Annotated in this window: 120 protein-coding genes, 2 tRNA genes and 1 pseudogene (1 of these 123 running past the window's edge); 60 read left to right on the forward strand and 63 right to left on the reverse strand. The window is 62.5% G+C overall.

Annotated features, from left to right (window positions below; translation table 11 throughout):
- A pseudogene (gene glyA, locus ACXAHG_RS03660) lies at nt 1–378 on the forward strand (serine hydroxymethyltransferase); the annotation flags it as partial.
- Between the two features lie 302 nt (nt 379–680).
- On the forward strand, nt 681–1,556 hold the full coding sequence (locus ACXAHG_RS03665) for a DUF817 domain-containing protein (RefSeq protein ID WP_475055935.1): 876 nt from the start codon (nt 681–683) through the stop codon (nt 1,554–1,556).
- 34 nt (nt 1,557–1,590) lie between these two features.
- Here ACXAHG_RS03665 and ACXAHG_RS03670 read toward each other — a convergent pair whose 3' ends face one another.
- From ACXAHG_RS03670 to ACXAHG_RS03685, 4 genes are all read right to left on the reverse strand, one after another.
- Entirely contained in the window at nt 1,591–1,878 is a 288-nt protein-coding gene (locus ACXAHG_RS03670) for a YiaA/YiaB family inner membrane protein (protein ID WP_475042620.1), read from the reverse strand.
- A gap of 59 nt (nt 1,879–1,937) precedes the next feature.
- Entirely contained in the window at nt 1,938–2,615 is a 678-nt protein-coding gene (locus ACXAHG_RS03675) for a PspA/IM30 family protein (RefSeq protein ID WP_475055936.1), read from the reverse strand.
- 94 nt (nt 2,616–2,709) lie between these two features.
- A complete protein-coding gene (locus tag ACXAHG_RS03680) occupies nt 2,710–3,306 on the reverse strand; it encodes a TetR/AcrR family transcriptional regulator (protein WP_475055938.1) in 597 nt (198 codons plus the stop codon).
- Nucleotides 3,307–3,372: 66 nt separating this feature from the next.
- The gene (locus ACXAHG_RS03685) at nt 3,373–3,738 is read right to left on the reverse strand and encodes a hypothetical protein (RefSeq protein WP_475055939.1); all 366 of its coding nucleotides are present in this window, start codon (nt 3,736–3,738) and stop codon (nt 3,373–3,375) included.
- Nucleotides 3,739–3,836: 98 nt separating this feature from the next.
- On the opposite strand from ACXAHG_RS03685, the gene ACXAHG_RS03690 reads away from it, so the two are divergent.
- On the forward strand, nt 3,837–4,595 hold the full coding sequence (locus tag ACXAHG_RS03690; protein WP_475055940.1) for an alpha/beta fold hydrolase: 759 nt from the start codon (nt 3,837–3,839) through the stop codon (nt 4,593–4,595).
- A gap of 10 nt (nt 4,596–4,605) precedes the next feature.
- Here ACXAHG_RS03690 and ACXAHG_RS03695 read toward each other — a convergent pair whose 3' ends face one another.
- The 4 genes from ACXAHG_RS03695 to ACXAHG_RS03710 form a co-directional block, all read right to left on the reverse strand.
- A complete protein-coding gene (locus ACXAHG_RS03695) occupies nt 4,606–4,794 on the reverse strand; it encodes a hypothetical protein (RefSeq protein WP_475055942.1) in 189 nt (62 codons plus the stop codon).
- 148 nt (nt 4,795–4,942) lie between these two features.
- On the reverse strand, nt 4,943–5,254 hold the full coding sequence (locus ACXAHG_RS03700) for a non-heme iron oxygenase ferredoxin subunit (protein ID WP_475055943.1): 312 nt from the start codon (nt 5,252–5,254) through the stop codon (nt 4,943–4,945).
- A gap of 25 nt (nt 5,255–5,279) precedes the next feature.
- The gene (locus tag ACXAHG_RS03705) at nt 5,280–6,308 is read right to left on the reverse strand and encodes a fatty acid desaturase (RefSeq protein ID WP_475055944.1); all 1,029 of its coding nucleotides are present in this window, start codon (nt 6,306–6,308) and stop codon (nt 5,280–5,282) included.
- A 106-nt stretch (nt 6,309–6,414) separates the two neighbouring features.
- Complete coding sequence (locus tag ACXAHG_RS03710; RefSeq protein WP_475042605.1) at nt 6,415–7,173, reverse strand: class II aldolase and adducin N-terminal domain-containing protein; 759 nt, start codon at nt 7,171–7,173, stop codon at nt 6,415–6,417.
- Nucleotides 7,174–7,285: 112 nt separating this feature from the next.
- Between ACXAHG_RS03710 and ACXAHG_RS03715 the strand changes: the two genes are divergently transcribed.
- From ACXAHG_RS03715 to ACXAHG_RS03740, 6 genes are all read left to right on the forward strand, one after another.
- Entirely contained in the window at nt 7,286–8,176 is an 891-nt protein-coding gene (locus tag ACXAHG_RS03715) for a LysR family transcriptional regulator (protein ID WP_475055946.1), read from the forward strand.
- A 229-nt stretch (nt 8,177–8,405) separates the two neighbouring features.
- Nucleotides 8,406–9,107 carry a 7-cyano-7-deazaguanine synthase QueC gene (gene queC / locus ACXAHG_RS03720; protein WP_475042602.1) on the forward strand — a complete coding sequence of 234 codons (702 nt, stop codon included), beginning with the start codon at nt 8,406–8,408 and terminating at the stop codon, nt 9,105–9,107.
- Nucleotides 9,107–9,460 carry a 6-carboxytetrahydropterin synthase QueD gene (queD, locus tag ACXAHG_RS03725; protein ID WP_475042601.1) on the forward strand — a complete coding sequence of 118 codons (354 nt, stop codon included), beginning with the start codon at nt 9,107–9,109 and terminating at the stop codon, nt 9,458–9,460. Before queC ends, queD begins: the two co-directional genes overlap by 1 nt.
- On the forward strand, nt 9,457–10,164 hold the full coding sequence (gene queE / locus ACXAHG_RS03730) for a 7-carboxy-7-deazaguanine synthase QueE (protein ID WP_475055947.1): 708 nt from the start codon (nt 9,457–9,459) through the stop codon (nt 10,162–10,164). Before queD ends, queE begins: the two co-directional genes overlap by 4 nt.
- Nucleotides 10,165–10,180: 16 nt before the next feature.
- Nucleotides 10,181–10,645, forward strand: a complete 465-nt coding sequence (gene queF, locus ACXAHG_RS03735; protein ID WP_475042599.1) for a preQ(1) synthase — start codon at nt 10,181–10,183, stop codon at nt 10,643–10,645.
- A 238-nt stretch (nt 10,646–10,883) separates the two neighbouring features.
- Complete coding sequence (locus ACXAHG_RS03740; RefSeq protein WP_475042598.1) at nt 10,884–11,570, forward strand: hypothetical protein; 687 nt, start codon at nt 10,884–10,886, stop codon at nt 11,568–11,570.
- Here ACXAHG_RS03740 and ACXAHG_RS03745 read toward each other — a convergent pair.
- The 4 genes from ACXAHG_RS03745 to ACXAHG_RS03760 form a co-directional block, all read right to left on the reverse strand.
- Entirely contained in the window at nt 11,547–12,296 is a 750-nt protein-coding gene (locus ACXAHG_RS03745; protein WP_475055949.1) for a helix-turn-helix domain-containing protein, read from the reverse strand. The genes ACXAHG_RS03740 and ACXAHG_RS03745 overlap by 24 nt on opposite strands.
- A 157-nt stretch (nt 12,297–12,453) precedes the next feature.
- Nucleotides 12,454–12,539: transfer RNA gene (locus ACXAHG_RS03750), tRNA-Leu, on the reverse strand.
- Nucleotides 12,540–12,645: 106 nt separating this feature from the next.
- Nucleotides 12,646–13,239 carry a tetratricopeptide repeat protein gene (locus ACXAHG_RS03755; RefSeq protein WP_475055950.1) on the reverse strand — a complete coding sequence of 198 codons (594 nt, stop codon included), beginning with the start codon at nt 13,237–13,239 and terminating at the stop codon, nt 12,646–12,648.
- A 66-nt stretch (nt 13,240–13,305) separates the two neighbouring features.
- On the reverse strand, nt 13,306–13,776 hold the full coding sequence (locus ACXAHG_RS03760) for an Lrp/AsnC family transcriptional regulator (protein ID WP_475042542.1): 471 nt from the start codon (nt 13,774–13,776) through the stop codon (nt 13,306–13,308).
- A 126-nt stretch (nt 13,777–13,902) separates the two neighbouring features.
- On the opposite strand from ACXAHG_RS03760, the gene putA reads away from it, so the two are divergent.
- The 3 genes from putA to ACXAHG_RS03775 all read left to right on the forward strand — a co-directional run bounded on the left by putA (nt 13,903) and on the right by ACXAHG_RS03775 (nt 18,731).
- Nucleotides 13,903–17,316 (forward strand): bifunctional proline dehydrogenase/L-glutamate gamma-semialdehyde dehydrogenase PutA, encoded by a 3,414-nt coding sequence (gene putA, locus ACXAHG_RS03765; protein ID WP_475055952.1) that lies wholly within the window; start codon nt 13,903–13,905, stop codon nt 17,314–17,316.
- A gap of 53 nt (nt 17,317–17,369) precedes the next feature.
- Complete coding sequence (locus tag ACXAHG_RS03770; protein ID WP_475042540.1) at nt 17,370–18,140, forward strand: rhomboid family intramembrane serine protease; 771 nt, start codon at nt 17,370–17,372, stop codon at nt 18,138–18,140.
- A 213-nt stretch (nt 18,141–18,353) separates the two neighbouring features.
- Complete coding sequence (locus tag ACXAHG_RS03775) at nt 18,354–18,731, forward strand: GFA family protein (protein WP_475055953.1); 378 nt, start codon at nt 18,354–18,356, stop codon at nt 18,729–18,731.
- 157 nt (nt 18,732–18,888) lie between these two features.
- On the opposite strand, the gene ACXAHG_RS03780 is transcribed toward ACXAHG_RS03775, so the two are convergent.
- Nucleotides 18,889–19,674 carry an inositol monophosphatase family protein gene (locus tag ACXAHG_RS03780; RefSeq protein ID WP_475042537.1) on the reverse strand — a complete coding sequence of 262 codons (786 nt, stop codon included), beginning with the start codon at nt 19,672–19,674 and terminating at the stop codon, nt 18,889–18,891.
- 191 nt (nt 19,675–19,865) lie between these two features.
- On the opposite strand from ACXAHG_RS03780, the gene ACXAHG_RS03785 reads away from it, so the two are divergent.
- A complete protein-coding gene (locus tag ACXAHG_RS03785; RefSeq protein ID WP_475055954.1) occupies nt 19,866–20,885 on the forward strand; it encodes an NADP-dependent oxidoreductase in 1,020 nt (339 codons plus the stop codon).
- A 95-nt stretch (nt 20,886–20,980) separates the two neighbouring features.
- Here ACXAHG_RS03785 and ACXAHG_RS03790 read toward each other — a convergent pair whose 3' ends face one another.
- Nucleotides 20,981–21,886 carry a LysR family transcriptional regulator gene (locus ACXAHG_RS03790; RefSeq protein WP_475042534.1) on the reverse strand — a complete coding sequence of 302 codons (906 nt, stop codon included), beginning with the start codon at nt 21,884–21,886 and terminating at the stop codon, nt 20,981–20,983.
- 99 nt (nt 21,887–21,985) lie between these two features.
- On the opposite strand from ACXAHG_RS03790, the gene metF reads away from it, so the two are divergent.
- The 3 genes from metF to ACXAHG_RS03805 all read left to right on the forward strand — a co-directional run bounded on the left by metF (nt 21,986) and on the right by ACXAHG_RS03805 (nt 24,022).
- Nucleotides 21,986–22,855 (forward strand): methylenetetrahydrofolate reductase [NAD(P)H], encoded by an 870-nt coding sequence (metF, locus tag ACXAHG_RS03795; RefSeq protein WP_475055956.1) that lies wholly within the window; start codon nt 21,986–21,988, stop codon nt 22,853–22,855.
- Between the two features lie 63 nt (nt 22,856–22,918).
- A complete protein-coding gene (locus ACXAHG_RS03800) occupies nt 22,919–23,404 on the forward strand; it encodes a PaaI family thioesterase (protein ID WP_475042530.1) in 486 nt (161 codons plus the stop codon).
- 87 nt (nt 23,405–23,491) lie between these two features.
- Complete coding sequence (locus ACXAHG_RS03805; RefSeq protein ID WP_475042528.1) at nt 23,492–24,022, forward strand: DUF2867 domain-containing protein; 531 nt, start codon at nt 23,492–23,494, stop codon at nt 24,020–24,022.
- A 50-nt stretch (nt 24,023–24,072) separates the two neighbouring features.
- Here ACXAHG_RS03805 and ACXAHG_RS03810 read toward each other — a convergent pair whose 3' ends face one another.
- The 3 genes from ACXAHG_RS03810 to ACXAHG_RS03820 are packed head-to-tail and all read right to left on the reverse strand — an operon-like array spanning nt 24,073 to nt 28,624.
- Nucleotides 24,073–25,149, reverse strand: coding sequence for a DUF2235 domain-containing protein (locus ACXAHG_RS03810; protein ID WP_475042527.1), 1,077 nt, complete (start codon nt 25,147–25,149; stop codon nt 24,073–24,075).
- Complete coding sequence (locus ACXAHG_RS03815) at nt 25,124–27,424, reverse strand: xanthine dehydrogenase family protein molybdopterin-binding subunit (protein WP_475055957.1); 2,301 nt, start codon at nt 27,422–27,424, stop codon at nt 25,124–25,126. The genes ACXAHG_RS03810 and ACXAHG_RS03815 overlap by 26 nt, the downstream gene beginning before the upstream one ends.
- 48 nt (nt 27,425–27,472) lie before the next feature.
- Complete coding sequence (locus tag ACXAHG_RS03820; protein WP_475055958.1) at nt 27,473–28,624, reverse strand: type III PLP-dependent enzyme; 1,152 nt, start codon at nt 28,622–28,624, stop codon at nt 27,473–27,475.
- 105 nt (nt 28,625–28,729) lie between these two features.
- Here ACXAHG_RS03820 and ACXAHG_RS03825 point away from each other — a divergent pair, with 105 nt between their 5' ends.
- Nucleotides 28,730–29,167: an Lrp/AsnC family transcriptional regulator gene (locus tag ACXAHG_RS03825; RefSeq protein ID WP_475042522.1), complete on the forward strand. Its 438-nt coding sequence runs from the start codon at nt 28,730–28,732 to the stop codon at nt 29,165–29,167.
- 3 nt (nt 29,168–29,170) lie between these two features.
- Here the strand turns inward: ACXAHG_RS03825 and ACXAHG_RS03830 are convergent, their stop codons facing one another.
- On the reverse strand, nt 29,171–30,052 hold the full coding sequence (locus ACXAHG_RS03830; RefSeq protein WP_475055959.1) for a LysR family transcriptional regulator: 882 nt from the start codon (nt 30,050–30,052) through the stop codon (nt 29,171–29,173).
- Between the two features lie 139 nt (nt 30,053–30,191).
- Here ACXAHG_RS03830 and ACXAHG_RS03835 point away from each other — a divergent pair, with 139 nt between their 5' ends.
- The 18 genes from ACXAHG_RS03835 (at nt 30,192) to ACXAHG_RS03920 (ending at nt 48,563) form a co-directional block, all read left to right on the forward strand.
- Nucleotides 30,192–31,193, forward strand: a complete 1,002-nt coding sequence (locus ACXAHG_RS03835; protein ID WP_475042519.1) for a sterol desaturase family protein — start codon at nt 30,192–30,194, stop codon at nt 31,191–31,193.
- A 71-nt stretch (nt 31,194–31,264) separates the two neighbouring features.
- Nucleotides 31,265–32,089: a 3-methyl-2-oxobutanoate hydroxymethyltransferase gene (locus ACXAHG_RS03840; RefSeq protein WP_475042517.1), complete on the forward strand. Its 825-nt coding sequence runs from the start codon at nt 31,265–31,267 to the stop codon at nt 32,087–32,089.
- A 370-nt stretch (nt 32,090–32,459) separates the two neighbouring features.
- Nucleotides 32,460–35,630, forward strand: a complete 3,171-nt coding sequence (locus tag ACXAHG_RS03845; protein WP_475042515.1) for a valine--tRNA ligase — start codon at nt 32,460–32,462, stop codon at nt 35,628–35,630.
- A gap of 188 nt (nt 35,631–35,818) precedes the next feature.
- The gene (locus ACXAHG_RS03850; protein ID WP_475042513.1) at nt 35,819–36,112 is read left to right on the forward strand and encodes a DUF1330 domain-containing protein; all 294 of its coding nucleotides are present in this window, start codon (nt 35,819–35,821) and stop codon (nt 36,110–36,112) included.
- A gap of 42 nt (nt 36,113–36,154) precedes the next feature.
- Nucleotides 36,155–36,616, forward strand: a complete 462-nt coding sequence (locus tag ACXAHG_RS03855; RefSeq protein WP_475045269.1) for a tellurite resistance TerB family protein — start codon at nt 36,155–36,157, stop codon at nt 36,614–36,616.
- A complete protein-coding gene (locus ACXAHG_RS03860; RefSeq protein WP_475042511.1) occupies nt 36,616–37,056 on the forward strand; it encodes a tellurite resistance TerB family protein in 441 nt (146 codons plus the stop codon). Before ACXAHG_RS03855 ends, ACXAHG_RS03860 begins: the two co-directional genes overlap by 1 nt.
- Nucleotides 37,053–37,826: a phosphate/phosphite/phosphonate ABC transporter substrate-binding protein gene (locus ACXAHG_RS03865; RefSeq protein WP_475055961.1), complete on the forward strand. Its 774-nt coding sequence runs from the start codon at nt 37,053–37,055 to the stop codon at nt 37,824–37,826. Before ACXAHG_RS03860 ends, ACXAHG_RS03865 begins: the two co-directional genes overlap by 4 nt.
- A 134-nt stretch (nt 37,827–37,960) precedes the next feature.
- Nucleotides 37,961–38,740 carry an ABC transporter ATP-binding protein gene (locus ACXAHG_RS03870; protein ID WP_475042508.1) on the forward strand — a complete coding sequence of 260 codons (780 nt, stop codon included), beginning with the start codon at nt 37,961–37,963 and terminating at the stop codon, nt 38,738–38,740.
- Nucleotides 38,741–38,788: 48 nt separating this feature from the next.
- Entirely contained in the window at nt 38,789–39,496 is a 708-nt protein-coding gene (locus ACXAHG_RS03875) for a transporter substrate-binding domain-containing protein (RefSeq protein ID WP_475042506.1), read from the forward strand.
- A gap of 109 nt (nt 39,497–39,605) precedes the next feature.
- Nucleotides 39,606–40,490, forward strand: coding sequence for an ABC transporter permease (locus tag ACXAHG_RS03880; RefSeq protein ID WP_475042505.1), 885 nt, complete (start codon nt 39,606–39,608; stop codon nt 40,488–40,490).
- Nucleotides 40,487–41,293 (forward strand): ABC transporter permease, encoded by an 807-nt coding sequence (locus ACXAHG_RS03885; RefSeq protein ID WP_475055962.1) that lies wholly within the window; start codon nt 40,487–40,489, stop codon nt 41,291–41,293. The genes ACXAHG_RS03880 and ACXAHG_RS03885 overlap by 4 nt, the downstream gene beginning before the upstream one ends.
- Nucleotides 41,294–41,485: 192 nt before the next feature.
- Nucleotides 41,486–42,820: a glutamine synthetase family protein gene (locus tag ACXAHG_RS03890; protein ID WP_475055964.1), complete on the forward strand. Its 1,335-nt coding sequence runs from the start codon at nt 41,486–41,488 to the stop codon at nt 42,818–42,820.
- A gap of 71 nt (nt 42,821–42,891) precedes the next feature.
- Entirely contained in the window at nt 42,892–43,572 is a 681-nt protein-coding gene (locus ACXAHG_RS03895; RefSeq protein ID WP_475055966.1) for a type 1 glutamine amidotransferase, read from the forward strand.
- Nucleotides 43,572–44,930: a glutamine synthetase family protein gene (locus ACXAHG_RS03900; protein ID WP_475055968.1), complete on the forward strand. Its 1,359-nt coding sequence runs from the start codon at nt 43,572–43,574 to the stop codon at nt 44,928–44,930. The genes ACXAHG_RS03895 and ACXAHG_RS03900 overlap by 1 nt, the downstream gene beginning before the upstream one ends.
- Before the next feature lie 103 nt (nt 44,931–45,033).
- Nucleotides 45,034–46,344 carry an NAD(P)/FAD-dependent oxidoreductase gene (locus ACXAHG_RS03905; protein WP_475055969.1) on the forward strand — a complete coding sequence of 437 codons (1,311 nt, stop codon included), beginning with the start codon at nt 45,034–45,036 and terminating at the stop codon, nt 46,342–46,344.
- A 150-nt stretch (nt 46,345–46,494) separates the two neighbouring features.
- Nucleotides 46,495–47,700, forward strand: a complete 1,206-nt coding sequence (locus ACXAHG_RS03910; RefSeq protein ID WP_475042496.1) for a DegT/DnrJ/EryC1/StrS family aminotransferase — start codon at nt 46,495–46,497, stop codon at nt 47,698–47,700.
- 93 nt (nt 47,701–47,793) lie between these two features.
- On the forward strand, nt 47,794–48,315 hold the full coding sequence (locus ACXAHG_RS03915; protein ID WP_475055970.1) for a hypothetical protein: 522 nt from the start codon (nt 47,794–47,796) through the stop codon (nt 48,313–48,315).
- A gap of 65 nt (nt 48,316–48,380) precedes the next feature.
- Entirely contained in the window at nt 48,381–48,563 is a 183-nt protein-coding gene (locus tag ACXAHG_RS03920) for a hypothetical protein (RefSeq protein ID WP_475055971.1), read from the forward strand.
- 84 nt (nt 48,564–48,647) lie between these two features.
- On the opposite strand, the gene phaR is transcribed toward ACXAHG_RS03920, so the two are convergent.
- A complete protein-coding gene (gene phaR, locus ACXAHG_RS03925; protein WP_475042491.1) occupies nt 48,648–49,205 on the reverse strand; it encodes a polyhydroxyalkanoate synthesis repressor PhaR in 558 nt (185 codons plus the stop codon).
- Nucleotides 49,206–49,402: 197 nt separating this feature from the next.
- Here phaR and ACXAHG_RS03930 point away from each other — a divergent pair, with 197 nt between their 5' ends.
- Together ACXAHG_RS03930 and ACXAHG_RS03935 are read left to right on the forward strand one after the other, a co-directional pair.
- A complete protein-coding gene (locus ACXAHG_RS03930; RefSeq protein ID WP_475055973.1) occupies nt 49,403–50,272 on the forward strand; it encodes an NAD-dependent epimerase/dehydratase family protein in 870 nt (289 codons plus the stop codon).
- Between the two features lie 115 nt (nt 50,273–50,387).
- A complete protein-coding gene (locus tag ACXAHG_RS03935; protein WP_475055974.1) occupies nt 50,388–52,136 on the forward strand; it encodes an adenylate/guanylate cyclase domain-containing protein in 1,749 nt (582 codons plus the stop codon).
- Nucleotides 52,137–52,229: 93 nt separating this feature from the next.
- On the opposite strand, the gene ACXAHG_RS03940 is transcribed toward ACXAHG_RS03935, so the two are convergent.
- A complete protein-coding gene (locus tag ACXAHG_RS03940) occupies nt 52,230–52,679 on the reverse strand; it encodes a phasin family protein (RefSeq protein WP_475042487.1) in 450 nt (149 codons plus the stop codon).
- 132 nt (nt 52,680–52,811) lie between these two features.
- Complete coding sequence (locus tag ACXAHG_RS03945; protein ID WP_475042486.1) at nt 52,812–54,614, reverse strand: PHA/PHB synthase family protein; 1,803 nt, start codon at nt 54,612–54,614, stop codon at nt 52,812–52,814.
- 133 nt (nt 54,615–54,747) lie between these two features.
- Between ACXAHG_RS03945 and phaZ the strand changes: the two genes are divergently transcribed.
- Together phaZ and ACXAHG_RS03955 are read left to right on the forward strand one after the other, a co-directional pair.
- Nucleotides 54,748–56,025: a polyhydroxyalkanoate depolymerase gene (gene phaZ / locus ACXAHG_RS03950; RefSeq protein WP_475042485.1), complete on the forward strand. Its 1,278-nt coding sequence runs from the start codon at nt 54,748–54,750 to the stop codon at nt 56,023–56,025.
- Between the two features lie 4 nt (nt 56,026–56,029).
- On the forward strand, nt 56,030–56,602 hold the full coding sequence (locus ACXAHG_RS03955; protein ID WP_475042484.1) for a DUF6151 family protein: 573 nt from the start codon (nt 56,030–56,032) through the stop codon (nt 56,600–56,602).
- Here the strand turns inward: ACXAHG_RS03955 and ACXAHG_RS03960 are convergent.
- The 3 genes from ACXAHG_RS03960 to ACXAHG_RS03970 all read right to left on the reverse strand — a co-directional run bounded on the left by ACXAHG_RS03960 (nt 56,593) and on the right by ACXAHG_RS03970 (nt 58,796).
- Nucleotides 56,593–57,360 (reverse strand): alpha/beta fold hydrolase, encoded by a 768-nt coding sequence (locus tag ACXAHG_RS03960; protein ID WP_475042482.1) that lies wholly within the window; start codon nt 57,358–57,360, stop codon nt 56,593–56,595. The genes ACXAHG_RS03955 and ACXAHG_RS03960 overlap by 10 nt on opposite strands.
- Before the next feature lie 121 nt (nt 57,361–57,481).
- Complete coding sequence (locus tag ACXAHG_RS03965; RefSeq protein WP_475042481.1) at nt 57,482–57,907, reverse strand: VOC family protein; 426 nt, start codon at nt 57,905–57,907, stop codon at nt 57,482–57,484.
- 139 nt (nt 57,908–58,046) lie between these two features.
- The gene (locus ACXAHG_RS03970) at nt 58,047–58,796 is read right to left on the reverse strand and encodes an alpha/beta hydrolase (protein WP_475055975.1); all 750 of its coding nucleotides are present in this window, start codon (nt 58,794–58,796) and stop codon (nt 58,047–58,049) included.
- A 130-nt stretch (nt 58,797–58,926) separates the two neighbouring features.
- Here ACXAHG_RS03970 and ACXAHG_RS03975 point away from each other — a divergent pair, with 130 nt between their 5' ends.
- Complete coding sequence (locus ACXAHG_RS03975) at nt 58,927–59,931, forward strand: Lnb N-terminal periplasmic domain-containing protein (RefSeq protein WP_475055977.1); 1,005 nt, start codon at nt 58,927–58,929, stop codon at nt 59,929–59,931.
- Between the two features lie 76 nt (nt 59,932–60,007).
- Here ACXAHG_RS03975 and ACXAHG_RS03980 read toward each other — a convergent pair whose 3' ends face one another.
- Nucleotides 60,008–60,256: a hypothetical protein gene (locus tag ACXAHG_RS03980; RefSeq protein ID WP_475055979.1), complete on the reverse strand. Its 249-nt coding sequence runs from the start codon at nt 60,254–60,256 to the stop codon at nt 60,008–60,010.
- 279 nt (nt 60,257–60,535) lie between these two features.
- Between ACXAHG_RS03980 and thrS the strand changes: the two genes are divergently transcribed.
- The 5 genes from thrS to ACXAHG_RS04005 all read left to right on the forward strand — a co-directional run bounded on the left by thrS (nt 60,536) and on the right by ACXAHG_RS04005 (nt 65,263).
- On the forward strand, nt 60,536–62,482 hold the full coding sequence (gene thrS, locus ACXAHG_RS03985) for a threonine--tRNA ligase (RefSeq protein ID WP_475055980.1): 1,947 nt from the start codon (nt 60,536–60,538) through the stop codon (nt 62,480–62,482).
- Nucleotides 62,483–62,714: 232 nt separating this feature from the next.
- A complete protein-coding gene (locus ACXAHG_RS03990; RefSeq protein ID WP_475042473.1) occupies nt 62,715–63,020 on the forward strand; it encodes a BufA1 family periplasmic bufferin-type metallophore in 306 nt (101 codons plus the stop codon).
- A gap of 68 nt (nt 63,021–63,088) precedes the next feature.
- On the forward strand, nt 63,089–63,943 hold the full coding sequence (gene bufB / locus ACXAHG_RS03995; protein ID WP_475055982.1) for an MNIO family bufferin maturase: 855 nt from the start codon (nt 63,089–63,091) through the stop codon (nt 63,941–63,943).
- Nucleotides 63,940–64,695 carry an HvfC/BufC N-terminal domain-containing protein gene (locus tag ACXAHG_RS04000; protein ID WP_475055983.1) on the forward strand — a complete coding sequence of 252 codons (756 nt, stop codon included), beginning with the start codon at nt 63,940–63,942 and terminating at the stop codon, nt 64,693–64,695. The genes bufB and ACXAHG_RS04000 overlap by 4 nt, the downstream gene beginning before the upstream one ends.
- A 4-nt stretch (nt 64,696–64,699) precedes the next feature.
- Nucleotides 64,700–65,263: a DoxX family protein gene (locus ACXAHG_RS04005; RefSeq protein ID WP_475042467.1), complete on the forward strand. Its 564-nt coding sequence runs from the start codon at nt 64,700–64,702 to the stop codon at nt 65,261–65,263.
- 69 nt (nt 65,264–65,332) lie between these two features.
- On the opposite strand, the gene ACXAHG_RS04010 is transcribed toward ACXAHG_RS04005, so the two are convergent.
- A complete protein-coding gene (locus ACXAHG_RS04010) occupies nt 65,333–65,701 on the reverse strand; it encodes a hypothetical protein (protein ID WP_475042465.1) in 369 nt (122 codons plus the stop codon).
- Between the two features lie 42 nt (nt 65,702–65,743).
- A complete protein-coding gene (locus tag ACXAHG_RS04015; protein ID WP_475042463.1) occupies nt 65,744–66,061 on the reverse strand; it encodes an ArsC/Spx/MgsR family protein in 318 nt (105 codons plus the stop codon).
- A 188-nt stretch (nt 66,062–66,249) separates the two neighbouring features.
- Between ACXAHG_RS04015 and ACXAHG_RS04020 the strand changes: the two genes are divergently transcribed.
- A complete protein-coding gene (locus ACXAHG_RS04020) occupies nt 66,250–66,456 on the forward strand; it encodes a cold-shock protein (RefSeq protein WP_475042462.1) in 207 nt (68 codons plus the stop codon).
- 57 nt (nt 66,457–66,513) lie between these two features.
- Here the strand turns inward: ACXAHG_RS04020 and ACXAHG_RS04025 are convergent, their stop codons facing one another.
- On the reverse strand, nt 66,514–66,993 hold the full coding sequence (locus ACXAHG_RS04025; RefSeq protein WP_475042460.1) for a dihydrofolate reductase: 480 nt from the start codon (nt 66,991–66,993) through the stop codon (nt 66,514–66,516).
- 18 nt (nt 66,994–67,011) lie between these two features.
- Nucleotides 67,012–67,845, reverse strand: a complete 834-nt coding sequence (locus ACXAHG_RS04030; RefSeq protein ID WP_475042459.1) for a thymidylate synthase — start codon at nt 67,843–67,845, stop codon at nt 67,012–67,014.
- A gap of 251 nt (nt 67,846–68,096) precedes the next feature.
- Between ACXAHG_RS04030 and ACXAHG_RS04035 the strand changes: the two genes are divergently transcribed.
- The 3 genes from ACXAHG_RS04035 (at nt 68,097) to ACXAHG_RS04045 (ending at nt 71,058) form a co-directional block, all read left to right on the forward strand.
- Nucleotides 68,097–69,149 (forward strand): hypothetical protein, encoded by a 1,053-nt coding sequence (locus ACXAHG_RS04035; protein ID WP_475042457.1) that lies wholly within the window; start codon nt 68,097–68,099, stop codon nt 69,147–69,149.
- Nucleotides 69,150–69,155: 6 nt separating this feature from the next.
- Nucleotides 69,156–70,559: a surface lipoprotein assembly modifier gene (locus ACXAHG_RS04040; RefSeq protein WP_475055985.1), complete on the forward strand. Its 1,404-nt coding sequence runs from the start codon at nt 69,156–69,158 to the stop codon at nt 70,557–70,559.
- Between the two features lie 70 nt (nt 70,560–70,629).
- Nucleotides 70,630–71,058 carry a VOC family protein gene (locus ACXAHG_RS04045; RefSeq protein WP_475042454.1) on the forward strand — a complete coding sequence of 143 codons (429 nt, stop codon included), beginning with the start codon at nt 70,630–70,632 and terminating at the stop codon, nt 71,056–71,058.
- Nucleotides 71,059–71,609: 551 nt separating this feature from the next.
- Here ACXAHG_RS04045 and ACXAHG_RS04050 read toward each other — a convergent pair.
- The 3 genes from ACXAHG_RS04050 to ACXAHG_RS04060 all read right to left on the reverse strand — a co-directional run bounded on the left by ACXAHG_RS04050 (nt 71,610) and on the right by ACXAHG_RS04060 (nt 72,867).
- A complete protein-coding gene (locus ACXAHG_RS04050; RefSeq protein ID WP_475042452.1) occupies nt 71,610–72,107 on the reverse strand; it encodes a MarR family winged helix-turn-helix transcriptional regulator in 498 nt (165 codons plus the stop codon).
- Nucleotides 72,108–72,183: 76 nt separating this feature from the next.
- Nucleotides 72,184–72,441, reverse strand: coding sequence for a succinate dehydrogenase assembly factor 2 (locus ACXAHG_RS04055; protein WP_475042450.1), 258 nt, complete (start codon nt 72,439–72,441; stop codon nt 72,184–72,186).
- A 9-nt stretch (nt 72,442–72,450) separates the two neighbouring features.
- Nucleotides 72,451–72,867, reverse strand: coding sequence for a helix-turn-helix domain-containing protein (locus ACXAHG_RS04060; protein ID WP_475042448.1), 417 nt, complete (start codon nt 72,865–72,867; stop codon nt 72,451–72,453).
- 96 nt (nt 72,868–72,963) lie between these two features.
- Here ACXAHG_RS04060 and ACXAHG_RS04065 point away from each other — a divergent pair, with 96 nt between their 5' ends.
- Together ACXAHG_RS04065 and ACXAHG_RS04070 are read left to right on the forward strand one after the other, a co-directional pair.
- Nucleotides 72,964–74,166, forward strand: a complete 1,203-nt coding sequence (locus ACXAHG_RS04065) for a pyridoxal phosphate-dependent aminotransferase (protein ID WP_475042447.1) — start codon at nt 72,964–72,966, stop codon at nt 74,164–74,166.
- Nucleotides 74,167–74,180: 14 nt separating this feature from the next.
- Complete coding sequence (locus tag ACXAHG_RS04070) at nt 74,181–74,594, forward strand: hypothetical protein (RefSeq protein WP_475055987.1); 414 nt, start codon at nt 74,181–74,183, stop codon at nt 74,592–74,594.
- 21 nt (nt 74,595–74,615) lie between these two features.
- Here ACXAHG_RS04070 and ACXAHG_RS04075 read toward each other — a convergent pair whose 3' ends face one another.
- The gene (locus tag ACXAHG_RS04075; protein WP_475055989.1) at nt 74,616–75,344 is read right to left on the reverse strand and encodes a hypothetical protein; all 729 of its coding nucleotides are present in this window, start codon (nt 75,342–75,344) and stop codon (nt 74,616–74,618) included.
- 270 nt (nt 75,345–75,614) lie between these two features.
- Here ACXAHG_RS04075 and ACXAHG_RS04080 point away from each other — a divergent pair, with 270 nt between their 5' ends.
- Entirely contained in the window at nt 75,615–76,478 is an 864-nt protein-coding gene (locus tag ACXAHG_RS04080; RefSeq protein WP_475055991.1) for a delta-class carbonic anhydrase, read from the forward strand.
- Between the two features lie 117 nt (nt 76,479–76,595).
- Here the strand turns inward: ACXAHG_RS04080 and ACXAHG_RS04085 are convergent, their stop codons facing one another.
- From ACXAHG_RS04085 to ACXAHG_RS04095, 3 genes are all read right to left on the reverse strand, one after another.
- The gene (locus ACXAHG_RS04085; RefSeq protein ID WP_475055992.1) at nt 76,596–77,579 is read right to left on the reverse strand and encodes an NAD(P)H-binding protein; all 984 of its coding nucleotides are present in this window, start codon (nt 77,577–77,579) and stop codon (nt 76,596–76,598) included.
- A 140-nt stretch (nt 77,580–77,719) separates the two neighbouring features.
- Nucleotides 77,720–78,163 (reverse strand): nucleoside deaminase, encoded by a 444-nt coding sequence (locus ACXAHG_RS04090; RefSeq protein ID WP_475055994.1) that lies wholly within the window; start codon nt 78,161–78,163, stop codon nt 77,720–77,722.
- A gap of 84 nt (nt 78,164–78,247) precedes the next feature.
- A complete protein-coding gene (locus ACXAHG_RS04095) occupies nt 78,248–79,627 on the reverse strand; it encodes an MATE family efflux transporter (RefSeq protein WP_475055995.1) in 1,380 nt (459 codons plus the stop codon).
- 113 nt (nt 79,628–79,740) lie between these two features.
- Here ACXAHG_RS04095 and ACXAHG_RS04100 point away from each other — a divergent pair, with 113 nt between their 5' ends.
- On the forward strand, nt 79,741–80,391 hold the full coding sequence (locus tag ACXAHG_RS04100; RefSeq protein ID WP_475055997.1) for a TIGR02453 family protein: 651 nt from the start codon (nt 79,741–79,743) through the stop codon (nt 80,389–80,391).
- Nucleotides 80,392–80,423: 32 nt separating this feature from the next.
- Here the strand turns inward: ACXAHG_RS04100 and ACXAHG_RS04105 are convergent, their stop codons facing one another.
- The 7 genes from ACXAHG_RS04105 to ACXAHG_RS04135 form a co-directional block, all read right to left on the reverse strand.
- Nucleotides 80,424–80,828 carry a hypothetical protein gene (locus ACXAHG_RS04105; protein ID WP_475055999.1) on the reverse strand — a complete coding sequence of 135 codons (405 nt, stop codon included), beginning with the start codon at nt 80,826–80,828 and terminating at the stop codon, nt 80,424–80,426.
- A gap of 93 nt (nt 80,829–80,921) precedes the next feature.
- Entirely contained in the window at nt 80,922–81,323 is a 402-nt protein-coding gene (locus tag ACXAHG_RS04110; protein ID WP_475056001.1) for a hypothetical protein, read from the reverse strand.
- Nucleotides 81,324–81,540: 217 nt separating this feature from the next.
- Nucleotides 81,541–82,479 carry a nickel/cobalt transporter gene (locus ACXAHG_RS04115; protein ID WP_475056002.1) on the reverse strand — a complete coding sequence of 313 codons (939 nt, stop codon included), beginning with the start codon at nt 82,477–82,479 and terminating at the stop codon, nt 81,541–81,543.
- 1 nt (nt 82,480) lies between these two features.
- Nucleotides 82,481–83,116 carry a DUF1007 family protein gene (locus ACXAHG_RS04120; RefSeq protein ID WP_475056004.1) on the reverse strand — a complete coding sequence of 212 codons (636 nt, stop codon included), beginning with the start codon at nt 83,114–83,116 and terminating at the stop codon, nt 82,481–82,483.
- 61 nt (nt 83,117–83,177) lie between these two features.
- Nucleotides 83,178–84,062: a polyphosphate kinase 2 gene (gene ppk2, locus ACXAHG_RS04125; protein WP_475056154.1), complete on the reverse strand. Its 885-nt coding sequence runs from the start codon at nt 84,060–84,062 to the stop codon at nt 83,178–83,180.
- A 223-nt stretch (nt 84,063–84,285) separates the two neighbouring features.
- Entirely contained in the window at nt 84,286–84,894 is a 609-nt protein-coding gene (locus ACXAHG_RS04130; protein ID WP_475056006.1) for a carboxymuconolactone decarboxylase family protein, read from the reverse strand.
- 227 nt (nt 84,895–85,121) lie between these two features.
- A complete protein-coding gene (locus tag ACXAHG_RS04135; RefSeq protein ID WP_475056008.1) occupies nt 85,122–86,543 on the reverse strand; it encodes a pyridoxal phosphate-dependent decarboxylase family protein in 1,422 nt (473 codons plus the stop codon).
- Between the two features lie 246 nt (nt 86,544–86,789).
- Here ACXAHG_RS04135 and parE point away from each other — a divergent pair, with 246 nt between their 5' ends.
- Entirely contained in the window at nt 86,790–88,748 is a 1,959-nt protein-coding gene (gene parE, locus ACXAHG_RS04140; protein WP_475056010.1) for a DNA topoisomerase IV subunit B, read from the forward strand.
- A gap of 2 nt (nt 88,749–88,750) precedes the next feature.
- Here the strand turns inward: parE and ACXAHG_RS04145 are convergent, their stop codons facing one another.
- The 12 genes from ACXAHG_RS04145 to ACXAHG_RS04200 form a co-directional block, all read right to left on the reverse strand.
- Nucleotides 88,751–89,626 carry a BRCT domain-containing protein gene (locus tag ACXAHG_RS04145; protein WP_475056011.1) on the reverse strand — a complete coding sequence of 292 codons (876 nt, stop codon included), beginning with the start codon at nt 89,624–89,626 and terminating at the stop codon, nt 88,751–88,753.
- A gap of 653 nt (nt 89,627–90,279) precedes the next feature.
- Entirely contained in the window at nt 90,280–91,413 is a 1,134-nt protein-coding gene (locus ACXAHG_RS04150) for an alpha-hydroxy acid oxidase (protein ID WP_475056013.1), read from the reverse strand.
- Nucleotides 91,413–91,967, reverse strand: coding sequence for a sulfopyruvate decarboxylase subunit beta (comE, locus tag ACXAHG_RS04155; RefSeq protein WP_475042420.1), 555 nt, complete (start codon nt 91,965–91,967; stop codon nt 91,413–91,415). The genes ACXAHG_RS04150 and comE overlap by 1 nt, the downstream gene beginning before the upstream one ends.
- A complete protein-coding gene (gene comD, locus ACXAHG_RS04160) occupies nt 91,964–92,470 on the reverse strand; it encodes a sulfopyruvate decarboxylase subunit alpha (RefSeq protein ID WP_475056014.1) in 507 nt (168 codons plus the stop codon). Before comD ends, comE begins: the two co-directional genes overlap by 4 nt.
- A gap of 36 nt (nt 92,471–92,506) precedes the next feature.
- Nucleotides 92,507–92,917, reverse strand: coding sequence for a universal stress protein (locus ACXAHG_RS04165; protein ID WP_475056015.1), 411 nt, complete (start codon nt 92,915–92,917; stop codon nt 92,507–92,509).
- Between the two features lie 31 nt (nt 92,918–92,948).
- On the reverse strand, nt 92,949–93,929 hold the full coding sequence (locus ACXAHG_RS04170; RefSeq protein ID WP_475056017.1) for an alcohol dehydrogenase catalytic domain-containing protein: 981 nt from the start codon (nt 93,927–93,929) through the stop codon (nt 92,949–92,951).
- The gene (locus ACXAHG_RS04175) at nt 93,926–94,687 is read right to left on the reverse strand and encodes an SDR family NAD(P)-dependent oxidoreductase (RefSeq protein ID WP_475056019.1); all 762 of its coding nucleotides are present in this window, start codon (nt 94,685–94,687) and stop codon (nt 93,926–93,928) included. Before ACXAHG_RS04175 ends, ACXAHG_RS04170 begins: the two co-directional genes overlap by 4 nt.
- Nucleotides 94,680–95,987: a histidinol dehydrogenase gene (gene hisD / locus ACXAHG_RS04180; protein WP_475056021.1), complete on the reverse strand. Its 1,308-nt coding sequence runs from the start codon at nt 95,985–95,987 to the stop codon at nt 94,680–94,682. The genes ACXAHG_RS04175 and hisD overlap by 8 nt, the downstream gene beginning before the upstream one ends.
- Before the next feature lie 12 nt (nt 95,988–95,999).
- Nucleotides 96,000–97,328, reverse strand: coding sequence for a TRAP transporter large permease (locus ACXAHG_RS04185; protein ID WP_475056023.1), 1,329 nt, complete (start codon nt 97,326–97,328; stop codon nt 96,000–96,002).
- A 13-nt stretch (nt 97,329–97,341) separates the two neighbouring features.
- Entirely contained in the window at nt 97,342–97,854 is a 513-nt protein-coding gene (locus ACXAHG_RS04190; protein ID WP_475042410.1) for a TRAP transporter small permease, read from the reverse strand.
- Between the two features lie 113 nt (nt 97,855–97,967).
- Complete coding sequence (locus tag ACXAHG_RS04195) at nt 97,968–99,113, reverse strand: TRAP transporter substrate-binding protein (protein WP_475056024.1); 1,146 nt, start codon at nt 99,111–99,113, stop codon at nt 97,968–97,970.
- A gap of 22 nt (nt 99,114–99,135) precedes the next feature.
- A complete protein-coding gene (locus ACXAHG_RS04200; RefSeq protein ID WP_475042407.1) occupies nt 99,136–99,321 on the reverse strand; it encodes a hypothetical protein in 186 nt (61 codons plus the stop codon).
- A gap of 131 nt (nt 99,322–99,452) precedes the next feature.
- Between ACXAHG_RS04200 and ACXAHG_RS04205 the strand changes: the two genes are divergently transcribed.
- The 5 genes from ACXAHG_RS04205 to ACXAHG_RS04225 all read left to right on the forward strand — a co-directional run bounded on the left by ACXAHG_RS04205 (nt 99,453) and on the right by ACXAHG_RS04225 (nt 103,324).
- Nucleotides 99,453–100,478, forward strand: a complete 1,026-nt coding sequence (locus ACXAHG_RS04205; protein WP_475042406.1) for a LacI family DNA-binding transcriptional regulator — start codon at nt 99,453–99,455, stop codon at nt 100,476–100,478.
- 88 nt (nt 100,479–100,566) lie between these two features.
- Nucleotides 100,567–100,641, forward strand: a tRNA-Asn gene (locus ACXAHG_RS04210).
- A 547-nt stretch (nt 100,642–101,188) separates the two neighbouring features.
- A complete protein-coding gene (locus ACXAHG_RS04215; RefSeq protein WP_475056026.1) occupies nt 101,189–101,953 on the forward strand; it encodes a hypothetical protein in 765 nt (254 codons plus the stop codon).
- Between the two features lie 29 nt (nt 101,954–101,982).
- The gene (locus ACXAHG_RS04220; protein WP_475056028.1) at nt 101,983–102,639 is read left to right on the forward strand and encodes a DNA-3-methyladenine glycosylase I; all 657 of its coding nucleotides are present in this window, start codon (nt 101,983–101,985) and stop codon (nt 102,637–102,639) included.
- A 4-nt stretch (nt 102,640–102,643) separates the two neighbouring features.
- Nucleotides 102,644–103,324 carry a hypothetical protein gene (locus ACXAHG_RS04225; RefSeq protein WP_475042401.1) on the forward strand — a complete coding sequence of 227 codons (681 nt, stop codon included), beginning with the start codon at nt 102,644–102,646 and terminating at the stop codon, nt 103,322–103,324.
- Nucleotides 103,325–103,410: 86 nt separating this feature from the next.
- Here the strand turns inward: ACXAHG_RS04225 and ACXAHG_RS04230 are convergent, their stop codons facing one another.
- Entirely contained in the window at nt 103,411–104,247 is an 837-nt protein-coding gene (locus ACXAHG_RS04230; RefSeq protein ID WP_475056030.1) for a formylglycine-generating enzyme family protein, read from the reverse strand.
- A 165-nt stretch (nt 104,248–104,412) separates the two neighbouring features.
- Here ACXAHG_RS04230 and ACXAHG_RS04235 point away from each other — a divergent pair, with 165 nt between their 5' ends.
- On the forward strand, nt 104,413–104,847 hold the full coding sequence (locus ACXAHG_RS04235; protein WP_475042398.1) for a DMT family transporter: 435 nt from the start codon (nt 104,413–104,415) through the stop codon (nt 104,845–104,847).
- 4 nt (nt 104,848–104,851) lie between these two features.
- On the opposite strand, the gene ACXAHG_RS04240 is transcribed toward ACXAHG_RS04235, so the two are convergent.
- The 7 genes from ACXAHG_RS04240 to ACXAHG_RS04270 form a co-directional block, all read right to left on the reverse strand.
- Entirely contained in the window at nt 104,852–105,193 is a 342-nt protein-coding gene (locus tag ACXAHG_RS04240) for a zinc ribbon domain-containing protein YjdM (protein WP_475056032.1), read from the reverse strand.
- A gap of 120 nt (nt 105,194–105,313) precedes the next feature.
- Nucleotides 105,314–105,907, reverse strand: a complete 594-nt coding sequence (locus tag ACXAHG_RS04245) for a dihydrofolate reductase family protein (protein WP_475056034.1) — start codon at nt 105,905–105,907, stop codon at nt 105,314–105,316.
- 39 nt (nt 105,908–105,946) lie between these two features.
- Entirely contained in the window at nt 105,947–106,273 is a 327-nt protein-coding gene (locus tag ACXAHG_RS04250) for a bactofilin family protein (protein WP_475042394.1), read from the reverse strand.
- A gap of 127 nt (nt 106,274–106,400) precedes the next feature.
- Nucleotides 106,401–107,045 carry a hypothetical protein gene (locus tag ACXAHG_RS04255; protein WP_475056035.1) on the reverse strand — a complete coding sequence of 215 codons (645 nt, stop codon included), beginning with the start codon at nt 107,043–107,045 and terminating at the stop codon, nt 106,401–106,403.
- A gap of 255 nt (nt 107,046–107,300) precedes the next feature.
- Nucleotides 107,301–107,600, reverse strand: coding sequence for a hypothetical protein (locus ACXAHG_RS04260; RefSeq protein ID WP_475056037.1), 300 nt, complete (start codon nt 107,598–107,600; stop codon nt 107,301–107,303).
- Between the two features lie 30 nt (nt 107,601–107,630).
- On the reverse strand, nt 107,631–108,314 hold the full coding sequence (locus ACXAHG_RS04265; RefSeq protein WP_475056038.1) for an ABC transporter ATP-binding protein: 684 nt from the start codon (nt 108,312–108,314) through the stop codon (nt 107,631–107,633).
- Nucleotides 108,307–108,695 carry the final stretch of a lipoprotein-releasing ABC transporter permease subunit gene (locus ACXAHG_RS04270; RefSeq protein ID WP_475056040.1) on the reverse strand. It continues 898 nt past the right edge of the window, so 389 of the gene's 1,287 nt are visible here — the last part of the coding sequence; its start codon lies off the right edge, out of view; its stop codon occupies nt 108,307–108,309. The genes ACXAHG_RS04265 and ACXAHG_RS04270 overlap by 8 nt, the downstream gene beginning before the upstream one ends.

Genomic DNA, 108,695 nt, shown 5'->3' on the forward strand with positions numbered 1-108,695 from the left:
CAGCTGATCCAGGGCGGGCTGGACATCGTGACCGGCGGCACCGACACCCATGTGATGCTCGTGGACCTGCGTCCCAAGGGCGTCACCGGCAACATCGCCGACAAGGCGCTGGGGCGTGCCCATATCACCACCAACAAGAACGGCATCCCGTTTGACCCGGAAAAGCCCACCGTGACCTCCGGCCTGCGCCTGGGCACGCCCGCAGGCACCACCCGCGGCTTCGGCGAGGCGGAGTTCCGCCAGATCGCCGACCTGATCATCGAGGTGATCGACGGGCTGGCGGCCAACGGTGAAGAGGGCAATGCGGATGTGGAGGCCTCGGTGCGCGCCAAGGTCGCGGACCTTTGCGCCAAGTTCCCGCTGTATCCGAACCTCTAAGCCTCTCCCAGGGTTGAAAAAGAAACCGCCGCGGCCCCCAGCCGCGGCGGTTTTGCATTACCACGGCGGCTCTCCCGCGCCCCGCCGGAGCATCCCGGCTGCCCTTGCGGGCCGCCCAGCTGCCCCGGCAAGGGCCTTGGGCCCGGCAGCGCCCCTGCGGGGCGCTGCCCGCACCCCGCCGCCAGGCGCGGTGCCATGCCCAAGGCTTTGCGGACGGCCGCAGGCGGGCCGCAGAAGGGGCGGGAGCAGCAGGCGGGCGAATTGCCTTGTACAGCCTGTCCCGCGTTTGATCTAAGCAGGTCATGAACAAGATCTATCCCAACCGCACCCGGCTTCTCGAACGCCGCCTTGGCGACTGGATGCGCGCGCGCCTGCCGCTGGCGCTCAGCGAATTCATCATGTTCACCCTAAAACAAGGCTGGGCGGCCATTTTCGGCATCCTGCTGCTGGCAGGCCTGATCGTAACCACCGGGATCTGGCAACCCGGCTGGCGCCTGGCGCGCTATGACGCGCTGCTGATCTATGCGCTGGCGCTGCAGGCGCTGCTGCTCGCCACCGGTATGGAAAGCTGGCGTGAGGTTCGGGTGATCCTGCTGTTTCACCTCACGGGCACCGCGATGGAGGTATTCAAGGTGCAGGCGGGCAGCTGGAGCTACCCCGGCCAAGGCATTATCAAGCTTTATGACGTCCCGCTGTTTTCCGGCTTTATGTATGCGGCCGTCGGCTCCTACATGGCGCGGGCGATCCGGCTGTTTGACATGAGCTTTGCGCCCTACCCACCGTTCTGGACCACCGTTTTTCTGGCCGCCGCGATTTACGGCAATTTCTATGCCCATCACTATTTGCCCGATGTCCGAATGGGCTTGTTTGCAGCTACGCTGCTGCTGTTTGCCCGCACCCGGATCTGGTTCCGTATTGGTGCCAGGTGCTACTGGATGCCGCTGCCATTGGCGGCGTTCCTGTCCAGTTTCTTTTTGTGGCTGGCCGAGAATGTCGGCACCAGTACTAAGACCTGGATCTACAGTGGCCAGGCCAGCGGCGAGATGGTGAGCCTGGCAAAAATGGGATCCTGGTATCTGCTGCTTTACGTCAGTTTTGTCACCGTGACGCTGGTGTTCCGGGATGCGCTATCGCCGGCCGCCGTTCCCGTCCGGCAATTGGCAAACGCCCGCCGGTAACGGCGGGCGCACGGATCCAGCGGGCTGGCAGCACTCAGAAGTCCTTCTTCGTATCCATCAGCGCATCTTCCAGCAGTTTTTCATTGCGCGCGTCCTCAATCTTGCGGATGCGGTCCTCGCTGGAGCGGTGGTCGAAGCGGTATTTGACCACGTTGATCAGGCTCAGCGTCAGCAGCAGAACCGCCATCCCCCAGTAGCCCTTGGTCGCCAGCGGCACATCGGTCGAGAGCCACAGGGAAATCCCCAGCATGGCATAGGCAATAGCAACGCCGGCAGAGTTCAGCAGGATAATCAGTTTGTTGTCAGTGTTGTCGGTGTACATTTGTTTTCTCCGGTAAATAGAATTGTGTCAGAAAGGCTTGGCAGGAACTAACGGACAGTTCAGTTCTTGGGTTGAAGACGGCTCAGCACTTCCGCGGCGGTGCTGCGGCTGCGGGGACCAAAGCCGGCGTCAGCCAGCTCGTCGGCAATCGTGGAGTTGTTCAGTTTGCCGTCGATCTCGCGCAGGATCTCGCCCTGCTCGAAGGGGTCGTCGCGCTGCAGCACATCATGGATCAGCGCTTCGGCCTCCTCTGCCGGGCTGCTGCCGCCGGTATGGCGGCGCAGGCGGCGCTGAATATCTTGCTCGCGCCGGGTGGCCCGGGCAGCAATGGCGCCCTGCTTCAAATCGGTGATACGGCGGCTGGCGGTCTCCACCGACTGGCGCAACTGGAGGATACGGGTGTCGAGCCGGTCCAGAGTCTGGCGGCGAACCACCAGCTCGTTCTCCATTTCCGACACCACCTGGGCGGCGCTTTGGGCCAGATCCTCGCGCCCAGCCTCCAGCGCCTCGCCCGCCCGGGCCATCAGGTCGCGGACGCGCTCCTCCAGCGTGCCTATCTGGCGCTGCTCTGCCCGCTGGCGCTGGATCAGGCTGGCAAGTGTCAGCTTGGCCGCCTTCAAGTTGCCCTCAGCCTCGCGGATTTTCTGGGTGATCAGCTCGATCGAATAGGCCTCGCGCAGCTGCTCTTCCGCACGGGCACTGGCGCCGGTGATCAGGGTCTTCAGAGTGTTGAACATCATTTCCTCCGCAATCATGAACATTGTTCATGAAGACTCATGTAGCAACACCCTGAACGTCGTTCAAGTTCTTTCTTGAACAGCGTTCAAAAAATCACTTCCCGCCGATTTGCTCCAGCACCTGGGCGATCATCTGCTCAATACGCTCCGGCGGCACGCCAGAGATGCGCTGCTCCAGCCCTAAAAGCACAATGCCGTGGACAGCAGAGAACAGCGCCCGCACCATCAGCGCCGCTTCGCCTGCGTCCTTATCCGGGAACAGTTCGGCAACGGGCCGGGCGATATTAGCAAACAGGCCGTCCAGTGCGGTCAAGTACCAATCCGGCACCGCGTCTTCTGCCGTCAGACGAAGATCGAACATCGCCCGCCACAGATTGGTGTTTTCCACTGCGAAATGCAGATAGGCGTTGCTCATCAAGATCAGGTGGCGGGTGGGAGTCTCGGCGTCTGCCCCTTCGACTGACGCAGCCACCGTGGCGCCGAGTTTCTGGAAGGTGCGCCCGTTTACTGCCATGATGATGGCAGTCAGATCATCATAGGCGTTATAGATTGCCCCCAGCGCGCAGCCGGCATCCTGCGCCAAGTCGCGGGCACGCAGCGCCCCTGCCCCGTCGCGTGCGATGCGGATCTCTGCCGCTTCCACCAATTTCTGCCGCAGCGCAGCCTTGCGCGCCTCTACCTTGCCAGCCATGCCGTGCCGCCCTCTGCTTGAACCGCGTTCAAAATACTGGCAGCGGCGGCAGCGTAAAGCGGGAAATCAGATCAGGCCGCGCCATCGCAGCACCGCAATCAACAGGGCCAGCACGCAGAGAATGGAAAACGCCATACTGCCGAGCACGCCCAGCCAGAATCCCTTGCGGCGGTCCGCCAGATCGATCCTCTCAAGATGCGACTTCACCTCGCGCGCAGCGCTGCGCAGCATTTTTTCGTCGATGGTGAGCCGCAGCTTGGGGTGGTCCAGCAGCGGCAGCGCATCTGCAAGCTTCATACCCTGCCGGTACACCCGGCGGGGAATGCGGCGGCGGGTGCGCTTCAGCGCGGCAGCAAGATCTCCGCCTGCGTGCTCGCGTTCTTTCAAGAGCGCGCGGATGTCTTCGATGTCCTGGTCGAGGCTGGCGGCCATTCTGGCACTCTCCCTTTGCTGCCGTACCACCCTAGCCTGCTGCCGGGCCTGCCTCAATGGGGGTGGCAAGCCTTCGCCTAGGCAGCTATCTAGGTCTCATGCTGAACACGATCACTCATGGCTCTGCCTCCGGAAAACCGCCGCTTCTAATTGCCCATGGGCTGTATGGCTCTGCCCGCAATTGGGGAGTCATTGCCAAGCGCCTGTCGGACGAGCGGCTGGTGGTCGCGGCGGACATGCGCAACCATGGCCACAGCCCCTGGACGGACAGCCACAGCTATTCGGAACTGGCAGAGGATCTGGCGGAGGTGATCGCCGCGCATGGCGGGCAGATGGATGTGATCGGCCATTCCATGGGCGGCAAGGCAGCGATGATGCTGGCGCTGAACTACCCCGGAGCCGTGCGCCGGCTTGTGGTTGCCGACATCGCGCCAGTTTCCTACAGCCACACGCAGGCGCAATACATCCACGCCATGCGCACGGTGGATCTGGAGACAGTGGAACGCCGCCCCGAAGCGGCCGCTCAGCTGGCTGAAGCGGGGGTCGAACCGGCCCTGCAAAGCTTTTTCACCCAATCGCTGGATATCCCGAACAAGCGCTGGCGGCTGAACCTGGACACTCTGGAAGATCAAATGCCCGGAATTGTTGCCTTCCCTGAGACGGATGCCTCCTGGGCCGGGCCAGCGCTGTTCCTGTCGGGGTCCGAGTCCGACTATGTACTGCCGGAACACCGCGGCGTAATCCGCGCCCGCTTCCCTGCCGCCCGTTTTGCCAAGCTGCCCGGCGCCGGCCATTGGCTGCACGCCGAGAAGCCGCGGGAGTTCGAGGCTGCTGCGCGAGTGTTCCTGAACGCTTGACGGTCAGACGTCAGGCGCCGCGGGCATACAGCTGCTTGGCCACCAGCCAGGCAACCGGCATCCCCAGAACTGCACCAGTGGCGGCGGAGCCCAGAATGGCCGGAACCGTGCTCATGCCTGCGACCAGAACCACGATGACGCCAACGCCCGCCAGGCTGCTGCCGATCAGCGAGTAAAGAATGGATGCAAGGCGCAACATGGGGTCTCTCCTATAGCTGCCGAGTCTCTTTGCGTACTTGCATAGGGCGAGTGAATGGCTGCCGCCTTGATCAGGATCAGATGGTGCACCGATCAAAATAGGCGGCCCCAAAAGGCCGCCAGCAACTGACCTGAGGAGGAGGAACTGGTCAGCCGATTTGCACAAAAACCCGGCCGCCTTCGACTTTCACCGGGTATGTTTTGAGGTCTTCATGCACCGGCGCTGACAGCGCCTTGCCGGTGCAGATGTCAAAGCGGCCGCCGTGCAGCGGGCATTCGATGACACAGTCGATCACCAGACCGTCCTCCAGGCTCTGCTCCTCATGGGTGCACATCAGGTCAGAGGCAAAGAATCCCTTTTCGGTGTTGTAGATCGCGTAGGACTTGCCCTCGTGTTCCCAGGAGATCAGATCCTCCTCGTCGATGTCACCGGTGGCGCAGGCGTCAATCCATTGGCTCATTTTCTAGCTCCTGAAACTCTGATATTCACATGGTCCGCTGCGCGACGCGCCTTACCGGGCCGCCGTCGGTGATCATATGCGGCGCCTGGCGGATGGTCGCGGCCCTGGTCGGGCGGCCCAGCGAGCGGCGCAGCACCACAGACATCACTTCGAGGTTGGTCTTGAAGAACCCCGGGTCCGGTTCCGGCAGCTGGTCCTGCACCGCCTCGGCCAGTTTCGGCAGCGCGTGGAAAGGCACCTGCGGGTAGAGGTGGTGTTCAACGTGATTGTTCATCTTCATGTAAAGGAACTCAGCCAACCAGTTGCTGCGGAAAGAACGGGTGCTTTCCAGGATCGAGGGCGAGTTTTCCTGCAATTCCACATGCTGGATCAGGGTGAACAGCAGCATGACAGGCGCGCCCAGAACCCGCGGGATGACGATCAGCCAGACAGGCCACCAGATGCCAAAGAAGGGAGCGGCAGCAATCAGCGCATAGATGGCCAGCATGATACGCGCGTTGCGCGTCATCTTGGCAAACTCGCCTTCAGGCGTGACCATCTTCATGGTGCCGGTGTAGTGGCCCACCGCCAGATGCACAAAGACCTGCATGTGAAAGCGCAACAGCGCAAAGCCGGTGATCTCGGCCAGCCAACCGCCAAAGCCCATCGGCGTGTCGAATGGCATCTGGCTGTCCTTGCCCACCCACCAGGTGTGGGTGTGGTGGTTGGTGTGGGTGTAGCGGCGATGCAGCGGCTCCTCCATGTAGAGGAGCGATGTGATCCACAGCACCGCCTCGTTCAGCCAGCGGCTGCGGAAGGCGGTGCCATGGGCGGTTTCATGGCTGAAAGAATAGGCGGGAACGGTCAGGAAGATGCCGTGCAGCAGCATCGCGGGCCACATCCAGATTGTGCCAAGCGTGGCCCAGACCAGCGTGCCGGTGGCGGCCAGAAAGGCGATCCACTGCGCGGTATAGATCAAACCGGGCCTGTCGCTGCGGGCAGCAATGGATTTCAACGTCTTCTTGTCGAGCTTCACGCCAGAGGACGCGGCATTTGTAGGAACGTAATCAGGCATCTGGAACCTTCTGGATGGCTGAAGAGGTGTTTCGATTGGATGCAGCAAACCGCCGGGCAGCTGTCGCAACTGCCCGTGGCTTCATCGCCTGCATGGTGTGCCTGTTTTAGCTGGCGTAGTTGGAGCCTTCGTCGTCCAGGATAGCCTTCAGCTCAGCCAGGTGGCGCTCCGCCTGATCCGGGTAATCCTCCAGCTCCTGCGCGGTTTTCTCGGCGACCGCGTCGCTCAGCACCCGCAGTTTCTGGCCGGTTTGCAGCGCCCGGATATAGGTCTCAGCGGCGCGTTCGAAATAGTAGAGGCGGTTGAACGTGTCCGCGACGGTGTCGCCGATCACCAGCACCCCGTGGTTGCCCATGATCATCACCTTGACCTTGGGGTCGGTCAGCATCGAGGCGCAGCGCTCGCCTTCGCTTTCAAACGCAAGCCCGCCGAATTCACTATCGACCACATAGCGGTTGTAGAAGGTGGCGGTGTTCTGGTCGATCGGCGGCAGGGTGCTGTCGGCAAGGCAGGCCAGCACGGTGGCGTGGATCGAATGCACATGCATCACGCAGCGCGCATGCGGGCACAGCCGGTGGATCGAGCCGTGCAGGCCCCAGGCGGTCGGGTCCGGCGCGTCAGGGCGGTCCATGGTCTTGGGGTCATTGGCGTCCAGGAACAAGAGGTCAGAGGCTTTGACGCGGCTGAAATGCACCTGGTTCGGGTTCATCAGGAATTGGCTGCCATCCTCGTTCACGGCCAGGCTGAAGTGGTTCGCCACCGCCTCATGCATGTTCAGCCGTTCGGTCCAACGGAAGACCGCGGCCATGTCGACGCGCTCCTGCCAATGGGTGAGGTTCGGGCTCAGGTCCGCTTGCTTGTTCATTCTGGCGCCTCCCAAAAGTTGCTGCGCTATTGGTGCCAGCCGCAAACGCTGCTGACAAACGATTGATTCACGCGTAATGCATTAATTGAACTAATGCATAGGTCATGCGTCCATGTCTTCTTCCCGGTCCCCCTCCTCTTCCTTGCCGCCGCTCACCTGGCTGCGCGCCTTTGAGGCCAGTGCGCGGCACCTCTCCTTCACCCGCGCCGCCGGCGAGCTGAACCTGACGCAATCGGCGATCAGCCAGCATGTGAGGAGCCTCGAGAACTTCCTCGGCCGGGAACTGTTCATCCGCAAAACCCGCGCGCTGGAGCTGTCGGAGGCCGGCGCCAACTATATGCCCATCGTGCGCGAGGCCTTTGACCTGATTGCGGCCGGCACCCAGGCCTTTACCGGCGGCGATCAGGGGCGGCATCTGGTCTTGCAGTGCAACATGGCGTTCTCGGTGTTCTGGCTGTCGCCGCGCCTGCCCCGTCTGTACGAGAGGTTCCCCTGGCTGGTGCTGAACATCGTGACCCCGATCTGGGACCCGGAGCGCCATGCCAGCTCGGCCGGGACTGAAATCCGTTTCGGTCGCCCCAACGATATGTCGGCAGCGGCGATCCGGCTGACCCGCGACCGGTTCTACCCGGTCTGCGCGCCTGGCTATCAAGGGGGCACAGTGGACTTCGGCACCGCGCACTTGCTGGATTGTGCTGGCGTTACAGGATCTTGGGGCGCATGGTTCAAGTCACAGGAACAGCCCTTTGAACGCAATCACGAGATCCAGCTGGCCTCAACTTACGTGATTGCCATGACCGCGGCGGTGAATGGCGCCGGCATTTCCATGTCGCATGACACACTGGCGGGCGGGCTGCTCGAGAGCGGGCAACTTGTGAAAGCCAGCGAACACTCGGCCGAATTGCTGGAGAACTACTTCCTTCTGCCCCCGCCCAGCCATGCGAGCACGCCAGCGTCGCGGGCATTTCTGGAGTGGCTGGAAGGTGAGCTGCCGCCAGTGTGAAGCAGAACATCAGGGTCGCGCCCGACCCTGGGCGGGTGCGAAGCGCCCTCCCGTGGGGAGGGTCGGGCGCGGGCCGGGCCTTTGGCCCGCCGCTTAAGGCATTTTCAACTTTTCCAAACATCACCTGCAAATGTGCGCTATCCGCCCGCCTCTTGCGCGTTAAGCCTTCCGCGGCTATATGCGCGCCACCGGTCGCAGCCTACCCGGTCACCAAAACAAGGGTTCAAACATGAAGACTATCGTTATCTGCTCCGGCGGACTGGATTCCGTTTCGCTTGCCCATATGGTCGCTGAGGAGCATCAGCTGACCCGTCTTGTCTCTTTCGATTACGGCCAGCGCCACAAGAAAGAGCTCGACTATGCTGCCGCCGCCGCCGAACGGCTGGGCGTGCCGCATGACATCATCGACATGCGCGGCATTGGCGCAGCACTCACGGGCTCGGCCCTGACCGATGACATTGACGTGCCGGACGGCCATTACGAGGAAGAGACCATGAAGGTCACCGTGGTGCCGAACCGCAATGCCATCATGCTCACCATCGCTTATGGCATTGCCGCAGCAAACGGCGACGAAGCGGTGGCAACGGCGGTGCATGGCGGCGACCATTTCATCTATCCCGACTGCCGCCCGGCCTTCACCGAAGCGTTTGACGCCATGCAGCGGGCAGCGCTGGACGGCTATGCGGACGTGCGGCTTTACACCCCCTTTGTGCACCGTACCAAGGGCGACATCGTCACCGCCGGCGCCAAGCACAACACCCCCTTTGCAGAAACTTGGTCCTGCTACAAAGGCGGTGATGCGCACTGCGGCCGCTGCGGCACCTGTGTGGAGCGGCGCGAGGCCTTCCATCTGGCAGGTGTCGAGGATCCGACAGTTTATGCCGACCCGGATTTCTGGAAGGCGGCGATTGCAGGCAAGGATGGCGCCTGATGTTCCGGATCACCAAGGAGTTCCATTTCTCCGCCTCGCATCAGCTGACGCACCTGCCGCCCGATCATCAATGCGCCCGGCTGCACGGCCACAATTATGTGGTGGTGGTGGAGCTGGCGGCGAAGGAGCTGAACGCGGACGGTTTCGTGCGCGACTACCACGAGCTGAAGCCGCTGAAGGACTATATCGACGACAGTTTTGACCACCGGCACCTGAATCACGTGCTGGAGGGGCATTCGACGGCGGAAAACATGGCCAAGCATTTCTATAACTGGTGTCATGCGCGCTGGCCGGAAGTCGCCGCCGTGAAGGTCTCGGAAACGCCCAAAACCTGGGCGGAGTACCGGCCGTGACCCTGCGCATCGCGGAAATCTTCGGCCCCACAATCCAGGGCGAAGGCGCCCTGATCGGGGAGCCAACGGTCTTTGTGCGCGCAGGCGGCTGCGACTACCGCTGCAGCTGGTGCGACAGCCTGCATGCGGTCGACAGTGCCTACCGCCACGATTGGGCGGTGATGGCGCCCGAAGAGGTCATGAGCGAGGTGCGCCGCCTGTCCGGTGGCAAGCCGCTTACGGTGTCGATCTCCGGCGGCAACCCGGCAATCCAGGATTTCGCGCCGGTGATCGCCTACGGCAAGGCCGAGGGCTACCGCTTTGCCTGCGAGACACAAGGTTCGGTCAGCAAGCCCTGGTTTGCGGATCTCGACACGCTGGTGCTGAGCCCCAAGCCGCCCTCCAGCGGCGAGACGGTGGATTGGAAGGCTTTCGACCAATGCCTGGAGGCAGCCCAGGGCTGCGGCCAGGCGGTGATGAAGATCGTGATCTTCGATGACAAGGATTACGCCTGGGCCAAGGCCGCTGCCGAACGCCACCCGGAGCTGCCGCTGTACCTGCAGCCAGGCAACCCTGAGGTCGACCCCGATTTGCCCGTCGACCTGCAGCAGGCCACCGACCGGCTGCTGTGGCTCATCGAAAAAGTAACCGGCGACGGCTGGTTTACCCCCCGCGTCCTGCCGCAGCTGCACGTGCTGGTCTGGGGCAACAAGCGCGGCGTCTGAAAATAGGAACCCTGACATGTCTGACAGCATCTACAGCAACCTGAAGCAGCTGGGCGGCGATACCATCGTACCGCAAAGCCCGGAACAGGCGGAACTGGAGCGGGTGCAGAACCCGCAAGCCGACGTGGCCTATAATGTGCGTTTCACCGCGCCCGAGTTCACCTCGCTGTGCCCGATGACCGGACAGCCGGATTTTGCGCATCTGGTGATCGACTATGTGCCGGGCGAATGGCTGGTGGAAAGCAAGTCGCTGAAACTGTTCCTCACCTCCTTCCGCAACCACGGTGCATTCCACGAGGATTGCACGATCTCCATCGCCCGCCGCCTGGCGGATTTCCTGGAGCCGCAATGGCTGCGGATCGGCGGCTACTGGTACCCGCGCGGCGGTATTCCGATTGATGTGTTCTGGCAAACCGGCCCGATGCCCGAGGGCGTCTGGATCCCGGACCAGGGCGTACCCCCCTACCGCGGCCGCGGCTGACACAACCCAGAGCCCCCAAAAGCTTCAAAGCCTGGCAGCGCATCTGCCAGGCTTTTTCGTTTGAAATCAGATAGCCCCCGCAGCCGCACGCACGAATGGCACAGCAGGGGCACCAACTCAAAATTCAAACAATTTATCGCAAAAGTAGTTAAGATTTTAGACAATCTGCACTCTGTGGCGGCGTCAGCTGGCAATCCGGGATATCCCGGGATGTAAACTATGCGACGGGGGGAGCTACATGAATTCACTGGATTTGGGGAAAACGCTGTCGGGCTATCTGCAGGCGCTTTCGCAGGCAGGTTTGCAAGTCGAGATGTTCACGGATTTTGAGAAAGTGCCCGAAACGGCGGCCACGACGGGGCGGCAATTTCAGATGCCTGGGTTTGCAATCGAGCGAGCCGACCACACCAGGAACTCAGCCTTTTGGCTGTTCCTGCGGGACGGCGGCACCTACATCGGCGGCGCAGCCTCCATGCTGCAGGATCTGGGCCGCGAAACCCTGGCCGATTACCTGCTGCGCACGTCGCGCCACCAATTCCCCAATGATGCCGGCGGCGGAGTGGAAAGCGTTGCGGAACCGCTGGCGCGGGAGGTTAGCGGGCGGCTGGCCTATATCGGAGAGTTGAATTTCCTGCCCGGCCACCGCGGCCGGCGGGCAGAACGGCTGGAGCCCTTCATGCGGATTTTCCAGATCCTGGCGATCCAGAAATGGGACGTGGACTGGATCTATGCCTTTATCCCCGACCGCCACATGCAGGCGCGGCTGGATCTGGTCTATGGCTTCAGCCGGGCCATCCCGCGGGCGCAGAAATGGCGCGACCCGGAGCCGGAGGTGCGCAGCAGCACGGAATGGTTTGTCGGCTCCTCCCGGCTGGAGATGGAGCACATGCTGCGCAGCGACTTAGCCAAATTTGATGTCTTGTGAAAAGTTCACCACAAGCAGCTTGCCATCCGGCAGGTAAACCGGTGCCAGAACCCGCCGGTACTGACGGGTAAAACGGCGGCCGTTCAGCAGCTTCACATCAAGAGACGGGTGGGTGATCACTGGTTCGCCCCGATTGATCGCCTCGCTATGCGCCATAACCAGATCTGTGTTAATCCGGTTGCTGAATCCGTTCAGCGTGTCCCGAAGCTGATCGCTGCTGGACACTTCGAAACAGACAGAGGCCAGGCTGGCCGGGCCGGAACGGATTGGCTGGATGCGGTTCTGTTCCGGATCCGGGGGATTGAACATATCCACCTGATGCTGCAAGCGGTCGAACCCTTCCAGGCGGCCGCTGTTGGCAAACCACCAATCCAGGAAATCCTGCAGCGACACATCACAGCCGCGGTACTGGCGGGTACGGGCCGCCGCCTGCATCCGGGCATTGAGGATCTCAAACGCCTTGCGCTCTTCCGCATCTGCGCGGCGGTCTTCGAGCAACTCCAGCCCTGCCGTGTCCGACGCAAAATACTGAAACGACACCCCCAGCCCACGGGCCAGAGCATCCAATGTGCTCCAACCGATTTCGCGTTCGTTTTTCAACGCGTTGTTGAAGGTTCCGTAAGGGATCCCGCATTTCAGCGCGGCCTGCCGGTTGGACAGGTTCATATCCGCCAGAAGAACCGAGATTTTGTCGTGAATCAGCGCCATATGTGCAAAATCTTTCACATTCCGCGAAACTATTTGCACAAAAGCAACGTTACAGCAATGCAATCTTTGCGTGATCAAAACGGTTTTCGGCAAAAACCCGGCACGCTGCCGCCCCCGCTCCGAAACCTTGGGCGGGCCAGCCTTTCAGCAGGCAAACAGGTCTTTCCGAAACAACTGGTGCCCGCGGCCGGACTCGAACCGGCACGGCCATACGGCCAGGAGATTTTAAGTCTCCGGTGTCTACCATTCCACCACGCGGGCACCTTGCATCGCCACAGGATGCCTAGCCGCAGGTCTAGCGTTCTGTTTTCTGGCGGACAATCGGTAATTGGCGCCGGCCAGGAATTTTCCCGAACACCGGGCAGCACTACAACTCTGTGCCGCCGCCCGCTTTTGGCGACAGAGGGCCGCCCGGCGCCGCCAGATGACGTTCCGGCAGCCAGGGATTCAGAGCCAACGCTTCGGCAAGGGCGGTGCGTGCCTCCTCGATCCGGGACAGCCCGTAGAGCGACAGTGCCCGGCCGCTCATCGCCGCAATATGGCGCGGCGACAGTTCCAGTGCCCGGTCGAGATCCTTTAGCGCCGCCGCAAAATCCCGGGTCAGGTAATGCACAAAGGCGCGCTGATTGTATCCTTCGGCATAGTCCGGGCAGTAGGCGATCAGTTGGTTAAAGTCTTCCAGCGCCCCCAGAAAATCAAAGGCCGACCGCCGGGTCATGCCGCGGTTCAGGATTTCCTGAGCCAGTTCATCCGGCGCATCGGCCCAATATTCCCACATCCGGCTTGATATATCGCGCGCCTGGGCCTCTGTTTCGGCCGCCTGAACGTCAGCCAGCAGCCCCTCCAGCGGCGCGCTGTGATCCGGGGCGGCAGGGCAGCCGGCGGCCAAGGCGGAAACCGGGAGGGCAAAGGTCAGGCAAAGGCCAAGGCGGTGCGGGGCACGGGGCAGGACATAAACCATGCCTCCTATGCTGGCAGATTTGCTGGCTGGATCAAGTCAACTGGCCGTGCAGTTGCCCGGCGGCAGCTACAGCGGGGCCAGCGCCCCGTCTTCCTTCACAGCTTCCATCGCCACATAGGTGGAGGTGGACGCCACATGCGGTAGAGAGGAAATCTTCTCTCCCAGCACGGCGCGGTAATCGGTCATAGAGCGGGTCCGCACCTTGAGCAGGTAGTCGAAGTGCGAAGCCATCATATGCGCCTGCTCAATCTCCGGCAGCTTGGCGACCGCCGCGTTGAACTTGGCCAGAGCGGCTTCCCGGGTATCGTCCAGCTTCACCTCGACAAAGGCCACGTGATCCAGCCCCAGCCGGATCGGGTCCACCAAGGCGCGGTAGCCGGTAATAATACCTTCAGCCTCCAGCCGTCTGACCCTGGTTTGGGTCGGGGTTTTGGACAGGCCGATCCTGCGGGCCAGATCCGCAAAGGAGATCCGTCCGTCCTCCGCCAGGACATTCAGAATCGCACGGTCGAAACTGTCGATACCGGAAAAGCTCATATGGACTGCCATTTCTTGTAATTTTTCTAGGTTCAAACTGCATATCTCATATTTTCGGGCGAATGTCCCGAATGAAAGGGTGTATTCTTAACAAAAGCCCTGCACGCATTCTGTGGAGTTCCCTGCATGACCGCTCAAACCAAACTGCGCTACCGGATTGACGCCGGCACTTATGCCGATCCAGCCGCGATGCGCGACCAGCTGGTGGCCCAGGCCGCCCTCACCGATGCAGACCGCGCCAAGATCTGTTCCAACGCCGCCGCGCTGGTACGCGACATCCGCGGCCATTCGGCACCGGGTCTGATGGAGGTGTTCCTTGCGGAATACGGCCTCTCGACCGATGAAGGTGTGGCACTTATGTGCTTGGCCGAGGCACTGCTGCGGGTACCGGACGCCGACACCATCGATGCGCTGATCGAAGACAAGATCGCGCCCTCAGACTGGGGCAAGCACCTGGGCAAATCCACCTCTTCGCTGGTCAATGCCTCGACCTGGGCGCTGATGCTGACCGGCAAGGTGCTGGACGAGGAACGCAGCCCGATCGGCGCCCTGCGCGGTGCCATCAAACGGCTGGGCGAGCCGGTGATCCGCACTGCCGTCAGCCGTGCGATGAAGGAAATGGGGCGCCAGTTCGTGCTGGGTGAGAGCATCGAAAGTGCCATGGACCGCGCCGCGGGGATGGAGGCCAAGGGTTATACCTATTCCTACGACATGCTGGGCGAGGCTGCCCGGACCGAGGCGGATGCCGCCCGTTACCACCTGGCCTATTCCAAAGCGATCTCGGCCATTGCCGCCGCCTGCAACAGCGACGATATCCGCAAAAACCCGGGCATTTCGGTGAAACTCTCAGCCCTGCACCCGCGCTATGAGCTGGCGCAGGAAGAGAGCGTGATGGAACATCTGGTGCCGCGGCTGAAGGCGCTGGCTCTCTTGGCCAAGGCCGCAAAGATGGGCCTTAACGTCGACGCCGAGGAGGCCGACCGCCTGTCGCTGTCGCTGGAGGTGATCGACGCGGTTGTTTCTGACCCGGCGCTGTCGGGCTGGGACGGTTTTGGCGTGGTGGTGCAGGCCTATGGCCCCCGCACCGGCCTGGCGATTGATGCCTTGCATGAGATGGCCGAAAAATACGACCGCCGCTTTATGGTGCGTCTGGTGAAAGGCGCCTATTGGGACACCGAAATCAAGCGCGCCCAGGTCGAGGGTGTCGACGGTTTCCCGGTCTTCACCTCCAAGCCGTTGACCGATGTGTCCTATATCTCCAACGCCCGCAAGCTCTTGGGCCTGACAGACCGGATCTATCCGCAGTTTGCCACCCACAACGCGCACACCGTGTCGGCCATCCTGCATATGGCTGACGGCATCGGCAATGAGCGGTACGAGTTCCAGCGCCTGCACGGCATGGGCGAAACCCTGCACCAGATGGTGCTGGAGCAGAACAAGACCAACTGCCGGATTTATGCGCCCGTTGGCGCCCATCGCGACCTGCTGGCCTATCTGGTGCGCCGGTTGCTGGAGAATGGCGCCAACTCATCCTTTGTAAACCAGATCGTGGATGACAATGTCTCGCCCGACATCGTGGCCGCTGATCCGTTTGCGGCTGTCGCAGACATCACCCGCAAAATCCCGACAGGGCCGGAGCTTTATGCACCGGAACGTCCGAACTCCAAAGGTTTTGACCTTGGCCATGCTCCGACGCTGGTGCGGATTGAAGAGTCGCGCGCGCCCTGGCGCAGCCACCAATGGCAGGCCGCGCCGCTGCTGGCAGGCGACGCCCAGCCCGAAGCCGCGAAGGACGTGACCAGCCCCGCCGATCACAGCACCGTTGGCACCGTCAGCCAGTGCAGCCCCGAGGACATCGAGCTGGCTCTGGCGCTGGCCGACCCCTGGGATGCTCCGGCGGCAGAACGCGCGGCGATCCTGAACAAGGCCGCCGATCTCTATGAGGAAAACTATGGCGAGCTGTTTGCCATCCTCGCCCGCGAAGCCGGCAAGACCATCCCCGATGCCGTAGCTGAGCTGCGCGAGGCAGTGGATTTCATGCGCTACTATGCCGCCCGTATCCCCAGCGATCCGCCTGCGGGCATCTTCTCCTGCATCTCGCCGTGGAACTTCCCGCTGGCAATCTTCACCGGCCAAGTCTCAGCCGCGTTGGCCGCAGGCAACGCGGTGCTGGCCAAACCCGCCGACCAGACGCCTCTGATCGCCCACCGTGCCGTGCAGCTGATGCATGAGGCAGGCGTGCCGCGCAGTGCGATGCAGCTGGTGCCGGGCCGCGGCAGCGTGGTTGGTGCCGCCATCACCTCTGACCCGCGGGTCAATGGTGTCACCTTCACAGGCTCCACCGCCACGGCCATGCGCATCCGCAAGGCAATGGCCGACAACCTGCAGCCAGGCGCACCGCTGATTGCGGAGACCGGCGGGTTGAATGCGATGATCGTCGATTCCACCGCCCTGCCGGAACAGACGGTGCAGTCGGTGATCGAAAGCGCCTTTCAATCGGCCGGCCAGCGCTGTTCGGCGCTGCGCTGCCTCTACCTGCAGGACGACATTGCCGACAACGTGCTAACGATGCTGAAAGGGGCGATGGACTGCCTGCATCTGGATGATCCCTGGCACCTGTCCACCGACAGCGGCCCGGTCATCGACGAGAGCGCCCGGGCGGGCATCCTGGCCCATGTCGCCAAGGCCCGCGCCGAGGGCCGCGTACTCAAGGAAATGCGCGCGCCGCAAGGCGGGACCTTTGTAGCCCCCACGATGATCGAAGTGCCCGGCATCGGCGCCTTGGAAGAGGAAATCTTTGGCCCGGTCCTGCATGTGGCACGGTTCAAATCCCAAGAACTGGACCAGGTGATTTCCGACATCAATACGACCGGTTATGGCCTCACCTTCGGGCTGCACACCCGGATCGACGACCGCGTGCAGCATGTCTGCGACCGGGTGCATGCAGGCAACATCTATGTGAACCGCAACCAGATCGGCGCCATTGTCGGCAGCCAGCCGTTTGGCGGCGAGGGCCTGTCCGGCACCGGACCCAAGGCGGGCGGCCCCTACTATCTCAGCCGTTTCTGCGCGCCCGACCGGCAGCAGAGCAGCGCCCAGTGGGAAACCACCTTTGCCGAGCTGCCGGGCACCAGCGGCGTGCCTGCGCGGCCGGTGACCACCTCCCTGCCCGGCCCGACCGGTGAATCCAACCGCCTGACGGTCTCTGCCCGTCCGCCGATCCTGTGTATGGGACCTGGGCCGGAAGCGGCAGCCGAACAAGCCAAGGAGGTCATCAGCCTGGGCGGCACCGCGATCGAGGCGCATGGGCATTTCGACCTGCACCGGCTGGAGGCGATCCAGGGCATTGCCGGCGTGCTGTGGTGGGGCGATGCGGCCACCGGCCGTGAAATCGAGCAGTGGCTGGCCAAGCGCGACGGCCCCATCATCCCGCTGATCCCAGGCAAACCCGACCGCGCCCGCGTCCTGGCAGAACGCCACGTCTGCGTCGACACCACTGCCTCAGGCGGCAACGCGCAACTGCTAGGCGGTATGGCCTGAGCTTTCAGCGCTAAGCACTTGACGCTGGGCCATTTCCGGCCCAGCGTTTCTCCATGTTTCCGATCCGTGACCACAACCCGTCCGGCCGCACGCCCTATGTCGTCTATGCGCTGATGGCGGTGAATGTCCTGGCTTATGTCTATTACACGGCCAGTTATGACTCCCCCCGCGCTTTGGCCTATTTCTATGACGCCTATGCGGTGGTGCCAGCCGAGGTAAGCCATGGTTACGGCTATGAAACCTTGTTCACCTCCATGTTCATCCATGCAGGGCTGATGCACTTGGGCGGCAACATGCTGTTCCTGTGGATCTTCGGCGACAACCTGGAGGATGAGATGGGCCATATGCCTTTCCTCCTGTTCTACCTCATCAGCGGCATCGGCGCCGGGCTGATCCATGTACTGTCAGCGCCTGGATCAATGGTGCCGACAGTCGGTGCCTCCGGCGCCATTGCTGGCGTCATGGGCGGTTACCTCCTGATGTTCCCCAAGGCGCGTGTCGATATCCTGCTGGTGCTGATCATCTATTTCCGCATCTTCACCATCCCTGCCTTTGTCATGCTGGGCGTCTGGCTGGCGATGCAGTTTTTCGGCGGCCTCGGCGCCGATCCAGATCAGGGCGGCGTCGCCTATTGGGCCCATGCAGGCGGTTTTGCGGTAGGGCTGATCCTGTGCCTGCCCCTGTGGCTGCGCCGCGGCGGCCCGGCGTTCTGGAACCGGACCCAAGGCATCCCGCCGCATCCGGAGAACGAGTACGAATTCTCTGCCAGCCGCATCCCGAAACTGCCCCGCAAAAAGCGCAATCCGGGGCCTTGGGGGAAATGATGCTGCACCGGCTCCCGCTGAATGGTGCAAAAGCACGAAAAAAGAGCAGCCTGCGAAACCTTTTAAACAAGCAACTGGTTAACAAGCAGGCCACTCTCCCCCGAAGGCTTTCGGGGTATTGAAATGGTAGGGCTGTGCCAGAGAATTTTGCGGGGAATTATTGTTTTCATTAATCAGCTTTGATCAGCCTGCAAGCAAATGGGAGAGTTGCAAATGAGCCGCTTGAAAGCCACCTGCCACTGCGGCGCCGTTGAGATCGAGGCGGATTTTCCGGATGGCCTTGCCTCTGCCGCGCGCTGCGACTGTTCCTTTTGCCGCCGTCGCGGGGCGGCCGCTGTCACCGCCATTGCCGCCAGCCTGAAAGTGCTGAATGGGGCGGAGAACCTCAGCCTCTACACCTGGGGCACCCATACGGCAAAACACTACTTCTGTAAGACCTGCGGCATCTACACCCACCACCAGCGCCGATCTGACCCGACGGAATGCGGCGTCAACCTGGGCTGCATCGAAGGCGCCAATCCGCGGACGCACGTAGAAACTTATGGCGAGCTTCCCTGGAACGACGGGGTGAACCATCCGTCCGATCAGTAGTTTAACACGCAGAGGGCAGCGCCCGATCCTCAGGGTGGATGCGAAAGCGCCCTCCCCGTGGGGAAGAGACGGGCGCTGCCCGGCCTATCGGCCAGGCGAAACCGATAAACGCGACCCAAGGGCCGCGTTTCAAATGCTTCAGATTTCCGGGACTTGATCAGCCGCGGATCACTTTGGCGAAGTTCTCGAAGATCGGCTCGTTCGAGCACACAACCGAGCCGCTGTCGATGATGCCCGCCTCCGGGTCGATTGCCTCAGCCAGGCCGCCGGCCTCTTTCACGATGATGATGCCCGCAGCCAGGTCCCAGGCGTTCAGGCGGCGCTCCCAGAAGCCCTCATACCGGCCCGCGGCCACATAGGCCATGTCCAGCGCGGCAGAACCCCAGCGGCGCACGCCGGCACAGGCGGGCATCAGGCGGGCCAGGTCCTGCAGGGTCAGCGGCAGGTCGGCGCGGCCGCCAAACGGCACGCCGGTGGCAAAAATGGATTCAATCATCCGGTGACGGCCCGACACACGGATACGGGTGTCGTTCATCCAGGCACCCGCGCCTTTTTCGGCAAAAAACATCTCATCCTTGGCGGCGTCATAGATTACGCCCGCGACGATTTTGCCCTTGTGCTCCAGCGCGATGGAAATCGCCCAGTGCGGCAGCCCGTGCAGGAAGTTGGTGGTGCCGTCCAGCGGGTCGACGATCCAGCGGCGGGTGGGGTCTTCGCCCTCGATCTCGCCGCCCTCTTCCGCGATCCAGCCATAGGTCGGGCGGGCATTGCGCAGCTCTTCCTTGATGATCTTCTCGGCGGCGATGTCGGCCTTGGAGACAAAGTCGCCTGCACCTTTCATCGAGACCTGCAGGTTTTCCACCTCGCGGAAGTCCTTCACCAGGGAACGGCCAGCCTTGCGGGCGGCCTTGATCATCACATTGAGGTTTGCGCTGCCAATCATGTCTGCAGAATCCTGTCACGTCGGGGAGATGCCGGGTCAATGCGTGCCTATACGCGCCCTGCCCCCGAATGCCAAGGGGTTATGCCGCAAACTGCACATCCCGCCTGACGCCGCGGCGCGGGGCACGCGGGCGGTTGAAATCCGCCGCCGCCGCGCCCAGTGTTTGGTCAAATAGAACAAGGAGTGCCCCCATGCCCGACCAGATGCAGCGCATTGTGCTGGCCAGCCGCCCCGAGGCGCAGGCCAGCGAAGAGAACTTCCGCCTGGAAACCGTGGATCAGCCGCAGCCCGGCGATGGCGAAGTGCTTGTAAAAGTTCACTATATATCGTTGGACCCCTATATGCGCGGGCGCATGAACGCAGGCAAATCCTATGCCCCGCCGGTGGAGATCGGGGAACCCATGACGGCGGGCGGCGTTGGTGAGGTGATCGCCTCGGGCAGCCCGGACTACCAGCCCGGCGACTTTGCCCTGGGCATGTTCGGCTGGGCTAGCCACGCCTGCGCCAAAGCCTCTGAATTGCGCAAGCTTGACCCGGATATGGCGCCGCCGACAACCGCGCTTGGCGTTCTCGGCATGCCGGGGTTTACCGCCTGGCATGGCTTGGACGCCTATGGCCGCCCGCAGGCCGGCGAAACCCTGGTGGTTGCCGCGGCCACCGGCCCGGTTGGATCCATGGTCGGGCAGCTGGCCAAGCAGAAGGGCCTGCGCGTCGTCGGCATCGCCGGCGGTGAAGACAAGTGCAAGCTGGCGGTGGAGACCTTCGGCTTTGACGCCTGCCTCGACCACCGCGCCTATGCCAGCGCTGAAGAACTAAGCAAGGCCCTCGCCGCGGAGTGTCCGAACGGCATCGACATCTACTACGAAAACGTCGGCGGCAAGGTGCTGGAAGCGGTGCTGCCCCTGATGAACAACTTCGGCCGCATCCCTGTCTGCGGCATGATTGCCTGGTACAACAGCGCTGAGACGGACCTGACGGCCCCGGCCATCTGGCGCGCGGTGCTGACAAAGTTCCTGTCGGTCAACGGCTTCATCATCTTCAACCACTACGACCGCTACGGCGACTTTCTGCGCGAAACGGCACCCAAGATCGCCAGCGGAGATATCAAATATTTGGAGGATATCGCCGAGGGGCTTGAAAACGCCCCCAAGACCTTCCTGTCGATGATGCAGGGCGGCAATACCGGCAAGCAGATCGTCAAGCTGGTCTGAGCCGCGCAGGCGCCCGCCGGATCACGCAACCGCGCAGAGCGGGCACAGGCGCCGGAACGGCGCAGGCCGCTCCACGCCACCGCAGGCGCCAGCATCTATTGATGCTGCAGCTTCCGCGCCTCGACCTTGGCCAGACGGATCAGTTCCTGCATGAAGGGCTTCTCGCGGTCCTCCGTGCGGATTGCCGCATAGAGGCTGCGGGTGATGCCGGATTTGGTCAGCGGCCGGGTCACATAGTCTGAGGAATATTTTACCTCCCGCACGACCCAGTCCGGCAGCACCGACACCCCGCGGTTGGAGGCGACCAGCAAAAGGATCACCGCCGTCAGTTCCACCTGCCGGATTGATGCCGGCTCCACTCCCGCAGGAATCAGCAGCTGGCTGAACACATCCAGCCGGGTCTTTTCCACCGGGTAAGTGATCAGGTTCTGGGTGATGAAATCCTCGGCCTCCACGTAAGGTTTCTCTGCCAGCGGATGCTGGGAGGATGCGACAAAGACCGCGTTGTAATCAAACAGCTCGATGAACTCGACGCCATTGATGTCCTCCGGGTCGGACGAGACCACCAGATCCACCTCCTCCTTCAGCAGCGCAGGCAGTGCGTCAAAGGCCAGGCCCGGACGGATATCAACGTCCACATCGCCCCAGTTCTTGCGGAACCCCTCCAGCACCGGGAACAGCCACTCGAAACAGGCATGGCATTCGATGGCGATATGCATGCGGCCCGTATTACCGTCCCGCAGGGAGGAAAATTCCGCTTGCGCCGCCTCGACTTGCGGCAAGACCTGCTCTGCCAGCCGCAAGAGGCGCAGACCTGCGGGCGACAGCTTCATCGGTTTGGAACGGCGGATGAACAGCTCCACCCCCGCCTGGTCTTCCAGCCCTTTCACCTGATGGCTCAGCGCGCTTTGGGTGATGTTCAGCTGATCCGCGGCCCGGGCCAGCCCGCCGGCCTCATGAATGGCCTTGATGGTGCGCAGGTGGCGGAATTCGATGTGCATCCTATCAGATCACTCATGTTGTTCTTGAGAATTATGAAATTGTCTCACAATGCTGCAGATGCAACAAGAGGCGAAATCAACCTAGCGAGAGACCCCGAGATGACGACGCCTAAGATTTCCTTTGAATTCTTCCCGCCGCAAACGCTCGAAGCCTCCTTCCGGCTTTGGGACACCGTGCAGGTCCTCGCTCCGATGGATCCGCGGTTTGTGTCCGTGACCTATGGCGCAGGCGGCACCACCCGCACGCTGACCCGGGATGCGGTGGCGACGCTGCACAATTCCTCCGGCCTGAACGTGGCTGCACATCTCACCTGCGTAGATGCCTCCAAAGCCGAAACGCTGGAGATCGCCGACCAGTTTGCCGCAGCAGGCGTGACCGAGATCGTGGCCCTGCGCGGCGACCCGCCCAAGGGCGAAGGCAAGTTCATCCCGCACCCGGACGGGTTTGCGAATTCGGTGGAACTGATCAAGGGGCTGAAGGCCCGCGGTAATTTCAACATCAAGGTCGGCGCCTATCCGGACCGCCACCCGGAGGCCGCCGATCAGTCGGCGGATGTGGAATGGCTGAAGCGGAAACTTGATGCGGGTGCCGATGAGGCACTGACCCAGTTCTTTTTCGAAGCCGAGACCTTCTTCCGCTTCCGCGATGCCTGCGAAAAGGCTGGGATCGACGGAGCCAAACTGACGCCAGGCATTCTGCCGATTGAAAACTGGAAAGGCGCCCGCAACTTTGCCAAGCGCTGCGGCACGATCATCCCCGACTGGATCGAAAACGCCTTTGAAAAAGCGCTGCGCGACGACCGCGAGGAACTGCTGGCCACCGCGATTTGCACCGAACTGTGCTCGGACCTGATGGAAGGCGGTGTGGACAAGCTGCATTTCTACACACTGAACCGGCCGGAGCTGACCCGCGATGTCTGCTTTGCACTAGGCGTCACTCCCAAAGTGGCGCTATCGAACGTGGCGTAAGCATTGCACAAGACGGCGCGCGGCTTCTAATGGCCGGAGCTTCCCGCCAAGGACCCGCGCGCCATGTTCTACGCCAAACAACCCTCTGATCTGCTGACAATTGATCAGACCGCCCGGATTTCCGGCCTGGATTTCATGCAGGGGATTCTGGATGGCCGCCTGCCCGGCCCGCCGATTGCCGAAACCCTGGGCTATCACCTTCACAGCGTCGAAGACGGCCAAGTGGTATTCCGCGGCACGCCGGAGTTTCATGTCTGCAACCCAATGGGCACCGTGCATGGGGGCTGGTACGGAACGCTGCTGGATAGCGCCATGGCCTGCGCGGTGATGACCAAGGTGCCGCAGGGCTCGGTCTACACAACGCTGGAATACAAGATCAACATCCTCCGGCCGATCCCGCTGGGCACCGCGATCGATTGCACCGGCACCATCGACCATGTCGGCCGTTCCACCGGCGTGGCGCATGGCGAGTTGCGCGGAATTGAGGACGGACGGCTTTACGCCACCGGCTCTACCACCTGCATCGTGATGCAAATCGCGCCAAGTTGAGCACAGACGCGGCAACTGCGGTCTTGCCTGTGGCGGTTTTCCACTTAAGTATCTGCAAGAATATCAAAAACCGCAGAAAGTCTGGCCATGCCGCCAAGCAGTCTCGCCCGCGCCGCAACCGCCCGCATCCAAGTTCTGGCCCCTGCCAAAGAGCTTGATTTCCTGGACACCCAATCGCTGGTGCTGCCGGTTCAGGTCACCCCCCTGCAGGCCTGGAACATCATGCACAGGCAGCCCCTGCCCGGTATGAAACTGGCGTTCCGGCTGCGCGACGCCATTTCCGCCCTGTTTGGCGTCAGGCGGATCGGCGGCTTCTCCGGGCGTCAGCATCAAGATGTGGCGGTAGGCAGCAAGCTCGATTTCTTTTTGGTGGAAGCGGTATCGGACCAGGTGCTGACCCTCACAGTGCGGGACCGGCACCTGGACGTGATGACCTGTGTCACCTCCAACAGCGGCGTGCTGAGTATCACCTCATCGGTGAAGACACATAACCTGTTCGGCCGTTTCTACATGCTGCCGGTCCGCCCAGCGCATAAGCTGATCGTGTCGCTGTCTTTGAAGCGGTTGCAAAAGGAACTGCAGCAGCCTGGGGCCGCCATCCGGCAGCCCCGCCGCTGAGCGGCTTGGACAGATCAGCCTGACGGTGCCATCTGCAGCCTGGCCGGGCTTCAAGTCTTGGAGAACTTCGCCAGCCAGCCACCCGCTGCCGGACTGTCAGGCCTGCCCGCATCCACGCTGCTGTGCAAGCGTTCGCTGGTGTCGAGCCCGACGCGGCGGCGGCTGCGCAGCAAAAAGATCTTGCCCCAGCCGCGCCAGGTTCCGACCGACGGCGCGCCTGGGTCAACAGAAAACCGCATTCGCCAGTCCAACGGCAGCGGCAAGCCGCGGTCTTCGGCCTTTTCCAGCATCCAGACCAGCGGAATATTCGCCTTGGGCCTGGCCTCCTCAAACCCGCCAAGCTGGCCGCCCACATCCCCATGGGCTCCGCGGAACCAGACCTGCTCCACATGGCCGCCCCAATCCTTGGGGCAATCCCACAGAACCGGTTTGAACACATCCCGCGTCTCATCCAAGGCCAGGGCGTGATACCCGCTTTTGACGTGATGGCCCAGGTGATGGTTATGGAAACTATGCCGGTTCTCCGCCCAGCGCCACAACAGCGGCAAACGCAAACCCAGTGCCTTGACCGTATCCCAAACGCCAACCATTTCGATCTCTACCTCGTTGTGGCAGTAGGCGGCGGTAAAGGCGGCGCCCGTCTTGGAGCGCCCGTTCAGCCGGTAATGCCGGTAGGCGGTGCGGATATGACGGACCGTGGCATGTTCCGGTTTCAACAGACCGATGCGGTCAATCACACCGGCCAGGGAGCGCACCGCATAGGCGCCGCGGGAATATCCAAACAGATAGATCCTGTCGCCGGGCCTGTAGCGGGAAGCAAGGTAGCCATAGGCGCGACGGATCTGCCGGTTGATGCCGCGCCCCATCATCACATCCGGCGCGCTGCCCCAACCCTTCCACTGCACCCCGGATTCATAGAATACCGAAACCTGCGCGCCGGTTTCCCGGCAAAGGCGGAACAACTGGCCCGCATGGGTTTCATGCCCCTCCTCAAGCGTCGACATAGTGCCGTCGAGGATGATCACATGGGCCTGCGGCCCGCGCAGCTTGGTTTCGCCGGAATGCTCCGAGCGCAGCGGCCGTCCAAGCCACCCTAGAACCCTATTGCTCAGCTGCTTCAGAAACATCCCTAAGCACTTCCCAAATCCTCAGCGGTGTGAACGGCATGTCCACCTGCCGCACGCCGCGGTCCCAGACCGCGTCCTGCACCGCGTTTGCAACTGCTGCCAGCGCACCAACGGTGCCCGCCTCGCCGCAACCCTTCATCCCCATCGGGTTCTGTGTCGAAGGCACCGGCTCGGAGGTGAATCCAATCATGGGGACGCCGCTGGCCCGCGGCAAGGCATAGTCCATGAACGAAGCCGTGAGCAGCTGCCCGTCCTCATCATAGACAACCCGCTCCAGCATGGCCTGTCCCAGCCCCTGCGCCACCCCGCCGTGCACTTGGCCTTCGGCCAACATCGGGTTGATCAGATTACCGAAATCGTCAACTACAGTGTAGCGCTCCACGTCCGCTTGCCCAGTCTCCGGATCAATAACAATTTCGGCAATATGTGCGCCATTTGGAAACGAGCGCCCCGGCAGCCGGGCCCGCGCCGCGTGACGCTGCAGGTCGGTGCGGCCTTGCACGCGGGCCAGCTCCGCCGCTTCCAGCAAGGTGGGGGTCAAGTTGGATCCCGGCGCCCGGAAGGTATCTCCGTCAAACTCCACTGCATCCGCGTCCACCCCCATCTCCTGCGCCAGAAAGGGTGTGAAGGCGGCAATCATGGTTTCCACTGCCGCCAGTGTGGCGTTGGCTTGGGTGGTGACAGAGCGCGACCCGCCGGTGCCGCCGCCCTGGGCGATACGGTCGCTGTCGCCTTGGACCACCTGGATATTCTCCGCTGGGATACCGCTCTGGTCGGCAAGGAACTGGGCATAGACGGTTTCATGCCCCTGCCCGTTGCTTTGCGTGCCGACATAGATGTTCACCCGGCCATCCTCCAGAAATTCCACTTCCGCGCCTTCTGAAGGATCGCCCAAAATGCTTTCGATATAGTAACAGACCCCGACGCCCCGGTACTTGCCGCGTTTACCATTTTCCGCGCGGCGGGCCGCGAATCCCTTCAGATCCGCCACTTCGGCGGCACGGCTCAGCACCTTATCGAAATCGCCCACGTCATAGGTCTCTCCGGTCACCGTGCCATAAGGAAAGGCCGCAGGCTTGATGAAGTTCCGCCGCCTCAGCTCCAGCGGATCAACGCCTAGCTCGCGTGCAGCGCGGTCCATTACCCGCTCCAGTACATAGATCGCCTCGGGCCGCCCGGCGCCGCGGTAGGCGTCCACCTGAGTGGTGTTCGTATAGATCCCCTCCACCTGCAGCCAGGCGGTCTGGATGTCATAGACGCCGGCCAGCACCCGGCTGAACAGCTGGGTCTGGATCGGCTGCCCGAAATGGGAGTTATAGGCGCCCAAGTTGCAGCGGGTCGAGACCCGGTAAGCGGTGATCTTAAGGCCCTCGTCAAAAGCCAGCTCTGCCAGCGAAGTCAGATCGCGGCCGCCATTGTCGCTCAGCATTGCCTCCGAGCGGTCCGACATCCAGAACACCGGGCGGCTCAACACGGTGGCGGCATGGGCCACAGCAAAGTACTCCGGGTAGGCAAAGGCTTTCATGCCGAAGCCTCCGCCGACATCGGGCGTTGTGACCTTTATGTCCTCCTCGTCCAGCCCCATCTTGGCGGCCAGCTGGGATTTCATGCCCCAGACACCCTGGCCGCCGAAGGTGAAGTGCAGCCGCCCCTGCTGCCATTCGGCGAAGCAGCCGCGCGGCTCCATGGTGCTGACCATGATCCGGTTGTCCTCGACCTGCAGCGCGACGGTATGGGCGGCGGTGCGAAAGGCCTCAGCCGTCGCCGACTCATCCCCCATGCCCCAGTCGAACGCCTTGTTGTCCGGCACGCTGCCGTGCAAGGCCTCACCGCCGGGCATCAGGTCCAACTTGACCGGCAAGTCGTCGATCTCCAGTTCGATCAGTTCGCCCGCATCGCGGGCCTGATCCAGTGTCTCGGCGACAACCACAGCGACCGGCTCGCCGACATAGCGCACCCGGTCGCGGGCCAGCATGGGACGTTCGGGGGAGGCGCCGTCTGAGCCATCCCGGTTCTTGACGGTAGTGCCATCCATGGAGACGTTGATGCCAGCAGCAACAAGGTCCGCCAGGGTGATCACCGCATGGACGCCGTCGGCCTCCAGCGCATCTTCCGTGTGCAGCGCCGTGATCATCCCGTGCGCCACCGGGCTGCGCAGCACCCACGCGCGTAAGGCATCCGCCGGGGCCGCGTCTTCAATGTAATTGCCTTGCCCGGTCAGGAATCTGACATCCTCGACCCGTTTTACCGGCTGGCTTTTCCCAAACTTGTCCATGCTCGCCCCTTGTCCGTGCTGGCTGGCTTCAGGGGGCCGAGAGTACCCTTAGCTGGCCGGTTGTCCAGCCAGCTCAATCACCGTCGCCACGTCACTGAGGCCGTAGCCGTTGAACTGCGTGCTCATGGCAGAGGAATAGGCGCCAAGCCCCGGGAACAGGACATAGTCGCCAGTGGCCGCATCACAGGGCAGCGGCAAACCATCCGGCAGCCGGTCCAGGCTGTCGCAGGTGGGGCCGAACACCACCCGCGGCTTGCGCTCGCCTCTGCGGTGCTTGCCGTCAGCGCCGACAACCTCAACCCTACCCGGCAGGCCCATGTCCCGGATATCAACCAGCCCGCCATAGATGCCGTCATTGAGGAACACCACCTCCCCCGCCTTGCGCACCCCCTTAATACGGGCGGCCAGGGTAAAGCTCTCAGAGACCATGGCCCGGCCCGGCTCGCAGATCAGCATGGGCTTGTCAGCTCCAAAGGCTGCATCAGCCGCCGCACCGATGGCCGCAAAGACCTTCTCAAGATCCGGCGCCACGCCATCGCGGTTGGCGGCAAAGCCGCCGCCGACGTTCAGCCGGGAGATCTGCACGCCAGCCTCGTCAATGATCCGCTTGGCGGCATGGACGTATTCGACCCAGGCGCTTTCATCCTCGCATTGGGTGCCGGGGTGGAAACACAGCGCCGGAGTCCAGCCGCGGGAGGCAACCTGTATCAGAAGTTCGACGGCCTCCTCGGGGGCAGCACCGAACTTACTGCCAAAGTCATAAGCCGCGCCCGCCACCGGCAGGGCAAAGCGGACGGCGATTTCACAGGAGCGCGGCACGGCGTCCAGCTTCTCCAGCTCGCTCAGTTCATCAACCGACCAGCTGGCGACGCCGTGTTCGATGCCGGCTTCGATCTCCGCCTCTGAGCGCATCGGGTTGTTGTAGTGCATGACCGCGTCGGGGCTGGCGGCGCGCACCGCCTCCATTTCCGCGGGCGAAGCCACGTCAAACGCCGTGATCCCCGCGGCCACCAGATTGGACAGAACCGCCGGATGCGGGTTTGCCTTCACCGCATAGGTCACCAGCCCCGGAAACCCCTCCCGGAACCGCCGCGCCACCTCATGCAGGACCCGCGGCGAGAAATACAGGATCGGATGATCCGGCGCGCTGCGGGCCAGGTGGGATTCAGGCGAAAGCCAAAGCGGAGGAATCTGCTGCATCGGGTAACCCTCATTCGTTTTACATATTTTGCGTGAAATGATCGTCGATTTTGGCCGGCATATTTCCTACAGTGACGAAAACATCCGTCACATCGCAGGCAAAAAATGCAAACCGACGATACAGATCAGCGCCTTGTCACCCTGCTGCGGGAGAACGCGCGCCGCCCGGTGGCTGAACTCGCCCGCCATCTGGGTCTCGCCCGCACCACCGTACAGGCCCGGATCGAGCGGCTGGAAGCCACGGGCGTAATAACCGGCTACACGCTCAAGACGTCCGCCGCAGTCCGCCCACCGCTGCAGGCGACGGTGCTGATGTCGATTGAGCCGCGCTCAGGGCCGGAAGTGCTGGCCCGCCTGCGCTGTCTGCCTGGCGTCGAGGTTGTGCACACCACCTCGGGCCGCTTTGACCTGCTGGCCCAGGTTGTGGCGCAAAGCACAGCTGAGCTGGACGAAACCATCGACAGCATCGCAGAAGCCCGCGGGGTGCGGTCCTCTGAAAGCCTGATCCATCTGGCAACCAAGCTGGACCGGACCGGCCAGTAGCCTTCAGACGCTCCGCACATAGTCCAGCAGCCAGTCCCGGAACTGCCGGGCTGCCGGGCGCATGGCGCCGCGGTCCGGATAGACCAGGTGGTAGGCTTCCTGCCCTGGCACGGAAACCTCCGGCAGGCACGGCACCAACCCGGCTGCTTTCATCGCGGCGTCAGACGCAGGGGCGCGGGCCAGCGCAATGCCAACGCCCTGCGCCGCCAGCTCTGCGGCCATCAGAGAATTGTCGGCAAAGAAATACCGCGCCTGCCCATGCGGAAGCCGCAGGTGTTCAAACAGCTGCACCCAGCTGGCGCGGTGGGTGGAGACTTCTATCAGGGGAAGTTGAAACAAGTCGTGCGGAGCCCGGATTTGCGCTGCGGTCTCAGGCAGCGCAACCGGGTAGAGGACCTCCCGCAGCAGTTCGTCGCTTTCGGTGCCAAACAGGGCCGGATTGCCGAAAACGATCTGCAAGTCGGTGAACCGGTTGGCAAAGTCCGCTGCCATATTGCCAGTGCTGAGCGCCAGATTGACCTGAGGGTGCGCCGCCTGGAAGTCCGGCAGCCCCCGGGCCAGCACCCCATGGGCAAACAGCAGCACCGATTGCACAAACAGCCGTTGCTCGCGGCTTTCGCCGAACAGGCCAGTCGTGGCGGTTTCCAGCATCAAGAGCGACTGCTGGACCGAAGGCAGATAGGCCCGCCCCGCCTCGGTCAGCGTCACAGCATGAGCATGGCGCTGGAACAACGGCGTGCCCAATTGCGTTTCCAGCGCCTTCACCTGCTGGCTGACGGCCGCCGCCGACATGTTCAGTTGAGCCGCCGCGCGGGCAAAGCTTTCGGTGCGCGCTGCCGCCTCGAACACACGCAGCCAGTTGAGAGAGGGAATCCGTGTCGCCATGCGCGCAGGCTAAGCTGAACTTAACCTAACCGGCAAGACATACCGTTCTGAGAAATTCCGCCGCCGGCGTAACCTCCCGGCCAGCGAACAGAGATGCGCCTCCGCGCAGCCTCCCCACCAGCCAGATGAGAAACGAGACATGACAAGTCCCGCCAATGCACCGCGTCCCAAGCGCAAGATTTGGAATTTCACCCCGCAGCTGCCGATCCAGACCTCTCCCTATTGGGACTGGCCTTTGAGGCCGCTAGCCTCAATCAAATACCTGCTGCAAAGCTGGAACCCGCTAGCGCTGCGGGCGCTATTGCTGGTGTTTGCCATCATCACCTGGAACTTTTTCACCCCGTCGATGGACCGGATCGCAACCCTCAGTTGGGACTGGGTGGCCGAAATCTGGTTCCGCAACTTCTGCATTCTGATGGTGGTGGCCGGCGGGCTGCATCTGGCCTTGTGGAAATTCCGGACCCAGCAGGATGAATACCGCTATGACATGCGCCCGATGATGAAGGGCGCCAAGGTCTTTACCTTCAAAAACCAGGTCTGGGACAACATGTTCTGGACCCTTGGCCCGGCACTTGCCTTCTGGACCTTCTGGGAGAGCTTCATCCTTTACGCATATGCCAACGGCTGGGTCACCATGATCACGCTGGAAGAAAACCCGGTCACCATGCTCCTGATGACCATCTTCATCCCGGTCTGGGCAGGCTTCCACTTCTACTGGCTGCACCGGCTGCTGCATGTGGGCGTTCTATATACCAAGGTGCACGCCTGGCATCACCGCAACATCAACACCGGCCCCTGGTCCGGCCTGGCGATGCACCCGGTGGAAAGCTTCTTCTTGATGTTCGACACCATGATCTTCTTCCTGCTGCCGTCGCACCCGGTCCTGGCGATCTTCCTGCTGTTCCACCACGGCATCGGCGCCCCGACCTCGCACGCGGGCTTTGAGAACATCAAGATCGGCAACAAGGCAAAGTTCCTGGTCGGCGACTTCTTCCACCAGCTGCATCACAAGTTCTTCGACTGCAACTACGGCACTTGGGAGACGCCCTGGGACGAGTGGTTCAACACCTTCCATGACGGCACCGACGAGGGCAACGAAATGGTCAAGGAACGCCGCCGTAAGATCTGGGCCGCCGAGTAGACACACATCACAGCACACATTGCCGGGCCTGTATCGGCCCGGCTTTCCTATTTGAAAGACAGGGGAAACCGATGAAAAACATCTACACCTTCGGCCGCCGCCCGGCTCAGCGCAATTACACCGTTCGGGACCTGATCGACCTCAAGACAACCGGCGAACGCCTGACCATGTGCAACCCGGCCAACAAAGCCGAGATCCAGGCCTGCGTCGACGCAGGTATCGACCTGCTGACTCTCTGGGACGTGCACCTGGACATGGCCCGCGAAATCGCCCCCACCCATTTTGCCGGCACCGCGATGAACTGGAGCCAGTTCGCCACCAATGACGAGATCATGCGCCACGCCATCACCTGCATGGAAAATGGCGCCGACATGTATTTCACCAACCGTTCGTTTGACGTGGTGGAGATGCTGGCCAAGGAAGGCATCCCGGTGCAGGTGCACATGGGGCTGGTGCCTTCGCTCAGCCATTGGTGCGGCGGTTTGCGCGCCTTTGGCCGCACCGCGGACGAGGCGATGCAGATCCATGAGACCTTCAAGCGCTACGAAAACGCCGGCGCCTTTGCCTGCGAGATCGAATGCGTGGCCGAGGACACTTTGCGCCTGCTCAATGACCGCACCTCGATCGTCACAATCTCGCTGGGCTCGGGCAATGCAGGCGACGTGATCTTCCTGTTCATGGCCGACATCTGCGGCGAAGCGGAAAACCCGCCGCGCCACGCCCATGCCTTTGGCGACCTGGGGCGGTTGCACAAGCAGATGTACCAAGAGCGGGTCGCAGCTCTTCAGGAGTTCCAATCGGAAGTGCGCGCCAGAAACTTCCCTTACAAGGCTCAGGCGATTTCCATGCATGAGGGTGAGCTGGAAAAGCTGCACGAGGCGCTGGACAAGCTGTAATTGGAACTAAGCGGTGCGCGCCCGGCGCGCGCGCGCTGGTTTCAGCGCCTCCGGCGCGGTATCCAGGTATTTAGGACCAGAAAGAAGCCGCAAGCGAAGCGCCCTTGCCCGCTGGCCGTCCGTCCGCCAAGGGATAATCATGCCAGGAGCAAGGGCAGCTTCTTCCTGGTGCGGTCATCGGCTCCTCAGCCTGTACCGCATAGGGAGAGTACTCCGATTCTGGTTAACGGAATCTTGCTGCTTCTTTCTGGTCTTAAATACCCAATAGCGCTCCGGCAGCCCCAGACGGAACGTTTGCGGCAAAATCCGCCTTCCCCTTCCCGGCCCCATTGGGTAATTGATCCGGCAGTTGCATGAGGGATCACGAGCGATGGCGATGGAAAAGACGTTCAACGCAGGCGAAGCCGAAAGCCGCCTGTACAAGGCCTGGGAAGAGGCCGGTTGCTTCAAGGCAGGTGCAAATGCCAAGCCCGAGGCCTCCACATATTGCATCATGATCCCGCCGCCGAATGTGACCGGCGTGCTGCACATGGGCCATGCCTTCAACAACACACTGCAGGACATCCTGATCCGCTGGAAGCGGATGCAGGGGTTTGACACCCTGTGGCAGCCGGGTACCGACCATGCGGGCATCGCCACCCAGATGGTCGTCGAGCGCGAGCTGGCCAAGACCCAGCAGCCCTCCCGCCGGGAACTCGGCCGCGAGAAATTCCTGGAGAAGGTCTGGGAGTGGAAAGAGAAATCCGGCGGCACCATCGTCGAGCAGCTGAAACGCCTCGGCGCCTCCTGCGACTTCTCCCGCACCGCTTTCACCATGGCAGGCGCGCAGGGCGACACCCGTACCGGCCACGAGAACTCCCCCAATTTCCACGATGCCGTGATCAAGGTGTTCGTGGAGATGTACAACAAGGGCCTGATCTACCGCGGCAAGCGGCTGGTCAACTGGGACCCGCATTTCGAGACCGCGATTTCCGACCTTGAGGTGGAGAACATCGAGGTCGCGGGCCACATGTGGCACTTCAAATACCCGCTGGCAGGCGGTGCCACCTATACCTATGTCGAGAAGGATGAGGACGGCAATGTCATCCTCGAGGAAGAGCGCGATTATATCTCCATCGCCACCACCCGGCCCGAGACCATGCTGGGCGACGGTGCCGTGGCTGTGCATCCTTCGGACGAACGCTATGCACCCATCGTGGGCAAGCTGTGCGAGATCCCGGTCGGCCCCAAGGAGCACCGCCGCCTGATCCCGATCATCACCGATGAATACCCGGACAAGGATTTCGGCTCCGGTGCGGTGAAGATCACCGGCGCGCATGACTTCAACGACTATCAGGTCGCCAAGCGCGGCGGCATTCCGATGTACCGTCTGATGGACATGCGCGGCCAGATGCGCGCGGACGGCGACAGCTATGAAGCCGCCGCCACCCTCGCCATGTCTGTCGCCAAGGGTGAGAAGACCCTGACCGAAAACGAGGCTGACGCCGTCAACCTGGTGCCGGATGAGCTGCGCGGTCTGGACCGGTTCGAGGCCCGCAAACTGGTGGTTGAGCAGATCACCAGCGAAGGCCTGGCGGTGATGGTCAGCGAGACCAAAACCGTCAAGGGCGAGGACGGTGAGGAGACGCAGGTCACCGAGACCGTGCCGTATGTCGAGAACAAGCCGATCATGCAGCCCTTCGGCGACCGCTCCAAGGTTGTGATCGAGCCGATGCTGACCGACCAGTGGTTTGTCGACGCGGAAAAAGTTGTCGGTCCGGCGCTGGATGCGGTGCGCAACGGCGATGTGAAGATCCTGCCGGAAAGCGGTGAAAAGACCTATTACCACTGGCTGGAGAACATCGAGCCATGGTGCATCTCGCGCCAGCTGTGGTGGGGCCATCAGATCCCGGTTTGGTACGGGCCGAGCATCCGCATGCTTGAAGAGCCTCTGACAATTACTAGGAACCCTGACCCCGATGACATCATCGTAAGGCCTGCGGAAAGTTACGAGACGATCTGGACCTACGACTATCAGGAGCCAATTGCGTTCTGCGCCGCGTCTGAAAATGAAGCCATTGTGCTGATGCATGAGTACTATGCAGCAGAAAACGCAAAGCTAAAGGAACGTGGCACCAGCCTCGGTGTGCTTGGCATGAAAATCATGCCCACCCCTTTGAAAGAGGAAGATCAAACACAGCCTCGTGGGGCCACTCTCAATCTCTGGCGCGACCCCGACGTGCTGGACACCTGGTTCTCTTCCGGTCTCTGGCCGATCGGCACGCTGGGCTGGCCGGAATGGACCGAGGACACCAAGAAATACTTCCCGACCTCGACGCTCGTCACCGGTCAGGACATTCTGTTCTTCTGGGTTGCCCGGATGATGATGATGCAGCTGGCGGTGCTGGACAAAAACCTGCCGGTCAAGGAGCGCATCCCCTTCGACACCGTCTACCTGCATGGCCTCGTGCGCGACGCCAAGGGCAAGAAGATGTCGAAATCCACCGGCAACGTGGTGGACCCGCTGGAAATCATCGAGGAATTCGGCGCCGACGCGCTGCGTTTCTCCTCTGCGGCGATGGCGGCGCTTGGCGGCGTGCTGAAGCTGGATATGGAGCGCCTCAAGGGCTACCGGAACTTTGGCACCAAGCTGTGGAATGCGGTGAACTTTGCCCATTTCAACAACGTCTATGACGAAACTGTCCCGGCCTTTGCCTGCCCGGATGCAAAGGCTGCGGTGAACCAGTGGATCATCGGTGAGACCGCCAAGGTGCGGGTGGAAGTGGACGCGGCGCTGGAAGCCTACCGTTTCAACGACGCGGCCAATGCGCTTTATGCCTTTGTCTGGGGCAAGGTCTGCGACTGGTATATCGAACTCAGCAAACCGCTGTTCAACTCGGACGATGAGGCAGTGATCGCAGAAACCCGCCAGACGCTGGGCTGGGTGCTGGACCAGTGCATGATCCTGCTGCATCCGATCATGCCCTTCATCACCGAGGAGCTCTGGGGCAACACCGCCAAGCGCGAAAACATGCTGGTGCATGAGGATTGGCCCACGTATGGCGCCGAACTGGTCAATGCCAACGCAGACGCCGAGATGAACTGGGTGATCACCGCGATTGAGAATATCCGCTCCACCCGCGCGCAGATGCATGTGCCGGCGGGCGCCAAGATCCCGATGGTGGTGACGGAGTTCTCGGACCAGGCGCGCTCTGCCTGGGAAAAGAACGAGGCGATGATCCGGAAACTGGCCCGCATCACGTCGCTGGAGCAGGTGGAGAGCTTCCCCAAGGGCTGCGCGAGCGTTGCCGCGCCTGGTGCCTCCTTCGGCCTGCCGCTGGCGGATGTGATCGACGTCGACGCTGAAAAGGCGCGTCTGGAGAAAACCCTGGGTAAGCTGGCCAAGGAGCTGGGGGGCTTGCGCGGTCGGCTGAACAACCCAAAATTCGCAGCCTCCGCGCCGGAGGACGTGGTGGCGGAAGCCAAGGCGAACCTTGCCGCGCGCGAGGAAGAGGAAGCCAAGGTCAAGGAGGCGCTTGCCCGCCTGGCCGAGATCGGCTGATCCCGCACGTTAAGCACGTTTTGAAACGCCCGCCCGCCCCGGCGGGCGTTTCCGTTTTCCGGCGCAGCCCCTTGAAACGACCGCAAATTCCGGCGCAACGGGGAAATTCTTAACAACCGCCCCATTGTCTTTGGCACCGATTTATATCAGCCTGCCCTCAACCATAAAAAGAGGGGGAGGCATCGCCGATGCCCAAAGGATACTGGGTGGCGCATGTGGATGTGCGCGACATGGACCGCTACCAGGCCTATATCACGGCGGCCCGGCCGGTGCTGGAAGAGTATGGCGCAAAATTCCTGATCCGCGGCGGCGAGCGGGAAGTGCGCGAAGGCGCCTTTAGGGCCCGCACGGTGGTGCTCGAATTCAAGGATTTCGAAACCGCAAAAGCCTGCTATGATTCCGTGGCCTATCAGGACGCCAAGGCCTTTCGCGATTTGGTCTCGACGGGTGATATGCACATCATTGAGGGATATGGCGAGTAACCCCGCCCTCCCTGCCGCACTGCCTGAGGTCTGCTGATGCCTTTGCTCAAGAAGTTCTTTCAAGCTTTCCGCCCTTCCGAGGCCCCGGCGCTGCCGGACCCGGATGCCGAACTGGCGCTTGGTGCGCTGCTGGTGCGGGTGGCGCAATCGGACCGGGATTATCAGCTGGAGGAGATCAGCCTGATCGACCGGATTCTGGCACGGCTTTACCAGCACAATGCGATCGAGGCTGCCAAGGTGCGCGCCACCTGTGAGAAGCTGCACGCCGCGGCACCGGAAACCGACACCTTCGGCCGGCTGATCCGCGAAACCACCGGGCTGGAGGAACGGCTCGCGGCGCTGGACGCACTCTGGGAAGTGGTTCTGGCCGATGGCAACGCGCATGAGGGCGAGGTCACCATCGTCGAAGATGCGCGCAAGGCCATGGGCCTGTCTTATGCCGACAGCCAGAAAGCCCGGGCGCGCGCCGAAGCGAAGCTCGCCGCGCCAGAGGGGGACGGGTGATGTTCAAGGAGCTTTTGAACCGGCTGCTGGAGCCCGCCCCTGCTCCGCTGGATGACGAAGGCGCGCGGCTGGCGCTCACCGCGCTGCTGGTGCGTATCGGCCGCTCGGACAACAATTACTCCGAGGTGGAGAAGGACCGCATCGACCGCATTCTGGCTGCCCGCTACGGGCTGGACACCGGCGGTGCGCTGATCCTGCGAGAACAAGCCGAGGGGATGGAGGCCGAGGCCCCCGATACCGTGCGCTTTACCCGCGCCATCAAGGAAGCCGTCGCCTATGAGGACCGCACGGGCGTGATTGAGGCACTGTGGCAAGTGGCGCTGGCAGACGGGCACCGCGATGCCAATGAAGACGCGCTCCTGCGGCTGTCATCCAGCCTGCTGGGGGTTTCGGATGTGGACAGCGCCAAGGCGCGCAAACGGGCAGAGGCCGCTTTATGATTGCTCATCTTGGAATGTACGACCGCCCGGAAACCGCGGCGGCAAATGACCGTTTCTGGACTTCGGTCCGCGCGCATCTGGGCGGCGGGCCGGAAGCACTGACCCGCGATGCAGACTTCTGGGAGGTCTGGAAATCGCCGGACCTGCTGCTGTCGCAGACCTGCGGCTGCCCTTACCGCACCCGGCTTTATGGCGAGGTTGCGCTGGTCGGAACTCCGGATTACGGGCTGCCCGGCTGCCCTCCAGGTTATTATAACAGCGTCATTGTCGCCCGCAGCGCCGACGCGGGCCAGTCGCTCAAGGCGTTTTCCGGACGCCGTTTTGCTTATAACGAAGCGTTGTCGCAATCCGGCTGGGCGGCTCCGATGGTGCATATGCATGATCGCGACATCCTGCCTGGTGCGCTGGTGGAAACCGGCGGCCATCAGCTGTCCGCGGAAGCCGTGGCTGCAGGCCGCGCGGATTTCGCCGCGCTGGACGCACTGACATGGGAACTGGTCAAAGAATACGATGGTTTCGCCGCTGGTCTGTGCGAAATTGACCGGACTGAACCGACCCCCACGCTGCCCTACATCACTGCCCTTGGTGGCGATGCCGGGGCACTGTTTGCCGCGCTTGAATCCGCCATCCGCGGCCTCGACGAAGAAACCCGCCACCTGCTGCATCTGAAAGGGCTGGTGCAGATCGCCCCGGCTGACTATCTGGCCGTGCCGACTCCGCCTGGCCCGGTGCTGACGGAACAGCGCATCCGCGCAGCGGAGTTGACGTAACGCCTGCCCCCGAATTGGCGGTTCACCCCGCCATTTTGACGCCTGCAGTGCCGTCTTGTGCGGTTTGAACGTTGCATTCGTTGTTTTTTTCGGTCCAATAAGAACGAATTTCCACTCACAGGGACAAAGACACCTTGACCGATACAACGCCCGTTCTGCAAATCCGCGGCCTGCACAAATCCTATGGCGAGCTGGAAGTGATCAAAGGCGTCGACATCACCGCCCAAAAGGGCGACGTGGTGTCTCTGATCGGATCTTCGGGCTCTGGCAAGTCGACGCTGCTGCGCTGCTGCAACCTGCTGGAGGACAGCCAGCAGGGAGAGATCTTTTTCAAGGGCGAGCCGATCACCTGGTCCGGTCAGGGCCTCGCGCGCCGCCCCTCCGACGCCAAGCAAGTGCTGCGGATCCGCACCAATCTTTCGATGGTCTTTCAGCAGTTCAACCTGTGGGCCCATATGACCATCCTTCAGAATGTGATGGAGGCGCCCGTTACCGTACTGGGCCGCGAACGCGTCGAGGTTGAGGAAAAGGCCCGCCATTACCTGGCGAAGGTCGGCATCGGCGACAAATGCGACGTCTACCCGGCACAGCTGTCCGGCGGCCAGCAGCAGCGGGCCGCGATTGCCCGTGCTTTGTGCATGGAGCCGGAGGCGCTGCTGTTTGACGAGCCGACCTCTGCGCTGGATCCGGAACTGGAACAGGAAGTGGTCAAGGTGATCAAGGATCTGGCCGCTGAGGGCCGCACCATGCTGATCGTCACCCATGACATGAACATGGCCGCGGATGTTTCCAGCCACATCGTGTTTCTGCATCAGGGGCTGATCGAAGAAGAAGGTTCGCCGGACGAATTGTTCGGCAACACCCGCTCACCGCGGCTGCGGACATTCCTGTCCTCGACCCGGCACGGCCAATAAGCAATAACAACTAAACCCAAAAACCAAATGAAAAATGGGAGTAACCTTATGAAATCACTGATCCTTGGCACCGCTGCCCTGGCGCTGACCGCAGGCATGGGCCTGGCGGACACCGTGCGCCTGGGCACCGAAGGCGCCTATGCGCCGTGGAACTTTGTCAACGACGCCGGCGAAATCGACGGCTTTGAACGCGAGCTGGGCGACGAGCTGTGCAAGCGCGCCGAGCTGACCTGCGAGTGGGTCAAGAATGACTGGGATTCGATCATTCCGAACCTGGTGTCCGGCAACTACGACACCATCATCGCCGGCATGTCGATCACCGACGAGCGCGACGAAGTCATCGACTTCACCCAGGCCTACACTCCGCCGGATCCGTCCGCATACTTGGCGCAGTCCGCCGATGTTGACCTGGCCAGCGGTGTGATTGCGGCCCAGGCCACCACCATCCAGGCCGCCTTCATTGCTGAGCAGGGCTGGACCCTGGTTGAATTCGCCACTCCGGAAGAAACCGTCGCCGCCGTGCGCAACGGTGAAGCGGACGCGGTTCTGGCCGACAACAGCTTCATCGACACTATGGTTGGCGACGGCCTGGTCAAGCTTGAGCGCACCGAATCCATCGGCGGCGGCGTTGGCATGGGCTTCCGGGAATCGGACGCCGAACTGCGCGGCAAATTCGACGCGGCAATCCAGTCGATGAAAGACGACGGCACGCTGAACACGCTGATCGCCAAGTGGGAAGTGGCTTCCCAGTGGTAATCTGATCTCCTCGCGGGATCCGCAGGCCCGCCGCCGCGGCGCGCGGGCCTCATTCTTTCTCTTCCGGCCGCTCCGCTGCCGGGCGTGAACACAGAAAGACAGGGTACATATGTTTTCCTATTGCACGGACCCATCCACGCTTGAGGGGCTGAGTTGGCTCAGCTGCTACCTGACCACAGGCAAGCATATGAACCTCTATATCTCGGTCTTCGTGGTGCTGACCCTGCTGGCGATCACTGCTCCGGTGGCCCTTCTGTTCGGCTTTGGCGCCGCCAGTGCCGCGCGGTCGAAATTCCTGCCGCTGCGCTGGTTCGGCATGGGATACACCAGCATCGTGCGGGGCGTTCCCGACATTGCCTTCTTCCTGTTCTTCGTCATCGCGCTCGACCAGGCGTTTGAGTGGATGCGTCACAAGGTGAAATGCCCGGACTGGGATCAGCCGATCCGCCAGGGCATCGATTTTGTGGTCTGTGACGCGGCCAAGCTGCCGCTGTCGACCGCACCGCAATGGGTGCATGAGACCTATGGCTTTTTACTGGCGGTGCTCACCTTCTCCATCGTCTTTGGCGCCTTTGCCGCCAATGTGCTGTTTGGCGCCATGCGCGCGGTGCCGCGCGCCCAGATCGAAACCGCCGAGGCCTATGGCATGACCTCCCGGCAGGCGTTCTGGCGCATCCTGGTGCCTCAGATGTGGGTCTATGCGCTGCCCGGCCTGTCGAACCTGTGGATGGTGCTGATCAAGTCCACTCCGCTTCTGTTCCTGCTGGGGGTCGAGGACATCGTTTACTGGGCGCGGGAGCTCGGCGGCACCAAGACCGCAAGATTCACTGACTACCCGCATCCGAACTGGCACGTGTGGTACTTCGCTGCGCTGCTAGTGTTCTACCTCTGCTTCACCAAAGTGTCCGAGGTCGCCCTGGACCGGATCATGAAGCGCCTGACCAAGGGCCAGGCCACCGCAGCAGGCGAAGCACAAAGAAAGGCAGCGGCATGAGTTGCATTGAAACCATACAGGCCTATGCCTTCCGTTCCTTAGGCTTTGGCGAACGCCTGCTGCCACGCGGCGAATATACCCTGTGCGAGCATTTCACCCTGATCGGCTCCGGCCTGATCTGGAACGTTTATTTCGGCGCGCTGGCACTGCTGACCGGCTTTTTCCTCGCGGTGGCGCTGGCAGTTGGCAAATCCAACCCCAATCCGCTGTTCCGCAAGCCGGCTGAGTGGTTCATCTTCGTGTTCCGCGGCAGCCCGCTGTTCATCCAGTTCTTCTTTGCCTACGCCTGCTTCCTCAGCCTGAAAAGCGTGTCCGGTTTCTTTGATCCGTTCACCTCCGCCTGGCTGGGCGCGCTGGTCGTGCTGTTCTGCAATACTGCAGCCTACTCGGGCGAGATCTTCTACGGCGCGCTGCTGTCGATCCCCAAGGGCGACATCGAGGCCGCCGATGCCTATGGCATGACCGGCTGGAACCGCTTCCGCCGTATCACCTTCCCGACGATGCTGCGGCTGGCCTGGCCTGCCTATACAAACGAAGCGATCTTTCTATTCCACGCCACCACGCTGGTGTTCTTCTCCGGCTTCCCGGCCTGGCGCCAGCAGGGCGATGCGCTCTATTATGCCAGCTATTTCGCGGACAAGACCTTCAACCCGTTTGTCCCCTACCCGATCCTGGCCTTCTACTTCATCCTGCTGACATTGGTGATCATCAGCCTGTTCGGCTTTGTGAACCGGCGGCTGAACAAGCATCTGCCGCAGGAAAGGCGGCAAAGATTTCGCTTGCGTCTTAATCTGATCCGGTAGTATCCATTATTTGATCAAATTCAAAATCGCAGACTCTCTACGCGGAATCATGCGCGTTCCAGGATAAACTCTGCACCATCTTGGATTATGATCAAAAAAATGGACCAGGGGCTTGAACGTGCCCCGGCTCTGCTACGCCCTCCTTGCGGGCGCACTTGGCCGGAGGTGTCCCCGAAACCGTCAGGTGATTGGATGAAAAACTGGCTCAGGAAAAATCCGCATGTGCGCACCATTCGCGTGGCCGCGGCAGACATCAATGGTCAGGCCCGGGGCAAGCGCATCCCGGCGCGCTTCGCCGACAAGGCGGTTGAAGAAGGCACCCGTTTCCCTCTGTCTGTCCTGAATCTGGACATCTGGGGCGAAGATATCGACGATAGCCCGCTGGTTTTTGAATCCGGTGATGCCGACGGGGTGCTGAAACCGACCGAACGCGGTTTTGTGCCGATGCCATGGCTGGAATCTCAATCCGCCCTGCTGCCGATCTGGATGTACCGCGAAGACGGCCGCCCCTACGACGGCGACCCGCGCCATGCGCTGCGGGCCGTGGCGGACCGCTACAAAGCGCTAGGACTGACACCGGTTGTTGCAGTGGAACTGGAGTTTTTCCTGATTGATGACAGCGGCAAGAACCTGCAGGTGCCCACCTCGCCCCGCTCTGGCAAGCGGCGCAAGGCGGCTGAAACCATGTCGATCCGCGCACTCGACCAGTTCGACAGTTTCTTCACTGATCTCTATGACGCCTGCGAGGACATGGATATTCCCGCGGACACCGCCATTTCCGAGGCGGGCCTGGGTCAGTTCGAAATCAACCTGATGCACGGCCCCGACGCGTTGCGCGCTGCAGATGACGCCTGGCTGTTCAAGATGCTGGTCAAAGGCCTGGCCCGCCGCCATGGCTTCGCCGCCAGTTTTATGGCCAAACCCTATGAAGACTATGCGGGCAATGGCCTGCACACTCATTTCTCGGTGCTGGACCAGGACGGCAACAACATCTTTGACGATGGCGGCCCCAAAGGCTCTGATGCGATGCGCCATGCTGTTGGCGGCTGCCTGAAGGCAATGAACGACTCCACCCTGATCTTTGCCCCGCACGGCAACAGCTATGACCGGATGGTGCCAGGCGCCCATGCCCCGACCGGTATCTGCTGGGCCTATGAAAACCGCACCGCCGCCATCCGCGTACCCTCAGGAAACTCCAAGGCGCGCCGGATCGAGCACCGGTTTGCCGGCGGCGACGTGAACCCCTATCTGATGCTAACCGCCATCCTGGGCGCCGCCCTCTATGGAATCGAAAACCGGATCGCCCCCTCCGAGCCGATCACCGGCAACGCCTATGCGCTCGACCTGCCGCAGGTGCCCAACACCTGGCAGGACGCAATCGACGCTTTCGAGGCCTCTGAGATCATTCCGCATTTCTTTTCTGCTGAAATGATCCGCAACATGATCCTGACCAAGCGGCAGGAACTGCGCTACATGGAAGAACTCACCCCCGAAGAACGGGTAGAGATCTATCTCGACACGGTCTGACGCGACCCCTTGCCCGCCCGAAATACGGCGGGCTACCTTCCGCGCAGCGAAATCCCTGAAACTGGTGACTTATGAAAATCGGCATTCTGCAAACCGGCCATTCACCCGAAGACCTGTTCGGCCCCTTCGGCGATTACGACGCTATGTTCCGCGACATGCTGGACGGCAACGGCTTTGAGTTTCAGACTTGGGCCGTGGTCGACGGCTTGCTTCCAGAAAGCGCCGCTGACGCCGATGCCTGGCTGATCACCGGCTCCAAGCACGGCGCCTACGAGGACCACGCCTGGATCCCGCCGCTGGAGGATCTGATCCGCGAGATCCACGCGCGCAAGCAGCCGTTGGCCGGCATTTGCTTTGGCCATCAGATCATCGCCCAGGCCCTTGGCGGCAAGGTCGAGAAATTCGTGGGCGGCTGGGCCGTCGGCCGGGTTACCTACCAGGTGGACGGCAAGGAGCTGACCCTCAATGCCTGGCACCAGGACCAGGTGGTCGGACTGCCCGAAGGTGCCCGTGTGCTGGGCGGCAACGGCTTCTGCCAGAACGGCATTCTGGCCTATGGCGACCACATCATCTCCTGGCAGCCCCACCCCGAGTTTCCCAATGCCTTCGTCGGCGGCCTGATCGAAAAACGCGGCCGCGGTGTGGTACCCGACGACCTGCTGGACCGTGCAGCCGCTGAGCTGGACGCGCCCGTGGACAACCAAGAAATCGCAACCTTCCTCGCAGAGTTTTACAGGAAAGAGAGGACCTAATGTCAGCCTGGCTCGACGCCCTTCCCGAAGCAGCAAAAACCTATCTGGAGGGCCGTCGTCTCGACGAAGTTGAATGCGTTATCTCGGACCTTCCCGGTATCGCCCGCGGCAAGGCGGTACCGGCATCGAAATTCGCGAAAACCGATTACTTTCATCTGCCCGACAGCATCTTCTACCAGACTATCACCGGGGACTGGGCCGATGCCGCGGATGAGGATGGCTGGATCGAAAAGGACATGACGCTGAAGCCGGACATGTCCACAGCCACGGCGGCACCCTGGACCGGCGACTGGACGTTGCAGGTGATCCACGATGCCTATGACCGGCATGACAAACCAATCCCCTACAGCCCGCGCAACGTGCTGAAACGGGTGGTGCAGCTGTATCATGACAAGGGGTGGAAACCGGTTGTAGCGCCGGAGATGGAGTTCTTCCTGGTCGCCCGCAACATCGATCCGGCCAAGGAAATCGAACCGATGATGGGCCGCTCCGGCCGCCCGGCAGCGGCGCGCCAGGCCTATTCGATGACCGCGGTGGACGAATTCGGCCCCGTGATCGACGACATCTACGACTTTGCCGAAGCGCAGGGGTTCGAGATCGACGGCATCACCCAGGAAGGCGGCGCCGGCCAGCTGGAGATTAACCTCCGCCACGGCAACCCCGTCAAGCTGGCGGATGAGGTCTTTTACTTCAAGCGCCTGATCCGCGAGGCGGCGCTGCGTCACGATTGCTTTGCCACCTTCATGGCCAAACCCATCGAGGATGAGCCGGGCTCCGCCATGCACATCCACCACTCGATCCTGGACATCGAAACTGGCGATAACATCTTCTCGGGCCCACAGGGCGGCGAGACGGATGCGTTTTACCACTTTATCGCAGGCCTGCAAAACCACTTGCCTGCGGGCCTGGCGGTGATGGCGCCCTATGTGAACTCCTACCGCCGCTATGTGAAAGACCACGCGGCCCCCATCAATCTGGAATGGGCGCGCGACAACCGCACCACCGGCATCCGCATCCCGTTGTCGGGACCGGACGCGCGACGGGTCGAAAACCGCATTGCCGGCATGGATTGCAACCCATACCTGGGGATCGCCTTGTCGCTGGCCTGCGGCTACCTCGGCCTGATCAATGAAGAACGTCCGCGCAAGCAATTCAAGGGCGACGCCTATGAGGGCGAAGGCGATATCCCGCAGGTGATGGGCCAGGCGCTGGATCTGTTCGACGAGGCAACCCAGCTGCACGAAGTTCTGGGACCGGAATTTGCCCGCGTGTATTCCATCGTGAAACGCACGGAGTATGAGGAGTTCCTGCAGGTGATCTCGCCCTGGGAGCGCGAGCATCTGCTGATGAACGTCTAAAACTCCGGCGCTGCGCCCCGGTGCAGCGCCCGTTCAATTGAGTATTTGTGGAAAGATGAAGAGCAGGTGTCCCGCCGGAGGCCTGCTTCCGATGAGGTGCGCGATGGGGATGAACCTGCTCTATTCCAATGACCGCAAGGGCGAATATCCAGACAGCTGGTATGCGGCAACCGCTTTTCCGATGGAGCGCTTTGCGGCGCTGAACGGTGAGGTAAAGGCAGATGTCTGCATCGTCGGCGGCGGCTATACCGGCCTGTCGGCGGCGCTGCATCTGGCTGAGGCCGGGATGTCCGTGGTGCTGCTGGAAGCACAGCGCGTGGGATTTGGCGCCTCGGGGCGCAACGGCGGCCAGCTGGGCAGCGGCCAGCGTATGGACCAGGAAGGTCTGGAAGCGCTGATGGGGGAACCCGAGGCGCAGAAGCTCTGGCAGCTGGGCGAAGACTCCAAGGACCTCGTGAAGTCGCTGATCGCGCGGCACGGCGAAGGTTGCCACCTGAAACCCGGCGTTGCCTGGACCGCCTTCTCGGACAAGGAAGCCGCAGAGTTGCATGACTACGGCCGCCACCTGCAGGACCGCTACGGCTACGGCAGCATCGAATTCCTGGGCAAGGACGCCTGCTGTGCGATGTGCCCCTCCCCTGCCTACAAGGGTGGCATCCTGGATCATGGTGCCGCTCATCTGCACCCGCTGAACTATGCCTTCAGCCTAGCCCGCGCCGCCTCCGCGGCAGGTGCTGGGATTTATGAAAGCAGCGAGGTTCTGGACATCCAGGAAGGCGCCAAGCTGCGCATCCGCACAGCGGGCGGAAGCGTCGCTGCCGACCATCTGATCCTTGCCTGCAACGGCTACCTGGGCGGGCTGAACGGACAAGTGGCGGCACGGGTGATGCCGATCAACAACTTCGTGGTGGCCACCGAGCCGCTGGGCGAGGACGCCGCCCGGGTTCTGACCCGCGACGTCGCCGTGGCCGACACCAAGTTCGTGGTGAACTACTTCCGCCTCAGCCATGACAAACGCTTGCTGTTCGGCGGCGGTGAAAGCTACGGCTACCGGTTCCCGGCAGACATCTCCGCCACCGTGCGCAAGCCGATGACAGAGATCTTCCCGCATCTGAAGGACGTGAAGATCGACTACGCCTGGGGCGGCACATTGGGCATCACCATGAAGCGGATGCCCTACCTGGCCCGGCTGGCGCCAAACATCCTGACCGCCTCCGGTTACTCCGGCCATGGCGTCGGCACCGCCACCCACGCAGGCCAGCTGATGGCACAGGCTATCCGGGGCGAGGCCGAAGGCTTTGACACCATGGCCCGCGTTCCGGCACCGCGATTCCCCGGCGGGCCGCGGATGCGCTCGCCTCTCTTGGTGCTGGCCATGACCTGGTTTGCCCTGCGCGACCGGCTGGGGATCTGATCCCCGCTGGTAACTCAGCCGGTTTTCGCGCGAACTCCGCAACAGTTCTGTGAAATCTTGCCTGTGGTGGCAATTTCCGCCGCGTTGCCTCTTGGCACGGCCCGGTCATAGTTTTACATTTCCTGAAGCAACAATTCAGGATTTTGAAATATGGCCCTGCCGCCCAACGTTCATGACGCTGAACCCATTCCCGCAGCCGCCCGCGAGGCCATCGACGCGCTGATGCAATCCGGCGATCTGTTCCGCTACACCGCTCCCCAGGATGCGCCGGTCACTCTGCTGGAACAGGAATACGCAGAACTCTTGGGCAGTAAATACGCACTGGCGGTTTCGTCCTGCTCTGCCGCGCTGTTCCTGTCGCTGAAGGCGCTCGGCCTGCCCCGTGACGCCCGGGTGCTGATCCCAGCCTTCACCTTTGCCGCGGTGCCCTCCTCGGTGGTGCACGCCGATTGCGTGCCGGTGCTGTGCGAGGTGGGCGATAACTACCGTATCGACATGGCTGATTTCGAGACTAAGCTGGACAGCGTGCAGGCGGTGATCATCAGCCACATGCGCGGCCATACCTCGGACATGGATGCCATCATGGCGCTTTGCGATGCCCGCGGCATCCCGGTGGTCGAGGACGCGGCGCATTCCCTGGGCACCACCTGGAACGGCCGCAACATCGGCACCATCGGCAAGGTCGGCTGCTTCTCCTTCCAGTCCTACAAGATGGTCAATGCCGGCGAAGGCGGCATCCTGATCACCGACGACGCGGACCTGATCGCCCGCGCCGCCATCATGTCCGGCGCCTACGAGCACAACTGGAAAAAACACAAGGGCCCGCATGGGGAAAACACCCCGGACCTGGAGCAGGCCTTTGCCAAATGGCAGAACCAGCTGCCGCTGTATAACCTGCGGATGAGCAATCTCTCTGCCGCGGTAATCCGTCCGCAATTGCCGGAACTGGCGCGCCGGGTGCGCGACGGTCTGGCAAACCATGACTATGTGGCAGACCGGCTGAACGGCTCTCCCTTCTTCAACGTGCCCGCACCGCTGGTCCCGGAACGCCGGGCGCCGGATTCGATCCAGTTCAACCTGGCAGGCCTCAGCGAAGAACAGACCCACGCCTTTGCCAATGCCGCAGCAGAAAAGGGTGTCAAAGTGCAGGTCTTCGGACTGTCGACCGACAATGCCCGCGCCTTCTGGAACTGGCAATTCCTGCGCGACGTGCCCGAACTGCCGCAGACCCGCGCGATGCTGATGAAGGCCTGCGACGTGCGCCTGCCGGTGCGCCTTACGCGGGCCGAGCTGGACGTGATTGCGGACATTCTGCTGTCCGCCGCCGAAGAGAGCATGGGCAAGGCAGCTGCCTGAAAACAACAGGTGCTTTAACAAGTACCCTCCCCGGCCCTGTGCTGGGGGTTTTCGTGATTGCAATCCAGGTTTGTGCCGTCCACGGTGCCGCATATGAAAGGCCCGCTGAAATTCAAACGGCGCCCGGCCACCGCGCTGGTGGCCATGGCAAATGCCTTAAGTATGGGGGATGCCGTTGCCGGAGATGAGCTGAGCCAGATCATTGGCACGGTTGTTTCCGATCGGGCTGAGCGGGCCGCGCTGCTGGCCGCCATCCGCGCCTCCAACGACCCGGACTGCGGCCTGGCCGTGGCCGACCTGCTGACCGCCTATGCCAACGAAGCTGCAGAGGCGGAAGCCCAGGCCCGCGACGCAGATCAGGTCATCGGCCAATGGGCCCAGCGGCTGGCAGCGGGCGCGCTGCTGGCGAGCTTTGGTGCAGCGATTGCCGGCACTGTAACCGGCGGGCTGGCCTTTGGCCTCGCCCTCCTTTCGTTTTCAGGCTTTGTTTTCGCAACCGCCTCCCGCATCGGCGGACGGGAAAAGGTGCGCCACCGCAAACAAGACCGGGATAGCGCCGACTCGCTGGCCCGACATGTGCTGGAAGCAGGCAAACTGAAGAAGGAGGGGAAGTGATATGGAATTTTCAGCTTTCTTCCCCTATATTGGCAGTGCAACCGGAGAAACGCATGTTTGAAGCCATGGGACTTGAGACTGTCATCGTCAGCACGATCGTCGGCGCCTGCGCCATGTCTTTTGGTGCCAGCGCTTATCTGTTCCTGCGCGCGCGTCCCGTGCCTGAGGCGAAGAGCTTGGACGAGATCGTCAAAAACGCCCCGTATCACCGGCTGCATAACGTGCTGAAAGTCGAAGCCGGATCCTGATCCACCCCTGCATCAGACTGCGCAAAAATAAGCCCCCGCCAAACTGGACAGGGGGCCTTTTCTGTCAGCGTTCTCCGCCAAGCCTCATTTCATCTTGGACAGTTTTTCCTGCAGCGCCGCCAGCTGCTTCTTAATGTCGTCCAGATCCTCGCCGCTGCTTTCGGATTTCTCCTCCTCAGCCGCTCCGCCAGTCCATCCACCAGGACCGAACCCGCCGGTCATCGCTTTTAGGAATGCTTCCTGCTGCGCCTTCATCGCCTCGAATCCCGGCATCTTGGACATCGGGTTCATTGCGTTCATGTTCTCCATCATCTTCGACTGGCTCTCACGCAGCATATCGAATGAAGACTGCAGGAACTGCGGCATCACCCCGCCGCCGGGCACCATGTAGCTGCGCACCAGATCGTTCAGCACATTGACAGGCAGCACATTCTCGCCACGGCTTTCATGCTCGGCGATGATCTGCAGCAGATACTGGCGGGTCAGATCGTCACCTGTTTTCAGGTCTACGATCTGCACCTCACGGCCTTCCCGGATGAACCCCGCGATATCCTCCAGCGTAACGTAATCGCTGGTCTCGGTGTTATAGAGCCTGCGGCTCGCATACCGTTTGATCAGCAAGGGTTTGTCCTGATCTGCCATGTGTTCCCTCCCCGGTCATGACGCATTGCAGCGAAGCCTATGCCAGTGCAGAACAAAAGGGAAGCCTTGGCGTGTTTTCCGCAACTATTGTTCTGTACAGCCCTGCCGCAGAAATACCGAAAACGCTTGACCTGAACCCGGCTTGAGCAATTATCAGTATCCCCGCACTACAATTTTCAGCGGGAGCATTCACAGACATGAACATCCTGATCCTGGGCGCCACCGGTTCCATTGGCACCGCCGTCACCCGAGAACTGGTCCGCCACGGCCACAGCGTGACCGGCCTCAGCCGGTCCGAAGCCTCCGACCGCAAGCTGGAGGCCTTGGGCGCCCGGCCGCTGCGCGGAGATCTGCTCAGCCCTGGCACCTGGGTGCGTGATGCCGCCCGCGTGGATGGGCTGATCCAGCTGGCCGCGACCTTTGATAAGGACATGGCGGCGGCTGATACCGCTGCCATCACCGCCATCCTGCGGCAAGCCGCCCTTCGCTCGCAGCCGCTGCGAATGATCTACACCGGCGGCTGCTGGCTTTATGGCGCCACCGGCAACCGGGTTGCGGATGAGACCAGTCCGATGCGCCCGATCAAGCCTTTTGCCTGGATGCAGAAAAACGCCCGCCTGACGCTGGCCAGTCCGAATGTCTCCGCCGCAGTGATCCACCCGGCTCTGGTCTATCACGAGGATGGCGGCGCCTTCTCCCGCTACCTCGACGCCGCCGCCGCCGGGCAGCCGTTTGAGATCTGGGGCAGCATCGCCACCCGCTGGCCGCTGATCCAACGCGAAGATCTGGCCCGCGCTTACCGGCTGCTGCTGGAAAACCCGGACCTCACCGGCCACTTCAACGCCAGTGCCCAGGACGGCGTACCGGTGGCTGAAATCACCCGCGAGATCGCCCGCCGCCGCGGCCATGACAGCGGCTATGTGGTGCGCAGCCTAAAGCATGTGCTGTTCAAATACGGCGACTGGGCTGAAGGCCCGGCCCTGGACCAGCAAATGAGCGCCGGCAGGCTGCGCAAACTTGCCGGATGGCAACCGCAGTTCCGCCGTTTCCAGGATGCGCAGTTTTAACCACCGCCTAGAAACCTCTGAACAAGATATCGTTTTTCCGGCATATTAAGTTACCGTACAAATTCTCAATATGATATAATAGCCCTCAGTCTTTGAGTCTGTGGTAGCGGGTACGATGGCTGACCAAGGGGACAGACAAAGACAAGCTGCCGTTCTGATCGCGGATGTCGCCGGTTTTTCGGCCTTGGCAGAAGCCAGGGAGGCCGAAACAATTGCGGCTGTCCGTGACCTGGGCAACCGGATAATCGCACCAGTTGCCCGGACCTTTTCCGGTCGGCTTGTCAAAACCTCGGGCGACGGTTTTTTTCTGGAGTTTCCCAGCGCCGTGCAGGCCGTCAAGGCCGCCCTGGAAGTTGCCGGCAGGAATGCCTCGCATATTCCAGGCCCGCTGGGCAGGCATCTTGCGTTGCGAATGGGTATACACTGCGGGAATGTGATTTCCACCGGCAGCGACCTCATGGGCAACTGCGTAAACATCGCCGCCCGCCTGCAAAGCCTTGCGGCACCCGGGGAAATCTGTGTCTCCGGCACCGTCCAGCAGCAGGTCCGCGGCAAGGTCAGCGCCGCATTCGACGACCTTGGACTGCAGAATATCCGCAATATCTCCGAACCCGTCCGGATCTACCGAATTGCGGGAAACTCGCTCCCTCCCGCTGAAACAGAGGGGGCCTCGCCGGTGGCTTCCGTTGCGGTCCTGCCCTTTTCTGCTTCCCCCCAAGGTTCGGCAGCGGCAGGCGCACTGGCAGATATGCTCACCGAAGACATCACCATAGGCCTGTCCCGCTTCCGCGCCCTGCGGGTGGTGTCCCGCAATGCCGCTCAGCGCTTTGCGGGCTTTGCCGCCAAGTCTTCCCTTGCCGCGGCAGAACTTGGTGTCCGCTACCTTGCAGAGGGCAGCGTCCGGGAATTTTCCGGCAACTTGCGGGTCACAGTGTCCCTGTCGGATGGGGCCAGCGGCAGCACCCTGTGGAGCGAACGCTACGACCATTTGGAAACCAGCGGCTTCAGCCTTCAGGATGCGCTGGCCGGACAGATCACCCAAACGCTCGCCGGGCGCCTTCAGGCGATCGCTGAAGATCTGTCCGTCAGCCATGCGGCAAGCGGCAGCGCCCCGACTGCGCGTGCGCTCGTGCTGCAAGCCAAGGCGCAAATTCTCGACTCTCCCGCCACTCTCCAGCAGTGCCGGAAGCTGTATCAGCAGGCTTGCAAAGCCGACTCCCGCCATGCCGCCGCGTTCTCCGGCTTGGCGTTGACCTATCTTGTCGAATGGATGAGCGGTTGGGGCGTCTCCCCCGAGGACACACTGGACGCGGCCTTCCCGCTGTTGCGCCACGCCGCCCGGGTTGATCCGCTGGACAGCGTCGCACAGCGGCGGCTGGCGGTCATGCATCTGTTCAAGGGCAACTTCACGCTGGCAGAGGAACACTTTCAGCGGGCGCTGATGCTGAACCCCAATGACACCGATGCCATGGCTTTCCGCGGGCTTTCCTGCATTTACCAAGGCAGGCCGCAGCAAGCTCTGGCCGAGCTGGAGCAAGCCACGGCCCTGAACCCGTTCCACCCGACCTATTTCCACTGGTTCCGCGGGTTAGCGCTTTACATGTGCCGCGAATACGGGCCCGCCGCTGCCGAGTTGAAAAAAGCCATAAATCTGTATCCCGGCTTCCCATCCCCGCACCGCCATCTGGCAGCCTGCTATGCCCAACTGGGCGAGACGGCCGCAGCAGCACAGGAATGCGGCCGGATTCTGGAGCTGGAACCGGGATTCTCGGTATCGCAGATCAGCCGGACACTGCCCTTTGCCCAGCCCGAAGATCTGGAACATTACTGCGACGGTCTGCGCCGCTCCGGACTTCCTGACTGACCCTGAAATGCAAAAGGACAGGCCTTACGGCCTGCCCTTCTTCACGTTCCGGCACCATCAGGGAGGAGAGCGGGGGCCGGTTCGTGGTCGTACTTACTTGGCAGCAGCCGAAGCTTTCTTTGCGGCCGAAGTCACCTCTTCGGTGGCCTTCTTCACGGCAGCAGTTGCTTCTTCAGTTGCGTCTTTGCCAGCAGCCATCATCAGTTCGACGGTGTCCATCTGGACTTTCTTTGCGATCTCGGCAAAGGCAGCCATGTTCTCTGCTGCCACTTCAGCGGAAGCGGAAGCGAAATCGGTTGCGGCTTTGGCATAGTCAGCCGGGTCGGCCTGCACCTTGGAAACGTCGCCCAGCTTGGCGATGGTTTCTTTGGTCCACTTGTTGGAGATCTCAGCGGATTTGCCGGCAGCGTCCAGCGCAACCGCAGACAGCTTCTCGTTCAGAGCTGCGGTGTTCTTGAATGCGTCTTCCATCGCTTTGGTGTCGACCGGGAAGGCGCCCATGAAGTCTTTCATCATCGCGGTGAAGTCTTGGGTCTTTGCCATAGTTCTAATTCCTCAGAAAGCTGCAGCAGGACCATCCTGCGTTCTTAGCATGAGGAGAATATGCATGCCGCACCGCAGCATTTCAAGGGCTTTGATGCTGCAGTGCAGAAAAAAATCGCAAACTCCATGAATTCAGCGGTTTGCCTTGACTTTCACATAGGATCCCGGTGCTGGCATCAAAGAGGGGAAACCCGAATCCCCCACTTCGCGGGCGGGAACCTGCTTGCCGGACCGTTTCTTCAGCCAGTCATTCCAGCGCGGCCACCAGGACCCCTCGTGGTATTCCGCGCCTCCCATCCACGCTTCCTGATCGCCTTTCAGGTCGTCGTTGGTGTAATGGCCGTACTTCTTCTTGCTGGGCGGATTGACGATGCCAGCGATGTGGCCGGACTCCGACACGATGAAACTCTTGCTGCGCGACCCCATCTTTTGCACGCCAGCGTAGCAGTCCTTCCAGCGGGCAATGTGATCAGTCTCGCAGGTGACCGCCATCAGCGGCACATCTACATCCTTGATATGCAGCTTGTGGCCCATCAGCTCGAACCCATCGCCGACAAATTCGTTGTTCTGGCACAGGCCCCGCAGATACTGCACCGCCATCCGGCCCGGCAGGTTGGCGCCGTCGCCGTTCCAGTAAAGCAGATCGAAAGCGGGCGGCGTCTCGCCCATCATGTAGCTTTTGACGGCGGGACCATAAATCAGGTCCTTGGAACGCAGGAACGACATAGTGCGCGCAATCACCCAGGAGCGCAGCAGCCCCTCCTCTTCCACCTGCGCCTCGATCCCGTCGACAAAGTCATTCTGCAGGAATGGGGTGAACTCGCCCTGGTCGCCGAAATCTGTCAGCGTGGTAAAGAAAGTCGCCGATTTAATAGATTTGTCTCCGCGCTGCTTCAAAAGCGACAGCGTCAGGCTCAGCGTCGTTCCGGCGATGCAATAGCCCACCGCGTTCACCTGCTTCACCTTGCAAATCTCCTTTGCCGTCTCAATCGCGGTCAGGAAACCTTCCTGAATGTAATCCTCCATCCCCACATCGGCATGGCTTGCATCAGCATTGACCCAAGAGACCACAAACAGAGTATACCCCTGCTCGGTCACCCATTTGATCAGGCTGTTCTGCGCCTTTAGGTCGAGAATGTAGAACTTGTTGATCCAAGGCGGGAATAGCACGATCGGGGTTTCGTGCACGGTTTCCGTCACCGGCTTATACTGGATCAGCTCCATCATCCGGTTGCGGTAGACCACGTCGCCCGGCGTGGTAGCGATATTGCCGCCCAGTTCAAAGGCGCTTTCATCTGCAAGCCGCACCACCAGTTCGCCATTATTGGCTTCCAGATCAGTGACCAGGTTCTCCAGACCGTCAATCAGCGACTGGCCTTCAGTTTCCACCGCCTTCTCCAGCGCATCCGGATTGGTGGGCAGGAAATTGGTCGGCGCCATCATCTCGATGATCTGATCCGCGAAATAGGTCAGCCGCTGCTTGTCCTTTCGGTCCAGGTCCACCGCATCCTGCACCGCCTGTCGGATCGCATCGGCGTTGGTCATGTACTGCTGCTTCACGAAATTGAAGTAGGGGCTGGTCTCCCACAGCGGATTCGAAAAACGGCGGTCCTTGGGGCCGCCGTCATCCGTATTTTCCGCCTTTCCAGCCAGCGCTTTCTGTGCTTCCGCAAAATTCAGCACAGACTTGCTCCAATATTCAACCTGCTGCTCCAGGATCTTGGCCGGGTTCTGCATCGCTTCGGCCCAATAGGCGGTTGCTGCACGCGCATAAAGCTCTTGATTCGGACCGTCCAAAGCCGGGTTGTGCGGCACCTTCCGGGACATGACATCGGCCAGACGCTTGCTTAATTCCTCCACGCGGCTCATGTTTTCCTTAAGCTTTTCAATGCTCTCTGGCGCGGTCGCGGCGGATAATTCGTCACTAGTTGTCATATAAAAGAATCCCTCATAGGCTTTCTGCTATGCAGAATACAATTCTGCAGGAAACAGGGCAAAGCGGCGAATGGTCCGATGTTCCGGGGTCTCCGGAAACATTACACCGGGACGGAGCGCGAAGGAGGCAGGCATGCGGTACATGATGACCTACGATCTGATGGAGACCGTCCGGAACACCAACCAATGGCTGGGCGCCACGGCCCTCTCCATGGCATCTTACCCGGTCTTTTCGGCCTTGCCAAACCCTGCCCTCAGCTGGATGGCCGCCTGGGGCGAAGTGACGGAACGTACCTACCAGCGCATGGTGGTGAAACCCGACTGGGGCATCCCCTCCTTCACCTGCGAGGACGGCAAGGACCATGTTGTTGAAATCACCAATGTGGTAGAGCGCCCCTTTGGCGATCTCATCCATTTCAAGGTCAGCGGACGCGAGGAACAGCCCCGCAAGGTGCTGCTGGTTGCCCCGATGTCCGGCCATTACGCCACCCTCCTGCGGTCCACCGTGCAAAGTCTGATCAGGAATTGTGAAGTCTATGTGACGGACTGGCACAACGCCCGCGACATCCCTGTTTCTGCGGGCAAATTCGACGTGGAGGACTATACCCTCTACCTCGTGGATTTCATGCGCGAGCTGGGTCCCGATATCCATGTGGTCGCGGTCTGCCAGCCGGTGCCGCTGACCCTGGCCGCCACCGCCTACCTGGCGGAACAAGACCCTAAGGCGCAGCCCTCCTCGTTGACACTGATCGGTGGTCCGGTGGACCCGGACGCCACCCCTACCGAAGTCACCGACTTCGGCCGCCGCGTCACTATGGGCCAGCTGGAGGAAACCATGATCCAGCGAGTCGGCTACAAGTACAAGGGCGTCGGCCGCAAAGTCTATCCGGGCCTCTTGCAGCTGGCGTCCTTCATGTCGATGAACGGCGAACGCCACTCCAAGGCTTTTGTCGATCAGATCCAGCGGGTCTCCAAGGGCGAGGCCTCGGACCATGACGCCCACAACCGCTTCTACGACGAATATCTTGCGGTGATGGACATGACCGCGGAATTCTACCTGTCGACGGTCGAGCGCATCTTCAAGAACCGCGAGATCGCCCGCAACGACTTCGTCGTGAAGGGCCACAAGGTGGATTTCTCCAAGATCACCGATGTGGCGGTGAAAACCGTCGAAGGCGCCAAGGACGACATCTCCGCCCCTGGTCAATGTATTGCCGCGCTGGACCTCTGCACCGGTCTGCCGGAAAGCAAGAAAGCCAGCCATGTGGAGCCGGGCGCCGGCCATTACGGCATCTTTGCGGGCCGCAGCTGGCGCAACAATATCCGCCCGCTGGTGATCGACTTCATGAATGCCAACAGCCGCAAGAAACCGGCTCGCCGCAAGCCCGCGAACAAGAACACCGCGGCCTGACCGCATGGCGGAAGGGCTGGCGTTTTCCTGCAATTGCGGGTCCTTGCGCGGCGAAGTTTCCGCGCATGGTATCAAGACCGGCACCCGGGTTGTCTGTTTTTGCGCCGACTGCCGCGCCAATGAGCTGTACCACGGCCAGCCGGATCCAGCGCCAGATCCGGTCGACCTGTTCCAACTGTCGCCGGACACCATAACCATCATAGAAGGCGCAGAACATCTGAGGGCGGTCCGCCTCGGCCCCCGCGGGCCGCTGCGCTGGTATGCATCCTGCTGCGGCACCCCCTTTGCCAATACGCTGGCCAAGCCCGGCCTCCCCTTTGCTGGCCTGCGGTCTGACCTGTTTCAGGACCCAGGCGCCTTGGGCAAAATCCGCGCCAAGGCCTTCCTCCCTGCCCCTGGCAAGCAGTCCCGCACCAAGGGCGGTGGCGTTATGGCCTGGGGCATCATCAGCCGGATGATCACCGCGCGGCTGTCAGGCCGGTGGAAGGACACGCCGTTTTTTGATGCCGAAACCGGCAAACCAGTGGCAGAGCCTCAGCTGATCAGCAAAACGGAGCGCGCAAAGCTCTATCCCTGAGCGCACAGCGCAGGCGAAGATGCAGGCGTGGGGCCGGCAACAGGTTCAGCCAGCCAATGCAGCAGCGCGCGGTTCACGGCATCCGGCTGCTCCAGTACTGTGAAATGCCCTGCATCCGGCAGGATTTCCAGCCGTGCCCCGGGAATCAGCTGCGCCAGCAGGTCCAATTTTGCCGGCGTCACCAGAGTATCATGCTCGCCGCCTAGAACCAGCGTGGGCACATGCACCCGCCGCATCGTGGCCTGCTGATCCGGCCGCCGCTGCAGGGCACGCGCCTGCGCCACATACATCTCCGGCCCCAACTCCAATCCCATCCGGCAGAAAAGCTTGTGCACCTCCAGCCGCAAAGGACCGGGCGCCAGCGCTTCCGCCGGCATGGTCTCCCCCAGCACGTCCTCCAGCCGTCCGGCGCGCGCGGCAACGATCTGCGGCTCCCGGCTGGCAGCCTGATCCGGTGTCTCGGCCAGCGGGCTGGCTCCAATGATGCACAACCGGCTGACCCGTTCCGGGGCCCGCCGCACCAGTTCCATCGCCAGAATGCCGCCCATCGAAAATCCCGCCAGGGCAAAGCGCGGCGGCAGGTGGCTCAGCATCCGCGCGGCGATCTTCTCCACCGTGTCGCCGCCCGCCAGCGGCAGCACCATCACCGGCATACTGCCAGAGAACGTCCTGACCTGAGCATAGAAAATCCGGCCGTCGCACATCATGCCCGGCAGCAGAACCAGGGGTTCGCGGCACGGTTGCTGGTCATAAGGCATATCCTGCCCTCGCGGTTTGCCTCCCACCCGTGGGTCAACTCTGCGGGCGGCAAAGGCCGGGATCAAGAAAAACCTTTCAACGCAGGCATTTTACAAATCCAATGCCGCCGTGCCGCCACGCTCAGTACCCGTTCCAGCGGAACGCGCCATCCTCTGCCAAAGGTGAAAACGGGTTAAAGGCGATCTCCCAGATATGCCCGCAGGGGCTGCGGAAATAACCGTGATGGCCGCCCCAGAACACATCCTGCGCAGGTTTCAGAATCTCCGCCCCGGCATCCTTTGCCGCTGCCAGCAGCTGCGCCACCTCGTCCTTGCTGCGGGTGTTTTGGCTCAGCGTCACCGCACCAGTTCCCAGCTGCTGCTCCTCCATCCCCATCTCCGCCGCAAGCGCCGCCAACGGATACAGCCCCAGCGTCTGTGAGATCAGGTCAAAGGCAATCACACCGTCCGGACTCTCCGCCCGCTGCCAGCCCAAGGCCTCGTAAAAACCCGCAGCTTGGTCCATATCCGGCACGCCCAGCGTGATTAGGCTTACCCTCTGCTCCATTCTCGAAATCCTCTTGCGGTTATAAATTTCAGCTTGCTGGCGGCAGCTGCCGCCTGCGCAATCTTACCGGCTCGCCCCAACAGGAACAATGCAAGAACATAAATACGCCAACACCTCCCCCGTGGCACCAGCTGGTAGCTCAGGCGCCGCCCAGCACGTCCAATACCGCGTCTTCAATCATCTTCAGGCAAGCTTCGTCCGAGAACCTGTGGTCCGCATCTTTCACAAGATTGAGCCGCATGTCCGGGCAAGTCGCATGATCCATCAGCCGCAGCGCGGTTTCGGTAGAGACCGCCGTATCCGCGGTTCCCTGCAGGCAGCGTGTCTTGAACGGCAGAAACAGCGGTGTGCGCAGCACTAGCCGCTTGCGCCCATCCTCAATCATCCGCTTAGAGATATGGTAGGGCTCCATGTAATCGCTCGGCAGTTTCACATAACCCTGGGAATCCAGCAGCGCCTTCTGCGCATCCGAGAAATTGGCCCAATAGCCATCCTCGGTGAAATCCGGCGCCGCGGCGATGGTCACCATGCCCTTGATCCGCTCAGGCATCTCCCGCGCCAGCAGCAGCGCTTGCCAGCCGCCCATCGACGAGCCCACCGGCACGATCCCGCCCTCTGTCAGCTGTGCGACAGCCTCCAGCGTGTCCTCATGCCAGTCACCGATGCAGCCGTCCTCAAACGTGCCGGAGCTTTCTCCGTGCCCGGAATAGTCAAACCGCAGAAACGCCTGGCCGCGCGCCTTGGCCCAGGCCTCCAGATACACGGCCTTGGTGCCCTCCATGTCAGACTTCAGCCCGCCCAGAAACACCACGCACGGCCCCTGCCCCTCGCTCTTGTGATAGGCAATCCGGCGGCCTTGGGCGGTCTCGATGTAGGATGTGGCGGGCATGTCTTTGGTCTCCTGTCCTTTTCCCAAGATGTGGCACGGCTGCGCCTGCCCCGCAAGCGGCAGCACTGCCTGCTTGCAAGCCCCCCGCCACCCTCCTTATGGTCCGCCAAAATTCTAAGGGGACCGGGGTATGTTCAGACTGATCAAGGGCATTGTGATTGCCGCCGCCATCCTGGCCGTGGCCCTGGCTGCAACTTGGGCAGTGCTGGCCCTGTGGTACCGGCTGCCTTTCGGCATCTGGCCCCGTGCCGCGCTGGCAGGCGGGTTCGCTTTGCTGGGACTGACCGTGATTTCCGGGCTGTTCCGGCGCCGGGCTTTACGCGCGCTCACCACCTTCACCCTGGCCCTGGCGGCCGTGATCCTGTGGTGGTCCACCCTGGCTCCGCCCGGTGAACGCGCATGGTCCCCCGATGTCGCCCGGCAAGTCACCGGCCAGCTGGACGGTGACATCCTGACCCTTGCCAATGTGCGCAACTTCGCCTGGGAAACGCCAGAGATCTTTACCGAAGACTGGGAGACCCGCAGCTATGACTTGACCACGCTGCGCTCCACCGACCTGTTCATGTCCTACTGGGCCGGGCCGCAAATGGCGCATATGATCGTCAGCTTCGGCTTTGAAGACGGGCGGCATATCGCCTGGTCGGTCGAGGTGCGGCGGCAGCTGGGCGGCGGTTTCTCTCCAATTGCTGATCTGTTCAAATCCAACACGCTGGTTTTGATCGCCGCGGATGAGCGTGATCTGGTCGGCACCCGCACCAATGCCCGCGGCGAGGATGTGCAGCTGTTCCGCATCGGTGTCAGCCCAGATACCGCGCGCGCCTTGCTGCTGCAATATGTCGAAACCGCCAACAGCCTGGCAGCCCGCCCGCAGTGGTACAATTCGCTCACCACCAATTGCACCACCGTGGTGATGGGGCTTATTCGCAGCTTCGCTGACGAGGTCCCGCTGGACTGGCGCCTGCTGGTCAATGGTTACCTGCCGGAATACGCATGGGAACAGGGCGTCCTGGACCAGAGCCGCAGTGTCGCCGACCTGCGCGCGCTTGGCAGCATCACGCCGATTGCGCAGGCGCACGGCGTGACACCTGACTACTCAGCAATGATCCGCGAAGGGGTCCCGTCACCAGCCCGGTAACCCAGGATCCCTCCCATCTGGCTGAAGATATCCCGGGGAGCGCGAGGGGCCGGCCCCTTGCTTGCCTGGCAGCGGATCAGGACAACCCGGCAACCAGGGCCCCGTCGGCCTTCTGCATCTGCAAGCGGCCCAGCAGGTTCTGGATCCGGGTCAGGGTCTCGCTGGTGCGCACAGCCTTCTCTTGGTTCACCCCGCCTTCGATATGCGCGCCATGCTCATACGACAGATGCCGCTGCGAAAGGATCTTTTGCGACTGGCACAGCGCGGTTTCTATCAGATCCACATCTTCAACCGTCAGGTCAAAGTTCGGGTTCGGGCGGCTCATCGGAACACTCCTGGTATGTCCATTGGGTCTAGGGTTTCCGCCAACCTGCCCCGGATCGCCAGCCATATCAACAATTTTTTTGTTATTTTTCAATTGCTTACCAGTATACACATATGTGCAATCGCATGCATAGGCACACAATCGGAAATTCCTGCGCAATTACAACCGCATGCAAAGCCGTCTTGACTTGCCCCTGCATTGGCAGCAAAACGCGCAGACCAAACACATACCCGCAACCGGGCGTTCTGTGGGCGCCAAACCGACGAGGAGAGCCTTTAGATGGCCGAAATCTCTCTCACCTTCCCCGATGGCAATGCACGATCCTATGACGCAGGCGTCACGCCCGCGCAGGTGGCTTCCAGCATTTCCACCTCGCTGGCCAAGAAGGCCATCTCCGCCACCGTCAACGATCAGCACTGGGACTTGCAGTGGCCGATCAACGGTGACGCCACCATCGCCATCCACACCATGAAGGACGAAGTTCAGGCCAATGAGCTGATCCGCCACGACCTGGCGCACGTCATGGCGCGCGCGGTGCAGGAAATCTGGCCCGACACCAAGGTCACCATCGGCCCGGTGATTGAAAACGGCTGGTACTACGACTTCGACCGCGCTGAGCCTTTCACCCCCGAAGACCTCGGCGCCATCGAGAAAAAGATGAAGGAAATCATCAACAAGCGTGATGAGGTCCGGACCGAGGTGTGGGAACGCGACCGCGCGATCCAGCATTACACCGACTTGGGCGAACCCTATAAGGTCGAGCTGATCGAGAGCATCCCGGGTGATGAGCCGCTCAGGATGTACTGGCACGGCGACTGGCAGGACCTCTGCCGCGGCCCGCACCTGCAGCACACCGGCCAGCTGCCGGGCGATGCGTTCAAGCTGATGTCGATCGCCGGCGCCTACTGGCGCGGCGACAGCTCCCGCGCCATGCTGCAGCGGATCTACGGCGTTGCCTTCACCGGCAAGGAGAAGCTCAAGGCGCATCTCACCATGCTGGAAGAGGCCGCCAAGCGCGACCACCGCAAGCTGGGCCGCGAGATGGACCTGTTCCACATGCAGGAAGAGGCGCCGGGCCAAATCTTCTGGCACCCGAACGGCTGGAAAGTCTACACTCAGCTGCAGGACTACATGCGCCGCCAGCAGGAAAAGGGCGGCTATGTCGAGGTGAACACCCCGCAGGTGGTCGACCGCAAGCTGTGGGAGGCTTCGGGACACTGGGAAAAATACCAGGAAAACATGTTCATCGTCGAAGTCGACGAAGAGCACGCCCGCGAAAAGGCTGTGAACGCGCTGAAGCCAATGAACTGCCCCTGCCACGTGCAGATCTTCAATCAGGGCCTCAAATCCTACCGCGACCTGCCGCTGCGCATGGCCGAATTCGGCTCCTGCAACCGCTATGAGCCCTCGGGCGCGCTGCACGGCATCATGCGGGTGCGCGGCTTTACCCAGGACGACGCGCATATCTTCTGCGCCGAAGACCAGATTGAGGCGGAAACCAAGAAATTCATCGACTTCCTGTCGGAGATCTATAAGGATCTCGGATTTGAGAAGTTCTCGGTCAAATTCTCCGACCGCCCGGAGAAGCGCTCCGGCTCTGACGAGGTCTGGGACAAGTCTGAGGCGGCGCTGAAGGCCGCAACCGAAGCGGCAGGCTGCGAATATGAACTGAACCCGGGCGAAGGTGCCTTCTATGGCCCCAAGCTGGAATTCGTGCTGACCGACGCCATCGGCCGCGACTGGCAGTGCGGCACGCTGCAGGTGGACTTTGTCCTGCCGGAACGTCTGGATGCCACTTATATCGGTGCTGATGGCGCCAAGCACCGCCCGGTCATGCTGCACCGCGCCACCCTCGGCAGTTTCGAGCGTTTCATCGGTATCCTGATCGAGGAACACGCAGGCAAGCTGCCGTTCTGGCTGGCGCCGCGGCAGGTGGTGGTCGCCTCAATCACCTCCGACGCGGATGATTACGTGCAAGAGGTTGTGGCAGAACTGAAAAAGGCAGGCGTCCGCGCTGAGGCCGACGTCCGTAACGAGAAGATCAACTACAAGGTCCGCGAGCATTCGGTGGGCAAGGTTCCAGTCATTCTCGCCGTCGGCCACCGCGAAGTGGAAGAGCGCACCGTCTCTGTGCGCCGTCTTGGCGAAAAGCAGACCAAGGTCGAGAGCCTCGAAAATGTTACAAAGGCGCTGGCGGTTGAGGCCACCCCGCCGGATCTTCTGTAACAATTCAAAGCCAAATCACCGTAAACGGCCCCCACCCGGGGGCCGTTTTGTTTCAAACCCGCGCAAATCCCCTTAAAAACATACCTTTGCACCTCTTTTCGCTGCTACTTCCGGTCACATAAGCTGACGCAGATGTGAGACACGGCCTCGTGACTTAAATTCCTGAAAACCTCGGGTTAGTGTTTCCATGTCATCACGACACCGCATGCTAAAACCGAAAGGAATTTACGAGATGTCGAACACCGCAAAATCTCTGGCCGTTGCTGGTGCCGTTGCCGCAGCTCTGACCGCAGCTTCCACCATCCCCGCCGCCGCTGGCACCAAGGAAAAGTGCTATGGCGTGTCGCTGGCGGGCCAGAACGACTGCGCCGCGGGTCCCGGCACCACTTGCGCCGGCACCTCGACCGTAGACTACCAGGGTAACGCCTGGACTCTGGTTGACGCAGGCACCTGCGAAGGCCTGGAACTGCCGGCACAGGCAGACGGCTCCGCACGCAGCGGTTCGCTGGAGCCGCTGGAGCGTGACCTACCGGCATAACTGCCGTTAGAATCCGGGGGCGGGAGTGTCAATTCCCGCCCCCTTTGCACCCTGATACAGGACCTGCCATGCTTGACGCCGCTGCACATGACAAACTGCCCGCCGCCCCCGGCGTTGGCTACAAGCCGCAGCATTTTGCCCAGATCACCGCTGATCCAGGCAGCGTCAAATGGCTGGAAATACACGCAGAAAACTACATGGGGGACGGCGGCCGCCCAATCGCGCAGCTGCACCATCTCTCCGAACGCTTTGCCATGTCGGTGCATGGCGTCGGTCTCTCCATCGGTGGCGAAGGCCCCTTGGATGCTGACCACCTGGCCCGGCTCAAGCATCTGGTCTCCTGGCTGAACCCCGCCAGATTTTCTGAACATCTGGCCTGGTCCACCCACGACAGCCATTTCTACAATGACCTGCTGCCGCTGCCCTATACGGATGCCAGCCTGCAGCGTATCTGCAGCCACATTGATCAGCTGCAAGACACCATTGGCCGCCGGATGCTGCTGGAAAACCCCTCCAGCTATCTCGCCTTTGCTGAAAGCACCTGGTCGGAACCGGAGTTCCTTGCCGAAATCGCCCGCCGCACCGGCTGCGGGCTGCTTTTGGACGTGAACAACGTCTTTGTCTCTGCCACCAACCTGGATTTCTCGCCGCAGGGCTATATCGACGCCTTCCCGCTGGAAAAGGTCGGCGAAATCCACCTGGGCGGCCATGACGAGGATGAGGACGACCACGGCCGCCCGCTGCTGATCGACAGCCACGGGCGCGAGGTGGTCGACCCGGTCTGGGCGCTCTTGGACTACACGCTGGCGCAATCCGGCCCAAAGCCGGTGCTGATCGAATGGGACAACGACGTCCCCGACTGGCCGGTGCTGGAGGCCGAGGCCGCCCGCGCCGCAACCGCGCTGGAGCGCGTCCCGGCATGAGCGTCACCCAGGCAGAATTCACCCGCGCCATGATGGATGCGGGCCAAGCGGTGCCGGTTGGGCTGACCGATCACCTGGCACAGCCTGCCGGCCGCCGCTTCAGCGTCTACCGAAACAACGTCGCCGTGTCGCTGACTGAGGCAATGCACAGCGCATTTCCGGTGATCGCCAAGCTCCTTGGCAAACAGAACATGGACGGGCTGGCCGGTATCTACCTGCGCCAGCACCCGCCGTCCTCGCCGCTGATGATGTTCTACGGCGAACATTTTCCGGACTTCCTGGAAGGCATGGAGCAGCTCAAGCATCTGGGCTATCTCGGCGACACCGCCCGGCTGGAGCTAGCCCTGCGCCGCGCCTACCACGCCGCCGACGCAGCCCCGATTGCACCTGAAGAACTCGGCGCCCTGCCGCCGGATGAAGTGATGAACACACGCCTGACGCTGGCGCCCGCTGTGCAGGTGCTGCGCTCGCCCTGGCCGATCCATGCACTGTGGCTGTACAACACCGAAGACGGCGCGCCCGAGCCCCAGGCACAGGCGCAGGACGTGCTGATCACCCGGCCCGATTTCGACCCCATCCCCCTGGTCTTGCCGCCCGGCGGCGCGGACTGGATCAGCGCCCTGATGGCGGGCGCCACCATCGGCGAAGCCCTGGAGCTGGCAACCGCCAAATACGAAACCTTCGACCTGGGTGCCACGCTGGCCCTGCTGTTGCAGGGCGGCGCAATAACAGGACTGGACAGCAAAGGGTAAGACCATGCACGCACTCGTCTCCATTCACAACACAGTATTCGGCCTGGTGGAAAAGGCCGGAGACTGGCTGATGCCGCTGGCCGCACGCTTTGTCTTCGCGTCCACGCTGCTGCTTTACTATTGGAACTCAGGCCTGACCAAGCTGGGTGATGGCCTCCTCGGCCTGTTCAGCCCGTCGATCGGTGCCTATAGCCAGATCTTTCCGAAACAGCTGGAGGCCGCGGGCTATGACGTTTCCCAATTCGGCATCTTCCAATGGGCCGTGGTCATGGCCGGCACATATGCGGAATTCATCCTGCCGCTGCTGATCGTCATCGGCCTGTTTACCCGCCTGGCATCGCTCGGCATGATCGGCTTTGTTGTCGTTCAGTCGCTGACCGACGTGGTCGGCCATGGCGCCACTGACACCAAGACCCTGGGCGCCCTGTTCGACCGCTTCCCCGACAGCGTGATCATGGACCAGCGCCTGTTCTGGATCTTTGTTCTGGCCTATCTGGTCGTGAAAGGGGCCGGCGCCCTGTCCGCCGATGCGCTGCTGCGCCGCCGGATGGAGCCTGCCGTCGCCTGACACTGGGCGAAGCCGCAAAAGTCAAAGGCGCCCTGCCCCTGGCAGCGGCGCCTTTTCTTCTGCCCGCGCTCAGAAATGCGCCTTGGGCTCATCCGGCTGGCCTGCTGCCAGCGCCATAAACCCGCCCGCGGCGGCAAAGCTCAGCGGGAAGATGGTAAAGACGTTGAGACCAAAGCCCGCATACATCCCTGCAGCCGAACCCAATAGCAGGATGCCGCCCCACAGCGCTCGCGCCCGCGCCATCGCACCACCGGCAATCGCCAGCAGCGGTGACAGCACCGCCAGCAGCCGCAGCCGTTCTACATTGGCGACCTGCTCTGCCAGCCCTTCAACCTCACCGAAATGCTCAACCGCAGCGGTGTAGCCATAGCCGAAGAACCCAACCACCATGCCAAAGATCCCGGCGATAATTCCTAGAACAAGGGCCGCATTGCGCATTAACTGTCTCCCAACACCTGAGGCACCGACATAAGCGCAGCCTCAATCCGCGCCAAGGGCAGACCGCGTGTTCTGATCCCACCCAAGGAATAATTCCCCGTCGCGCTCAATCAGCGGCCGCTTCATCAGTGCCGGATGGTCACGCAGCAGCGCCAGCGGCGTGCCAGCCCGCTCCGCCTCGCTGAGACCCCGCCAGGTGGTAGAACGGGTGTTCACCAGCTTGTCCCCGAACCGGGCCAGGGCCGCCTCGAGCAGCCCCTCTGGCATACCATCCGTGCGGATATCGACCAATGTTGAGTTTTCAATTTTTTTCAGTGCCTTACGGCAGGTATCGCAGTTCTTCAGCCCGTATATCTTCATCGCTCTTCTGTCCTCCACAGCAGCATTCACACAATTTATGGTAGAATTCACCGGTTTCTCTTGATTTTCGGCCAGCCCGTGTAAAACTCTAAGTTGTCCGGCCTCGCCCTGCTCAATTCAGACAGGGAACAGGCCGGATGGCTTGGGAAACCCCAAGGCAAAGTGCAAAGTAGAAGGAGACACGGGAAATGCCAAGCGGCACCGTGAAGTGGTTCAACACCACCAAAGGGTACGGGTTTATTGAACCCGATGAAGGCGGCAAGGATGTGTTTGTGCACATTTCCGCGGTGGAGCGGTCGGGCATGACCGGTCTCGCCGACAATATGAAAATCGACTACGAGCTGACCGAAGGCCGCGATGGCCGGAAAATGGCTGCAGACCTCAAAGCGATTTAATCTTTCAATTCTGCGCTGCGCCCGGATTTCCCTGGGCGCAGGCTTTGGCAAGCCAAGCTAGGTGCGCCGCAGATACTCCACCATGACGCAAGCCGGATCGCTTTCGCGAAGCATCGTCTCTCCGGCCATGATCCAGTTGCTTGCCTGGAAGTCCGGGAAAAAGGCATCTGCGTCTTCGACGGTCAGGCTGACCTCAGTAACCAGCAGCCGGTCCGCCATGTCCAGCATCCCCCGGTAAATCCCCTCGCCGCCGATGCCATAAACACGCCGGTACCCTTGGGCATAGGCCTCCTGCACCGCCGCCTCAATTGAGGGCAGCACAATCTCTGCCGCTTGCGGGTTCGACGACACCACCAGGTTCAGCCGGTTTTTCAGCGGCTTCACCGGCAGGCTGTCCCAGGTGTTGCGGCCCATGATGATGGCCCCGCCCAGGGTCTCGCGCTGAAACGCCTTCAAATCTTCCGGCGCAAACCATGGAATATCATTATCCTTGCCAATGGCACCGTTGCGCGCCCGCGCAGCGATCAGGGTAATCATGCCTGTTGTCCTTGCTTCCTAAACCGCCACCGGCGCCTTGATCACCGGGTCAGGGTCGTAACTGAGGATCTCAAAATCCTCGAACTTGAAATCGAAAATCGAATTCACCTGCCGCTTGATCCGCAACTGCGGCAGCGGTTTCGGTTTGCGCGACAGCTGCAGCTGCACCTGCTCTACATGGTTCGAATAGATATGCGCATCGCCCATCGTATGCACGAAATCACCGGCCTCATAGCCGGTCACATGCGCCAGCATCGCCAGCAGCAGCGAATAGGAGGCAATATTGAACGGCACGCCCAGGAACATGTCCGCCGAGCGCTGATACAGCTGCAGATGCATCTTGCCGCCCGCCACCCGCACTTGCCACAGCGTGTGGCAGGGCGGCAGCGCCATGTCCGGCACGTCGCCCGGGTTCCAGGCCGAGACGATCAGGCGCCGGCTGTCAGGGCTCTTGCGGATCATCTCCACCAGATCCGCGATCTGATCGACACTTCCTGCGCGGTAGAGCGGCTCGTCGCCCAGGGTGCCCTCTGCCAGTTCCAGCTTAGGAAATTGGCGCCACTGGCGGCCATAGACCGGCCCCAGGTCACCGTTTTCATCCGCCCATTCGTCCCAGATCGAAACCCCGTTTTCCTTCAGGTAGCGGATATTGGTATCGCCGGACAGAAACCACAGCAGTTCATGGATGATCGAGCGCAGATGCAGCTTCTTGGTGGTCACCAAAGGAAACCCGTCAGCCAGGCAGTAGCGCGCCTGCATCCCGAAACAGCTAAGCGTGCCTGTGCCGGTCCTGTCTCCGGATGGTTCGCCATGATCCAGAATATGGCGTAGCTGATCCAAATACTGCTGCATGGATCTCTCCCCCTGGCCTGCTGCGGAAATTCACCCCCGGAATAGCGGCTGTGCTGTCAGGCGCCAAGAGGAAAAATCACCCCAGGGCCCTTCGCCATCATACTACATATGCGCAAACCTGCGCAAAACAAACCTATATGCAGGTATCCGATCCGCCACGGTTGCACGCAAAAGCCATCTGCTCAATTGACAACACCCCCGCGCCGGAGGAAGGTGGCGCAAAACGATAAAACATATTGAGGTAAAGGCAGATGAGGCGCTATTGGCTAGGGCTCGCGGTGGTCACCGCGCTGTCCGCATGCGGCGGGGGCAATCCCTTTGTTACCGAAGACGACACCGGCACGGACCCGGGCACCGATCCCGGAACCGATCCGGGAACGCCGATCACCCGCGACGGCATTCCTCCAGGAACCCCGTCCCCGACGCCCGATCAGGCCATTTTCCGATCCGAGCCGACAGAGGCGGACGGCGGCGAGCGCGGCGACGGCTTTGCGTCCAATATCTCCTACAATTCCGACGACGACACCTTCTCGGTCGACAATCTCGGTTTTGATGGCGACAACACTTATGCCCGCGGCACCGCCGTCAGCAGCCTCGGCCCCTTCGCGGTCTACGAGGCGGACGCGCAATTCCCGGACATTGTTGACGGTGAAATCATCAATCAGTTTACTCACCGCGCGATCTATGGTGTCAGCACCTCTGGCAACAGCCAATTCGCCATTGTCCGCACCGGTGCTTATGTCGACTATGGCTTTGGCGGCTTTGTCTACCAGCGCGACAACAGCGTTACCCTGCCGGACAGCGGCCAGGCCGTCTATAACGGCACCCTGGCCGGAGTGCGCGATTTCAAAGGCTCCGGCGGCCTGGAGTACACCACCGGCGACATCCGGATCGCCATCGATTTTGACGACTTCAACGACACCACCGGAACCCGCGGCGATGCAATTTCGGGCCGGATCAGCAACCGCTTGATCTTCGACACCGACGGCACCCATATCACCAATGATGTCCTGAACCGCATCAATACGGAAAACGGGCTGAGCCTCACCGAAATCCCGACCCTGACTTTCGATGTCGGCCCCGGAAACCTGGATGACAATGGTGAAATCCTCGGCACGCTGAACAGCTACTACCCCGACGACGACGGCAACTTGCAGGTCTATGAGAGCGGCAATTACTACGCCCTGGTCTCGGGTGACAATGCTGAGGAAATCACAGGTATTGTTGTTGTGACAAACACTCTGGATCCGGCAGGCACCGAAGTGCGCGAGACCGGCGGTTTCATCGTTTACAACAACGAATGACGTCCGATGCGCGCTTCGCTTAATGGCTGGCGCAAGAGCTTTCTGGCGGCGTTGCTGATGGCAGTGCCGCCGCTGGCTCTGGCGGCTGCTTCCGGCCAGGAAACCGCAACCCCCGCAGAAGTCCGCACCGCTGCCGCCGCAGCGCTCAAACAGGGCCACAGCGGGATTGCCTACAAATTCTCCGAGGCGCTGTTGCAGCGCGACCCGCAGGACCGTACGGCCCTGCTGATCAAGTCGCGTTCGGCCCGCTCCCTGGGCAATTTCCGCGACGCGCGGCTTTCGGCGCGGCAAGCCTGGAAACTGGCGCAGAACGACAGCCAGAAGTACGCTGCCTCGATGGTGATGGCGCAGGCGCTGTCTTCCGGCGGGCAAAAGACGCTGGCGAAATTCTGGCTGCGCCGGGCCGTCCAGCACGCCCCCAACAAGCATCTGGAGCGGGTTGCCATCCGCGATTTCCGCTATGTCCGCGCGGCCAGCCCCTGGCTGCACCGGTTTTCCTTTTCGGTTGCACCGGAATCCAACATCAACAACGGCTCTTCGGAACGGTCCTCCTTCCTGAATTACCAGCTGACAGAGGTGCTGCTGGGCGAACCCGTTGAATTCCAGCTTGGCGGCACCCAGCGGGCCCTGTCCGGCATCGAATATTCCTTCAGCTCCCGCTCCCGGTTCCGGTTCCGCGAGACCCCGACCCGCGCCCACGACCTGACCTTTGCCGCCGACCTGCGCACCTACACGCTGTCATCCGAGGCCAAGGCCCAGGCGCCCGACGCCAAGGGCAGCGACTTTTCCTATGTTTCCTACTCGCTGGGTTATGCGCACAAGGGTTTGAATTTTAACCGTTTGGGCGAACACCGCCTGTCCGGCCAGGCCGGGCAAAGCTGGTACGGCGGCGATGAATACACCCGTTTCCTGCGGCTGTCCGCCGCGCAAAGCTACAAGCTGGAAAATCAGCGCAGGGTCAGCGCCCGCCTATCCACGGAACGGCAGTTCGGCGTCAGGACCAGCGACCAGGACACCTGGCGCGGCGATCTGTCCTACAGCTTCAAACTGGGCTCTGGCGCCACGCTCTGGAGCGGCCTCACCCTGGCGCAGGCCACCGCCAGCGCCGCCTCCGACGAGTTTTCCGAGGCCGGCCTTAGCACCCAGTTCACCCTGGCCAAACCGGTGCTTGGTGCAACGGTGCTGTTCGGCCTCTCTGCCCGCGACCGCGACTACGATGTCTCGCGCCACAGCCCCGACGGCCGGCACGACCGCCGTTACAGCGCCGATATCTCGCTCCTGTTCCGGGACATCGACTATTACGGTTTCAACCCGACCCTGCGCCTGTCCGCTTCAAAGAATGACAGCAACATCGGCTTGTATGAATCCAACCGCTTCGGGCTGAATTTCGGCATTCAATCGGCTTTCTGATGCCGCTTGCTCGACATCCCCTGCGGGCACGGTAGGCTGGCGCGGAAACGGACAAGCAAAGGAATCGCCGATGCCGCTCACATATCTGCACACGATGGTCCGGGTGAAGGATCTGGAAAAATCCATGGCGTTCTACAAGCTTTTGGGCCTGCAGGAGACCCGCCGTTGGGACAATGAGCAGGGCCGCTTCAGCCTGATCTTCTTGGCGCCCCCGGGCCAGGAAGACGCCCCGATCGAGCTGACCTATAACTGGGACGGCGACGAGGGGCTGCCCAGCGACAGCCGCCACTTCGGGCATCTCGCCTATGGCGTGGATGATATCTATGCCGCCTGCCAGCACCTGATGGACAATGGCGTCACCATCAACCGGCCGCCGCGCGACGGGCGCATGGCTTTTGTGCGCTCGCCCGACAATGTCTCGATCGAGCTGTTGCAAAACGGCAATGCCCTGCCCCCGGCAGAACCCTGGGTCAGCATGGAAAACACCGGCAGCTGGTAATCCCATCCCTGCTGGCCGCGCGCAATCAGGGCGCGTGCCTGTGTCCTTGTAGTTTTCACAGGCCTGTGGTCCACGCTCAGGCCTGTGGTGCTCGCTCAGGCCGCCTGTGCCGCCTGTGCCGCCTGTGCCGCCTGTGCCGCTAAGGCAACCACCGAAGCCCGGCCACCGCACCCCCACCCGCTTCCGGGTTTCAGCCGCCGCAGGGCGCCGACAGCGCATTTGCCCGGCCCAACTGCAGAAACGCCAAAACCGGCCTGGCACCCCTTGGTGCCGCCGGTGGCTGGGCGAACGGCCCGCAACATATATGCCGCACGCTTCGCGCCTGCAGGAGTCCCCTGCCTCAGGACGCTGATCCGCCGCCGGGCGCGGTCAGCCGGCAGCAAGGGCGGCCACTTCTGCGGCCCTCTGCCGTGGCCCTGGTTTCCGGGTCCCGGCGCTTTGCCCTTCAATACGGTCAGAGCACGGTTTCCCCTCACGCCCTGTCTTTCGGCCTGCCGGCGTTCACCGGCCCAATGCGGCCTTTGCCTGCCGGGAATCCCCGGCCCGGCCTGTCAGTAAATGTAGCGGATCTGATCCGACCAGTACCGTTCCATCCGCTTCAGCGCGGTGGTGATCTCGTCGATGCCCTGGGAGGAGATCACATCCTTGCCTTCCAGCCCTTCGGCATGGCGGGAAAACAGCGCTGACACAATATCGCGGATCTCGCGGCCGCGCTGGGTCAGCCGGACCCGGACCGAGCGGCGGTCGATCTCACAGCGCTGATGGTGCATATAGCCCATCTCGACCAGTTTTTTCAGGTTATAGCTGACATTGCTGCCCTGATAGTAGCCGCGGGTCTTCAGTTCCCCGGCGGTCACTTCATTGTCACCGATGTTAAACAGCAGCAGTGCCTGGACCGCATTGATCTCCAGCACGCCGACACGTTCGAACTCATCCTTGATGACGTCCAGCAGCAGACGGTGAAGGCGCTCAAGCAGACCCAGCGCCTCCAGGTAGCCAGTCATGAATCCCTTGCGGTCAGTCTGGCCGATTGGCATTTCCATACTCATTCGCATCTCCGACTCGAATTTGCTCTTGAGGCAAGATGCCAACAATTCCCGAAAAATCAGTTAAGCCGGGATTTTATTATTTTTGGTAGGTTTGCGCTATGTCGCCGACCAGTGCACGGAACCGCTCCTGCGGCTCCGCCTGGCCGGTCACCCACTGATACAGATCCTGGTCATTTTCATGCAGCAGCTGGTCATAAAGATCCAGCTGCGCATCATCCATCTGTGCCAGATTCTGCGATGCAAAAGCCGACAGCAGGATATCCATTTCCTTGATACCCCTGCGCATTGAGCGCATCTGCAGCCGTTTCAGCCGGGTGGCGCGGTCTTCCTGCATCCGATGCCCTCAGGCCGGTTCCGATGCCGGAGCGTCATTGACCTGAAGCAGGGTCCGCAGTTTCTTTTCCAGCCGCGCAGCCCGCTCAGCATTCTGGCGCATTTCGCTGCGTAAGTCACGCAACTCATTCAAAACACTTGTAAAGTCACCGGCTTCCAGTTCCAGCGGCGCCGGTTCCGACATGCCTTCACCTTCACCGGTCAGCAGCCAGGACATCGACACGTTCAAGACGCCGGCCAGCATGGTCAGCTTATTGGCGCGGGGTTCAGCCAGATCGCGCTCCCAGGCGCTAAGAGTGGATTTCTTGATCCCGAGCCGCCGTGCCAGCTGGCCCTGGGTCATTCCGGCAGCTTCGCGTGCAGCCGCGACACGGTCGCCGAAAGTTGCTGCATCCGGGCCGTACCAGTCTGTGTTCTGCTCACTCATGTCCGTTCTCCTAACTCAATTTGCCAATGCAGCTTGATCGCTGTTTGGCGTCACCCTATGACAGTTCCGCAGAACATACAAACCGGGGCACAGCCAATGTCTTTCCTGTCCGAGACCCTATCCCGCGTCAAACCGTCACCAACCATTGCGATGACGGCAAAAGCCGCCGAACTCAAGGCCGCCGGCCGCGACGTCATCGGACTCTCCGCCGGTGAGCCGGACTTTGACACGCCGCAGAACATCAAGGACGCGGCCGTCGCCGCCATCGCGGCAGGCAAGACCAAATACACCGCCCCCGATGGCATCCCCGAGCTGAAGCAAGCGGTCTGCGCCAAGATGAAGCGCGACCACGGGCTGGACTACACGCCCGCGCAGGTCTCCGTCGGCACCGGCGGCAAGCAAACGCTGTACAATGCGTTGATGGCGACTCTGAACGCCGGCGACGAGGTGGTGATCCCAGCGCCCTATTGGGTTTCCTACCCCGACATGGTGCTGCTGGCAGGCGGCACGCCGGTGATTGCGGAAACCTCGCTACAGACCAATTTTAAGCTGACTGCGGACCAGCTCGAGGCCGCGATCACACCCAAAACCAAATGGTTCATCTTCAACTCGCCCTCCAACCCCACCGGCGCGGGCTACAGCTGGGAAGAGCTGAAGGCGCTGACCGAGGTGCTGCTGCGCCACCCGCATGTCTGGGTGATGACCGACGACATGTATGAGCACCTGGCATATGACGGGTTCGAATTCTGCACCCCCGCCCAGGTCGAGCCGCAGCTTTACGAGCGCACCCTCACCTGCAATGGTGTGTCCAAAGCCTATGCAATGACCGGCTGGCGCATCGGTTACGCCGCAGGCCCGGAGAAGCTGATTGCTGCCATGCGCAAGGTGCAGTCGCAGTCCACCTCAAACCCCTGCTCGGTCAGCCAATGGGCCGCGGTTGAGGCCTTGAACGGCACGCAAGCCTTCCTCGCGCCCAACAACGAAAAGTTCGTGCGCCGCCGCAACCTGGTGGTTTCCATGCTGAACGAAATCGACGGTATCTCCTGCCCGGTGCCTGAGGGCGCATTCTATGTCTACCCCTCCATCGCCGGGCTGATCGGCAAGACCACGCCCGCGGGCAAGGTGATCGAAACAGACGAGGATTTCGCAACCGCGCTGCTGGAAGAGGCTGAAGTTGCAGTGGTCTTTGGCGCCGCATTCGGCTTGTCACCGAACTTCCGTGTCAGCTACGCTACCTCCGACGAGGCGCTGGAGACGGCCTGCAGCCGCATCCAGAAATTCTGCGCCGCTCTGACTTAAACGGGAGACAAGGCATGAGCGCCGAATTGCCGGACTATTATTTCCGCGTCCGTGAAAACGGCGCTTTTGTCTTCCGCGTCGATACCGAAAACCGCCAGCGGCGGATCGAGATGGACCAGATCGCCGTGGTGAACATCCGCAACGGCGAGATCAAGCCGCACGGCCAGCGCGAGCTGTCTGCCCAGGACATTTCCGAGATCAAATCCTGGATGGAAAGCCGCGCCGCCATTCTGGCCGCGCGCGACATTGACGACATCCACCGTGCCATCGACCATTTGAACCTGACTGCCCAATGGGCCAACAGCCGCGCCACCGATGAACAGCTGGAAGAAGTCACCGACGCGCTGCTGCTCGCCATGCACGACCTGCGCGGGGTGCTGGTGCGCCGAAAGGCCGACCGGCTGATGAAGGATCGGAGCGGCACCTAACCTGCCAGCCAGCAGGAAACGTCAGCCGCAGAACTGCGACCGCACTTTGTAGGCCCTGAAAACGGTATCCGGCAACGCCTCAACCGGCTCCGGCTGCTGCCGCGGCAGAAGCGGGCTGCCCAGCACAAACCGGTTGCGCTGCCATTGCTGCTCTGCTGTTCCGCGGATCGGATCCCTCAGGCCAAGGCGCCATTGCAGATGCAGGCTGCCCCGGTCCTTTGCCTCCCCGCCTAGGCCGAACAGCCCTTGGCCAGGCCGCGGATCCAGCGGCCCTGGCTCCGGCACGTCCAAACGCGCGGTCTGGCAGATGGACTGCGTTTTCAACCCTGCCAGCCAGCTGCGGCCAGGGCGGGGCTGGCGCAGAGTCACGATATGGCCCGCCTTCCCTCCCAGACCGCGGACTGCAAATTCCAACGGCTCTGGCAATTCGAAATACTGCGTGTCAGGCCCGAACAGCGCCTCTTCCCCCCGCCATTCCGCTCCGCCGGCAAAGCGCAGCACAAAACGGCCCGGCGGCACCAGCACCTTGAAGAAGGCCCCGCCCTCGATATAGGCGGCCAGCGCATCCTCCCCGCCCGCTTCCGTCTTGAGCACCAGGAAATAATCTGCGCCCGGCGGGCTTTTGACTTGCAGCGGAAAGACTGCAGGCAACCCGGTGCGGTTCCACATCAGCCCCGCCCGCGGCCCGGCCGTGCCGGTTTCCGCCTGCAAACCTCCGGCCAGCAAACAGGCCGCAACCGCGTACAGCATCAGCTGCCGCAACACAGCGGGAATCCGTAGTTCGGGCATTGAGTCCGGCATGGCTGGTGCCTCCCTCCCGCCTATATGGGGGCTGAGACGCGTTTACATAAGCCGGCTCAGGGTTACGTCTGGTCTAAACAACTATAGGCTGATTAATGACCCATTAACACAATCGAATTACCACTTCGAATGTACTGCCATCCGGCAGCCCGGCGGCCGCTTTGACGGCACGCGCCGCAGCACGTCTCACTTTGATTACCAGTTACAACAGGATGCCCCATGCAACACCCCTTTCTGACCTATGCCGGGACCGCCATTGCAGCCCTGCTCACCGGCACTACCGCCTATGCGGTTGACGCGGGCCCGGTCGGCGATGATGTCATCGCAGCGCAGCGTTCGGCCCTTGCCGCCAGCACCAAGGGCGCAGGGTTCGGCCCGCAGTCGCCGCGCGACATCGACGCCGCCGCAGGCGCAAACAGCCGCAGCTTTGAGACCGCCCCCGCCTATACCGCAATGAACCTGTGCAACATCCACTTCCACGAAAACGCCGAACACCGCGGCGGCGAATTCACCACCTACGCCGGCAATGGCGACGGCAAGGGCTATGGCACCGGTTACAAATACGACGGCACCCTGACCGCGGCAGAGCTGGCCCCGCTGGAGCATCCCATCGCCGACAAGGGCCATGGCGGCCTGCAGCCCGGCGACACGATCGAGGTCCACTACGTCCACTCCACCGCCCAGGTGCAGCCCGGCCCGACCCTGGGCGCCTGCCTCAGCGAGGCGATCATGAACCCGCAACTGCGGGTCGAGGCGCAAGTCTTTGTGCTGGTCAACGATGAAAACGCGCTTGATTTCGGCGAGCTGGCGCAGCTTGGAATGGCAGACGGGCTGCATCAGGCCGCCAATATTCCCAGCGACACCGGCACCCCGGTGCAATATGCCGGCTCCACCACCGGCCCCAGCTATAACGAGGCCGGTTCCCCCCTGCAGGTCAGCTGGAGCGTCCGCCCGCAGGTGGCCAAGGTGAACATCCACTCGGTCGGCAAATGGCTGGAGAACAACGTCTTTGACGAGGACCACGCCCACGGCGTGCGCAACCTGGTGAGCAATCCAAGTCTGCTGTCGCAAATCGGCAATTGACCCGAACGGCCGTGCCGGTGCTGCAGCGCCGGCCGCCTGTCCTGCGGCTGTCCCCCCTCGCAGGCCAGGCAAAGGGCTTCACGCTGCCCGCGTGAAGCCCTTGCTTGCTGCAAACGGTCAGGAAGCCTTGGCGCCTGCTGCGTCCTTCATGGCGTCGACACCCTTCTTCCACAGGTTACCCTGCCACAGCTCCTCCAGCCCGGTTTCCCCGCTGGCCCCCTTGGTGGTCAGATAGTCATAGTAGGAGGTCGGCTTGTGCCCGGTGATGTTGTAGAAATCCGGGCTGCAGCGGGTGTAGAAACCGTTGGTCAGATATTCGAAGAATTCGGCGCGGGTGGCGCCAAAATCCGCCTCGAACTGCTCCATCGACTGCGCCCGGTATTCAATCTCCTTGCCCATGGCACAGCCGAGGTCGGCAGCGATCTCCGCCATCGACTGCGGCGCCGGGCCGGTGATGTCATAAAACTTGTTGCCGTGCCGCTCCGGCCCTTCCGCCAGCACCACGGCCGCCGCCTCGGCAATGTCGCGGGTGGCCACGAAGGAATTGCGCATGTCCCCCAAGGGGTTCGAGAACCAGCCTTCGGCCTCAATGGTTTCGCAGTCGGTCTTCAGCAGGTGGTTCATGAAAAAGTTGTTGCGCAGCGCGGTCACGTTCAGGCCTGCATCAATCAGCGCCTTCTCGCCCCACCAGTAGTGCTGCAGCATCAGCGGAATGCCTGCGCCTGCGCGCGAGGCATGGGTGTCCGCATCATAATCCGCGGTATTAGTATCCGCTCCCATGCAGCTCACGCGCACCACATGTTTGATCTGGTCTTTGCGCGCGCCCAGCTCCTTGCAGAAGTTCAGGTGCCCTTCCAGCATCGGGTCCAGCGAGGCGGAGTAGACAGCCGAAACACCCTCCAGCGCTGCCTCCCAGGTGGCCGGTTCCGACAGGTCGAACTTCACCACTTCATCGGCACCCAGCGACGTCAGCATCTCCACCTTGGACTCGCTGAAGTAACAGGCCCGCACGGTGAATTCACCGGCCTCTGCCAGGCGTGCGACCAGTTCGCGGCCAATGCGGCCGGTGGCCGATGTGATCAGAACAACGGGTTTGGACATAGGAAAGCCTCCGGCTGCCGCGTGCCACCCCAAAGCAGCCCGCGTATGATTTGCAAATCTGCGCGGACCCTACAGCGGCACCCCTCTGCTGTACCCCCGAAACCCGACGCAAAATGCCACGGTTTCGCCAGAGGCCCCGGTCACTCGGCGATGTCTTCCGCCCACAGTTCCGGCTTTTCGCGGATGAACCGCTCCATCAGCGCGATGCAATCCGGGTCCTCTGCAATCACCACTTCAACGCCGCGCGACCGCAGGAAATCCTCGTTGCCGCCAAAGTTCTGCGTGTCGCCGATCACCACCCGGGGAATGCCGAACTGCACGATGGTGCCGCTGCACATCATGCAGGGCGACAGCGAGGTATAAAGCACGGTGTCCCGGTATGTCTTCTGCCGCCCGGCCTTGCGCAGCGCGTCCATCTCGCCATGGGCAATCGGATCGCCCTTCTGAACCCGCTGATTGCGCCCCTGCGCCACCACCTGGCCGTCCCGCGCCAGAACTGAGCCGATCGGGCAGCCGCCCTCGTCAAACCCCGCCCTGGCTTCGTCATAGGCTATCCGCAGCAGGCGCCTGTCGTCGTCGGTCATCATCGGGAACGGCCTCTTTGCTGAATGAATACAAACTCTTCAGAAACTCTGCCCGGGGCTGCGCAAGCGGTCAAGCCGCGCGCATCACGCGGCCTGCCCCACCAGCTTGATCGACTGCCGCCAGAAACGCAGCATCAGGAACAGCCCGGCAACCGACAGGCCGGCCACCAGCCCCGCCCAGACGCCAACACCGTCCCAGCCCAGCACGAACCCCATCACATATGAAGCCGGAATGCCCACCGCCCAATAACTCAGCACCGCGATCACCATCGGCACGCCGGTGTCCTGCACCCCGCGCAGCAGACCCAGCGCAATCGCCTGCATCCCGTCCATCATCTGAAACAGCGCCGCCGCCGCCAACAGGCCTGCACCGATCAGCAGGATCTCTGCCTTGCGCGGATCCTCCGGGTCCAGGAACAGCGACATCAGCGGGTCGGGAATGGTCAGGAACAACGTGATCCCCGCCACCGAAACCGCCAGCGACATCGCCGTCACCACCTTGCCGCCGCGCGCCATATGCGCCCGGTCCTCACGGCCAAAAGCATTGCCCACCCGGACGGTGGCCGCATTGGACAGGCCCAGATGCACCATGAACGTCAGCCCCGCCAGCGAGATCGCAATGCCGTGGGCGGCCAGCGGCACCGTGCCCAGCCAGCCCATCATCATCGCAGAGGCCGCAAACAGGCTGGTCTCGGCCAGCGTCGTGAGGCCAATCGGCGCCCCCATGCGGAACACCTTGCCCAGCATCTCCCAGTCGGGGCGCTGGAAGTTCTTCAGCAGCTCATGCTCCGGCAGCACCTTCAGCGCATAGGCCAGCACCAGCGCGAACGACACGCCATTGGTCACCAAAGAGGCCACCGCCGCCCCGGTGATCCCCAGCTCCGGCGCCCCCCAGTTGCCGAAGATCAGCGCATAGTTCACTAGCGCATTCAGCACCGCCGCCAGCACCGACATCCACAGCACCACCTGGGTATGCTCCAGCGCCGCCAGATAGGATTTTGCCACCATGTACAAAAGCGCCGGGAAAATCGCCCAGCCGGCAATCTTGAGGTACTCCGCCGCATCATGCGCGACCCCCGCCTCCTGCCCCAGAAACAGCAGGATCGGCTCCGACCACCACAACAGCGGCACTGCCAGCGCGCCGTAAAGCAGCGACAGCCACAGCCCCATGCGGGTCGAGCGGCGGATCTGCCGCTCCTCCCCGGCCCCGGCAGCGGCCGCCACCATCGGCATCACCGCAAAGGCAAAACCAGACCCCAACAGGAAGATCGAGAAGAAATAGGTCGAGCCCAGCGTCACCGCCGCCAGCTCCTCCACCCCGTACCAGCCCAGCATGACAGTATCGGTGAGGCCAATGGCAAACTGCGCCACATGGCCGCCGATCAGCGGCAGCCCCAGAACGGCAATTGCGCGGGCATGCCCGCCGACGGACATGCCTTGCGTTTTGGTCGCTAACATACTCATACAGCCAGCCATATGACGGCCCGCATCCCCCCGCAAGGGCAGAGTTCCCTTGCCAGCGCACAAGGCAATGGTGGTATTCTGCACAAGGACCACCCCCATGCAGGAGCCCCTTGATGCCCGACGCCTTTGCCCAGCTGATCCCCGATGCCCGCCAGTTTCTCGCCGGGCTTCAGCAGAACAACAGCCGGGAGTGGTTCAACGATCACAAGGACCAGTACGAGGCGCAGCTGAAAGCCCCGGCGCTCCTGCTGCTGGACGAGATCGCGCAGGCGATCTCCAAGCGCAGCGGCGCGGAGGTCACGACAAAACTGTTCCGCCCCCAGCGCGATGTGCGGTTCTCCAAGGACAAGACCCCCTACAACACCCATCTGCACATGATGTGGACGGTAAACGGCGCCGGCTGCGCGCTGTTCTTCGGCATCGCCCCCGATTACTGCACCGCCGGCGGCGGCATCATGGGCTTCTCACCGCAGCAAATCACCCGCTGGCGCGAAGCTTTGGACGGTGAATGGGGGGATGAGGCCTCAGCGCTCCTTGGCGTGCTGGCGCTCGGCGGCTTTCCCGCCAAGGAGCCCGAGCTGAAACGCGTCCCCGCGCCCTTTGGCAAAGCGCACCCCCACGGCCCCCAATTGCGCCGCAAGTCGCTGACCCTGTGGCACGAGATGACGGAGCAGGAGCAAGCCGCCCCGATGGCAGCGCTGATGTCGGCGCATCTGACCCTTTCGCCGCTGTTTGCGATGCTGGATGATGCCCTGTCCGGGTAACGCTCCATTGTAGGTAAACTGTTCGCTATGCATCATGCCCCAGAGAGAAGACGAATAACTATCTTTAACAGCATCAGGCTGGCGGCCACCGCAATTATTCCACCGCAGACAATCGCAACCATTTGCGCGAACAAACGAAACTCACTCCAAATGCTTGGATGATATCCCGTGAGTGCGATAAGCAGCTTCCGCAACCCCAAAGCACATACTCCTTTGCTGGATGCATCTATTTTGGCGTCAGGCCACACCAAACAAAAAACCGTTTCCACAGCCAAAACACTGGGAAAAGGAAAATTACTGCCAAGTAGCTTTCTTTGTGAGAATCTCCAGGTATCACTGCCGAGGCGAGTGCCGTCCCGCCGATAGCGACCACGACTGTCAGCACTAACAGTAGAAAGACGCCGAACACGATGAGCAGTGACTTTGAATTCAATCAATGCCTCCTGGTTAGCTTGAAAGATGCAGCAAAACCCAGCCCCCCTGGCCCAGCTCACCCGGAACCGGGCGTCACCGGAAGAGAACCCAGTTCATCAATCCACGAACGGGGTTGAGCCGTCCCACGCCGCATTGTTCTTCACCGGCGCCCCCGTCGGCGCTGGAGGTGCAGACGGCGCGCTCACCACGTAATTCTGCCCAATACCTGCAGCGTCCAGGCTGTTCCCGCCGGATGCACAAGTGCCGGAAAAAATCTTGTATTGCGGAGCAGATGGCAAAACGGAAACTCTGAAATCCGCAACCGGGGCATTGCCGCACATCTGGCTGGCTTGCGCCCTGATCTCCTGGGCGGTCCAATCAGCGCCTGCACTGCCGCTGAACCGGCCATTCCCGTCATTGTCAAATTGCAGCTCATTGCTGGTCGGCACGCCGCCGCAAGCTGCAAGCAGCCCACAAAGGGCAAGACACTGAATGGGTTTTGAAAATCTCAAGATCATGAAATGCTCTCTTTCTATCTTTTTTGCAAAATCCAACCGGCAAATGGGTTGCGCCCTGGCCGGACATCCCCAGCAATTCCAACAGCTTGCCTGTGGCTGACTAATACATCACTTTTATCACTTCGGCACATCCTGAACTGAGCCGACCGCAAAGGCAAACGGTAAACCAATCAGCTTCAAAACGCTGCCTCTCCCCTGCCGCACTGCCCCGCCCTTCTCACAAAGCCCGCAGCATGATCTGGCTGGCCAGCACCGCCACAACGACGCCGGCAAGGATCTCCAGCACCGCCGCCGCCCGCAATGCGCCGGTGCCTTCCATCTGCGCCAGCGCGCCCTTGCGCATGGTCACCGCCGCGGCCGCCACAGCCACCGTCACCGTGGCAGTCCCGGCCCCCATGGCAAAGGCCCCGGCGATCCCGGCCCACAAGACGCCCATGCGCCAGGTCAGCAGCAGCAGGAACACCGCGCCGGTGCAGGGCCGCAACGCCACCGCGCCGACAATCGCCAGCGCATCGCGCAGCGAGCGGGCATTGGCGGCCTCCTCCATCGTCGGCCCATGCCGGTGCCCGCAGGAGGCGCAGACCCCATCATCATGATCGTGATGATGATCATGGCCGTGCCCATGGTGATGGTGCCCGGCATGAGCTGCGGTTTGAACGGTACGGCTCGCCAGCAACCGCCGCAGGCCGCGCACCAGCAGCCATACGCCCACCAGCGCAATCAGCCCGTAGGACACCGGCGCCAGCACATCCTCTGCCGCGCTGGTCAGCTGCTCGCGGCCCCAGTCCAGCAGCAACAGGCCGCCCGCAACCAGCAGGACCGCTGTAGCCGCCTGCGCCAGAGAGGACGCCAGCGCCAGCCCCGCCAGCCGCAACAGCGGCACCGGCTTGCCCATGCCATAGCCGCCAATGACCAGCTTGCCATGACCCGGCCCGGCGGCATGAAAAAACCCGTAGGCAAAGCACAGGGACAAAAGCGCCACTAGCGCGCCAGGCTCCCCCGCACGTAAGGCGCGCAAGCCCCGCGCCATCGCGTTCTGCGCCTCGCGCTGACCTTCTGCTGCCCACAGGGACACTGCTCCGGCACCGCCAAAGCCCCAGAGCCACACGGCCAAGGCGGCCACGCCCAGCGCTGCTATTGTTAATAGAATCTTCACCTTACACGCCGCAACTCAAGCGAACGGTATCGGCAAAGGCCTCCCCAACCTCCGGATAGGCCTCCTCTGCCTGCTCCGCCGGCATCGCATAGAGCAGCTCTTCCACCAGGGTATAGGCCTGGTCCAGATTGGGCGGAGTGATGCTGCCCTGACAGCCGCCGCTGACCTCCAGCCCCTGGTTCACCGTATAGGCGGTGTAATAGGTCGGATCATAGGCCTTGATCACCACGCCGTCCGCGGCCTGCGGCTGTGTCAGAACCCGCCGGTGTCGGGTGGTGATCCGCCCGTCCTTCACCTTGGTCGACAGATGCTCCGGCGCACCCAGGCTCAGCGCCTCGCCCGCCAGCGTCAGATAGGTATCGCCCTGAAACCCCTCGCTCCAGGCCAGATCGAACCCCTGCAGCTGCGTCAGTTCTTCCGCCGTCAGGCTGCCGTCAAAATCACTGTCCAGCCCCCGGTCCTCAAAGATCAGCAACGAATAGAACTCATCATAGGCCCAGGTGATCTCCACCGCCTGCAGCTGTCCGTCGTCCGAGACCACCAGCTTCATCCCGGTGTCGACAAAGATATGCGGATGCGCCACGGCGCCTTGCGGGGCCAGCAGCGCGAGCGTCAGCAAAGGAACAAGATGATTCATGCCAAAAGACCTACGCCCCGTTGCACGGCGCCGCAAGCGCGAGACCGCACGCCGGCAAGGATCAGCGCGTCCGTGTTTCAGGATGCAGCGCCTTGCCCAGGATGTGATCGGACTGGTGGATCACATGATGCGCCTGGCCGACAATCAGCGGATCCGGTGCCCGCGCGATCTCCGGATCCTTGCCCGGATAGTCCAGCGAGGCCAGGAAATGCCGCATGCAGTTCAGCCGCGCGCGCTTCTTGCAGTTCGACTTGATCACCGTCCAGGGCGCGTCCGCGGTATCGGTGTAAAAGAACATCGCCTCCTTGGCCTCGGTGTAGTCATCCCATTTGCCAAGCGAGGCCTTGTCGATCGGCGACAGCTTCCACTGTTTCAGCGGATCGGTCTCGCGCGAGACAAACCGCCGCTTCTGCTCTTTCTGAGTGACCGAGAACCAGTATTTGTACAGCCTTATGCCGGAGCGCACCAGCATCCGCTCAAACTCTGGCGCCTGGCGCATGAATTCCAGGTACTCATTGGGTTCGCAGAAACTCATCACCCGCTCCACACCCGCCCGGTTGTACCAGGACCGGTCATAGAACACGATCTCGCCGCTGGTCGGCAGATGCCGCACGTAGCGCTGGAAATACCATTGCCCGCGCTCCTCGTCCGAGGGCTTGTTCAACGCCACCACCCGGGCCGACCGCGGGTTCAGGTGCTCGGTGAACCGCTTAATGGTGCCGCCCTTGCCCGCCGCATCGCGGCCCTCGAACAGCATCACGAATTTCCCGCCGGTCTCCTGCGCCCACAGCTGCACCTTCAAGAGCTCCGCCTGCAGCCGCGCCTTCTCCGCCTCATAGGCCTTGCGGGCCATCTTCTTGGGGTACGGGTACTCACCGCTCTCAAACGCCCGGCGGATGTCCTCGGCACTGGGTCCACGGGCCTCCCCGGCGGTTTTTGCAGGCATCTGCGCTGCGGCGCTGTTCACGATCTTATCTGCTGCGGCGTCCATCAAAATCTCCTTCTTTCAATCTGCGCCGCAACCATACAGGCCCCGCCTCCGCCCCGCGCTGACCTGCATCAAAAGATACGCCATTCGCGCACCAAAAAGACGGCCCAACGGGCCGCCTGCTTCTTTCTGGTCTCAAATACTCCGGGATGAGGCCCAAAGGGGCCGAGGGGCAGCGCCCCTATTTATGCCCCCAATCGTCCGGGTTCTCCGAATTGTTCGGGCTCAGCCCCAGCACATCCCCCTTAGTGGAGCATCCCAGCCCCAGCACCGTCCGGTTGGCATAGGAGAAATAGGCCGTCACCTGATTAATCTCCAGGATCTCTCCATCGTCAAATCCAGCCTCCCGCAGCGCCGCAACATCTGCCTCCGTCACACTGGCGGGCGCCTCGGTCAGCTTGCGGGCATAACCCATCGCCAGGATCTGCGCGGGCTCCAGCGGCGCGGCCTGCGGCTCTCGCGCCTCGATCGCCGCCCGCACCGCCAGACCGCGCGCCTCGTCGCCCAAGAGCCGCTGCAGCCCGGCAAAGTGATGCTCGACGCAATAGGCACAGTCATTCAAGGACGAAACCCAGACTCCCAGCACCTCCAGGAACCACTTGGGGATCTTGTTGCCGGTGTGGTGCAGCACATTCTTGTAGAGCGCCATATGGCCTTCCATCGAATGCGGCCGCAGCGAATGCACCATCATGATGTTGTCGACATTGCCCCCTGGCCCGGTCACCCGCTCATAGAGCTTTTTCAGCTTGCCGGTTGCCTCTTCAAACGGAACCGTCCTGATCCAGGCCATGTCTCTCTCCCTGATTGTTTGCCCGGCAGAGTAGCGGCTTCTGCTCAGGCGGGAAGATGGAACCGAACGTCACAGATGCTCCACCTGGCAGCATCGCCGCCCCGCGCCTGTCTGCCCCCCCGGCAGGCGCGCTCCACGGTTCCGCTTGGCGCATTGTTGGTATCCCTCTCCCGCCGGATGCCAGGTATCCCGGTTCCGCACTGCGCCCGTCCAGGCAGGCGCGGGGCTCATCCTGCACCGGCGGCCTCCCGCGCTACCGCGGCAATCGCCGCCCGCACATCCGCTTCCCGGCTGCGGTGGTTAGTAATGGCGGCGCGCAGCATTACCCGGCCGCCAGCGCGGGTGGTCGAAAACACCGCCTCGCCGCTTTCCTGCAGGGTCTGGGCGATATGCGCGTTCACCTCTGACTGCGCGTCCGGCGCCAGATCGCTGCGCGCGGTGAATACACAGACATTCGACACCACCTGCGCCCCCAGTTCCATGCATGGCTGCGCCTCAACCTCTGCCGCCATAAACGCCGCCAGTTCGCAATTGCCGGTGATCGCCTCAGAGAACGCCGCCTCGCCATAGGTCTCCAGCGCCGTCCAGACCTTCAGCGCCCTGTTGCCGCGGCTCAGGTCAATGCCGTAATCGCAGAACCAAGGCTCGCCGCCCGCCAGCCCGCGCTCAGCCCCCTCCAGATAGGCGGGCCGCGCCGCAAAAGCCGCCCGGTGCTCGTCTTCATTCCTGAGCAGCGCCATGCCGCAGTCATAGCCGACATACATCCACTTGTGGAAATCCAGCGCAATACTGTCGGCCCGCCCGATCCCGTCGGACAAGGACCGGTAAGGCTCCGCCGCAATCCGCGTCCAGGCGCCAAAGGCCCCGTCCACATGCAGCCACAGCCCCAAATCCGCCGCCGCATCCGCCAGGGCATTCAGGTCGTCAAACAGCCCCAGATCCACAGTGCCCGCATTGCCGACCACCAAAAATGGCACCGCGCCCGCGGCCTTGTCCTCTGCCACCATCCGGGCCAAGGCCGCGCAGTCCAGCTTGCCCTCTGTCAGTGGCACCTTGCGCAAGTTGTCGGAACCGATGCCCAGAAGCTCCACCGCCTTCAGTGTCGCATTGTGCACACCTTCACCCGCATAGGCGGTCAGCCGCACTGCACCCTGCCCGGATTTGCGCAGGTTCTTCATCACCCGCAGCCGCGCCGCCTGAAAGGCAATCACCGTCGCCTGCGAGGTGCCAGTGACCAGAATCCCGCTGGCGCTCTCCGGCATCCCCATCCTGGTCCGCGTCCAACCCACCACCGCGCGTTCCATATAGTTCGCGCCGTGATCGCGCCCGCCCATATTGGCGTTGACGGCAGCAACCGCCAGAGAGCTGATCAGGTCCGAGGCCAGCCCCGAGCCCTGCACCCAGCCCCAGAACCGCGGATGGATATTGCCGCCATGATAGGGCAGCACATCGGCGATGATCCGGTCCACGGTCTCCTGCGGCCCGCGCGCCTCCGCCGTCACCGCATAGCGCGCATCAATATCCTCCGGCACCGGCTGCCACGGCCTCTCCGCAGCCTCTTGCATCTGGTCCAGCGCCGCATCCAGCATCCGCTGCGCCTCCGCCCGAAACGCCGTCCAGTCCTGCGTCCTGATCCCCTTCTCAGCCACCGCGCGCCCTCCTCCTGCCTGCCGCTGCTGGAGGTTTAGCCCGCAAATGCTGCACCTGCACGGAGAATATCGCCGCAGCCTGATTACCGGAACTTACCTTCGATGGAGTGAAAACTCTCCCGGCCTGGACCCTCCCTGTGCTGCTAGCCCCGCCTTATCCACAGCCCCTTGCGCCCCTCTTCCACCCGGCCCCAACACCTGCCATAATGGGCGCCAATCAACACCAAGGAAGAGCAGCTCCCGCACATGGCCGACGACCTCCTCAGCACGCCCGCTACTGAGACCTATGACGCTTCCTCGATCGAGGTTCTGGAAGGCCTCGAACCGGTCCGCCAGCGCCCCGGCATGTATATCGGCGGCACCGATGAGCGCGCGCTGCACCACATGGTGGCGGAAATCCTCGACAACTCCATGGACGAGGCCGTCGCCGGCCACGCCAACCGGATCGAGGTGACGCTGCATTCGGACTACGCCGTCACCATCTCCGACAACGGCCGCGGCATCCCGATCGACCCGCACCCCAAGTTCCCGGACAAATCCGCGCTTGAGGTGATCCTCTGCACCCTGCACGCAGGCGGCAAGTTCTCCGGCAAGGCCTACCAGACCTCCGGCGGCCTGCACGGCGTCGGCTCTTCGGTGGTGAACGCGCTGTCGGATTCCATGGTCGTGCAAGTGGCTAAGAACAAGGAGCTGTTTGAGCAGCGCTTCTCCCGCGGCCTGCCGCTGGGCGGGGTGGAGAAAATCGGCGCCGCCCCCAACAAACGCGGCACCTTCGTGACCTTCCACGCCGACGAGGAAATCTTCGGCCACCACCGCTTCAAGCCCAAGCGCCTGTTCACCCTGGTGCGCTCCAAGGCCTACCTGTTTTCCGGCGTCGAAATCCGCTGGAAGTCGGAAATCGACGACGGCGAGACCCCGACCGAGGCCACCTTCCACTTCCCCGGCGGCCTCAAGGACTACCTGACAGAGGTGCTTGGCAAATCCTCCGTCTACGCAGACGTGCCCTTTGCCGGCAAGGTCGAGTTCCGCGAGAAATTCGGCGAGCCGGGCTATGTCGAATGGGCGATCAACTGGACCCCGTCCCGCGACGGTTTCACCCAGTCCTACTGTAACACCGTCCCCACGCCCGAGGGCGGCACCCATGTGACCGGCTTCTGGGCCGCGATCCTCAAGGGCATCAAGGCCTACGGCGAACTGGTCGGCAACAAGAAGGCAGGCCAGATCAACCGCGACGACCTGATGGCGGGCGGCTGCGCGCTGGTCTCCTGCTTCATCGCCGACCCCGCCTTTGTCGGCCAGACCAAGGACCGCCTGTCGACTGAATCTGCCAACAAGATGGTGGAAAACTCGGTCCGCGACCACTTCGACAACTGGCTGGCCGCCGACACCAAATCCGCCGGCGCCATCCTCGATTTCCTGATCCTGCGCGCCGAGGAACGCCTGCGCCGCAAGCAGGAGAAAGAGACCCAGCGCAAATCCGCCACCAAGAAGCTGCGCCTTCCCGGCAAGCTCACCGACTGCACCTCCAAGGACCGCTCCGGCACCGAGCTGTTCATCGTCGAGGGCGACTCGGCGGGCGGCTCCGGCAAGGGCGCCCGCAACCGCACCAACCAGGCGCTGCTGCCCCTCAAGGGCAAGATCCTCAACGTCCTGGGCGCGGCCTCCAACAAACTCGGCTCAAACGCCGAGATCAACGACCTCTGCGAGGCGCTTGGCGTCGGCCTCGGCACCAAGTTCAACCTCGACGATCTGCGCTATGACAAGATCATCATCATGACCGACGCGGACGTCGACGGCGCCCATATCGCCTCGCTGCTGATGACCTTCTTCTTCACCCAGATGCGCCCGCTGATCGACGGCGGCCACCTCTACCTCGCCTGCCCGCCGCTGTTCCGCCTGACGCAAGGCGCGCGCCGTGTCTACTGCCTGGACGAGGCCGAGCGCGACAAATGGCTGGAAAAGGGCCTGGGCGGCAAGGGCAAGATCGACGTCTCCCGCTTCAAGGGTCTTGGCGAAATGGACGCCAAGGACCTGAAGGAGACCACGATGGACCCCGCCACCCGCAAGCTCATCCGCGTCACCATCGACGAAGACGAGCCGGGTGAGACCGGCGACCTGGTCGAGCGCCTGATGGGCAAGAAACCCGAACTCCGCTTCCAGTATATCCAGGAGAACGCGAAGTTCGTGGAGGAGCTGGATGTTTGAGTCTACTTGAGCCCGACCAAAGCTAGCAGCTCGTTTTCAGGCACGAAGTCGGGACGGCCATGGCTGTCCCGGAGGTTCATCGCCTTAATGATTTTTGTCCCTTTGTGTGTGTGCACCCAATCACGTGAAGCTTCTTCAGAAATCACGATGTAGTCGACTTTTTTTGACACAGACTTTGTTGTCTCTGCACCATACTCCTGCAACCGCTCTTCGATAAGCCTGCGTGGAGAAATTGAGAACGTTCCCGTGAGGACCAGTCTCTTCCCTTCGAGATCAGAAGGGTCGCCTCCTAGAGATGCAGTCGAAAACTCAGGAGTACTACCCAGCGACGAAATCCCTGTGTCGCAGAATGCGTCTCCAACGAGCCGGGTAATTCCTGCGCAAATTTCAGCAGATTCACACGGTTCAATAATGCCATCATCCAGTGCTTCTCTGCAGAGGTTAACAACGTTTCGTGCAAAGGGGTCTTCAAGGACAGCTTCGCTTCCTGCTCCAAGCGTTACAAGAGCAGCTGCCTCTTTCTCAGTTATTATGTCATCACAGGCTACCGCCGCAACAAACCCCAGGAACCTGTTTACGCTCGACTTCGGGCATGAAGCATCAATTTCGCTTGCTCGATACTCAGCAATACTTACGATACTGTCATGATCTAATAGATCTGCGCGAAAGTCTTCAAGTATTTCAAGTGCGTCCACCTCGCCCAAGTTTTCAACAAACTCCGCGCATTGGATAAGTAGTGGCTCAACCTCGCCAACTTCAATGTTTCCGCTCGCCGCGATCCCCTCAAGAAACCCAGTGAAGTAACAGAAGAACTTTTTGTCGTTTTTTTCTCTATGAATAGTAGCCAACGCAGAGCCGCCGGGTTCCAATGAAGCCATGGGAATTTCCTTGAATGTGATGTTCAAATATTAGATCACCCCAACTCAGACGCACAATCAAGAGGTGTTTTTTCTTGCATCGCAGCACCAAAGGGTGATTACCCCCTCCCGCACCCCAAGGCCCGCGTCTGACCTTGGGGAGGCGTGAAGCGCCTTCCCGGGGGGAAGGTCAGGTGCGGGCCGTGCGGCTGGCGCCTCACGTCCCACATGAAATACTGCAAACGCCGCTCCTTGATTTGCACGGTCAGATGCGAAGGGCTCCGCCCGTCCACACTTCAAACCGTCCCCCGGACGGTTTGCCGCTTCGCGGACCAGTGTGAACTCCCAGGGGGAAGGTCAGGCGCGGGCCGTGCAGCTAGCGCCTCACGTCCTAAATGGGCGCACCGCCCCACCATTCACCTTTGTAAAAATACTCCCGCCCCCTGCCCGGCAGGTGGCTTTGCCGCCGAGAGGGGAGGCATCCACCGCTAGGTCTGCGACTGCCTGGGCTGGCGCGAATGCGCCTGTCCGTTTTGCCGGAGGCAAACCTCAGGTTTGACGGGCAGGCAGGCGCAGACCGGGCCGCAAGCGACCCGGTCAAACTGGGCTCCGCCCGTCCAAACCTCAAACGCTCGCACCGTTGGGCCCGCCTTCCTTCCGCGCAGCAACCGCCCTCAGCGGCCTCCGGCTACTCTCCCCGGCGCGTCCGGTGTGCCGCCTCTGGCGATCGCCACCCGCCCGGTCTGGGCCATGGCTATGCTCAGCTCCTCGCTCAGCGCGTCCCACAGCCGGTGCAGCCCGGCCTCCCCCGCGGCGGCGATGGCAAATTGCAGGATGCGGCCCAGAAACACAAAATCCGCGCCGCCCTCCAGCACCTTCAGCACATCCTCGCCAGAGCGGATGCCGCTGTCGTAGAACACAGGGTATTCCGGCCCCAGCGCGGCGCGGATCCGGGCCAGCATCTCCACCGGCGCCGGCGCCGCCTCCAGCTGGCGGGCGCCATGGCTGGACACCTGAATGGCATCCACGCCGGCAAACACCAGCCGCCGGGCGTCCCCGGCATCCAGCACCCCTTTCACCACCAGCCTGCCGGGCCACAGATCGCGCAGCCGGGCCAGCGTGTCCCAGGTGGCCCGCGCCCGGCTTTCGGTGCGGTCAAAGTCATAGCCCTCCATCGCGAAATTCGCCATCTCCGGCCTGCCCTTCAGCAGGGTGGCCAGCGACCAGCGCGGATGCAGGGCAAAATCGAGGAACTGCCGCGGGCCGATCCGGAACGGCATCTTGAACCCGTGGCGCAATTCCCGCGGGCGGCGGCCGACCTCGGGCACATCGGCCGTCAGCACCAGCGTCTGGTACCCGGCCGCGCGGGCGCGCTCGGCCAGCTTGAAGGTGCCGCTGCCGTCGCCGCTGAAATAGAGCTGGAACCAGGCATAGCCCTCTGCCGCCTCCAGGATGTCCTCCAGCGGGGTCGAGGCGACGGTGGAGACCCCATGCGGCACCCGGTAGCGCGCCGCCAGCCGGGCCAGCATCAGATCGGCGCCGGGGGCTGCAAGGTTGCACATGCCCATGGGGGCAATTCCGAAGGGCCGGTCCGCCCCGGCGCCAAAGACCTGCGTGGCCAGCGAGCGCCGGCTGACATCGCGCAGGATGCGGGGCCGCAGGGTGATCGCGTCCAGGGCCGCGCGGTTGCGCGCCGCCCCGGTCTCCTGACCGGCAGCGCCGTCGATATAGTCAAACACCATCCACGGCAGCCGCCGCCGGGCCAGGCGGCGGGCATCCTCAGCCGAATGGATGGCGCCTGCGCCCATCAGCCGGCCACGGCCTTCATGAAGCGGTCGCGGATCACCACCGGATCCATCGTGATCACCGGCATCCTGGCGTTGCCGCTGTCGCATTTGACCACCAGCACCGTCGGCTCGCCGCTTGCCAGCGCATCCTCCAGCGCCGGGCCGGTGTCCTTGTCCTGCACCTCCACCACCCGGGCACAGCCGGCCGAGCGGGCCATGCCCGCCAGATCGGTGCGCCGGCTGGTATAGGTCGGCTGATCGCCGGTGGAGCCATAGGAGCCGTTGTCGATGATCATCAGGATGTAGTTCCCGGGCGCGTTGTTGCCGATGGTGGGCAAGGTGCCGAGGTTGGTGAGGATCGAGCCGTCGCCGTCGATCACAATCACCGGTTTGGGCTGCGCCAGCGCGAGGCCCAGCCCGATGGAGGACGCCAACCCCATTGTGCCCAGCATGTAGAAATTGGTGGGCTGGTCGTCGATTGCGTGCAGCTCTTGCGACGGGATGCCGATGTTGCAGACCACCAGCTGGTCCCGCAGGATGGGCGCGATCTCTTTCAGGATTTCGGAACGGATCATTGGTCGCCATAGCCTCCCCAGAAATTGGCGTCAGTCAGGATGGCAACGGGTTTGTTGCACATGAAAGTGTATTTCAGGATGTTGTCCAGCTCCTCCACATCCCGCTGCCAGTGGAAGTGGTAGGTAGGGATGTTGAGCTGCGCCAGCAGCGCCTTGGTATGCACCGCCATTTCAACCTGGCAGGCCACGGGCTCGCGCAATTCGCCCCGGTACGAGATCAGCATCGGCAGCGGCATCCGGTAATACTGGATCAGCGTTGCCAGTGTGTTGATCGTCACCCCGATGGCGGTGTTCTGCATAATGATGGCCGGGCGCTTGCCGCCCATCCAAGCGCCGGCGCACAGGCCCATGCCCTCATCCTCCTTGTTGGAGGGGATGTGGAAGATGTCGTCGCGCTGGTCGATCTCCTCGATCACTCCGGCCAGCTGCTTGCAGGGCACGGTCGTGACGAAGGAGACGCCATTGGCGGCCAGATCGTCAGCGATCCTCTTGTCTATGTTCATGGTCGATTGCCTTTGCTTTGGGGTCGTGTCTTGGGTTCAGGCAGTGCGGCAGACATGTACCGCGCACGGCGCGTGGCGGACCACACGGGCCGCCGTTGAGCCCAGGAAGAAGTCGCTGAGCCCCGGTTTGTGCGAGCCGGCAATGATGCAATCCACACCGTATTGTTCGGCGTATTCGACGATGGCGCGGTAGGACCGCCCCTTGACGATTACTGTCGCAACATCTCCATAATCGGCAGTTTTCTTGGCCAGCTGGCACCGGGCGTTTTCCAGGCCCTCGCGCACGGCGTCCTCATCCAGATAGGCGGTAACCGAACTGTGCGGCGGCTCATAGACATGCAGCGCGGTGATGTTCCCGCCGGAATTGCACAGGGTGGCTGCCGCCCTCAGCGTTGTTCCGGAAACCCCATGGTCCAGGGCCATGGCAACCAGGATATTGTCATACATGGGTTCTCTCCAATTTCTCGGGCCTGCGAGGTCAGGCCCAAGGATCGAGGATGATCTTGGGCGCCGCCACCGCGCCGGAGCGCAGGTCGCGAAAGGCCGCGGCGCCGTCCGACAGCGGCCTCTGCTCAGGCCAGTCCAGCGGGCCAAGACGGCCGTCAAAGATCGCCTGCGCGGTGTCGCGGAAATCCTGTGCCGTATACGTGTAGGTGCCGATGAAGGTGATTTCCTGCAGCGTCATGCGGCGGATATCCAGACCGCCGGTATTTTCACCGAGGCCGACATGGGCAATCACCCCGCCGGGCGCCGCCGCGGCAGAGGCCGCAGCACGGGTGGCAGCATAGCCCACGGCATCGACCACCAGCGGCACCATGCCCTGAAACTCCTCCACCGCCTGCTGGCCGCAATGGTTGCTCAGGTAGTCCCGGCGCACTTCGTTCGGCTCCTGGATGGTCACCTCCGCCCCCCCCATCGCCGTCAGTGCCAATGCCGCCGCCAGACCGATGGCACCGCCGCCAATCACTAGCGCGCGGCGCTCCGTGTCCGGATGCAACGCCTCCAGCGCCAGCCGGGCGGCGTGCCAGCTGACGGCCAGCGGTTCCGCCAGCGCGGCCTTTTCCAGCGGCACCTTCTCCGGCACGGTCACCAGGTTGAGCTCCGGCATCGCCACGAACTGGGCAAAGGCGCCTTCACGCGGGGGCATCGAGATAATCTGGCGGCTGGCGCAGAGGTTTTCGCGCCCCGATGCACAGGCCGCGCAACTGCCGCAGGTGACCAGCGGGTTGATAGTGACCCGGCGGCCCGCCTGCGGTCCCTCCTCGATCACGCCAGCGGCCTCATGCCCCAGGATCAGCGGTGCGGGCCTGCGGTTGTCATGGCCCAGGTAGGCATGCATGTCCGAGCCGCAGATGCCGGAGGCGCGGATGCGGATCAGATGCTCACCGTCCCGGCCCGCTGCCATCGGCACGTCGCGGAAGGCCAGCGCCTCAACCCCTTCATAAACCAAGGCTTTCATTTCGCCGTGAACCCCCCGTCAACCATCAGGATTTGCCCGGTGACATAGGCCGACGCCTCCGAGCATAGGAACAGCAGCGGCCCGTCCAAATCCTCCAGCCGCCCATTGCGGCCGATGCAGGTCTGCGCAGCGTTGCGGGCGGCGCGCGCCTCATCTTCGAATACCGCCTGGGTTAGCTCCGTCGGAAAGAACCCCGGCCCGATTGCGTTGGCGGTGATGCCATGCGGCGACCAGGCCTCTGCCATGGCGCGGGTCAGCTGGCCGATCCCGCCCTTGCTGGCGCCATAGGCAATGCCGCCGGGAAAGGCCCGCGCAGTCTGAAGCGAGGCGAAATTCACGATCCGCCCCCAGCCCCGCTCCTTCATCGCCGGTACCAGTGCCCGGCTGAGAAAGAAGGGCGCCGAAAGGTTCAGCGCCAGCGTCTTGTCCCATTCCGCAATCGTCACCTCATCCGCAGGCTGGCGTGTATTGATACCCGCCGCATGCACCAGGATATCCGGCGCCCCGAAAGGCGCAGAAACCGCTGCGGCCAGCGCCTCCAGCCCGTTGCGGTCCGCAACATCCGCCACGGCATGCGCAGCAGCAGGCCCGATCTCCGCACAGAGGCTCTCCAAGGCCTCCGCCCGCCGCGCCACCGCAACCACCCGCGCCCCGGCAGCGGCCAGCGTGGTGGCCGCGCGCCGCCCCAGACCAGAGCTGGCGCCGGTGATGCAGGCGGTCCGGCCTGCCAGATCAAACAGGGTGCGCGGGTCAGCCATTGGCCGTCAGGTCAAAGGTTTCATCAGGGAAATACTTGGCCAGCCGCACATCGGCCGCGCGGGCGTGGCCTTCCATCCCCTCCAGCCGGGCAATCCGCGCCGTGGCCTCTGCCACCGGCTTGGAGCCCTCGCGGGTGGCGCGCTGCCAGGTAACGATCTTCATGTATTTGTGGACGCTGAGGCCGCCGGTATAGCTGGCCGCGCGCGAGGTCGGCAGCACGTGGTTGGTGCCAGCCGCCTTGTCGCCGTAAGAGACCGTGGTCTCCTCGCCCAAAAACAGCGAGCCGTAGCACGTGAGCCGTTCCAGCCACCAGTCCAGATCCGCGGCCTGCACGGTCAGGTGCTCAGGTGCGTATTCATCGGAACAGGCCGCCATATCCTCGCGGTCCGCGCACAGGATCACCTCGGCATAGTCGCGCCAGGCTGCGGTGGCATTCTCGCGGTTCACCTCGGGCAGCTCGTCGATATAGCCGGGAACCAGCCGCATGACTTCATCCGCCAGGGTGCGGTTGTCCGTCACCAGCCAGACCGGGGAGTTGTAGCCATGTTCTGCCTGGCTCACCAGATCGGTGGCGACGATATGCGCATCCGCGGTGCTGTCGGCCAGGATCAGGCTGTCGGTGGGGCCTGCAATCATGTCGATGCCGACGCGGCCGAACAGGATCCGCTTGGCCTCGGCCACGAACTGGTTGCCAGGGCCGACCAGGATGTTGGCCTTGGGCAGGCCAAAGAGGCCAAAGGTCATCGCAGCAACCCCCTGCACGCCGCCCATCGCCATGATCTTGTCGGCGCCACAGATATGGGCGGCATAGACGATGGCTGGGGCCACGCCCACACCCGGGCGCGGCGGGGAGCAGGCCGTGATGTGCTTGCAGCCCGCCACCTTGGCAGTGGTCACGGTCATGATAGCGCTGGCAATATGGCTGTAGCGCCCGCCCGGCACATAGCAGCCCGCCGCATCCACTGGGATCGCCTTCTGCCCGGTGACGAACCCGGGGGAGATTTCGGTTTCCACATCATGCACCGTGCTTTTTTGCAGCTCGGCAAAGCGGCGCACATTGTCGTGGGCGAACTGGATATCTGCCTTCAGCTTCTCCGGCACCAGCGCGCAGGCGGCCTCGATCTCCTCCGCCGTCAGCAGCACGTTGCCCTCATACTGGTCGAACCTGGCGGCGTACTCCAGCGCCTTGGCATCGCCGCCCGCCTCGATATTGTCCAGAATGCCCTGCACGATCTTATGGGTCTCAGAGGCATCCGATTTAGGGGTCAGGGCAGCCTTTTTCAGGTATTCTAGGGTCATTTTCAGGGGGTCCTACTTGTAGATATCGGGAAGCAGCGTGGTTGAGATCGGCGGGATGTAGGCGATCATCAGCACCACGATCAGCATGGTCAGAACAAAGGGCACGGCGCGGGCGGCGATCTTGAGAATGGACTCGCCGGTGATTCCGGAGACGACAAACAGGTTGAGACCCAGCGGCGGGGTGATGAAGCCCACGCCCAGTGCGGTGATCATCATGATGCAGAACTGGATTTCGTTCATGCCGATGTTGTCCGCCAAGGGCTTCAGGATCGGCGCCAGGATCACGATGTTCGGTGTCGTCTCCATCACGCAGCCCGCCGCTATCAGAATGCAGATCATCAGGAGGATCAGCATCGCCGGATCATCGGTCAGCCCAGTCACCGCGGTCACAAACCCCTGCGGCACGCCCATGATGGCCAGCGCCTCGGCCAGCGGGGCGGAAAAGGCGATGATCGGCAGGATCACCCCGTTCACCTTGGCTGAGCTGACCAGCATCGCCGGGAAGTCCGAAAGCCGTAGCGTACCGAGCAGGAAGCCCATCCCGATGGTGACGACAACCGCGGTGGCGCCGGCCTCGGTCGGGGTCAGCCGGCCGGAGAAGATGCCATAGAAGATGATGCCCGGCACGATGAAGGCATACCAGCCGGATTTCAGCGCGTGGCCCAGGTTGCCCAGCCACTCGCCTAGCCCCATATTGCCGCCGGTCTCATAGGTGTAAAGCCGGTTCATGATGATATTGGTGATCAGGATCGACACCAGGATCGCGAGGCCGGGGATCAGCGCCGCCAGAAACAGCGTGGAGGCGGAAATCCCCAGCACCAGGCCGATGATGATATAGGCGATGGAGGGCGGGATCAGGATGCCGGTGCAGGCGCCTGCCGCCACCAGCGCGCAGGCGTATGGGCGGGGATAGCCGCTTTCGACCAGCCGCGCGATGGTCATCCGTCCGACGGCAGCAGCGCCGGCGGCGTCAGAGCCGGAGATCGCCGCGAACATGCCGCAGACCAGCACCGTGGCAGAGCCGAAACCGCCCCGCGTCCAGCAGGTCAGCGCCTCGGCCACATCCAGGAACTTCTTGCTGAGCCCAGTCCGCACCAGCACGTCGCCGGTCAGGATGAACAAGGGCACCGCGGTCAGCGCAAAGGCATCTATACCGGTGAACAGGCTCTCGCCGATGGCGCTGAGCGGCAGGTCGCCCGACATCACCAGCATGGTGATCGCCGCCGCACCGATAGCGGCCCAGACCGGCACCGCCAGCGCAATCAGCGCCACAAACAGGATCACCGGCAGATAGAAATCCCAGCCCAGCTCGACCGTTTGATTGAGTGAATTCCACAGCATCGGCCAAGGCCCCTCAATCAAACAGCTTGTCGCCTTCAAAGACGGGCGTGCCGTCGCGAAGGCTGCGCCAGTCGCGCAGGAAGGATTGCAGCAGGCGCCAAATCATCAGGGCGAATCCCGCGGGCACCGCCATCAGGAACCAGACCATCGACACCCGCAGCCCATGGCTAACCGATCCGAACTTGGCCGAGACCAGCACCGTCTCGAACGACCAGTAAAGCGCCACCAGGGCGACAATGAACATCACCAGGTCGCCAAAGATATAAAGCAGTGCCTTGGGGCGTGGCCCGAGGTAATGCATCAGCACATCAATGCGGATATGCGCGCGTTCCTTGACCGCTGCTGCGGCGCCGATCCAGGCCAGGTAGATAAAGGAATAGCGGACGATCTCCTCACCCCAGATCGAGGAGAAGGCAAACAGCTCCCGCCGGATCACCTCGATTGCCATGGTGATGACCAGCATCACGTAGAACACCAGAAGCAGCCAGCGCTCTGCATTCTTGTCTATGGTTCTCAGGATATGCATTGCCATTCCCGGGGTTCAGGCACACCCCTGCGGCCAGCCCGGCGGGCTGTTGCGAAGGCGGCTGTCAAAAAGAAGGGCGGGCGCCGTCCGGCGGCGCCCCAGCCCTCTGCGGCTCAGGCGTCGTGGACGAAGTATTTGCCCTGCGTGCCCGCTGCCTCCTCCAGCTTGGCAAAATTGTCCATCGACCCTGCCAGCTCAGTCTTGAAGGCATCCCATTCGCTGCGCTGATAGCCGCCGGCCTCTTTCCATTCGCCCAGCTGATCATCGCTAAGGGCATGGAACGCGACACCGGCCTTGGCCAGTTCTGCCATCGCGTAGGCCCGGGCCGAGGGCACTTTGGACAGGTTCTGATGCGCGGTCATTTCCGAGCCCCACATCACGCCGTCCTGCACATCGGCAGGCAATGAATTGAACCATTCCAGATTGCAGGAATAGACTTGGCTGTCCGGCACCGCTTGGGTGAATGTCACATGGCTCAGGATATCCTTGAAGCCAAAGACATAAAGCGCCCCGACCGACGGATCGAGCGCATCCGCCACCCCCTGCTTGATGGCCGACGGCGTCTCGCCCCAGGCAACCGGCGTCGGGTTGGCGCCAACCAAGCGGTAATACTGCTGCAGCATCTTCGATCCCGGCACCCGGAATTTCACACCGGCCATATCGCCCGGCGACTTCACCGCGTTGCCGCCCTTGCGCACCGCCACCACTCGAGGGTCGATATTCACATAGAACAGCGCCTTGAACCCATTGGCCTCCACCTTGGGATGGACTTCGGTTTTCCAGAAATCCGAGTTCACCAGATTGGTGAACCGCTGATTGGAACCGCAGAGATAGGGCATGTTGATCAGGTCGACGGTGGAGGCGAAGGGGGCAAAATTCGACAGCGAATGCTGCGCCGCCTGAATGGTGCCGCCCTGCACCTTCTGCACCAATGCGCCGCCCGCACCCAGCTGCCCGCCCGGGGCCAGCTTGACGTATATCTTGCCATTGGTGGCGTTCTGGATGTTCTCCTTCAGATCCAGCTGCATGATCGGATAGCTGCGCGATGCGCCCAGCACGTAAGCCGTGGCAACCGTCATGATATGCTCCGCCGCGCGCTCGCGCTCCTTCTCTTCCTTGGCGGTCTGCGCAGCCGCCTCGGACGACCACAGCACCCCGCCCGCACCGGCCACCAGCGCCGCGGTGAAAGAGCCGGCCGAGGCCAGTTTCAGAAAATTCCGGCGCTCAGCAGATTTGAGCCCATCCTTGCCATTCGTCATAGTCTTCCTCCCTTAAGATCCGTCAGCTGCCGTTGTTGTTCTTATGGTCAGCCTCGCGCTTGAGAATCGCTGCCACGAACAGGACCGAGGCGGCAAACAGAACCAGCATCTCTCCGACATCCCCCAGGACGCCGCCGCCGCCAAACGCGCCCAAGGCGACATTGGCAAAGAACACGGCAAAGACGGCAGCAGCAGCCCAGAGAAACATCGAAAAATCCCTGATTGTTATCCCAATCTCATTTGTAAGCGCTTACATCAACAATGCAAGCGCTTACATGGCCGGATGGCAAGCGCGGTTTTTTATGCTATGACGGTGGGCAAATCACAGGCAGGCACCGCATGGGAAAAACCCGTACAGCTCCGACACTTAACGATGTTGCCAAGGCGGCGGGCGTTTCCACGGCGACGGTGTCGCGCTGCCTGAATTCACCGGACCGGGTGATCGAGACGACCCGCCAGCGGGTGTTGGAGGCGGTCGAATCACTGGGCTACACCCCGAATTTCGCGGCCCGGGTGATGGCCGCCAAACGCAGTTTCACCATCGGCGCCATCATCCCCACCATGGACAACGCCATCTTTGCCCGCGGCCTGCAGGCGTTTCAGGACCAGCTGCGCGAGGATGGCTATACGCTGCTGGTGTCCAGCTCCGCCTACGACCCCGAGGCCGAGCGCGAACAGATCCGCACCCTCGTGGCCCGCGGCGCCGACGGGCTGCTGCTGATCGGCCACGCCCGCGACGAACAGATCTACGGCTACCTGGACCGCCACCAGGTTCCCGCGCTGGTGGCCTGGTCTTATACGCCAGAGGCACAGCGCCCCTCCGTCGGTTTCAGCAATGCAGGCGCCATGCACCAGCTGGCGCAAACCGTCCTGGCGGCAGGCCACCGCCGCATCGCCATGATCTCCGGCCTGGCAGAGGGCAACGACCGCGCCCAGGCCCGCGTTGCCGGCGTGCGGCAGGCGCTGCACGATTGCGGGCTTGACAGCAGCGCGCTCACCTTGATCGAAACCCCCTATGAGATCGACAAGGGCGCCGAAGCCTTTGGCCGCCTCATGCGCCTGACCCCGCGCCCGACGGTTGTGATGTGCGGCAATGATGTTCTGGCCGCAGGCGCCCTGCGCGAGGCGCAGCGGCTTGGCATATCAGTGCCCGGGCAGGTCTCCGTCACCGGCTTTGACGACATCGAACTGGCTGGAATCGTCAGCCCGGCCCTGACCACCGTGCACGTGCCCCACCGCGAAATGGGCCGCAAGGCCGCGCGTGAGCTTGTGGCCATGGTTGAAGGCAGCTCGCCAGGCCGCTCCATATGCATCAGCACCCATATCGTAACCCGCCAGTCGCTGGCCAAACCGCCCCCCGCCTAGGCTCTGCCGGCGGCGGCAAAAAAATCGCAGGAATTGCAAATTTTCCTCTGGACGGCACAAGTTGGAAATTCTATACGACGCCTCACATTCCGGCGTAGCTCAGCGGTAGAGCAGTTGACTGTTAATCAATTGGTCGTAGGTTCGATCCCTACCGCCGGAGCCATAAAAAGCCCTTGAGCCTGAACGGCTTGAGGGCTTTTTTGGTTCCTCCCCATCGCGGTCTTTCTCCCATGCCCCCCGTTGCACAAGACCCGTGCAGCCGTTGCGCACCCTGCCCGTTCAGCGCACGCACCGCTTGCGCGCCCTTAACCCGGATCTGTCAGGATCCCAGGTGTCGCGGCAAACCGGTGCGGACTGACATCCCGCACCACCAGGAGATACGGGAACCCCCAAGACCACTTCCTTCATAGGGTGCAGGGGTTTTCCGCAGATGAGAGCTTTCGAGCGGACACGGGGGCGTAGCACACCCCTGCCCGGCCCTCCGCCTCTGGCCCCTTCGGGTCCTTGGCGGCGCCGCCACCTCAACCCCGGCCGTCACAACACGGCCTTGCAGATAACGGCCACCCGGCCCCGGACAACCAGCCACCGGACAGGGACAGCCCCCGCCCGGCAATACCTGCGCGCCGGTGACAGCTTCGTGAGGGCTGTTGCCTGAAACCGCTTTCCCTTCCTATGGTTAGGCCAGCCAATCACAACAACGAGAGACAGGCATGGCCTTCATCGCAGACAATCAGCTGCCCCTGCTTCTGCTGTTCTTCTGTGCGGGCCTCCTCGGCACCGCCTTCCTGTTCCGCAAACCGGCGGGCCACCGGGCCTGGAAGCTGGCCGATCTGGTCTGGGTGGTGCTGGGCGGCTTCGGCGCGCTGGTGGCAGTGATCTCCGGCATCTACGCCGCCGACAGCTCTAAGCTCGAACGCCAGATCGACATCGCCTATGCAGCCACGGCAGCCTTCGACCGCGACGCCGCCCGCTTCCGCCTGCGCTTTTGCGACCCAGCCTATGACGCCGACATCGCGGTGCTTTGCGAAAAGGTCGAATTCCTCTCCGCCTCCACCGCGGGCAACGCCGAACTGCCCCTGTTCATCGCCGTGACGGATGAAGTCGCCCCCCTGCGCGGCCTCAGCTTCCTGTTCGGTGGCAGCAAGGATGACAGGGACGAAATGCAGGAGATGCAGGCCCAGGCCAGCGCCTTCGACCCCGAGGCCTTTCTGGTGTTCACCTCCCTCGATGCCCCGGCCCAGGAAGCGGTCGCCAGCCTCCGCCGCAAAGTGCCTGCCATTGCCGGCGATTACCTGATCATTGCCCGCGCCTATGACGACCTGATCGGCCATGTCGCCACCCTGAAGGAGGAATGGGAATTCCTGCAGGACAACGCCCATATCCTGGTGCTGCAGATCATCGCGCTCTGCCTCGTCAGCTTCGCCGCCCCCTTCCGGCTTGGCAAATCCATTGTCGAGCTGCGCGCCCGCCGCTAACCTGATCCGGCCGCCACCAGAGGTCGCCCATGCGCAGCTTTGACGAGATCCACGCCATTTCCGCCGCCCGCCACGGCGGCCCCGCCGCGCTGGAGGAAAAGCTCAGCAAACCCGGCCCGAAAGTGACGGATCTGCCCGAAGACCGCTGGCTCGCCACCATGACCAAATGCATCTTCCAGGCCGGTTTCAACTGGAAAGTGATCGAGGCCAAATGGGACGGATTCGAAGTGGTCTTCCACGGATTCGACCCCGGCGCCTGCGCCTTCATGAGCGAGGATGAATTCGACCAGATCCTCAGCGACACCCGCGTGGTCCGCAATGGCGCCAAGCTCGCCACTGTCCGCGCCAACGCCGCCTTTCTGATGGAGCTGCGCGATGAGGGCGGCGCGGGCCAGGTGCTCGGCGGCTGGCCCTCCAGCGATTACATCGGACTGCTGGACATGCTCAAGAAACGCGGCGCCCGCCTCGGCGGCATGACCGGCCAATACGCCATGCGCTTTGCCGGCCGCGACAGTTTCATCCTGTCACAGGACGTCACCGCCCGCCTCATTGCTGAAGGCGTGATCGACAAACCCGCAACCTCCAAGACCGCGATGAAGGCGGTGCAGGCCGCCTTCAATACCTGGATGGATCAATCGGGCCGCTCCCTCACCGAAATCAGCCGCGTGCTGGCGATGAGCTGCTGAGCGGATGATCCGCGGCCTGCTCCTCGCCCTGCTGATCCTCAGCGCCTGCGGCCGCCCGCTGACGCAAACCGAGCGCGCCTATCTGGCCGGGCTGCACGGCTCAAGCCTGGATGCCAGCCGCGTGCGCATCGTCAAGGGCGCGCCGGTCGCTGCCATCACCTTCCGCCGCATGCCCCGCCCCCGCGTCACCTGCCGCGAACGCATCCTGCCGCCGGTCAAGGAGGAGGTGGTCACCTCCTCTCCCGCTGCGGTGGCCCTGTTCAACCGGATCTTCTTTGTCCGCGCCTGGTATGCGGACAATTACCTGCCGGAGTATCCGGACAAGCTGCACCTGGTCGAGGCGATGCTGCTGGCCCATGAGGCCACCCATGTCTGGCAATGGCAGAACCGCAAGCGCACCGGCTACCACCCGCTGCGCGCCGCCGCCGAACACGGGCAAAGCCGCGATCCCTATCTCTTTGACCTCGAAGGAGAGCCCGATTTCGCCACCTACGGGTTCGAACAGCAGGGCGCCATCATCGAGGAATACGTCTGCTGCCGCGCCCTCGCCCCGCAGGCGCCGCGGACCAAACGCCTGCACCGGATGCTGGCCGCCGCCATGCCCGTCAGCCCGCTGCCGCAAAGCCGCGAAAGCGATGTCTACCTGCCGTGGAAAGAGGCGGAGCTGTCCGGCATTTGCGACTGACGCACCGCCGTTTTCATCCAATGAAAACGGCCATGAAAAATCAATTTTTCATGGCCGGAATTCGCGCCGGATTCCGGCTCGGCGCCTTACTGCAGGCTGCGGACCACGCGAAAGCCGATGTCCAGCGACCTGGTCTGCGGCGCAAAGGAACTGCGGTTCGCCGACCGCCCGTAGGCCGCGCTGTAATGCGAGGTTCCGCCCCGCGCCACGCGGCGGCAATCCGGCCCGCCGGGCACCGCCTGCGGATAGCCGGCAAAAGACGCATAGGCGCCCGCATCATAGCAATCCTGCACCCATTCCGACACATTGCCGTGGATATTGTACAGGCCAAAGCCATTGGGCGGGTATTGCCCGGCCGCCACCGCCTTCACGCTCATCAGCGCCTGCAAGTCGCCGGCGCTGCGGGTATCGACATTGGCCGCCCCCTCCGGCAGCGCTGCCCCGGTGTGAAAGGCGGTTCCGGTTCCTGCCCGGGCAAAGAATTCCCATTCCGCCTCGGTTGGCAGGCGGTAGCGGTGGCCAGTAACCTCTGTCAGCCAATCCAGATAGGCCCGGGTGTCCTCCCAGCTCACATGAATGACCGGGTTGCGCCCCCGGCCCCAGCCGGCGTCGCCTGGCACATACCCGCAGCCGCCCGCATCCGCGCAGGCCTGCCAGTCGTCAAAGGTCACCTCGAACCGGCCTGCCGCCAGTCCAGCCTTGATGCGCACCTGATGCTGCGGCCCTTCATCTTCGCCCCGTCCTGGCTCCAGCGCGGGCGACCCCATGGTAAAGACCCCGCCAGGCAGCTCCACCAGCTCCGGGCAAAGCGCGCAGTCCCGCACAACCCGCAGCCCGTCCCCGGCCCAGGCAGGCGCCGCCAAGCCCAGCACGCAGCCTGCGGCGGCCATGGCGATCAGACGGGTCAGCTGCGGCAATACCATTCCGGCTCAAGAAGAAATGACGGCTCCCCGGCTGCCTAGCACCGCGCCAAGACGCCGGGCCAGACACTTTTCAGTGACCCCGCCGCCGCCGCGCCGCAACGTAGGGCTTGCCGCCAGCCGCTGCCATGGGCGAAAACCAGCCAGGCACAGACGCGGGAGCACGCCATGACACATTACGCCCTCATCATGCTGGCCGCAGGGCTCGGCATTCCGGTTCTGGCGGCGCTGAATGCCGCCCTGGGCAAGCTGATCGGCTCCCCGGCCTCTGCCGCCGTGGTGCTGTTCCTGATCGCGCTGATTGCTACCATCCTTTATGCTCTGATCGCAGGCCCGCAGGCGCTGGTGAAAATCCCAGCCGCGCCCAAGCACCTGTTCCTGGCCGGCGTTCTGGTCGCCTTCTACGTCTTGTCGATCACCCATGTGGCACCGCATTTCGGCGTCGGCAACGCAGTGTTTTTCGTGCTGATCGGCCAGCTGATCTCCGCTGCCGCAATTGACCATTTCGGCCTGTTCGGCGCCCAGATCAGCCCCCTGACCCTCACCCGCGCCGCCGGGATCTCGGTGATGGCGCTGGGGGTCTGGATCACCCAGATGGCATGAGCGCTTAGCCGGAAACTTTCTTCACGAACTGCGACTTCAGCCCGATCTGCCCGACGCCCGGCACCTTGCAGTCAATGTCGTGATCGCCATCAACCAGCCGGATGCCGCGCACCTTGGTGCCGACCTTGATCACCGAGGACGTGCCCTTGAGCTTCAGGTCCTTGATCACCGTCACCGTGTCGCCGTCCTGCAGCAGATTGCCAACGCTGTCGCGCACCTCCAGTGTGCCATCCGCGGCCTCTGCCACGGCCCACTCATGGGCGCATTCGGGGCAGATCAGCAAAGCATCCACCTGATAGGTATAGACAGAAGCGCATTCGGGGCACGGCGGCAAAATGTCAGTCATGAGCTGCCAATAGCCGGCAAAGCAGAGCAAGGCCAGCCTCAGGGCCGGCAGCGCGGCACCGCACTGCAGCGGCAGCAGAAACGGGCGGTCCGGATATGCCGGAACCTGGGCACCATTTTGCTATGCCCTTGGAACTGACGCCCTTCGGTACAGGTTCATCTGGACACCGTTGCCGGTTGCCGTGGCCTGTTTCAGCGTCCACGCTGACTGCAAAGTGCCCGCACCGAACAGCCGCCGCCCGGCGCCCAGAACCTCGGGAAAGATGGCCAGGCGCAATTCGTCCACCAGCCCATGCTCCAGCAGGGCCGCAATCAGCCCGCCGCTGCCATGCACCTGCAGCCTTGGCCCCTCCTGTGTCTTGAGCCGTAGCACCTCAGCCGCCGCCTCGCCCTTGAGCACGCGGGAATTCTGCCAGCCGGCGTCCCTCAAGGTGCGGCTGGCCACGAATTTCTCAGACCCGTTCAGCAAGTCCGCCATCGGGTCTCCGGAAATGGCAGGCCAATGCGCGGCAAAGGCCTCATAGGTCTTGCGTCCGAACAGGAAGGACACCGGCCCCTGCATCCACTCATCAAACACTTGCGGCATGACGCCGCCGAGATAGGGCGCAGCCCATCCGCCCTGCGCAAATTCGCCGGACCTGTCTTCCTCCGCGTGCATCGGCCCCTGCATCACGCCATCCAGGGTCAGGAAGGACAGAACCGCAAGCTCGCGCATGATTTCTTCCTCCTGTTTTGCGGGCTGCGGGATCCGCGCCTACGCCCCGTTGCTCTTGCCGCTGACCTTGATGTTGCCTTGCAGCTGGGCGCCGTTCTCAGTCGACATGGTCTGCGCCGACACATCCGCCTGCACTTGCGAGCTGGCCGCCAGCCGCAGGTCCTCGCATTGGATCTTGCCACTGTAGGCGCCTTCCACTGTGACCGATTTCGCGCTCAGCGCCCCATCCACGGTGCCGCCTTCCAGAACCGTCACCGCCAGCGCCGATAGATCACCGACCACCCGGCCCCGGACCTCAACGCTGCCCTTGCTGGAGGTGATGTTGCCTTCAACCGTCACATCTTTCTCGATTACCGAATTCACCACGTCTCAGCCCTTTCTGCGCATCCCCGGACAGCCTAGCGCGCCCGGCCAAATTTGAACAGTTGTTAGCAAACAGCCGCCCTGGGGCCAAAGCCGCAGCTGTCCGGGTGGCAAGGTTTCGCCTGCCCGCCTATTCCACCTTCGGGAACGGTGCCGGCAAAGGTGCGGCGCCGTACTGGAACAGCGACCCCCAGAATCCGCCCGGACTGGGCTGCCAGGGTGCGGTGTTCATGTCCAGCGCCACGCAAGCTGAGGATCTTGTGGCCGGGTTCTCCTTGGCCCGCTCGCAGCGCTCCGGCGTGGTATGGCAGGCCGCCAGATAGGCCTGCGGACCCTTCTTGCCGCTGTCCTCCTGGTAGCAATAACGGATGGCCTCCTCCTGCAGCTGGGCGCGGGCCTGTTCGACCAGCTGCTGATTGCCCGCCACCGTCTTGCTGGCTGCCTCCAGCGCCGAGGCTGCGTCCTGCTGCACCAGTTCTGCGGCGCGCTGCAACTCGCCCGTGCCGCCCTCCGCCCCCTGCAGCGCCTGGGTCAGCCGGGCATTCACCTTCTGCGCCTCCGCCAGCGCGGTCTGCAGTTCCGCCACGGTGGCGTCGTATTCGACCAGCTTCGACTTCCACTTGAAGCCGGCAAAGCTGCCCTCCTCGAACCCGGCGCTGACCAGAATGCCGTTCAGCTTCTGCGGAAACAGCAGAAAGACCGCGAACAGCGCAATCACCGAAGCATCGCGCAAAAGCACCACGAGGTCCTTGAGGACCGAAACCGTCTTCTGCATCTGAACCCACCGTCACTGAAACCACACGGGGGATAGAGTGGACCGGGAGGTTCGCGCAGGTCAAATGGCAGGCGAGCGCCTGCCTGCGGGGTGGCGCAGCAACGCTTGTGAGGGGCAGTTTATCCCAGCAACGTCCGTACAAGCTATCTTAGGTTCACTGCACCTGCAAAGGCGCCAGCCCGGTGGGGCGGGCAGGCGCTCGCCCGGCGGCGCTGCGCGCCTTGTTCCGGGCTGAAGTAAATCAGATATCTTGGTTCAATTCTTGCAATGCAATAATTGGTCGATGATACCTTCGATAACGTACCCTAACCCATTGAGTTCGCCATCGCTGCCAATGCCCTCCGCAACGAGCTCATCGCTGAGTGCATCCAGTAGGAAATCCAGCTCCTCAGGGCTGAACTCACCCTTTGCTTTGGCGCGGCCCTTGGACAGTTTGGCATGAAATTTCCCAAGTAGGCCAGGCTTCGTATACCCGCCTTTTGAGAAACGGTCCGTGGGCAAACCATTTAGAAAATCTAGAGCTGCCTGCTCCACCTCAATTTCTATCCGGGCCAAAACACCCCCCTTTCACGGCAACTGCCCCGCCTAAACCGGCACCAGCAGCCCGTTCTCCAGCTTCACCTGCCGGTCCATCCGCGCCGCAAGCTCCAGGTTATGCGTAGCAATCAACGCCGACATTCCGGTGCCGCGCACCAGCTCCATCAGCGCCGCAAACACTTGATCCGATGTGCCGGGGTCGAGGTTGCCGGTCGGCTCATCCGCCAGCAGCACCCTTGGCGCGTTGGCCAGCGCCCGGCAGAAGGCAACCCGCTGCTGCTCGCCCCCCGACAGCGCCGCCGGGCGGTGATCGGCGCGGCCGGCAAGGCCCACGGTGCCCAACAGATCCGCCGCCCGCGCCACCGCGGATTTCTGCGAGGCCCCATTGGCCAGCTGCGGCAGCACGATGTTTTCCAGCGCCGAAAACTCCGGCAGCAGGTGGTGGAACTGGTAGACAAAGCCCACTTCCTGACGGCGCACCCGGGTGCGGCGGCGGTCGCCCTTTCGGGTCACGTCCTCGCCGGCCACCCGCACCCCGCCCGCATCCGGCGTGTCCAGCAGGCCCGCGATATGCAAGAGCGTCGATTTGCCCGCGCCCGAGGGCGCCACCAGGGCCACCACTTCGCCTGCCTGCAGGCTCAGGTCCGCACCGCGCAGCACATCCACCTGCCCCGGCGTGCCGGTCAGGTAGGATTTGGTGATCCCCTTCAGCTCCAGCGTGATCTCACTCATAGCGCAGCGCCTCCACCGGGTTGAGGCGCGCCGCGCGGCGGGCCGGGAAAATGGTCACGAAGAACGACAGCCCCAGGGACAGCGCCGTGGCCGAGACCACATCCGCCAGCCGCAGCTCGGCCGGCAGCGCATAGATGCCGCGGATCGACGGGTCCCAGACCCCGCCGCCCATCACGTAGTTCACGAAGGAGAAGATCGGGTCGATATAAAGCGCAAACAGGCAGCCCAGCAGCACGCCGCAGATTGTGCCAAGAACACCGGTGAAGGCGCCGCAGATGAAGAACACCCGCATGACCGAGCCTTCACTCAGGCCGATGGTGCGCAGGATGCCGATGTCGCGGCCCTTGTTCTTGACCAGCATGATCAGGCCGGAGACGATAT

Source organism: Leisingera sp. ABD4_442 (genome assembly GCF_056160905.1).

Bases quoted from the DNA above. Each gene is read 5' to 3' on its own strand.
- ACXAHG_RS03665 (WP_475055935.1), top strand. From the start codon at position 681: ATGAACAAGATCTATCCCAACCGCACCCGGCTTCTCGAACGCCGCCTT.
- ACXAHG_RS03670 (WP_475042620.1), bottom strand. From the start codon at position 1,878: ATGTACACCGACAACACTGACAACAAACTGATTATCCTGCTGAACTCT.
- ACXAHG_RS03675 (WP_475055936.1), bottom strand. From the start codon at position 2,615: ATGTTCAACACTCTGAAGACCCTGATCACCGGCGCCAGTGCCCGTGCG.
- ACXAHG_RS03680 (WP_475055938.1), bottom strand. From the start codon at position 3,306: ATGGCTGGCAAGGTAGAGGCGCGCAAGGCTGCGCTGCGGCAGAAATTG.
- ACXAHG_RS03685 (WP_475055939.1), bottom strand. From the start codon at position 3,738: ATGGCCGCCAGCCTCGACCAGGACATCGAAGACATCCGCGCGCTCTTG.
- ACXAHG_RS03690 (WP_475055940.1), top strand. From the start codon at position 3,837: ATGCTGAACACGATCACTCATGGCTCTGCCTCCGGAAAACCGCCGCTT.
- ACXAHG_RS03695 (WP_475055942.1), bottom strand. From the start codon at position 4,794: ATGTTGCGCCTTGCATCCATTCTTTACTCGCTGATCGGCAGCAGCCTG.
- ACXAHG_RS03700 (WP_475055943.1), bottom strand. From the start codon at position 5,254: ATGAGCCAATGGATTGACGCCTGCGCCACCGGTGACATCGACGAGGAG.
- ACXAHG_RS03705 (WP_475055944.1), bottom strand. From the start codon at position 6,308: ATGCCTGATTACGTTCCTACAAATGCCGCGTCCTCTGGCGTGAAGCTC.
- ACXAHG_RS03710 (WP_475042605.1), bottom strand. From the start codon at position 7,173: ATGAACAAGCAAGCGGACCTGAGCCCGAACCTCACCCATTGGCAGGAG.
- ACXAHG_RS03715 (WP_475055946.1), top strand. From the start codon at position 7,286: ATGTCTTCTTCCCGGTCCCCCTCCTCTTCCTTGCCGCCGCTCACCTGG.
- queC (WP_475042602.1), top strand. From the start codon at position 8,406: ATGAAGACTATCGTTATCTGCTCCGGCGGACTGGATTCCGTTTCGCTT.
- queD (WP_475042601.1), top strand. From the start codon at position 9,107: ATGTTCCGGATCACCAAGGAGTTCCATTTCTCCGCCTCGCATCAGCTG.
- queF (WP_475042599.1), top strand. From the start codon at position 10,181: ATGTCTGACAGCATCTACAGCAACCTGAAGCAGCTGGGCGGCGATACC.
- ACXAHG_RS03740 (WP_475042598.1), top strand. From the start codon at position 10,884: ATGAATTCACTGGATTTGGGGAAAACGCTGTCGGGCTATCTGCAGGCG.
- ACXAHG_RS03755 (WP_475055950.1), bottom strand. From the start codon at position 13,239: ATGGTTTATGTCCTGCCCCGTGCCCCGCACCGCCTTGGCCTTTGCCTG.
- ACXAHG_RS03760 (WP_475042542.1), bottom strand. From the start codon at position 13,776: ATGAGCTTTTCCGGTATCGACAGTTTCGACCGTGCGATTCTGAATGTC.
- putA (WP_475055952.1), top strand. From the start codon at position 13,903: ATGACCGCTCAAACCAAACTGCGCTACCGGATTGACGCCGGCACTTAT.
- ACXAHG_RS03770 (WP_475042540.1), top strand. From the start codon at position 17,370: ATGTTTCCGATCCGTGACCACAACCCGTCCGGCCGCACGCCCTATGTC.
- ACXAHG_RS03775 (WP_475055953.1), top strand. From the start codon at position 18,354: ATGAGCCGCTTGAAAGCCACCTGCCACTGCGGCGCCGTTGAGATCGAG.
- ACXAHG_RS03780 (WP_475042537.1), bottom strand. From the start codon at position 19,674: ATGATTGGCAGCGCAAACCTCAATGTGATGATCAAGGCCGCCCGCAAG.
- ACXAHG_RS03785 (WP_475055954.1), top strand. From the start codon at position 19,866: ATGCCCGACCAGATGCAGCGCATTGTGCTGGCCAGCCGCCCCGAGGCG.
- ACXAHG_RS03790 (WP_475042534.1), bottom strand. From the start codon at position 21,886: ATGCACATCGAATTCCGCCACCTGCGCACCATCAAGGCCATTCATGAG.
- metF (WP_475055956.1), top strand. From the start codon at position 21,986: ATGACGACGCCTAAGATTTCCTTTGAATTCTTCCCGCCGCAAACGCTC.
- ACXAHG_RS03800 (WP_475042530.1), top strand. From the start codon at position 22,919: ATGTTCTACGCCAAACAACCCTCTGATCTGCTGACAATTGATCAGACC.
- ACXAHG_RS03805 (WP_475042528.1), top strand. From the start codon at position 23,492: ATGCCGCCAAGCAGTCTCGCCCGCGCCGCAACCGCCCGCATCCAAGTT.
- ACXAHG_RS03810 (WP_475042527.1), bottom strand. From the start codon at position 25,149: ATGTTTCTGAAGCAGCTGAGCAATAGGGTTCTAGGGTGGCTTGGACGG.
- ACXAHG_RS03815 (WP_475055957.1), bottom strand. From the start codon at position 27,424: ATGGACAAGTTTGGGAAAAGCCAGCCGGTAAAACGGGTCGAGGATGTC.
- ACXAHG_RS03820 (WP_475055958.1), bottom strand. From the start codon at position 28,624: ATGCAGCAGATTCCTCCGCTTTGGCTTTCGCCTGAATCCCACCTGGCC.
- ACXAHG_RS03825 (WP_475042522.1), top strand. From the start codon at position 28,730: ATGCAAACCGACGATACAGATCAGCGCCTTGTCACCCTGCTGCGGGAG.
- ACXAHG_RS03830 (WP_475055959.1), bottom strand. From the start codon at position 30,052: ATGGCGACACGGATTCCCTCTCTCAACTGGCTGCGTGTGTTCGAGGCG.
- ACXAHG_RS03835 (WP_475042519.1), top strand. From the start codon at position 30,192: ATGACAAGTCCCGCCAATGCACCGCGTCCCAAGCGCAAGATTTGGAAT.
- ACXAHG_RS03840 (WP_475042517.1), top strand. From the start codon at position 31,265: ATGAAAAACATCTACACCTTCGGCCGCCGCCCGGCTCAGCGCAATTAC.
- ACXAHG_RS03845 (WP_475042515.1), top strand. From the start codon at position 32,460: ATGGCGATGGAAAAGACGTTCAACGCAGGCGAAGCCGAAAGCCGCCTG.
- ACXAHG_RS03850 (WP_475042513.1), top strand. From the start codon at position 35,819: ATGCCCAAAGGATACTGGGTGGCGCATGTGGATGTGCGCGACATGGAC.
- ACXAHG_RS03860 (WP_475042511.1), top strand. From the start codon at position 36,616: ATGTTCAAGGAGCTTTTGAACCGGCTGCTGGAGCCCGCCCCTGCTCCG.
- ACXAHG_RS03865 (WP_475055961.1), top strand. From the start codon at position 37,053: ATGATTGCTCATCTTGGAATGTACGACCGCCCGGAAACCGCGGCGGCA.
- ACXAHG_RS03875 (WP_475042506.1), top strand. From the start codon at position 38,789: ATGAAATCACTGATCCTTGGCACCGCTGCCCTGGCGCTGACCGCAGGC.
- ACXAHG_RS03880 (WP_475042505.1), top strand. From the start codon at position 39,606: ATGTTTTCCTATTGCACGGACCCATCCACGCTTGAGGGGCTGAGTTGG.
- ACXAHG_RS03885 (WP_475055962.1), top strand. From the start codon at position 40,487: ATGAGTTGCATTGAAACCATACAGGCCTATGCCTTCCGTTCCTTAGGC.
- ACXAHG_RS03890 (WP_475055964.1), top strand. From the start codon at position 41,486: ATGAAAAACTGGCTCAGGAAAAATCCGCATGTGCGCACCATTCGCGTG.
- ACXAHG_RS03895 (WP_475055966.1), top strand. From the start codon at position 42,892: ATGAAAATCGGCATTCTGCAAACCGGCCATTCACCCGAAGACCTGTTC.
- ACXAHG_RS03900 (WP_475055968.1), top strand. From the start codon at position 43,572: ATGTCAGCCTGGCTCGACGCCCTTCCCGAAGCAGCAAAAACCTATCTG.
- ACXAHG_RS03905 (WP_475055969.1), top strand. From the start codon at position 45,034: ATGGGGATGAACCTGCTCTATTCCAATGACCGCAAGGGCGAATATCCA.
- ACXAHG_RS03910 (WP_475042496.1), top strand. From the start codon at position 46,495: ATGGCCCTGCCGCCCAACGTTCATGACGCTGAACCCATTCCCGCAGCC.
- ACXAHG_RS03915 (WP_475055970.1), top strand. From the start codon at position 47,794: ATGAAAGGCCCGCTGAAATTCAAACGGCGCCCGGCCACCGCGCTGGTG.
- ACXAHG_RS03920 (WP_475055971.1), top strand. From the start codon at position 48,381: ATGGGACTTGAGACTGTCATCGTCAGCACGATCGTCGGCGCCTGCGCC.
- phaR (WP_475042491.1), bottom strand. From the start codon at position 49,205: ATGGCAGATCAGGACAAACCCTTGCTGATCAAACGGTATGCGAGCCGC.
- ACXAHG_RS03930 (WP_475055973.1), top strand. From the start codon at position 49,403: ATGAACATCCTGATCCTGGGCGCCACCGGTTCCATTGGCACCGCCGTC.
- ACXAHG_RS03935 (WP_475055974.1), top strand. From the start codon at position 50,388: ATGGCTGACCAAGGGGACAGACAAAGACAAGCTGCCGTTCTGATCGCG.
- ACXAHG_RS03940 (WP_475042487.1), bottom strand. From the start codon at position 52,679: ATGGCAAAGACCCAAGACTTCACCGCGATGATGAAAGACTTCATGGGC.
- ACXAHG_RS03945 (WP_475042486.1), bottom strand. From the start codon at position 54,614: ATGACAACTAGTGACGAATTATCCGCCGCGACCGCGCCAGAGAGCATT.
- phaZ (WP_475042485.1), top strand. From the start codon at position 54,748: ATGCGGTACATGATGACCTACGATCTGATGGAGACCGTCCGGAACACC.
- ACXAHG_RS03955 (WP_475042484.1), top strand. From the start codon at position 56,030: ATGGCGGAAGGGCTGGCGTTTTCCTGCAATTGCGGGTCCTTGCGCGGC.
- ACXAHG_RS03960 (WP_475042482.1), bottom strand. From the start codon at position 57,360: ATGCCTTATGACCAGCAACCGTGCCGCGAACCCCTGGTTCTGCTGCCG.
- ACXAHG_RS03965 (WP_475042481.1), bottom strand. From the start codon at position 57,907: ATGGAGCAGAGGGTAAGCCTAATCACGCTGGGCGTGCCGGATATGGAC.
- ACXAHG_RS03970 (WP_475055975.1), bottom strand. From the start codon at position 58,796: ATGCCCGCCACATCCTACATCGAGACCGCCCAAGGCCGCCGGATTGCC.
- ACXAHG_RS03975 (WP_475055977.1), top strand. From the start codon at position 58,927: ATGTTCAGACTGATCAAGGGCATTGTGATTGCCGCCGCCATCCTGGCC.
- ACXAHG_RS03980 (WP_475055979.1), bottom strand. From the start codon at position 60,256: ATGAGCCGCCCGAACCCGAACTTTGACCTGACGGTTGAAGATGTGGAT.
- thrS (WP_475055980.1), top strand. From the start codon at position 60,536: ATGGCCGAAATCTCTCTCACCTTCCCCGATGGCAATGCACGATCCTAT.
- ACXAHG_RS03990 (WP_475042473.1), top strand. From the start codon at position 62,715: ATGTCGAACACCGCAAAATCTCTGGCCGTTGCTGGTGCCGTTGCCGCA.
- bufB (WP_475055982.1), top strand. From the start codon at position 63,089: ATGCTTGACGCCGCTGCACATGACAAACTGCCCGCCGCCCCCGGCGTT.
- ACXAHG_RS04000 (WP_475055983.1), top strand. From the start codon at position 63,940: ATGAGCGTCACCCAGGCAGAATTCACCCGCGCCATGATGGATGCGGGC.
- ACXAHG_RS04005 (WP_475042467.1), top strand. From the start codon at position 64,700: ATGCACGCACTCGTCTCCATTCACAACACAGTATTCGGCCTGGTGGAA.
- ACXAHG_RS04010 (WP_475042465.1), bottom strand. From the start codon at position 65,701: ATGCGCAATGCGGCCCTTGTTCTAGGAATTATCGCCGGGATCTTTGGC.
- ACXAHG_RS04015 (WP_475042463.1), bottom strand. From the start codon at position 66,061: ATGAAGATATACGGGCTGAAGAACTGCGATACCTGCCGTAAGGCACTG.
- ACXAHG_RS04020 (WP_475042462.1), top strand. From the start codon at position 66,250: ATGCCAAGCGGCACCGTGAAGTGGTTCAACACCACCAAAGGGTACGGG.
- ACXAHG_RS04025 (WP_475042460.1), bottom strand. From the start codon at position 66,993: ATGATTACCCTGATCGCTGCGCGGGCGCGCAACGGTGCCATTGGCAAG.
- ACXAHG_RS04030 (WP_475042459.1), bottom strand. From the start codon at position 67,845: ATGCAGCAGTATTTGGATCAGCTACGCCATATTCTGGATCATGGCGAA.
- ACXAHG_RS04035 (WP_475042457.1), top strand. From the start codon at position 68,097: ATGAGGCGCTATTGGCTAGGGCTCGCGGTGGTCACCGCGCTGTCCGCA.
- ACXAHG_RS04040 (WP_475055985.1), top strand. From the start codon at position 69,156: ATGCGCGCTTCGCTTAATGGCTGGCGCAAGAGCTTTCTGGCGGCGTTG.
- ACXAHG_RS04045 (WP_475042454.1), top strand. From the start codon at position 70,630: ATGCCGCTCACATATCTGCACACGATGGTCCGGGTGAAGGATCTGGAA.
- ACXAHG_RS04050 (WP_475042452.1), bottom strand. From the start codon at position 72,107: ATGAGTATGGAAATGCCAATCGGCCAGACTGACCGCAAGGGATTCATG.
- ACXAHG_RS04055 (WP_475042450.1), bottom strand. From the start codon at position 72,441: ATGCAGGAAGACCGCGCCACCCGGCTGAAACGGCTGCAGATGCGCTCA.
- ACXAHG_RS04060 (WP_475042448.1), bottom strand. From the start codon at position 72,867: ATGAGTGAGCAGAACACAGACTGGTACGGCCCGGATGCAGCAACTTTC.
- ACXAHG_RS04065 (WP_475042447.1), top strand. From the start codon at position 72,964: ATGTCTTTCCTGTCCGAGACCCTATCCCGCGTCAAACCGTCACCAACC.
- ACXAHG_RS04070 (WP_475055987.1), top strand. From the start codon at position 74,181: ATGAGCGCCGAATTGCCGGACTATTATTTCCGCGTCCGTGAAAACGGC.
- ACXAHG_RS04075 (WP_475055989.1), bottom strand. From the start codon at position 75,344: ATGCTGTACGCGGTTGCGGCCTGTTTGCTGGCCGGAGGTTTGCAGGCG.
- ACXAHG_RS04080 (WP_475055991.1), top strand. From the start codon at position 75,615: ATGCAACACCCCTTTCTGACCTATGCCGGGACCGCCATTGCAGCCCTG.
- ACXAHG_RS04085 (WP_475055992.1), bottom strand. From the start codon at position 77,579: ATGTCCAAACCCGTTGTTCTGATCACATCGGCCACCGGCCGCATTGGC.
- ACXAHG_RS04090 (WP_475055994.1), bottom strand. From the start codon at position 78,163: ATGACCGACGACGACAGGCGCCTGCTGCGGATAGCCTATGACGAAGCC.
- ACXAHG_RS04095 (WP_475055995.1), bottom strand. From the start codon at position 79,627: ATGAGTATGTTAGCGACCAAAACGCAAGGCATGTCCGTCGGCGGGCAT.
- ACXAHG_RS04100 (WP_475055997.1), top strand. From the start codon at position 79,741: ATGCCCGACGCCTTTGCCCAGCTGATCCCCGATGCCCGCCAGTTTCTC.
- ACXAHG_RS04110 (WP_475056001.1), bottom strand. From the start codon at position 81,323: ATGATCTTGAGATTTTCAAAACCCATTCAGTGTCTTGCCCTTTGTGGG.
- ACXAHG_RS04120 (WP_475056004.1), bottom strand. From the start codon at position 83,116: ATGAATCATCTTGTTCCTTTGCTGACGCTCGCGCTGCTGGCCCCGCAA.
- ppk2 (WP_475056154.1), bottom strand. From the start codon at position 84,062: ATGCCTGCAAAAACCGCCGGGGAGGCCCGTGGACCCAGTGCCGAGGAC.
- ACXAHG_RS04130 (WP_475056006.1), bottom strand. From the start codon at position 84,894: ATGGCCTGGATCAGGACGGTTCCGTTTGAAGAGGCAACCGGCAAGCTG.
- parE (WP_475056010.1), top strand. From the start codon at position 86,790: ATGGCCGACGACCTCCTCAGCACGCCCGCTACTGAGACCTATGACGCT.
- ACXAHG_RS04145 (WP_475056011.1), bottom strand. From the start codon at position 89,626: ATGGCTTCATTGGAACCCGGCGGCTCTGCGTTGGCTACTATTCATAGA.
- ACXAHG_RS04150 (WP_475056013.1), bottom strand. From the start codon at position 91,413: ATGGGCGCAGGCGCCATCCATTCGGCTGAGGATGCCCGCCGCCTGGCC.
- comE (WP_475042420.1), bottom strand. From the start codon at position 91,967: ATGATCCGTTCCGAAATCCTGAAAGAGATCGCGCCCATCCTGCGGGAC.
- comD (WP_475056014.1), bottom strand. From the start codon at position 92,470: ATGAACATAGACAAGAGGATCGCTGACGATCTGGCCGCCAATGGCGTC.
- ACXAHG_RS04165 (WP_475056015.1), bottom strand. From the start codon at position 92,917: ATGTATGACAATATCCTGGTTGCCATGGCCCTGGACCATGGGGTTTCC.
- ACXAHG_RS04170 (WP_475056017.1), bottom strand. From the start codon at position 93,929: ATGAAAGCCTTGGTTTATGAAGGGGTTGAGGCGCTGGCCTTCCGCGAC.
- ACXAHG_RS04175 (WP_475056019.1), bottom strand. From the start codon at position 94,687: ATGGCTGACCCGCGCACCCTGTTTGATCTGGCAGGCCGGACCGCCTGC.
- hisD (WP_475056021.1), bottom strand. From the start codon at position 95,987: ATGACCCTAGAATACCTGAAAAAGGCTGCCCTGACCCCTAAATCGGAT.
- ACXAHG_RS04185 (WP_475056023.1), bottom strand. From the start codon at position 97,328: ATGCTGTGGAATTCACTCAATCAAACGGTCGAGCTGGGCTGGGATTTC.
- ACXAHG_RS04190 (WP_475042410.1), bottom strand. From the start codon at position 97,854: ATGCATATCCTGAGAACCATAGACAAGAATGCAGAGCGCTGGCTGCTT.
- ACXAHG_RS04195 (WP_475056024.1), bottom strand. From the start codon at position 99,113: ATGACGAATGGCAAGGATGGGCTCAAATCTGCTGAGCGCCGGAATTTT.
- ACXAHG_RS04200 (WP_475042407.1), bottom strand. From the start codon at position 99,321: ATGTTTCTCTGGGCTGCTGCTGCCGTCTTTGCCGTGTTCTTTGCCAAT.
- ACXAHG_RS04205 (WP_475042406.1), top strand. From the start codon at position 99,453: ATGGGAAAAACCCGTACAGCTCCGACACTTAACGATGTTGCCAAGGCG.
- ACXAHG_RS04215 (WP_475056026.1), top strand. From the start codon at position 101,189: ATGGCCTTCATCGCAGACAATCAGCTGCCCCTGCTTCTGCTGTTCTTC.
- ACXAHG_RS04220 (WP_475056028.1), top strand. From the start codon at position 101,983: ATGCGCAGCTTTGACGAGATCCACGCCATTTCCGCCGCCCGCCACGGC.
- ACXAHG_RS04225 (WP_475042401.1), top strand. From the start codon at position 102,644: ATGATCCGCGGCCTGCTCCTCGCCCTGCTGATCCTCAGCGCCTGCGGC.
- ACXAHG_RS04230 (WP_475056030.1), bottom strand. From the start codon at position 104,247: ATGGTATTGCCGCAGCTGACCCGTCTGATCGCCATGGCCGCCGCAGGC.
- ACXAHG_RS04235 (WP_475042398.1), top strand. From the start codon at position 104,413: ATGACACATTACGCCCTCATCATGCTGGCCGCAGGGCTCGGCATTCCG.
- ACXAHG_RS04240 (WP_475056032.1), bottom strand. From the start codon at position 105,193: ATGACTGACATTTTGCCGCCGTGCCCCGAATGCGCTTCTGTCTATACC.
- ACXAHG_RS04245 (WP_475056034.1), bottom strand. From the start codon at position 105,907: ATGCGCGAGCTTGCGGTTCTGTCCTTCCTGACCCTGGATGGCGTGATG.
- ACXAHG_RS04255 (WP_475056035.1), bottom strand. From the start codon at position 107,045: ATGCAGAAGACGGTTTCGGTCCTCAAGGACCTCGTGGTGCTTTTGCGC.
- ACXAHG_RS04265 (WP_475056038.1), bottom strand. From the start codon at position 108,314: ATGAGTGAGATCACGCTGGAGCTGAAGGGGATCACCAAATCCTACCTG.